The organism is Virgibacillus sp. 6R, from assembly GCF_001895305.1.
In the GTDB taxonomy this organism is placed as follows: domain Bacteria; phylum Bacillota; class Bacilli; order Bacillales; family Amphibacillaceae; genus Virgibacillus; species Virgibacillus pantothenticus.
Genome location: NZ_CP017762.1, coordinates 4,324,631 through 4,439,973, shown reverse-complemented (window position 1 = coordinate 4,439,973; position 115,343 = coordinate 4,324,631). Strand labels below are relative to the sequence as shown.

Below are 115,343 nucleotides of genomic sequence, written 5' to 3'. Positions count from 1 at the left end.
CCGTTCTCCTACGAGATGTTAGCAGCACGCAAGGTTATGACCCTTAGTGTCCCCCTGACGGATCAGACAATTAGGGCTATTTTTCTACTTAGACCCTTTTTTATCAACTCAAGCACCTTGCAGCGGGAGACTTCGGGCACTTTACATGCGGGATAAAGGTAAATTTCCCACTGAGTGGAAATTTACTTCATATACGATTAGATGTCCATTCACGGGATCATTGGGGAGCCAATATATATATAAATAATTCCTGTATAAAAACGATTATAATTTAGTAGTATTCCCCAATATCTAATCAAGATGCAAGTATTTTCATTCATGCGCTTTTAAATTTATCTTATACATGTAGATGCTATAGTCAATGATATGAAATATTTTTAAGCATTTGTCACTGCAATTTGTACGGACATGTTTACAACCTTTATTGACATTATACGTAAAAAGGGGGCGAAAACACAACTATTATTCCACGTTTTGCACCTGTTCTTTTATTTTTTCAATTTCACTTTTGATATTTATTGTATATTCACTTGTAACCGTGTCTACTGATTTTGAACCGATTGTATTTGCTTCGCGAAGCAATTCCTGCGCGATAAATTCTAATTTTCGTCCAATCGTTCCGCTTAACGATAATGTTTGTTTCATCTGCGTCAGATGACTGTTCATGCGAGTTATCTCTTCTGTAATATCGCCTTTGTCAGCTAATAAAACAATTTCCTGATATAATCTTGCCGGATCCTTTAGCGGTTCTTCATTAAAATGCTCTGCAACTCGGCGTTGAATTCGTTCACGATATGTTGTCAACGCTATAGCCTGTCGTGCACTTATTTTTTCTACACATTGCTGCAGTTTATGTATACGAACTTGCAAATCCTTTGATAGGGATGTACCTTCCTGTTCTCTCATCTCTGATGCTTGTTGACAAGCATCACTTACAGCATCCTTCAATATGGTAGTCCATGCATCAGTTAATTCGTTTTCTATCTCAGATACAGAAAACACATCGGGGAAGCCGGTGATAACTGTTATTGGCAATTCCCCAGCAAGCTGATAACGTTCCTTCATCTCTTGTAATTGAGACATATACTGTTCTACTAAGTCCCAGTTTGTTTCAACTGTTTTTTGCATGAGCGCTTCTCCATGAATTTGAATATATAGTTCCACTCTCCCCCTTTGAAAGTAAATTTGCAGCATTTTTTTAAGGTTTTCTTCCAGGAATCCGAATTGGTTTGGTAGTTTCATACTAATGTCAAGATAACGGTGATTTACGGTTTTAACCTCAACCGTCAAAAGCAACTGGTTTGTGGCCACCTTTGCGCTTCCATATCCTGTCATACTTATTGCCATATAATCACTCCATCTATATGTATTATACGCTGTATTCCATTTTATTGAAAAGAGATACGAATTACTATCGTACTTTAAAATGGAACATTGTTCAAAAGTGACGATTCTATCAGGTATTTAAATGAGCTCCTAATGGGGTCCGCATTTCGAACCCACGTCACTTTCCGCTCATCAACAACAAGTCTCATCGGACTTTTGTCCTCTTTTCTTACACGCAAAATGAGCGTGTCCTCTAATCAGAAGGCACGCTCTTTTGAACCAATCATTACTTTTTAGTAAAGCCAAATAAAACAGTAGGTATAGCACTTAATGCCAAAACTAACATCCAGTCTCGCAAACTTAGCGATACAGTATGGAAAATTGGCTGCAATGGCTGCCAATAAATGACAACTAATAACAATAGGAGAGAAGAGAGAACAGCTAAAACAAGATAGATATTTTCAAACGGGTTTCTAGCAAATATAGAATGTTCACTCCGACAATCAAATACGTGAATTAACTGTGCCATTACTAAAGTTGTAAAAGCAATGGTCTGAGCATATACCAAGTGTTCAGGGTCGTTTTGGTACGTGATAATAAACCCGATTAAGGTGACAATTCCTATAACGATTCCTCTGCTAATGATTTTATAGCCAAGTCCACGAGCAAAGACTCCCTCATGTATACTCCTCGGACGCTTTTTCATTACATCTCCTTCTGCCTTATCCATACCTAATGCCATGGCAGGTAAACCGTCCGTTACAAGATTAACCCATAAAATTTGCACTGGCACAAGCGGCAACGGTAATGAAAGCAACATGGCAAACAACATAACTAGAATTTCTCCAACATTTGAAGCTAACAAGTAGCGAATAAATTTTCGGATATTCTCGTAAATGTTTCTCCCTTCTTCAATAGCTGCTTTTATCGTCGCGAAATTATCGTCCATTAATATAAGCGATGATGCTTCTTTGGTTACATCCGTTCCACTTTGTCCCATACTAATACCAATATTACTTGCTTTTATTGCTGGCGCATCATTTACTCCATCTCCAGTCATCGCTACAACATGTCCCTTTTCTTGAAAAGCATGAACGATTCTTAATTTGTGTTCTGGTGTAACGCGCGCGAAGACGTAAACGTCCTCGATGACAGCTTCCAATTCCTGCTGGGACATTTTATTCATTTGGTACCCTTCCAATACATTACCGTCTTCAGGCATTAACTCTAAATTTAGTGCGATCGCCCTTGCTGTCTTAGCATGATCACCAGTGATCATCACTGTTTTTATACCAGCACTTCGGCATTCTTGAACAGCCTTTTTCACTTCCTTCCGAGGAGGATCCATCATGCCATAAACGCCGATAAAGGTGAGATCTTTTTCTAAGGCAGGCGATTCTATATGATCATCTTTATTTATTGGTTTAACCGCAATCGCTAGCGTTCGTAACGCCTTGTCTGCCATCTGATTAATTTCTTGTTCGATAGTTGCTTGATTTTTTGCTTTTAAAAGCTGTTTTCCTTCCTCATCTAACATATATGTCGATCGAGGTAATAATATGTCTGGAGCACCTTTCGTAATTAAAAATCGGCGTTGTTGTTTGTCCTCAACAATGACACTCATCCGTTTGCGATCCGAATCAAATGGAAATTCCTTGATAATTCGATATGCTTCTTTCTCTTCATCACTAAGTCCAAACTTTCTTGCAGCAATTAGCAGCGCTCCGTCCGTCGGGTTACCGTCAATCACATATTTTCCTTTCTTTTTAACGAGCGAGGAGTGATTACAAAGCAAGCCGTATAAAAGCATCGTTCTTAAATGCGGATAGCTGTTTTCTACCTTTTGATCATGGAGAAAAAAATTCCCTTGTAATTCATATCCATCACCAGTGACATAAAGCTGTTTTCCATTGATTAGCAATTCTTTTACTGTCATCTTATTCTCAGTCATCGTACCTGTCTTGTCCGAACAAATGACGGAAGCACAACCTAACGTTTCGACTGCTGACAATTTGCGGACAATTGCTTTCTTTCTTATCATGCGTTGTACACCAAGAGATAAAGCAACCGTCACAATAGCTGGTAATCCTTCAGGAATAGCAGCAACAGCAAGTGATACACCTGCTAAAAACATCGTATAGACAGGCTGACCTTGTACAACACCTAATACAACAACAAGCGCCGTTAAAAGTAAAGCGATGACAATTAAAATTTTCCCTAATTCAGCAAGCTTGCGTTCTAGTGGCGTCATCACTTTTTTTGTATTTGCCATCAAGGAAGCGATTTGTCCCATCACTGTTTGCATACCAGTACCTACAACGATACCCATTCCAGTTCCCCGCGTTACCAATGTTCCCATAAATCCCATATTGACTTGATCCTGAGCGTCGAGTGCAGCACGCTGAATGGCTTGAGTATGTTTTGAAACTGGTAGCGACTCTCCGGTTAATGCCGACTCTTCTGTTTCCAAACTATCCGCACGGACAATTCGAATATCTGCAGGAATACGGTCACCACTTGAAATCCGGACAATATCTCCAACAACCACTTGCCTGGATGGAATTCTTTCCCATTTCTTATTACGTAGTACATAGGCCATTGGAGCAGATAGCTCTTTGAGCTTATCGAGTGATTTCTCTGCTTTTTGCTCTTGAAAAAAGCCAATACACCCATTTACGAGTACAATAACCATAATTGCGATTGCATCTATATACTCTCCTAAAAGACCAGCAACTAAGGTAGCTGCTAAAAGAACGAGCACCATAAAATCTTGAAATTGTTTTAGAAAAATCAACCACTTAGATGCTTTTTTTTGCGCCTGTAAAGCATTTTCTCCATATTGCTTACGTCTTTTTTCAACTTGCTTGTCTGATAATCCGCGATTGGTCGTAACGTGCAACTGCTTCTCTACATCTTCCACCTCAAGTTGATACCATTTCATAGTGCATTCCTCCACATTCTCTCCTTATAACAATTTACCTTTGTTCATTGTTTGATTTTCTTAGCAGCTTGCGTACTTAAGACTACACATCTATCTTGCAATTAAAAATTCTGGCAAGTAAAACCTTTCACTTCTTTCTTTTGTCCCGCATATAAGATGCTGTAAGACTCCACTTCAGGAGTTGGGTAATCTAAGTCTAAGTGGGAGATAACAGCACCTAAATGCCTTGTTTCGTAAGCGGCCTTTAAGTCATGCCATTACGGTACGAACCATCAGTAGAGGATGTGTGAAAATCTCCATTGATTGAACATTCGATTTATTTAGTAAGAAAGAACAATTTTTGCCAGCAATTTTTAAAAATCCATGAGCGAAAAAAGAGTCTACATAATGACTAGGAAAATTGGAAGTATCATTTTCAGTACTCTTTTGCACAACCTCTTTAAAGATATGTATGCAGACTTGTACACAAAAATGCTATAATTGCCAATGAGGTGATTCAGATGCCATTTGACGGTATAGTAACACATGCAGTAACAGAAGAACTGAAAACAGAATTAACATCTGGTAAAATAAATAAGATTTATCAACCAACAGAAACGGAAGTATTGTTTACGATTCGTAATCACGGAAAGAATGTCGTTTTATTATTTTCGATTCATCCTACCTATTCCCGTATACACCTGACAAACGAAACGTTTCAAAATCCGAAAGAACCACCAATGTTTTGTATGGTGTTACGCAAATATTTGTCTGGGGCAGTCATTGAGAAGATAGAGCAGCAAGGCATGGAACGCATTGTACAGTTTACGATTCAATCGAGAAATGAAATTGGGGACGTGACAGAGAAAAAATTAATGATGGAGATTATGGGCAGGCATAGTAATCTGCTACTTGTGGATAGCGAGCAGGGTTATATTATTGATAGTTTAAAGCATGTTTCCAGCTGGCAAAATCGTCATCGGACCATCTTGCCAGGACAGGCTTATCAACTACCACCTGAACAAGATAAATTGGATCCTTTAGCAACTGATCCTGAGCATCTAATTAAAAAACTAGACTTTAATGCAGGGAAATTGGACGCACAAATTGTAAACCATGTTACTGGCTTTTCGCCTGTAGTTGCGAAAGAGATTGTTTATCGCGCCAATCTAGGTACTCCTGAAAAATACATGCATGTATTTGCTGAATTACAAAAGCAATTACTGGAACAAGAATTTACTCCGACGATTTATCAAAATAAAAGAGAAGATTTTCATGTACTCCAACTGACACATTTACACGGAGAGAAATACTCATTTCCTTCTGTGAATGACATGATTGATCAATTTTATGCTGGGAAAGCTGAAAGAGATCGGGTGAAACAGCAAGCAAAGGATTTATATCGTTTTTTAAAAAACGAACGGGATAAAAATAAACGGAAGTTAAAAAAGCATGAGCAAACAATGCAAAAAGCGCAACAAAAAGAGCATTATCAGAAAGCCGGTGAATTGCTAACAGCACATTTACATTTAGTATCAGCTGGAGACAAGCAAGTAACCGTGACGGACTATTATGATCCAGAGCAAAGTGAAATAACGATTGATTTAGATCCGCTGAAAACGCCCAGTGAGAATGCACAAGCTTACTTTAAAACATATCAGAAATTAAAAACATCGGAGCAAAAAGTAACAGAAGAAATTCAAAAAACGGAGCAGGAAATGGAATACTTGGAGCAATTGTTGCAGCAAATCGATACGGCAAGTACACAGGATATTGAAGAGATTCGCGAAGAACTTCGGGAAGAGGGTTATTTGAAAAGACAAAAAGCAACCAAGAAAAAGAAACCGAAATCGTCAAAGCCTATGCCAGAACAATACACTGCTTCTGACGGAACGATATTATTGGTCGGTAAAAACAATAAACAGAATGAATATGTAACGATGAAATTAGCTGCCCGTGATGATGTTTGGCTCCATGCAAAAGATATTCCTGGATCACACGTCGTCATCCGTTCCAAAGAACCATCCGAAGACACTCTATTAGAAGCAGCTCAATTAGCAGCATATTTTAGTAAATCACGCCAGTCTTCTTCTGTACCGGTAGATTACACAAAAATCCGCCACGTAAAAAAACCAAACGGTGCTAAACCTGGTTTTGTAACGTATGACAATCAAAAGACGGTTTTTGTCACCCCGAGTGATCAATTGATTAAAAAATTAAAGTCCAAGTAAGATACTTATTCGTATCTTACTTGGACTGAGCCTTTTCATCATAGGATACCATGCTCGTCTGGTCACAATTTTAATGGGCACTGAAAACGATAAAAACTTAAATGCTACTACATACAAGTGAAGGTTTAAGCAAATTCCTCTCTACGTTGCAGCAGATAAAATCGTATTCTTGTAAAGAACACCTTTTTCAGTGGCCTTAAAATTATACGGCTTCAGGCTTCAATTGCACGTCAATATTTCCTCTAGTCGCCTTTGAATAAGGACATACTTGATGAGCTTTTTTAACCAAATCCTCGGCTTCATTTTGGTCAACGCCCTTTATTTTCACCAAAAGCTCTACGCTAATTTTAAAGCCATTGTCTTCAGGGTCATTAAGGAAGCTTACAGCAGCTGTCGTTAACGAATCAATTTCTTTTTTATATTTCGAAGCCACTAAATTTAATGCTCCATCAAAGCAAGATGCATAGGCTGCTGCAAAAAGCTGTTCGGGATTAGATCCTTTATCCTCCTTATTCGTTGCAGGGTTTACGAGCTTTACATCAATCAAGCCATCTTCTGATTTCACATGCCCATCACGTCCATTTTTTGCTGTAGCCTTTGATGTAAAAATAACGTTTGCCATCATTCATCTCTCCTTCTAAATGCTATTCAAATGCTCAAAAAGTAGTTTGATGGTTTGACTCAAGTTGCCTGTCTTTTCTATCGACAAGTTTCAAATCGGTTTTCCGCTGTTCAAAATACAACAAAACTAAACTTTTTGAACTCGTATTAGTAATATTCCTTCTTGGTTTCGCTTTTAAACCTCACTATTCTTGTGTAGCTAAAAATGCCACCAATTCATTAATGAAATGATCGACCTGTGGCAGCGCGCGAACGCCCTCCTGAAAGCAAACCCATGTTTGTCTTGATACAGCTTTTCCATTTAATCGCAGCGGCAAATTTGGGTATTCTTCCTGCATAGCGTCAGAAACACTTTCAGGTAGAACGGCCATGCCTAAACCTTGTTTCATCAGTTGTTTACACGTCTCAATTTGGTCAACAGTCATTGTTTTGATTGGTTTAATTTTATCCTGATGTACATACAACCAATTATCTACTAGTTCATGCATACTATCATCAGAACTAAAAGCAATAAGCGGTCGTTCTTTGATTGAATTAGCTGGAAATTCCTCTGTATCAAAAATATATAATGGATCATCAAATAAACGAATGCATGTCGTTTCTTTCAGCTTTTCCCCGCGAATAATACATACGTGATAATCTTTATGATTTCGTTTTATATCCTCACTAATTCCTGTTACTAGATCAATAGCAATCTTAGGAAACTTTGTGGTAAAGTTTCCTAATAGGGCTGGTAGGAAGCGTTGGGAAATTAACGAGGAACAAGCGATGGATAACGTTCCTTGTACTTCATCACTTGATATAGCTAATTGGTTTTTTAGCTCTTTTTCTCTTTCTATTACGCTAGCAGCATGCTTTAAGATGATTTCCCCTTCAGGAGTGGGGATGAGTTTTTTCGGTGTCCGAATAAATACAGCATGCCCAAAATACTCTTCCATATATTTTAACCGCTGTGTCACAGCAGGTTGCGATATTAAGACTGCTTTTGCAGTGCCCCTAATTGTTCCGACCTCCTGTAATTTTAGTAGTAACTTGTAATCGTCTATTTTCATTTCATTCCCATCCTCTTACTTATATTTCCACCTGTCTTGATGTACAGAAAATATTAAAACTATAATTGATAAGAATTACTTATCATTTAACATTATAATTTACTATTTTACTTATAACATTACATGGTATAGGATTAAACTGCAAGCTAAATAAAAGCAATGAATGGAACCAAAGCAAGGTTTTGTCTCATCTCTACAGAAATTAAAATAAACCCTTACAGGAGGGAACATTATGTTGGAAAAAGAATTAGTTAAAAAGACGTTTGCTAAAAATCCGCAAAACTACTTGACAAGCAGCACGCATGCTAAGGGCATTGAGCCACATATCATCGAAAATTGGCTACAGCCGTCTAAAACTATGGACACATTGGATATAGCTACGGGGGGAGGACACGTTGCTAGACAGCTTTCTCCTTATGTACGTACCGTATACGCAACAGATTTAACGAAAGAAATGCTTGCAAATACAAAGCATCATTTACAAGCATTTACTAATCTTGTATATATTCTTGCAGACGCTGAACAGTTGCCGTTTTTAAATGATTCCTTCGACCTTGTAACATGTCGGATCGCCGCCCATCATTTCCCACAACCCGAGCAGTTCATCCGTGAAGTGAAACGAGTAATGAAGCCTGATGGGAAATTTCTTTTTATCGACAATGTCGTCCCAAATATAAAAGCGTACGAAGCATTTATGAACCAAGTAGAGAAAATGCGCGATGAAAGTCATGTCAAATATCTATCAATAATCGAGTGGAAACGTCTTTTACAACAATATGGGTTAGTAATACGCCAGCAACAAGTGAATAAAAAAATATTAACTGTAAGCGATTGGTTAGACCGTACCTTAGATACCGAAGCTGAAAAAAAACGCGTAGCTTACTTTCTATTACAGGCAAATGAAAAATTAACCGCCTATTATCAAATTGAAAAAAACGCTGAAAAACCGCAGCAGTTTTCTATCGATGAGTGGATGGCTTTAGTGGAGCATGAATAATAAACAGCATCTACAAAGCTGATTTTGTCTCATCAAAGACAAAATCAACTGTTGAATATTTAATAATAAAGTAAATCTTCATACAGTAGTGGCTTTCATTCATCTCCTACTAATTGTTAGTACCTTAATGGTAAAACCTAAAGGTTGCTTACGAAACAGGGCATTTAGGTGCTGTTATCTCCTACTTAGACTTGTTACAGTATAGTTTTTATCCAACTCCTGAAGTGGAGTCTTACAGCACCTTATATCGGGACGAACCTTTAAAATGAAAATGCCCCCAATCTGCAAAGGTCATTTTGACTAAACCAAACCAACAGACTAGGGGCTACTAACAGGCAGCTTAACCGCCTATGAAGTATATGTAGAAAGGATGGCAAGGCAAGGGGAAAGCTACTGTTATAAAAGCATATACGATACTTGCTTATTCCTTTTTAAAGCTGGTCTCTCCATGCCAGTAGCTGCTTACTATCTATTTGATTTATCTTTCCATCTGTTTCTAACACTTGAATTAAACTATCAAATCCAGTAATGACAGCATATTGGAATCCTGCTTCACGAAAAGCAGTCTCTGCTTTACGAAGTCCGTATGTAAAGATGGCAAGAACTCCTAATACTTCCACCCCAGCTTTTTGCAAGGCTTGAGCTGATTCAATCGCTGAGCCTCCTGTCGAAATGAGGTCCTCAACCACGATGACCTTTTGACCTTGCTTCACTTCTCCCTCGATTTGATTCTCTTTACCATGCGCTTTTGGTTTGGAACGAACATAAACCATTGGCAAGCCAAGTGCATCTGCTAACCAAGCCGCATGCGGTATACCTGCGGTAGCGCAGCCCGCAATACAGTCAACTTCAAGTTGCTGTTCATTTATATGATGTATAAATGCTTGGGTTATTTTTTGACGTACATTTGGGTGTGATATCGTTAAACGATTATCACAGTAGATGGGAGATTGAATTCCCGACGTCCACTTAAAATATCCTTCCGTTTTAATCTGTACTGCTTTAATTTGTAGTAAATCACGAATAATATCTTCAGTCGTTGCCATTTTTCCACTCTCCTTTAATTTGTTCGTACGCTTCTTTTGGAGAAGCAGCTTGGGTGACCGTTCTGCCTACAACAATCACACTGGAACCATGTTGTTTCGCATACTCCGGGGTGGCGATACGTTTTTGATCGTCTCCTTGAGCATTTGCCAATCGAATACCAGGCGTGACCGTTAAGAAAGAGGAGCCACATGCATCTTTCACAGCATTCGCTTCATAAACCGAGCACACTACCCCATCGGCACCATTTTGTTGCGCAGCCTTGGCTAAATGAATGACATTACTAGCTAATGAACCTGGTAATCTTAAATCCTGTACCATATTTGCTTGATCCATAGACGTTAAAATCGTAACCGCCAACAATTTAGTATGATGATGAACATTCCCTTCCATTAAGCCTTGTTTTGCCGCTTGAACCATCTCACCACCACCTAATGCATGCACATTGACCATATCTACTTCTAATTGCGCTAAATTTCTCATCGCATGTTTTACGGTTGTAGGAATATCATGTAGCTTTAAATCTAGAAAGATGGAATGGTCATTTTTTTTCAGCTTTTCTATTAATGCAGGACCTTCTCTGTAAAATAATTCCATCCCTACCTTTACTGGAATACCAGTTAGATTATGCTTCAATAAAAACTGATTCGTTGTGTTCCAGTCTGGAAAATCCAAAGCGAGATAAATTGGTGCCCCCATTAAACAATCCCCTTTCCAATAGCCTCTTCAACGGAGTTAAAACCGTACTGCTCCAATGTATATGGTAATTGCTCAATAATTTCTTTACACACATACGGATTTTGGAAATTAGCTGTACCAACAGCGACAGCACTTGCTCCTGCTAACAAGAACTCGAGTACATCCTCTGCTTGCATAACGCCCCCCATCCCAATAATTGGAATCGAGACATGTTGTTTTACTTCATATATCATTCGGATAGCTATCGGTTTAATAGCTGGACCAGATAGACCTCCTGTTCGATTCGCGATTACCGGCTTTCTTGAAGCAAGATTCATTTGCATACCTGTTAACGTATTAATCATAGACAGACCATCCGCGCCTGCTTTCTCCACTGCTTTTGCCATCTCAACAATATCTGAAACATTTGGCGATAACTTAACATAGACAGGGAGATTCGTAGCTTCTTTTACAGCCTCGGTCACCTTTTGAGCCATTTGCGGATTTGTGCCAAATTGAATGCCGCCTTCTTTTACATTTGGGCATGATATATTTAATTCCAGTGCCGAAACTTGATCTGTTTGCTGAAACGCTTTTGCAACCTGCCTATATTCTTCAATCGTACTTCCAGCAATATTAGCAATAACCGGAACTGAAAATGAAGCTAGAAATGGAACCTCTGTCGTAATAATTTTTTCCACACCTGGATTTTGTAAACCAATGGCATTGAGCATGCCCGCACTTGTTTCCGCCACGCGAGGTGTAGGGTTTCCAAACCGAGCTTGTAGCGTCGCTGCTTTCATAATTACTGCTCCTAGTACATGAAGGTCATAAAATTTACTGTACTCCCTGCCAAATCCAAAGCATCCCGAAGCTGGCATAATTGGATTTTTTAATGATAACCCAGGCAGTTCTACTGCTATATTCATCCTAAATGCACCTCCTCTGCTGTAAAGACAGGACCATCCTGACATATTTTTTTGTATCCACCACGATCATCTGTTGGAATTACACATGCAAAACAAGCACCTATACCGCAGCCCATACGTTCTTCTAAGGATAAATAACCAGGTATAGTGCTCCACCGTTCTTTTACTGCCTTTAACATTGGAAGTGGTCCACAGGAATAATACCGATCAATGATTGGAAGCATCTCATCAGACACATTGGTTACATATCCTTTTTCGCCATATGTGCCATCATTCGTTACGACAATTGTATTCCCAAGTTCACGGAATTTCTCCTCATAAAATACATGTTCTTTTGATTGAAATCCTAGGATAGCTGTTACGACTGTACCTTGCTCGGTTAATTTTTTTGCCAGGTAGTACAGTGGAGGCACTCCAATGCCTCCCCCTACAAGTAAAATCGAAGCCTGTGTAGTATTATCAAGCAGAAACCCATTTCCGTTTGGTCCTAACACGTCAATTTTATCGCCAACGTCATACATGGATAGTTTTCTAGTTCCTTCTCCGAGAATTTTAAATAAAATGGTTATCGTATTTTTAGAAGCATCGACATTCGCGATCGAAATTGGTCGTCTCAGCATATGCCCTTGAACATGTATATGTAAAAATTGTCCAGGAACTGTTACCTGACTAATACTTTCATTTTCGAGTACCATTTCGACTGTATCACGGGCAATTTTTTGTTTTGATATGATCCTTAATTCTTGCTGCATTAGATTACCACCTTTTTTGAAAGATAGGAAAGTATAAAATTTGTTGCTTTGGGATAAGGGAATAACTGAATAGCCACGTCCGGCTTCAGCGCCCAGCAACTAAGCGACTTTAGAAATGCGCCCTACGATAAGGCATCATCGGTTCGCGGCAAAGAGGAAGGCCGACTAAAACCGGGCTTGCCGCTCAGGCGTCGGCATACCCCTGTTTTTAGTGGCATGATTCCTTTATCTTTAGTTGATTCGTTCCATTCGCTACGTTGCTAAACGGGCGCCCTGCGCCTTTGTTCGTTCAATTGGTTTTGCTTGAAATGTCATTGAATCAATAATGTGCAAGATTGCATTTGCTGTATCTAAATTGGTTAAACAAGCAATACCGTGTTCAACAGATTCTCTGCGAATCCGAAAACCATCGGAACGTGGTTGTTTTCCTGATGTTAATGTATTGATGACATATTGCACTTCACCATTTTCAATGACAGAAAGGACATTTGGCTGTTTAGATCCGATCTTCCCAACTTTCGTCACTGGTATCTGTGCCCGGTGGATATAGTCGGCAGTTCCTTCTGTTGCATACAGTTGATAACCTAATTGATGGAAGCGCTGAGCAATATCAAGCATTTCGTCTTTATCTTTATCTGCAACGGTTAATAACACACTACCTTGTTGTGGTAGTTTAATTCCAGAAGCAATCAATCCTTTATATAATGCTTTTTCTAATGTTTTATCATAGCCGATTGCTTCACCGGTTGATTTCATTTCTGGTCCTAAGATAGTATCTACACTACGCAGCTTCTCAAAGGAAAAGACAGGTACTTTCACTGCTACTTGGTCACTTTCTGGCAGGATGCCTGTTTGGTAACCCAAATCGGATAGTCTTTCACCGAGAATACATTTTGTCGCCAAATTTGCCATGATTACGCCGGTAATTTTGCTTAAAAATGGGATCGTACGACTTGCTCTTGGATTTACTTCAAGTACATACACATGATCATCACTTACAATAAATTGAATATTGATTAAGCCTTTCACTTGTAAAGCATGAGATATCTTCGTAGCGGCGTGTAAGCATTGATCTTTGACGGATTGACTGAGTCGCTGCGGCGGATATACGGCGATGGAATCCCCAGAGTGAACGCCAGCTCGTTCAATATGCTCCATGATTCCAGGGATAATGACCGTTTCACCGTCACTAATAGCATCCACTTCTACTTCCAATCCAGTAACATATTTATCAATTAAAATCGGATGTTTGTCATTTATATGTTCCGTTTTAGCCAGATAGGCTGTAAGCTCTGCTTCATTATAGACGATTTCCATTCTAGCTCCACCAATGACGTAGGACGGACGAACAAGCACAGGATAGCCAATCGCCTCTGCCACTTCTTTCGCACGTTCCATTTTCATCACTGTTTTTCCTTTCGGGCGCAATAAATGCAACTGGTCGACAAGCAGTTCAAATTTATCCCTGTCCTCCGCTTGATCAATGGCATGTAAGTTTGTTCCTAGTATGGCTACACCACGTCGCTCTAATCCGGCAGCCAGGTTGATTGCAGTTTGCCCGCCAAATTGTACAATAACCCCTTCCGGCTGCTCTAAATCGATCACATGCATCACATCTTCTAATGTAAGAGGCTCAAAATAGAGCTTGTCTGATATACTAAAATCAGTTGACACTGTTTCTGGGTTATTATTCATGATGATGGCTTCATAACCCATTTCTTTTAGTGCCAATACGGAGTGTACCGTAGCATAATCAAATTCGATTCCTTGCCCAATCCGGATGGGACCTGAGCCAAGAACTAGCACTTTTTTACGTAGACTTGCAATGGATTCATTCTCTTCCTCATACGTACTGTAAAAATACGGTGTTGCCGAGGCGAATTCTGCTGCACAAGTATCAACCATTTTATATACTGGCACAATTTCATGCTGCTTACGCATGGTATATACGTCATCTTCTGTTATTTTCCATAAGCGAGCGATATGTGCATCTGAAAATCCGCGTTCTTTCGCTTGTCTTAGCACGTCTGGCGAATTTGGCTGCTCCGTTAGTGCTTGCTCTAATACCATTAATTGTTGCAACTTCACTAAGAAAAATCGATCTATTTTTGTTATTTGGAAAATCTCTTCTACCGTCATTTTCCTTCTAAGAGCTTCCGCTAAAACGAAAATCCGCTCATCGTCCGCTTTTTTCAGTCGCGTTTTCAGAGTCTCTTCATCTAAATACGTTAAGCTTTCCAACCATAATTGGTCGGTATCAATATCCAAGGAACGAATTCCTTTTAATAACGATTCTTCAAAATTTCTGCCTATCGCCATGATTTCTCCAGTTGCTTTCATCTGCGTTCCGAGATTCCGATCTCCTGTCGTAAATTTATCAAATGGGAATCGCGGGATTTTCGTTACTACATAATCGAGCGCTGGTTCAAAGCATGCATATGTTTTTCCAGTAATAGGGTTTATGATCTCATCAAGCGTTAAACCAACGGCAATTTTCGCTGCCATTTTTGCAATTGGGTAACCCGTTGCTTTTGATGCCAATGCAGATGAACGACTTACCCGCGGGTTAACTTCAATAATGTAATATTGAAAACTGTCTGGGTCTAAAGCGAGTTGAACGTTGCACCCACCTTCTATTTCTAATGCGCGAATAATTTTTAAAGACGCGTTGCGCAGTAACTGATATTCACGGTCACTTAACGTTTGTGAAGGTGCAACGACGAGTGAATCACCAGTATGAATGCCAACAGGGTCTATATTTTCCATATTACACACGACAATTGCTTGATCATTTTTATCCCGCATTACTTCATATTCTATCTCTTTGAAGCCAGCAATATTTTTTTCGATTAAGCATTGATGAACGGGAGAAAGAGTTAGACCATTTTGTGTAACCGTCATTAATTCTTCTTTTGTATTACACATTCCTCCGCCTGTTCCACCAAGCGTATATGCCGGACGAACGATTACCGGGTAACCTATTTCATCTGCAAATGCACAAGCTTCATCTACGGTGTGAACGATTTGGCTCGCTGGAACAGGTTCATTTAATGCATGCATTAAATCTCTGAATTTCTCCCGATCCTCTGCTTTTTGGATGGCTTCCAAGGAAGTGCCTAATAAAGTTACATTATATTCGGCTAATATCCCCGTTTGATCTAAGGCAACTGCTAAATTTAATCCCGTTTGTCCGCCTAGTGTTGGCAGTAATGCATCTGGTTTTTCCATGCGAATGATTTTCGTTAAAAATTCAACCGTTAATGGTTCCATATACACTTTGTCTGCTACCGTATGGTCAGTCATAATGGTTGCGGGGTTAGAGTTAGCTAATATAACAGTATAGCCTTCTTCTCGTAACGCTTGACACGCTTGCGTTCCCGAATAATCAAATTCAGCTGCCTGCCCTATCACAATCGGCCCTGATCCAATTACTAAAATTTTGGAAATCGACTCATTTTTAGGCATATACTTCATCCTCCTTGGCCCCTTGCTCTGTCATGGTTAAAAATGTATCAAACAAGTGATTCGTATCTTCTGGTCCGGGTGAACTTTCCGGATGGTATTGAACTGAAAAAGCAGCATGACGTTTATGTTGTATCCCTTCAACGGTGCCATCATTTAATGCTACTTGCGTTAATTGCAAGTCTGTTTTTGCAAGTGAAGCTTGTTGTACGGCGTAACTATGATTTTGCGATGTTATGTAGGTTTTATTCGTAAGTAAATCTTTCACCGGATGATTTGACCCGCGATGACCAAATGCCATTTTTTCTGTATCCGCTCCACAAGCTAAAGCGAGCAGTTGATGACCGAGACAAATTCCAAAGATAGGCAGCTTCCCAATCACTTGTTGAATCATGGCAATTGTCTCCGGCACATCTTTAGGGTTTCCTGGTCCATTCGTGAGCAATAAACCATCAGCTTTTAGACGAAGTATGTCTTCTGCACTATAATTATAAGGAACTACTGTGATGTGACAGTTGCGTTTTGTTAATTCACGTAGGATTCCATGTTTCATTCCACAATCGACAACGACAATTCGATTTCCTCTTCCTGGTACTACATAAGGCTTTAAGGTCGATGTTTTTCTTACCTGATCTTTCGGTAGCTTTGTTTTCCTTAATTGCCGTACAATTTGTTCATAAGGAATCGCGCTATCAGCTATTGCAGCTTTCATCGTTCCTTGTAAACGAATGATTTTCGTAAGCTTTCTCGTGTCAACTCCCGATATTCCAGGAATTTGGTTCGCCTTTAAATAGTCGTTCAATGTTTCTTCACTTCGGAAATTAGAAGGATATGCTGCAACTTCCTTGACAATAAACCCATGAATAAACGGAGTTACTGTTTCTACGTCGTCACGATTAATTCCGTAATTACCAGCGAGCGGGTAAGTCATCATGACGATTTGCCCACAATAGGAGGGGTCCGTAATAATTTCCTGATACCCGGTCATACCTGTGTTGAATACTACTTCACCAATTGCTTCCTGTTCACTGCCAAACCCTTCACCGATAAATACCGTTCCATCCTCTAATACTAACTGACGTTTCCCCATTATTTTTCCCCCTCATATACGATCTTTCCTGCTACCATCGTTAACGTTGGTGCAGCTTGTGCACTCCATCCATGGAAAGGTGTATTTTTTCCTTTAGAATAGAGAGCGTTTTTATCTATCGTTATCGATTTTTGCAAATCAATCAATGTGATATCAGCTATAGAACCTTCTAGTAACGTCCCATAAGGAAGACCAAATGTTGCTGCTGGTTTTGAAGCCATCCAAGCAATTAATTGCTGCAAGGTCACTTTCTCCGTTAAGACAAGATGCGTATAAAGTAAGGAAAATGCATGCTCTAAACCTACAATCCCAAACGGAGCATGTAACATCCCCTGTTCCTTTTCATGTGCAGCATGTGGTGCATGATCGGTGGCAATAAAATCAATCGTACCGTCTAACAATCCAGCTAACAGCGCCTCCTGATCTTCTTTTGCGCGTAATGGCGGGTTCATCTTAAAATTGGTATCGACCGTCGTAATATCAGATTCATTGAGTAGTAGATGATGTGGCGTTACTTCTGCCGTAACATGAATACCAGCTTTTTTAGCATCTCGAATTACCCGAACAGATTCTTTCGTGCTTACATGGCAAACATGATAATGACATCCTGTAGCTTCAGCTAATAACACATCTCTAGCAATTTGTACGGACTCTGCAAGCGAAGGAATTCCCGGTACATTCAAGCGTTCACTCACTTCACCATCATGGACAACACCCCCATATACAATGGAGTTGTCTTCGCAGTGGGCAACAATTGCTTTATTATACGCTTTTGCAAGCTTCATTGCTTGAAGCATTTGGTTAGCCGTTTGGATACCAACCCCATCATCGGTAAACGCAAAAATATCTGTCTGGGCTAATGCAGGTATATCGGTTAGCTCTTTTCCTTGTAGCTGTTTCGTTATCGCAGCATAAGGGAAAACACGAATTACCGCGTCATTGTCAATTTTTTGGTGTAACGCCTGTACAATCGCTACCGTGTCCGGTACAGGATTTGTATTGGGCATCGCACACACAGTAGTATAGCCGCCTCGAGCTGCTGCTTTTGTACCTGTAAGAATCGTTTCCTTATGTTCACCGCCAGGTTCCCGTAAATGAATATGAACATCAATGAACCCTGGAACTGCTAATTGCTCGTTACCCTCTATTTCTCTATCCGCTTGCTCTTTAATCACTGGTGCTAGTTTAGTAATCTTATCATTTTCGATTAAAATATCGTGCTTAACTAACTCCCCCGTAGGTAAAAGGTGGTTGATATTTTTGATCAACTGTTTCATGGATAGACCCCCATTCTTTTAGTACACTACTCATAATTGCCATTCTTGCATAAACACCGTTATTCATTTGCTTAAAAATTCGCGATCGATTACACTCAACCAAATCCGTATCGATTTCGACATTTCGATTAATTGGTGCTGGATGAAGAATAATTGCTTGTGGCTGCATGCATTTTTCTCGTTGCTTCGTTAAACCGTATTTGTCTAAATAGCTTGTTGTTTGATCGTAAGCTACTTCATGTCTTTCGTGTTGAATACGCAATAACATTAGCGTATCCGCTATTTCTACCGCTTCGTCCATAGATATATAAGGAAACGGAAGCGAGCGATCTTTACATCCTTCAGCTGCTGTTAAATACACATGTGCCCCCATTTTTTGTAATGTGTATGCATTCGACTTCGCTACACGGCTGTGTGAAATATCACCTGCAATGACAACGTTTATACCTTTAAACTTCTGAAACTCCTGATAAATGGTTAGTAAATCTAACAAGCATTGGGTTGGATGTTCTTTTTTTCCTGCCCCTGCATTAATGATTGGAATTGATAAGTTGCCTTCCAGTTTTTCTATCCAGCAATCATCTCGATGTCGGATTACTAACATGTTAGCGCCAATAGCCTCAAAAGTTTTGGCTGTGTCATATAGCGATTCACCCTTTTTGGTACTGGAAAATTCTTCATTAAAATCAAGCACATCAAGTCCTAGTTTGCGTTGGGCAACGATAAAACTCATTTTTGTACGTGTGCTTGGTTCAAAGAATAAATTCGCTGCAAACAGTTGCTCGCTTAGAATAAAGGCCTGCTCACGGTAATGCTCTGCTAATTGTAACAGCTCCATGATCTCTCGTTTCGTCCAGTCGTTTAAAGAAATAAAATGTCGCATCGTTTCTTCTTTCACTCCTTTTAATAATATTTCAAGCAAACTACATGTTTATCAGGCATAACAAAGGCGCGGGGCGCCCGTTTAGCAACGTCAGCGAATGAAACGAATCAACTAAAGATAAAGTGAACCTTCCATCAGCGGGGTTTTCTTCATCCCCGCTGATTGTTAGTACCACCAGGGTATGACCTAAAGGCCCTTGAACGAATCGGGGATTTAGGTACTGTTACCTCCCGCTTCGACTTGTTTAGCACACATCTTCCATTCTTGAAGTGGGAGTCTACAACGCCTTTTTACGGGATAAAGGAATCATGCCACTAAAACAGGGGTATGCCGGCAAGCCCGTTTTTAGTCGGCCTTCCTCTTAGGTGACAAACCGATGAGGCCTTATCGTAGAGCGCATTTCTAAAGTCGCATCGTTGCTGGGCGCTTGCGCGGACGTGACTAGTCGGTTGTTTCGTTATCCACAAGCATCTAAGTTTATAGTTGCCTATTACAATGAAAAAACCTCTTTGCTAAAAGGTCGCAAAGAGGTAGACGTGTGGTATGTATACACGTATATCTGGGCAACCTTTCAGATCTCTCGTACCTGATTAAAGGTTTTGTATGAAGTTTTGTTTATCGTTCATTATTTTTCATAAATAGAAACGGTATCTTCTGTTCCATCAATTTCTTCAAGTTTTACCATAACAATTTCTTTTTCAGAAGTTGGTATATTCTTGCCAACATAATCAGCACGTATCGGAAGCTCTCGATGTCCTCGGTCAACCAGAACACCTAATTGAATTTGGGCGGGTCTTCCGATATCCATAACCGCATCCATCGCCGCACGAACAGTTCTTCCTGTATAAAGAACATCATCAACTAGTACAACTTTTTTACCATTAATATCAGTGGCAATATGTGTTGCTTTTAAATCCGGATCTTCCCCTTCATTCGCTTTATCCAAGTCATCTCGATACAGTGTAATATCCAGGTCACCAATGGGGACAACCATATTTTCAATTTGGTTAATCTTCGCTTGTAAGCGTTTTGAGATTGGTACACCACGAGTTTTTATCCCGACTAGCACCAAATCTTCTCCACCTTTATTTTTTTCTAATATTTCATGGGCAATTCTGGTTAATGCTCGATTAATTGCTGATGCATCAAGTAAGTCTACTTTTTTCTTCATCTTTATCACCGTCCCATTTTTGAATTTCTTTGACTTAAGTAAGCTATTACCATTGCGTTCGCGGTTTGGAGACTTGACTCTACTCCTGAAGGATATTTATTGTTTGCATACGAAAAAGCCCTTTTATCCATGAGGAAAAAGGGCATACTGTTCGATACATAATTCCGTAACCTTTTCAGCCTCACTGGACTATGATTAAAGGAGCTTATTTTGTTCTTCCATGCAATTATGACAAACTCGTTCTCATTTGTCAATACAATTTTTGGATATAGGCAAGCAATTCTTGGAAATACGCTGGTAAATCCGTCGAAAAATGCATCGGTTGCTTTGATATTGGATGGTAAAACCGTAATTCTTTTGCATGTAATACTTGACCATTAGCTTGTAATGTTTTTCTTGGACCATATTTTGGATCTCCGACAATAGGGTAACCGATATATTTCATATGGACACGAATCTGATGGGTTCTTCCTGTCTCTAATTGACATTCTACATGGGAATAATCCGGATAAGCACGAAGTACACGGAAGTGAGTAATAGCTTCCTTGCCATTTTCGACAACACTCATTTTTTGTCTATCTTTTGGATCTCTACCAATCGGAGCTTCAATCATTCCTTTTTCATGTGCTATTTCGCCATGCACAAGTGCCTGATACGTACGCTTCATCGTTTTTTGCACTAGCTGCTCTGCTAATTGTTGATGTGCCTCGTCATGCTTTGCAACAACAAGCAAACCACTTGTATCCTTATCAAGCCGATGAACAATTCCTGGCCTTTCTACACCATTAATACCCGATAAATCTGTACAGTGGTAAAGCAACGCATGTACTAAAGTTCCATGCTGATGACCAGCAGAAGGATGAACTACCATCCCTTTTGGTTTATTAACGACTAAAATATCTTTATCTTCATAAACAATGTCTAAAGCAATAGCCTCTGGAACCAAGGATAAAGGTTCCGCTTTAGGAATAATCCACTCAATAAGATCCCCTTGCTGGCATTTATAATTTGCCTTTACCGGTTTGCCGTTTACAGTTACATAAGCATCTGTAATCCATGATTGTACCCTGGAGCGGGATATCTCTCTATTTTGATCAGCTAAAAGTTTATCAATTCGACTTTTATGATCTTCTTCACGTACGATATATTTATTCTTCGTCATGTTGACATTTTCCCTTTCCTTCGTTCATCAATAAACATGGTAATAATGATGAGAAAAACCCCTACAACTAAACTGGAATCCGCTACATTAAAGATTGGGAAATCATAACCAAAGATAATAAAATCAAAAAAATCGACAACTTCTTTACGAAACACACGGTCAATAAAATTACCGACAGCTCCACCCAATACAAAACTTAATGCAAGGCCTAACAGTTTACTATCTTTCGCATATGCTTGTATGTAATAAACTACGACGGCTACAACAATGACAGTCACAATATAGAAAAAGGTCATTTGCCCTTCTAATATCCCCCAAGCAGCACCTGTATTACGGTGAGAAGTTATATAGAAAAAATTCTCTATTATCGTAAGCCGTTCTCCTAGTTCCAGCTTTGTTACAATCAGCCATTTACTCGCCTGGTCGAGCGCAATTATTAATAGTGCAATGATGTAATACCAATACATTCTTTTTCCTCCGCAATTTTGTTTAAACACTTTATTTTTAATGGTAAACGTTACAAGCAAAAATAGCAATTCATTTTCGTCTGTACAATGATGTCCTCCTCAAACCTTATAAGAAAAAAAGGGCTGGCGTCTCCGTTCACTTCCATAAGCATTGGTTAATATTCAACCATTGTCACTGCTGAAGAAGTGGATCGATCTATAAGAAGCAAAGTTAAGAACAGATGCCTATGAATACGAATTTACAATTTCAAACTTTAGAAAAACTTGGCTTGTCGCCAAGTCTTATGGCGGAAGCCTTTGTTTTTCTTATACTATAAACCAAAAAAATCTTATACTTTCCTATAGTGGAACAAAGGCGCGGGGCGCCCGTTTAGCAACGTAAGCGAATGAAACGAATCAACTAAAGATAAAGTGAACCTTCAATCAGGGGTTTTCTTTATCCCCGCTGATTGTTAGTACCACCAGGGTATGACCTAAAGGCCCTTGAACGAATCGGGGATTTAGGTGCTGTTACCTCCCGCTTCGACTTGTTCAGCTCACATCTTCCATTCTTGAAGTGGGAGTCTACAACGCCTTTTTACGGGATAAAGGAATCACGCCACTAAAATTGGGGTATGCCGACGTCTGGGCGGCAAGCCCGTTTTTAGTCGGCCTTCCTCTTAGAGACGAACCGATGAGGACTTATCGGAGGGCGCATTTCTAAAGTCGCATCGTTGCTGGGCTCATGCGCCGAGCGTGGCTATGCAGTTATTTCGTTATCCCCAAGCACCTCATTTTATGCTTTCTTATGTTAGTAAAAAAGGTTAAACCCCGGTTGGGAATTTAACCTTTATTTCATTACATTGATTTATGTTGCTTAACAACTGCAGCACACCGTGAACAAAGGGTCGGATGTTCGTCATCATCACCAACTGTATTGGAAGCAACCCAGCAGCGTTCGCATTTTTCACCAGGATGTTTTTCCACTTGTACATCCACATACGTATACTGCTTTGTATCATCGCTTTCTTCAACTACATTTACTTCTGAAACAATGAGATACTGATGAAGATGTTTCATTGCCTCTAACATGTTTTGAGTTTGCGTATCTTTTGGAACAATCGTTAATTTAGCTTCCAATGATTTTCCAATGACTTTTTCATTCCGTGCTTCTTCCAATGCTTTTAATACATCATCACGAATAAGCATAAATCGATCCCAATTTTTAGCTACATCATCCCAAGACTTCATCGCTTTAGGGTCTGGCATATCGGTTAATTGAACCCATTCCGCCTCCGCTTCAGGAATATACTCCCACACTTCTTCAGCAGTATGTGGAATAATCGGCGTCAACAATTTAACAATAGCTGTCAACACTTCATAATAGCCTGTTTGAATACTTCTTCTGCGTTTGTTATCGGCCGCTTCAATATAAAGAATATCTTTTGCGAAATCCAAGTAAAATGAACTTAAATCAACAGCACAAAAATTATGGATTTGGTGGAAAATCGGTGAAAACTCATAATTATCATAGGATTCCCTGACATCGGCAACTAATTTCTTCAACCGATGAAGCATATATTGGTCAACCTCTTCTAATTCTTCATAAGGTATACGGTCTGTTGACGGTTTAAAATCGCTAATGTTAGCAAGCATAAATCGAATCGTATTACGAATTTTACGGTATGCTTCGGAAATTTGTTTCAAGATATGATCCGAAATACGAACATCAGCTTGATAGTCTACGGAAGATACCCATAAACGTAAAATATCAGCACCAAGCTGCTTTTGTACTTTAGCAGGCTGGATGACATTACCTAGAGATTTACTCATTTTTCTTCCGTCACCATCAAGTGCAAAACCATGACTGATGACCGCTTTATATGGTGATTTTCCTGTCACTGCAACGGAAGTAGACAAAGAAGAATTAAACCAGCCACGGTACTGGTCACTTCCTTCTAAATAAATGTCTGCAGGGCGGTAATGGTCTTCTCTTCCAACTAATACTGCTTCATGGGAGGAACCAGAATCAAACCACACATCCATAATATCCAATTCCTTTGTAAAAATACCGTTTGGACTATGCTCAGAGGTAAATCCTTCTGGTAACAAATCCTTTGCTTCCCATTCAAACCAAATATTCGATCCATGCTGTTTGAACAATTCAGATACATGATGAATGGTTTCGTCTGTAATAATTGGCGTACGATCCTCACCATAAAAAACTGGGATTGGGACGCCCCATGTGCGTTGTCTGGAAATACACCAATCTTCACGATCTCTTACCATATTATATAATCTTGTTTCTCCCCATTGCGGATACCATTGAACATTTTTAATCTCTTCTAAAATGGTCTGACGAAAATCCTTAATCGAAGCAAACCATTGTGACGTAGCTCGGAAAATAGTTGGTTTTTTCGTGCGCCAATCATGTGGATAAGAATGGGTAATAAATTGTAATTTTAACAATGCGCCCGCTTCTTCTAGTTTTTCCGTAATCACTTTATTCGCTTTATCATAGAAAAGTCCAGTAAAACCTGGTGCTTCATCTGTAAATACACCTTTTTCATCAACAGGACATAATACGTCAATACCATAACGTTTTGATACATAGAAGTCATCTTCCCCATGTCCAGGAGCGGTATGAACGCAGCCCGTACCAGCATCCGTGGTGACATGATCACCAAGCATCACTAGCGAAGAACGATCATAGAATGGGTGCTTCGTTAAAATATGTTCTGCTTGTTCTCCGCGGAACGTTTTTTCCACTTGATAATCTTTCCACTCTAATACTTCAGCTACAGCTTCCAACAGCGCATGTGCGATAACGTATTTTTCTTCGTTCACTGCTACAACAACATATTCTAATTCAGGATGTATGCTGATTCCTAAGTTAGCAGGAATAGTCCAAGGTGTTGTTGTCCAAATAATCAATTTATTACCTTCATCTAACAAGCCTTTACCATCGATTACTTCAAAAGCAACGTAAATAGATGGAGATCGCTTATCCTGATATTCAATTTCAGCTTCAGCCAAAGCTGATTCTGAAGATGGAGACCAGTAAACTGGCTTGAGCCCTTTATAAATATAACCCTTTTTAGCCATTTCTCCGAATACTTTTACTTGTGCTGCTTCATATTCTTTCGTTAAGGTAATATATGGATTGTTCCAATCACCTCGAATGCCTAATGTTTTAAATTGTTCACGTTGATTATCTAATTGCTTTAAAGCATATTCTTCACATAGCTTGCGAAACTCAGCGATGCTCAGCTCTTTACGATTGATCTTTTTCTTCTTTGTCAGTGCTGTTTCGATTGGCAAACCATGCGTATCCCATCCGGGAACATATGGAGCATAGTAACCGCTCATTGATTTGTATCGAATAATAAAATCCTTTAAGATTTTATTTAATGCATGACCAATATGTAAATCTCCATTTGCATATGGTGGTCCATCATGCAGTATGAACTGGGGACGCCCCTTTGTTCGTTCCAAGCTTTTTTCGTATAGATGATTTTCTTCCCATTCTGCTTGTCGTTCTGGCTCTTTATTTGGTAAATTACCACGCATAGGAAATGCGGTTTTTGGCATTAACAAAGTATCCTTGTATTCCATTTTTATTTCCTCCTTCGAGATTTTCACGCTTATCCAAACATACATATCAATCGGTCAGGTAATCAGCATCGCATATATATGCGATTACGTGGTAAACGGTTATCTATTTATATACAAAAAAATCCTCTCTATCCCTCAAGGGACGAGAAGACTCGCGGTACCACCCTTATAAATATGGGAAACTGCCATATTCACTCGATATCCATAACGGGAATAAACCGGTCATTATTATTACTACTATTTCATAATGACAACTCAAGAGTGATTTTCTAAAAGCTAACTGCATCAGGCTCTCACCACGTCCTGACTCGCTAAACCAGCCTCTTGCTTTTATACTCTCTCCTTCAATGCTTTCTCTTTATTCACTTTTAAGACGGAATATCTATCGAATTAACATTGATACAAAATAATTTAGATCTCATACAATCGAATCAAAAACATATCTGTGTATGAATTATATGTAAAAATTACGTGACCGTCAAGATTTACGTTTCACTTTCTTCCAATTCCAGCTCTTCACCTAACTCCGTATCAAACAACTGATCCCAGTCATCTGTTTTAATCATATCAAGTTGTGCCTCAACAAGCATTTTAAGACGCGTGCGGAAAACCTTTGCTTGCTTTTTCATTTCTTCTAAGTCCATGGAAATGCGACGAGACTTAGTTAAGGCCTCATTAATAATACGATCCGCATTTTTCTCTGCTTCCTTAATGATCAGCTTCGACTCTTTAGAAGCATTCCCTTTTAATTCTTCAGCCGTTTCTTGTGCAATCAAAATAGATTTATTAAGGGTCTCCTCAATATTAGTAAAATGTCCCAGCTTTTGATTTAATTGTTCCACTTGCTCTTGAAGATCTTTTTTTTCGCGAATGACCATTTCGTAATCTTTGATTACTTGATCAAGAAATTCGTTTACTTCATCTTCATCATAACCTTTCCATTTTCTAGTAAATTCTTTATTGTGAATATCCAATGGTGTTAATGGCACAATTGCCACCTCCTATTTTACTTACTATTTCCAAATAATACGATGTAATAAGCTTGTCCAACTTTCAACACACATAAACCATTTCTGCTTCCTGAAGCATTGGTCATCGTAATTACCTAATGCCATTTCTTGTACATATCATTCATTATACACTATACATTTCGCCAAAAACTACATAATTCCTGCAAAAAATAATGGAAAGCGCGAATCTTCATATTGGTGCAATTCTAGTGAGGGTAAATAGTATAATCAAAGCCTTTCTATGTTCGACAAGCTTACTTTCAAGAGTACTGTTTATCGTCTCTGACACACCATTTTTCATTGTAACCGTGCTAGTGTAACTTTCAGCTTGTCTTTCTTTGATCGCCCTCGCACTTCGACTAACTTACTTCGCCCCATCCCTCTTACAGAAAGGATATCTCCAGCTTGTAACGTAAATGCAACGTCATCTACAGGCTTATAATTTACTTTCACAAGCAATTTTTTAATATAATCGGTTGCTTCCTTTCGGGGTAAACGATATATTTCCTTCACTATGACATCGAGCCTTAATGAGGAAACAGTTGTTTCCAGTTCCTTCCAGACCGGTTGCTTGATGTCTAAATCGTTTAACGGTCGTTCTCTAAGCCGCATGCTCGTGTTTTTTATGGAGGTTAAATGGGTTATCACATAAGGGGCTATTTCAGAAGCGACGACCAATTGTACACGACCATTGCCTACAACAATATCACCAAGAATTTTCCTTTTTAGTCCTAATGACAGGCATGCCCCCATTACATCACGATGCGATAAATCGACAAACTTAGTTGGGTAATGCCCTTCAAGTAAGGTGAGCCCTGCATCTACTTGTTGCAAATCCTCATAAAATGGACCAAGCACAGCTCGTTTCCGCTCTACAAAATCATGCCCGCCGTTAAAAAGAAGGTTTACGTCACTATCTTTCGTTGCAATTAACATCGTAACTAATTGTTGCTCGCGAGGATCAAGAAAATCAGTCACCTTTGGTTGATATGTTCGCTCCACTTGCTCCCTCCAGGATAGGACCTGATCAATAAACGCTTCTTCCTCTTTACGAAAATGCTGATACAATTCCATAATTAAAACTCCTATACTTGTTCCTGATCGTTGCTGCTAATTGTGGTAATTGGATGAAATCTTAACGAGCTATGAACGATAATTCTAGCTGATTTATATGAATGTTCCTTCTACCGAAACGACTCACATCAACATACTAAATAGCACCAATAAGCCTTTTTGAGCAAACCGCAAAACAATAATTGCAATAATTGGTGAAAAATCAATCATTCCTAATGGGGGAATAAATTTGCGAAACACCTCTAAATACGGCTCACAAATTTTAGTTAATACTTCGCCAAATGCCGACTCGCGAGCGCCTGGAAACCAGGACATAAAAATATAAATAATTAACGCAAAAGTATAGACTGTAAAAGCTAAATCTAGAATTCGAAAAATTTCCTGCATGTATCAATTACCATCCTTTGCCGTATTCATCTTCAAGTGTATCTGTAATCGTGCCAGTAACATTCACGTTATCTGGGGTACATAAGAAAGTCTTCGCTCCCAGTTTTTGAATGTCTCCATTAACGGCATAAACTGTGCCGCTTAAAAAATCGACAATGCGCATTGCCTGTTGATTATCCATCCGTTGCAAGTTAATCACTACAGCTCGACGATTAACAATATTATCGGCAATTTCCTGAGCTTCGCTATACGTTCTAGGTTCACAAAGCACGACTTTGGAAGTTGGATTATTCACACTAGTAAGATTCACAACATTCTTATTTTTATCCCTTGGCAACTTCTGTTCAGCCTCAAATTCACCCGCGTCCACATATTCATATTCGTATTCGTCTTCCATTGTAAAATAATTTTTCAACTTATTTTTAATACTCATTATCTCACCCCACTAAATTAGTACCAACTCGTATATGCGTCGCACCTTCCTCCACAGCAATCGTATAATCATTACTCATCCCCATAGACAAAAACTTACAAGGGGCATATGCCAAGTTCTTTTCTTGTACTTGATCACGCAGCTTCGCTAAGTCACGAAAAACCCTTCTTAATTCTGCTTCATCATCAATATGCGGAGCCATAGTCATTAATCCAATCACCCGAATCTTTGAATATGCTTGCAAATCTTCAACAAACGTAAATAATTGTTCTGGTGTCACTCCATGTTTCGATGCCTCTTTGCTAACATTAACTTGAATAAAGCAGTCTACCTGTTTTTTTGCTCGCTTATTGATTTCTTTAGCTAAAGACAACCGATCTAACGAGTGCAATACATCGATATAATCAATCATTTCTTTCACTTTTCTCGACTGGAGTGTGCCGATAAAATGCCATGTTGCTCGATCATGGAAATAGCGATATTTTTCTAGAAAACCTTCTAAACGATTTTCTCCGATATGCGTAATCCCTGCTTGTAACGTTTCTTCTGTTCGCTCTATTGTAACATATTTCGTTACTGCTATGATGGTAATCTCATCTTTATTTCGATGGTTTGCCTCACAAGCCCGTGTTATATTTTTCTGGATTGTTTGTAAATTGCTTGCTACATCCATTGTTTCCAATTCTCTCCTCTCCTATAATCATGGCAAAAAGCCAATAAATCCTAACATTCGTCCTGTTTTCCCATGATCTCTCCGATGTGAGAAAAAAAGAGTTTCATCACGATATGTACAATAATTCGTTACATCTATATTATTACGTAATACCCCCGCTTGTAAAAGAATATCTACATGTAATTGCTTTAAATCGAGTAAAAAGCGCTGTTTTCCATTTGGAACAACAGCATTTTTCTTATATTTTTCCGGAATTTGGTTCACTACTTTTTCATCGACTTCATAATATTCTTCAGAAATACATGGACCGATCGTAACAAGTAAGTTTGCTGGGTCACTCCCCTGTGCCTGTATAGCCTCCACCATATGCTTGGCCATTTGATTTACAGTTCCTCTCCAGCCCGCGTGAGCGATACCGATAAAGGATGTGGAAGGATCGTAAAAAAATAGGGGAACACAGTCTGCAAAAAAAGCAGTGCACAAAATGCCAGGACGATTAGTAATGAGACCGTCAACCCCTTTTATGGCTGAAGAATTATCTGCTGCACCTTTCCCTTTATCTGCTTCACTTACAAGCTGGATATTGGTTTGATGTACTTGCTCCCCACACACCCAGCTGTCGATAGGGAAATGGATTTTAGATGCAATCCGGTTTCTATTCATCGTCACATCAGCTCGAGAATCATGAACATGGAAGCCAACATTTAAGGAATGGTACCTGCCTTTACTAACTCCGCCTTGTTTTGTTGTAAACCCAGCTATTAGCCGATCGTTTAATCGTTGCCATTTTTCGATATGTAAATACGTCGAATCCTTTCGTTTCCAAATGTCGTTCACTATAGCACCTCCGAAAACATACACTAGTTTTTATTCTACCATAAATTCACTTGTTTTTATCGTTTATTATTCTTGAGTCTGTCAAGTATTTACGGGTGTTCTTCTCATCCTGTGATTTGTTTGATGACAGAGTTCTTTTTAGAATGGACGGCTCCTGCACCCAGTGGATATACACGTCGTTCTCCGTGGTGGGCTCCCAGCTCCCTCGAAAATAATATGCAGCTTCCATGCAGCATTTAATCATATTTTTCATAAATTGTAAAAGCAATCAACTAATAGTCTCTACAATCCTATGAATTTGTGTTGTAATACAAAACAGGTTTTTCTGCTTCCTTTATAAGGATAACATCTGTACCGATCCGGATAATTTGCTGCCAGTCAATCACTAATTCCTCTGCTTTTCCAAATAGTCCATTCTTTTTGTCTCGTGGAATAACAATAATAGCTACTATTTTCCCCAAATTTGTATCAATTTCTAAGTCATGTATATGACCAAGCTTTTTTCCGCTATCCATAACGATAACCTCTTTTACTTGTAATTCTGATAATCTAACCATATTTTCACCTCGCCAATTGTGCGTTTTCAATAGAGTGAACCTTCAATCAGTGGGGGTTTCTATTCATCCCCCACTGTTGTTAGTACCAAATAGTATGATCTAAAGACCGCTTACCAAACAGGGCATTTGGTGCTGTTATCTCCCACTTAGACTTGTTGCAGTACAAATTATCCAACTCCTGAGCCTTACAGTACCTTATATGTAGGATAACCACCGAACTTTTGAACAACCTCTAATACTTATATATATGCCTAAGCTTGACATTCTTTCTTTAATTTTATGGACGCTTTTAATTTTTGCCTACATGTACTTCCAGTTTATTTTTGATTCTGTTCAGGAACCTTGTAATACCAATTAATAGGGGGGAAGAAATCTCTCGCTGTTGGAAGTTTCACCATTTTAACTATAATAGGCTTTTTGTTTAAAGCAATTGTACAATTATAGGCTATATGTAATCCTTTCGCATATAAAGTGAATGGGAGTTTTCATTCATCACCCCACTGATTGTTCGTACCGTAATGGTATGACCTAAAGGGCGCTAACGAAATAGAGCATTTAGGCGGTGCAATCTCCCACTCAGACTTGTTGCAGTACAGATTATCCAACTCCTGAGTCTTACAGCACTTTATATGCAGGATAAAAAAATAGGAGAAACCAAAGTTCCTCCTACATACCAGCTGTGTTAATAACAGCTCTATTCAAACATTTCCTTATTCATTTGTTTAATTGCTGCTTTTTCCAAACGAGATACTTGGGCTTGAGAAATTCCTATTTCATCCGCAACTTCCATTTGTGTTTTCCCTTGAAAAAAGCGCTTATTTAAAATCATTTTTTCCCGTTCATTTAATTGATGCATTCCTTCTTTTAAAGCTAATTTGTCTAACCACGTAGAATCTTTGTCCTTATCATCACTGATCTGATCCATGACATAAATGGGGTCACCACCGTCATTATAGATTGGTTCAAACAAAGAAACAGGGTCTTGAATCGCATCCAGAGCAAAAACAATTTCTGCATGAGGAATGCCCATTTCTTCCGCAATTTCCATTGGGGTCGGTTCTTTAGAAGTTTTGCTAATCAATTTTTCTCTCACTTGCAATGCTTTATAAGCAATATCACGCAAAGATCTGGATACGCGAATGGGGTTGTTATCCCGCAAATATCTTCTGATTTCTCCAATAATCATTGGAACAGCATAAGTGGAAAACCTAACATTATGGGACAAATCAAAATTATCGATTGATTTCATTAATCCGATACAGCCTACTTGAAACAAGTCATCAACATACTCTCCTCGATTGTTAAATCGTTGTATCACACTTAAAACAAGCCGTAGATTTCCATTTACCAACTCTTCTCGAGCAGTTAAATCATTTTCCTCCTGCATTTTTTTAAACAGCTTCCGCATTTCTTCGTTTTTTAATACGGGTAATTTTGATGTATCAACACCACATATTTCAACCTTATGTCTCGTCATCTATGTTCAACCCTCCCAGTTGGTGATGCTGTTCATGGACAGTATCTCCTTAAGGGAGGCTTTTTATGCAGGTCGTCATCTTACATAAATGATGAAAAAACATGAAAGCGTACAAACACAGGGCTAAACCATTTTATTAAATTCTTTTTTTAGTCGGCGAATTATTTTTTTCTCCAATCTTGATATATATGACTGTGAAATACCCAACATATTAGCAACATCTTTCTGTGTTTTTTCTTCTTCTCCAACAAGTCCAAAGCGAAGTTCCATAATTTGTTTCTCACGAGGATTTAGTTGCGATAATGCATTTTTTAACAAATGCTTATCTACATCGGATTCCAAATCTCTTGTTATAATATCTTCATCCGTCCCTAACACATCAGATAATAATAATTCATTCCCATCCCAATCTATATTAAGGGGTTCATCAAAGGAAACCTCTGATTTCAACTTATTATTGCGCCGTAAGTACATTAGTATTTCATTTTCAATACAACGTGAAGCATACGTTGCCAGCTTTATCTTTTTTTCCGGGTTAAATGTATTTACAGCTTTTATAAGACCTATCGTACCAATGCTAATTAAATCTTCAATATTGATCCCCGTGTTTTCAAACTTTCGGGCAATGTAGACCACCAAACGTAAATTACGCTCAATTAAAATCGCTCTGGCTGATTTATCACCTTTAGGCAATAATGCTAATAATTCCTGCTCTTCTTCTTTAGATAACGGTGGAGGAAGCGCTTCACTACCTCCGATATAATAAATCTCTTCTGATTTTAATCGTAGCTTGATTAAAAGTTTATACCACCATAAACGAAAGCGTAATTTAGATATTCTCAACTTTTATCTCTCCTTTTAAGCACTATGAATGGTAGCTGTTTGAATCATTTGTGGATGCAATAAACAATGATAACTCGCATCCTTAGTTAACTGTCCGAATTGAATACCTATTAATACTTTTGTTGTTGTGATTCGTTTTTCTCCATAATATATAATGAGTTGCTCAGGTCGGAGTGTAAATAAAAACATACTACTCCCTTCTACTCCTTGATAAGGTACAACTTGCAAATATTTCTCCCACTCAGATGGTAATGTATCCATTTGAAATGTATGATAGCATTGTTCAAGCTGTTCCCATTCTTGATCAGTAAACCACTGTTTTAATGCTATTTCATCACATAAAATAACTGGCTTTTTGGTAATTGGATCGGTTAATTGATTCCCACTATCAATAAATCCAGTGGTTGAGTAACTTCTTCCTCTCATCTTAATCGTTACAGGAATCAACTGGTCATAGCGAATTTTTTCTTTCACGTGCTTGTCCATACGAGATTTTGTAAACACCCATACAAGCGGAAAGCCAATTGCAACGAATAACCAGCTCACTGGATCACCAAAGCCACTATTGTACGTCAATAAGCCGTTTGTACTCATACTAAACGGACGCTTGAGTAAAAAGTGGATGCCAATTAAACCACCCCCTATTGAAAAACTTACAAAATAAAATAAACCAAATAATTTGAGCCACCGATACTTATTCCGATAGCCGAATGCAGCCATGATAATAATGCCAGAAATCATTATTTTCCCAAGTACACTGGTAGCAAAAGATTCAGGAAAATATATGGAAATCGGCACGAGTAAGGATGCAATAAACGCCCCAACTATTAATCGTCGCTTCTTCGTATCATCTCTGGCTAATGCTTGCGTCAGCATCAATAGCATGAGATCTAATAAAAAGTTCAACGCCCATACCGCATCCAAGTAAATGGTCATGTTTCCCTTCCCTTCAAGCATCAGCTACTAGATCTGTGTTTTTAAAAGCTTGCCATGATTCATAGTGATTCTAGTATAACGAAGGATGTAAGCAAAGTCTGTCATATTCTGTACCGTAAATATGACTATTTTCCCCGAGTTATCAGAAGGTTTGTCACTGTATAGCTGATCGTTAAAAGTGCAAATTCTGCATTGTTTATAAACACATTTGAACCTAAGTAAATTATTAGTCTGACGCAATTTCATCATTCGTAATCTTATACTAGCCGAAATACGCTATAGTAATCTTTATTACTATTTTAAATATTTCTTTCATATGGACTCACTACCATAACTGCAGTCTTAAAAGTTGTTGTACTACATTCATCCATAAATCGAGTAGAGGGAAAAGCTAAATAACTTTTCGCCCCTCTCACACCACCGTACGTACGGTTCCGTATACGGCGGTTCAATAGTTTGAGTGTACGAACTGGTATTGAAGAGCGATATCTTTATATCCTCTCGACGCCAGTTCTTTATCTGTCAATGAACGATGGAGTACATAGCTACTTGATATAGTCCAGTAACCTTTTCTTGTATTCGACCATTCATAAGCTTTACGTTTATCGATGCCTAAATGAATTAGATTCTTTCTTTTCGTACGTGGATTTTTCCACTGTTTCCAAATATATTGTCTAATTCGTCGCTTCAACCATCCATTTAGATTCTTCATGAATCCTTTCATTTCCCCTATGCCATAGTAATTTATCCACCCTGTCATAAGTTGCTGGATTTCTTTTAGAATCACTTCAAGATTCCGCCCACGATTGCGTTTGGTGATTCGCTTGAGTTTCTCTTGAACGGTCACTTTCGCTTTGTTATGAGGACGAATTTTAACCCCATTCTTCGTGGCTAATAGACAGAAGCCAAGAAACTTCCGTTTCAAAGGGCTTCCAACCGCACTCTTTTCTCGGTTAACGGTTAGACTCAAATCTCTCTCAAGAAAGGTAGTAATGTTATCCATTACTCGATATCCTGCTCTTCTACTTTTCACATAGATATTACAATCATCTGCGTAACGAACGAATCGATGACCACGCTTTTCCAATAGTTGGTCTAGTTCATTTAAATAGATATTACTGAGTAACGGAGATAGGTTTCCGCCTTGCGGCGTTCCTTGTTCTGATTTTTCGAAGATACCGTTAATCATAATTCCACTTAATAAGTATCGTCTTATCAAGTGAAGCACTCGCTTATCAGATATCTGTTTTTCCACGAAGTACATGAGTTTGTCATGATTTACCGTATCGAAGTAGGATTTCATATCCAAGTCCACTACATATTTGTACCCTTGTTCGTAGTACGATTTCGCCCGTATGATGGCATGATGCGCACTACGTTTTGGACGAAACCCAAAACTATTATCGGAGAACGTTGGTTCAAATATCGGTTGTAACACTTGGTTGATAGCTTGTTGAAGCATTCGATCGATGACTGTAGGAATCCCCAGTTTCCTCTTTCCACCATCTGGTTTCGGAATTTCAACCCGCAGAACGGGTTGCGGTTTATACTTTCCTTGACGTAACTGGGTTAATAGTTCCTCCTTGTGTTCCTTCAAGTATGGAAGTAGCTGGTCGTACGTCATACCGTCGATCCCTGCTGCTCCCTTATTTCTGACTACTTGAAGGTAAGCTTGATTTAAGTTGTTCCTTGATAGGATTCTTTCAAACAGATTGGATACACCATTTTGATTGTTCTGTTCACCATGAAAAGTACTATGCGCTTCGACATACCCTTCATGTTCCACACTATCTCTCTGCCGATAGCCAGATTCTCCTGTTTTCTGCAGTTGTCGCACCTTCCACACCTCCTAGAGCTTTCAAAATTTCTATTGTTCGGTCCTTCATGTTTCGTCAGTTAACATTACTATGACCTCTGCTGACTTCTTGTGATTCACCAAAACGTCCCCGCTTTGGTTGTGCTGATTCGTTATCATTCAACTCCCACTGCACCCTCACAAGACCTCCCCCGGTAAGAGCGAAAACTTTCCTCCCATGTAACTGTTAGATTTACTGTATAGGTTTCGGGCAGTATTGGACTTTATCTTGTTGCGCAGATTTATCCGACCTAATTCAGCCTTCTATCTAATTTCTGTTCGTCAGTTCAGGAGTTTGCGTCCAGCTTCCTTCAGCCACTACCTCACGATAGCCACCTTGCCTTCCGCTAACAGTTCCTACTGCCAAGCCTGTAGTGGACTTTCACCACCAAGTTTTCGCCCATGCAGGGCGCACACATAAAAAATCTCAAAGAATTTTTAGATTCCTTGAGATTTTTTAAAGGGCGCCTTTGAGACCGTCCTAGTTAACGATTTCTATTTCTGTTTCTGTTACGCAAGAAAGTAGGGATGTCCAATGTATCCTCTTCCTGAACTGGGCGTTGCTGTTGAGGTTCTGGCTCTCTTTCCCGTTCTCTTCTCGGCATATCTTCATTTGTACGAGTTGCTGCATGCTGATGATAGGTTGAGCGTTGCTGTTTTGTAGGCTGCTCTGGTTTTTTTACGGATTCATCAAACCCAGTAGCAATCACAGTAACAATAATTTCGTCTTTTAAATTTTCATTGATGACAGAACCAAAAATAACGTTTACTTCATTATCTGCAGCAGAAGTTACTAAATCTGCAGCTTCTTGTACTTCGTATAAACTTAAATTTGTTCCACCCGTAATATTCATTAAAATACCATGTGCTCCATCGATAGAAGTTTCGAGTAATGGTGAAGAGATGGCTTTTTTAGCTGCCTCCGTTGCTCGCGTTTCACCAGTAGCAACCCCGATTCCCATAAGTGCAGAGCCTTTATCATACATAATCGTTTTTACGTCGGCAAAATCCACATTAATTAAGCCAGGCTTAGCAATTAAATCAGAGATGCCTTGTACACCTTGGCGTAATACATTATCTGCTTCACGAAAAGCCTCCAGCATTGGCGTATTTTTATCTACAATTTCCAATAGTCGATCATTCGGTATCACAATGAGCGTATCAACACTACCCTTTAATGCTTCAATACCAGAAATGGCTTGTGTCGATCGCCTTCTACCTTCAAAAGAAAATGGTCGTGTAACGACACCCACTGTTAGTGCCCCAAGGTCTTTAGCAATTTGCGCAATGACAGGTGCTGCACCAGTTCCAGTACCTCCGCCCATACCAGCTGTTACAAAGATCATATCTGCTCCTTGCAACACTTCTTCTAGCTGCTCCTTACTTTCTTCAGCAGCCTTTTTTCCAACTTCTGGATTAGCACCTGCACCTAATCCTCTAGTTAATTTTTCCCCTATTTGAATTTTCAATTCAGCTTTCGATAGATTTAAAGCTTGGGCATCTGTATTGACAGCGATAAATTCAACACCTTCGACACCATGCTCAATCATACGGTTGACAGCATTGTTACCGCCACCGCCTACTCCAATTACTTTTATTGTAGCTAGTTCTTCCATATTCATATCAAATTCCAACATATCTCGTTCCTCCTAATTTGCAAAATTACAAACGTTCTAGAAGCTAATTGAATAGAGGTTATTTTTTATATATCAATAGAGTACCATTCATACAGGTATGGAAAGACTTATATTAATCAAAAAAATACTTAAACAAATTAGCGATTTTAGCCTCTTTTTTCTTAGGTTCATTTGAATCATTTGCTTTCGTTTGTTTTTTTAGACGTTTTGGTTGGGCATCATGTCCTTGTGAAATAACAGTTGGAAATAATTCTTTTCCCTGTATTTTCGCATTCCAATAAGCAAATTGCAAGATTCCAACGCCTGCAGTAAATTGCGGTTCCCGTACACCTATGTAATCTGGTATAGCGATCCGAACATTGGAACGAAATAAGTCTTCTGCGAGTTCAAGTACACCAGGCATAGCCATTGTTCCACCAGTTAGGACATAGCCTCCTGGTAATTCATGGTAACCCATTTTTCTTATTTCTCTTTCTGCAAATGCATAGATCTCTTCCATCCGCGCCTCAATGATATCTGCTATTTCTAATTGATTTGAAGTTTGCTTAGAGTTACTGCCTATAATGGACACATCAAACACTTCTTCCTCTAATGCGTCATCATAGAAGGCATGACCATGGTTAACTTTTACATTTTCTGCTTCTTCTGTCGATGTACGCAGACCAATTGAGAGATCTTTTGTAATGTTGTCTCCACCCAATTGCACGACACTCGTTGAGACAAGATGATCGTTTTCGAAGATAGAAACTGTGGAACAGCCACCGCCTACGTCTATTAAAGCAACGCCCATATTTTTCTCATCTTTGGACAAAGCAATTGTTCCGGCGGCAAGCGGTTGAAGGCAGATATCCGCTACTTGGAGGTTTGCACGCTCTACACATTTTAAAATATTATGCAAAATGGTTTTCGAACAGGTAATTATGGTTCCTTCCATTTCCAATCGGACACCAATCATCCCTCTTGGATCATTAATTTCATCTAAACCATCTACGATAAATTGCTTCGGTATGACATCAATAATTTCTCTCTCTGGAGGAATGGACATTACTTGAGCTCCATCAATAACTCTAGTAACATCTTCATCACTTATTTCACGATTTTCACTTTGAACTGCCACAACCCCATGACAAGGTTGCAATTGGATGTGATTACCGTTAACTCCAACGACGACACGTTCAATTTGCATCCCAACCATTCTTTCAGCTTGTTCTACCGCATTACGAATGGAGTGTACCGTTTGATCTATATCGATAATTGCTCCTTTTTTCATACCATTAGACTTAGCAGTCCCTACACCAATAATATTTAATGAATCATTTAAAACCTCACCGATAATCACTTTTATTCTTGATGTACCGATATCAAGGCTTACTAAAACATCACTGTTGTTCAAAACGAGGCACCTCCCAAATTCAAAAGCTGCATTAAAAGCACACTTCTCTCCATCATCTATTTTTATCTGATTATGAATCTATTGAAACTTCCCAAAAATATAATATATTAGGATATTCCACATAAAACTAAGGATTTCCTTTATTTTTTGGTATTTTTTTAAAAAATCTTAAAAGCTTTTAAAGTGAAACTTTCAATTAAGCATAGGTTTATGATATAAAAATCTCTAACATTCAGCCCATGGATAAAGCTAGGTAAAAAATTGTACCTTCAATCAGTGCATTCTTTCATCTTCCACTGATTTACGAGAAACATAGGCTAAAATCTTAAGCGTCTTGAAAAAGAAAACACTTTTCCTATGTGTCACGCTTCCTATGATCGACATCTTAAGGCGGATCGAAACGGAATTTAGGTTGCCGTTTTCTTCCTCTTAGAATTCTAGATATCTCCCACATCTCTAAGGAGCCATAAGCCATACAGACCTTACGTGGGGGTACACAAAACTTAGCTTTAACATTGATTCACAGAAATAACGTTAGGCTTAAGCAAAACCATTTGTTTCAAAGTATGCTATACTATAATTGTTCGTAAACTGGATTGAAAATATGACTTTTGAAATTAGATATCATATTACTCTTCCCGATCCTCTTCAGCAACAGACGAAGCCTTTTTTCCTTCCTTAAAAGATTCGAAATAAGCCCCGACCCCAATATGAATAATTCCTTCACTTTCTTCATCTAACTGTGACACAATGGAAGGATATATGTCCATACTTTCAGCAAAGTTAGGAATACGGGCATCTACCACAAATCCATCATTCATATACAGCATGATTTTATCTTTATTTTCCTTTTCTGGCGTCCAATGAACTTCAGAAATTAATTTTCTTATCGTTTCCGGAAGTTTTTCCAACTCATTCGTCATCCTATGTAAATATGCTTCCTTATTAAAACCTTTAATTAATGGGGCATCTCCATTATACGTGTTTTTCCCCATACTTTGAAGCGTTGTTCCATTACCTAAAACTGGAAAATAAGTCGTTTCTTGTTGCTTATATCCGACAAGCTCGTATTCATCAATTGTAATGGAAACGGTCCAAGGTAACTTGCGGCTAACTTTTGCAGAAGCAATAATTGGACTATCTTTTAATTTAGATTCAGTAACTTCTGTATCTATTGTCCATATGTTTTCATTTTTGACTAAATCCGCTTGCTTTACAACTTCGTCATCATTTAAAAAAGAGTTCCCTGCTACTTGAATCGTACGTATGTAACTTAAAGGGGATTGTAAATAAACGACAACTGAAATTAAAATGAAAAAAATAGACAGGTAAAATAGCAGCCTGCGATTTGCCTTTTTCTTCCTTGCCTGTTTCAATTTAGGAATGCGATCTTCGATTGAAACGACTTTCTTTTGAGCCATCTCTATTTCTTCCTTTATACCAAATTAACAACAAGAAATGGCACAGACATGCCATTTCAGCTTGTTACTATGAGTATATCATATTATACATTAAAAAATGTAGTGAGACTTAGAGGAAAAGCAAAGTTTTTCTCACCATTGTCTACTCGTTCCTGTATTCATTTTGAATAAATCGAAACCACTACAACTAATATTAACCAGTTGGAATTATAAACAACCGGAAGGATTATATTTTGGTGTATTTACTAATGTTTAATAGAATACCGACAGAACAAAGAATTAATGTTAAAGAGGAACCACCGTAACTTAAAAACGGCAATGTAATACCGGTTACAGGAATTAAACCGATAACGACACTAATATTAATCATTGCTTGAATAGCTAGCATAGACACAATGCCTAAAGCTAAAAATCGCGAAAAACTATCTGGGGCTTCTAAGGACACTTTTATGCCTCTCCAAAGGAGCAGCAGAAATAAGATGATGACTGCACTACCGCCGATAAACCCTAATTCTTCACCCAAAATAGCAAAAATAAAATCGGTTTGCGGTTCTGGTAAGTAAAAGTATTTCTGTAAACTCTTCCCTAATCCTAATCCCATTAAACCTCCTGGACCGATTGCGTATAACGATTGAATGATCTGAAACCCATCACCAAGCGGATCCTCCCAGGGATTCAAAAAAGCGGTAATTCTGCTGATACGGTACGGAGCAGACAACACCAACCCAATAAAACCTACTATTCCAATTATTCCCAGACCAAGGAAATGAGACATCCTAGCCCCTGCAGTGAAGACCATTACCATACAGGTCAATACAAGAACCATTCCTGTTCCTAAATCAGGCTGCAGCATAATCAATCCAAAAGCAGAAAAAATTAATAGTATAGAAGGTAGAAACCCTTTTTTAAATGAAGTGATATATTTTTGATAGCTCGATAGGTACGCAGCTAAAAATATAATCAACCCTAATTTCATGAACTCAGATGGTTGAATACTAAATGCACCAATTCCAATCCAACTTTGCGCCCCGCCTCTTACGATCCCGATTCCAGGTATTAAGACGAGAAATAATAGACCAAAACAAAGCAGTAAAATTAATTTAGCATATTTTTTCCATGTTGTATAAGGGAGATTCATCGTAAAGATCATGGCTCCAACACCTGCACCAGCAAATAGAAGCTGGCGTTTTACGTAAAACCAAGCGTCATTAAACTTATATTCAGCCCAAACAAAGGAAGAGCTGTACACCATTACAACACCAATAACGAGTAACGATATAATCACACCAATTAAAATATAATCCGGTGAGCCATTGGTGAATGATTTCTTTTTCACTAGCAAAAAATAACACCCCGCTTTTGAATATTACTAGGGGGTGTTTAAAAAGAATGTCATTATGGCAGTGTATTCAAAAACATGCCTCTACACGGCAGGTTTGGATGCAATAGAATTGGGTTCATCCAAACATATCGCTTGTATGAATAATGCCTGTTCGCACGCTTCATTAACTAACTATATGGATCCTATTTATCCATCTATTCTTTATTTAAACAAGCCCCTATACTAATGTATGCACAGCTTGTATAAACATGTCTCCTCTTTCTTCAAAGGTTCGATATTGATCCCAGCTTGCGCAAGCAGGTGACAACAAAATCACGTCATTCTGTTCAGAAATTTCGTATGCTGCCTGTACAGCTGTTTGCACGTTTTCAGTATCGCGAATCGTTGAAATATTCGCTTTGATGCCTAATTGCTTTAATTTCGGTGCGGTCTCCCCAAATAATACCATCGCCTTTACATGGTCCAAATATGGAAGAAGCTCATCGAAGCCATTGCCCCGATCTAGACCTCCTGCAAGTAGAATAATAGGTTGTTCAAATGCTGATAAAGCTTTTTGTGTAGCTAGGCAATTCGTAGCTTTCGAATCATTATAAAACAACCGTCCGTGATAATTACCAACAAACTGCAAGCGATGCTTTACACCTGTAAACATAGCTAACACTTTACGTATTCCTTCATTTGTTGCACCGCTTAACTTAGCTGCTGCTACACTAGCTAAAATATTCTCGTAATTATGCTCGCCTAATAAAACAATATCATGCCGTTCCATTATTTTTTCTTGTTTAAAATAGATCGCTGTTTCATCCATCCAAGCACCATCAATCTGTCTGTTTTTCACAGAGAAGGGAACTTTTTGCGCTCTTGCTTGTTTAGCTGCTTCTACTAAACTTTCATCTTCTGCATTATAAACAAGATAATCATCATCCATTTGGTTTTTAAATATATTATATTTTGCTTGTTTATAATTTTCCCATGTCTTGTGATAATCTAAATGCGCTTCAAATATATTTAGTAGAACGGCTATTTTCGGTTTAAATTGGTCAACGCCCACCAATTGAAATGAAGATAACTCCAAAACCAGATGTTCGTCTTGCTCAAGATCTTTCGCTACTTCGGTTGCAACAATTCCGATATTGCCAGCTACTTTAACTCGCTTCTCACTCTGTTTTAGCATTTCTGTAGTTAAAGTTGTCGTCGTCGTTTTTCCATTTGAACCAGTTATGCCAATAATATGTCTGTTTGCTAATTGTCCGGCTATTTCAATTTCCGTAATCACAGCAATCCCTCGTTTTTCAGCTTCTGCTACGATAGGATTGTCATAAGAAATGCCAGGATTCTTTACGACGATATCTATTCCGTCCAAAACACGAATAGGATGGGAGCCAAGAATTAATTCTGCCCCCATCTCCTTCAGTTTCGCCACATTTGAATCGAATTCGGTTGCTTTCTGATCATTAATGCGTACCCTTTTCCCCTGCTCGAGTAAAACAGCCGCTGCAGCAGTTCCGCTTTTTGCTAACCCTAACACTAGGATGTGCTCATAGGGGAAATTTTTTAGCTTTTTCAACTTATACCCACCTCAATATAAATTCCTAACGCAGCAAAAACAAGCCCTACTAGCCAAAAGGTTGTGACAACGCGCCATTCCGACCAACCTAATAGCTCGTAATGATGATGTAACGGGCTCATTTTAAACACTCTTTTTCCAGTTGTTTTAAATGATATGACTTGGATAATAACTGATAATGTTTCGATGACGAACACGCCGCCAATAATAACTAAAATGATTTCCAGTTTTGTTAAAATAGCAACACCCGCAATGGCGCCACCTAAAGCTAATGATCCTGTATCACCCATAAATACTTTAGCAGGATGGGCATTAAATACGAGAAAACCGAGTAACGCGCCTACAACTGCTAGTGCAAATATCGCTACCTCATTTTGAGGATAACCGTACCAAGCCAAAATTGCAAATGCGCCAAAAGCAATGGCGGCAGTACCTGCTAATAAGCCGTCTAAACCATCTGTCAAATTTACTGCATTGGAAGCACCAACAAGCATAAATATAATTAGTAGAGCATATCCCCAGCCCAGCTCTAATTGAACGGTAGTCCCAGGTATGGAAACATAGGTTGGGAAACCTTGTTCTCTTAAGACAAAATAAATGACCAGCGCGATAATAAGCTGTCCAAGTAGTTTTTGCTTTGACGTTAAGCCAAGATTTCTTTTTTTAATAATTTTTATAAAATCATCTAAAAAGCCAAGCAGGCCATATCCTACCAATACAAATAATAAAATCCACAGTTCATAACTAATACCAACTGGATTAATTTTCCAACTCATAATAAGGGAGGTAATCACGATACTGAAAACGATCATAATTCCTCCCATTGTTGGGGTTCCAGTTTTTTTAAGATGGGATTTTGGTCCTTCTTCCCTAATACTTTGTCCAAACTTTAACCTACGTAAAAATGGAATAAAAATAGGAGATAAAAGGACGGTAATTAAAAATCCTATTGCTATGGTTATCATTAACACAGTAATGTTCATTACATTTCCTCCTTATACGAACCGTCCATCGAAATTGTTACTGCTTTAAATCAGTTATAAATGTCTCAAACTGCAAACCTCTGGAAGCTTTAAATAAAATGATTGCTTCTTCATGTAAATGGGGTTGAAGCGCGTTTAGCAAAGCATTCTTATCTGTATAATGGCTAGCAGGAATTGAACCACTCTGTTCAACGAGTTCCTCAGTAATATATTTAGCAGCATTACCAAACGTGTAGACGTTTGTAATTGGCTTAGTTATGGCTTCCGATACAGAACGATGCATCACCTCTGAATAATCGCCTAATTCTAAAATATCACCTAAAACAAGGACTTTTTCAGAGTATCCATCGAGTTGTTTCACGACCTCGATAGCAGCCTTCATAGATGTAGCAGAAGCATTGTAAGCATCATTAATCAATGTCACACCATTTTTTCCACGTAGTTTTTCGAATCGCATCCCTGTCTTCTGCATATGACGAAACGCCGATTGCATCTTTCCTGCTTCGATTTTTAAACTCATACCGATCGTAATTGCCAATGTCGCATTCTTAGCATGGTGTTTTCCTAAAAAAGGAATCGTATAATTTGCATTTTCGTTTATCGTAAACGATGTTTCATTATCATGTACTTGTAGCGAGGTTATTTGGTTCACGTTATGTTTCGCAAAACCACAAGTAATCACTCGTTCTTGATTATGAAATTGCTGTAATAAAGGCTCGTCGCCATCTATTACTAACAGCCCTGTTTTACTTAATCCTGATAAAATTTCTAGTTTTGCTTTGGCAATATTTTCTCTCGAACCTAGATATTCAATATGGGATTCGCCAATATTGGTAATAATTGCATAATCTAGTTTCGCTATATTAGATAATAATTTTATTTCACCAGCATGATTCATTCCCATTTCCACTACCAAAACTTCTGTATTCGGCTGCATAGATAGGATAGTCAAAGGCAAGCCGATATGGTTATTAAAATTCCCCTTCGTATAATGGGTTCGGTAGGTTGTTTGCAATAAAGCTGCAACCATATCCTTCGTTGTTGTTTTACCATTTGAACCGGTTATCCCGATCACAATTGGATTCATTTTTTCCCGATACGCAGAAGCCAATTGCTGCAAGGCAGTCAACGTGTCTTCCACATAAAATACTACCAATGAAGCAGGAAGAGTGTCCGGCAATTGCTTTTGTTTATTCCACAAAACAGCAATCGCTCCTTTCTCCACTGCTTCAGATACATAATCATGGCCATCAAAATTTTCTCCAACGATCGGAACGAATAAACCATCCGCCATTTCTATACGGCTATCTGTATAGACGCCTTTAATGGATTGTTCAGCGATATGTCCTGTATACGGATGAAACATCTGGGCAAGCCATTTTACTGTAAACATTAGGCACGCTCCTTCGCTAATATTGCTTGACGAGCAACTTCACGATCATCAAAGTCATATTTTGTATGCCCTATTTGCTGGTATGTCTCATGCCCTTTTCCAGCAATAACGATGATATCATCATCCGCTGCTTGATTTAACGCTTCATGAATGGCTGCTTTCCGATCAGCTATCACTTCATATGTCGCGTCGTTGTCTAAGCCATTTGTCATATCCTCAAGAATGGCCATTGGATCCTCTGTTCTTGGATTGTCAGAAGTAAAAATCGGTTTATCGGCGTATTTCACCGCTATTTGCGCCATAACCGGTCGTTTTGTCTTATCTCGATCGCCACCACAGCCAACGACAACAAATACACGCTGTTTAGCAAATTCTTTCACAGTCTGTAACACATTTTCCAATGAATCTGGTGTATGTGCATAATCTACAATGACAGCAAAAGATTGCCCTTCATTTACAGGCTCAAACCGTCCATTTACCCCTTCAATTTGCTCGAATGCCTCTTGAATCGTATCCAATGAAATATTAGAAACGATTGCAGCGGCAGAAGCTGCCAGCATGTTATAAACGTTAAACGTCCCCATTAGCTTGCTTTTAATGTGTATGTTACCTATTGGGGTTTTCAGTTGAAAATAAATTCCCGTAGCTCCAAGCTCAATATCACTAGCCATTACCTGTGCATCACGATCTATTCCATACGTAATCACATGCTGTGCTGTACTTTGCTTTAGCAACTCACTGGCAGGTTCATCCTGATTTAGCACAGCATATTTACGTTTTTCAGTATCATAATGGTTGCCCATTTGTGCAAACAACAGACTTTTTGCTCGCAAATAATCGTCCATATCCTTATGAAAATCTAAATGATCTTGGGAAAGATTTGTAAAAACAGCGATATCATAATCACAACCATGCACTCTCCCCTGAACAAGTGCATGGGAAGAAACTTCCATAATTGCCTGCTCTATATGCTGCTTTGCCATCTTGTCGAATGTCTGCTGTAATGAAAGCGCATCTGGGGTTGTATTAATCACCGGATACGTTTCGTCATCAATTTTCATATGTAAAGTACCGATGACACCTGTTTTTTGTTTAGCTAATTTAAAAATAGCTTCCAATAAATAAGTTACTGTCGTTTTGCCATTTGTTCCAGTTACTCCTATTAGTGAAAATTTACCAGTTGGGTTATCATAATACTTCACCGCAAGTATTGATAAAGCTCGTTTAGAATCAGGCACTAATATAACCGGCAATTTGGAATCCACTGGTTTTTCAGCAATAATCGCTACAGCTCCGTTAGCTTCGGCCTGGTTTACAAAATCATGCCCATCTACTGTATATCCTGAAATGCATATAAATAAGTCTCCCGGCTTTACTTTCCGCGAATCCATGACAATTTTGTCAATATTTAGATCTGATACATTTTCGGTTGTTTTATAAAATGGTATACAGCTTAATAATTCCTCTAATTTCATGTGTAACATCCCATTCTCATTGTAATTATCTCGATAAAGATATTCTTGCTTCGAATCACTTTTAAGAGGGTGAAAGACACCCTCTTTCTTTTTCGCCTATCTATTATAGCAAATTTGCGCATAATTAACGATCATTTTCTGCTAAATAAATTCTAATTTTTGCACCTTGTTCTACTTTAGTACCTGGTTTAGGTGCTTGATCCACAATATAATCCCCTTTTCCGCTCGTTTCAATGGATAAATTTGTCATATATTCCTGGAGTTCTTTTCGCTTTAATCCTACAACATCCGGCACCTCTACTTTAGGCTGTTCCGGCCATTGGTAATCTTTTTCCAGTCCTTCCGTACGAGGTTTTACTTCCATTGCTCTCAGGCTGTCACCAATAATCCTGCCAACTACTGGAGCTGCAACCACTCCACCAAATTGTACCGCGTTTTTCGGGTTATCCACAGCAACATACACAACAATTTCGGGATCATCAGCTGGAGCAAAGCCGATAAAAGAAACTACATAATTATTTTTCATATATCTGCCATCAGGTCCTACTTTTTGAGCTGTTCCTGTTTTTCCGCCTACTCGGTATCCATCCACATAAGCGGGGCGCCCTGTCCCTTGAGCCACTACACTTTCTAATGCTTGGCGTATTTCTTTGGAAGTTGCCTCCGAGATAACTCGTTTTTTCATTACAGGCTTAACTTGCTTTTGGACACTGGATGTTTTCGGATCAATCCACTCCTCTGCAATGTATGGTTCGTATAAATATCCGCCATTTACTGCAGCAGAAACAGCCATTACTTGTTGAATTGGTGTTACGGAAACTCCTTGTCCAAAAGCGGTTGTTGCTAGTTCAACAGGTCCTACTTTTTCAGGTTTAAACAAAATTCCAGTACCTTCTCCCTGTAAGTCGATTCCAGTTTTTTTTCCGAAACCAAATTGATCAATATAGGAAAACAGCTTTTCTTTTCCAAGCATTTGACCAAGGCTTACAAACCCAGGGTTACATGAATTTTGCACCACTTCTAAATAGCTTTGATGCCCATGCCCACCACTTTTCCAACAATGCAATTCCGAACCACCAACTGAAATATCGCCATCATCGTGGTAATGATCATTGTGTAAATCAACTACCCCTTCTTCCAGAGCAGCAGCAAGCGTAATAATCTTAAATGTTGATCCTGGTTCATACGTACTCCATATAGGCAAATTACGATCAAAAATATCTGCGTCCACTTCCTGATAGTTTTCCGGATGAAAATTTGGCCGTGATGTCATCCCAAGAACACCGCCCGTTTTTGGATTTACAGCAATGGCAACAGCTCCATCAGGATTATACTTAGAGGCAACTAAATCCAGTTCTCTTTCCATAATCGTTTGTACTCTTGTGTCAATTGTCGTCTTTAAATCCAGTCCATCTTTTGGTTCAGAATAAACATCTGCTAAACGTTCTAGTCTTCTCCCTTTGGCATCGGAATAAAAGGATAAACTTCCTTTTTCCCCACTTAGCTGTTCATCATAGTATAGCTCCAAGCCCATTAAACCTTGATTATCAATACCTGCAAACCCAAGTACATGAGAGAGGTCGTCCCCATATGGATAATGCCGTTTAGAATCCTTAGATAAATATACTCCGTTCATATCTAATGTTCGAATTGCCATCTCTTGCTTTTCATTTATCTTTCTTCCCTCAGGGTGAATATTGACGCTGGAGGCATTTTTCGTTACATATGCAAACGCCTCATCTTCTGGCATTTCTAGTATTGAGGCCAATTTTTGGGCCGTTTGTTTAGGTTCATCAACTTGTCTTGGGACAACGACTACAGAAGGAGCCGTTACATTTTCAGCTAGTACTTCCCCATGATTATCTAAGATTTTTCCTCTTTCCGGTTCAAATTCAATATCTCTGGTCCATAATTCTGTAGCCTGTCCCGTCAGATCATCTCCGATAACAAATTGTACATAACCCAGGCGGATATCGATAATTACATAGACTAGTAAACCAATAAGAAAAACAGCGACAATCCTCTTTTTTGTCGTCACAGCAGATACACGTTTCATACGACATCTCCTTTTTAAAGACATGCTTGTATCCACTATATGAACGATAAAAAGGGAATAGAACACTGTTTCTCATGTTAATCTATGGTCCAGTTAAGCTTATTTCAATACCTCTTAACGAGCATCACTTCACCCGATCTATGGATCTATTCTTGCTTTTTTTGCTTGTTCGGAGGTTCTAGCTCAATACCTAGATAATCACCAGGCTTAATAGCTACACCTGCTTTTATATTTTGTGTCGCAACATAACCATCGCCAAATGTTTCTGTCTTCAATTCTAGTAGGTTAGCAAGCTGCAATGCATCCCGAAGCGACCAGCCAATAATTTTGGGCATTTTAGGTTTTTCAGTGATGAGCATAATGTGATCATTTGGCAATACTTGATCTCCTTCTTGGACATTGCTTTTTAGTATTTTTCCCTTTCCAGTTGTCGTAACACGTAAGCCTTTTTCCGTTAACTCTTTTGCTACGGCTTCCCCACTTTTACCAACTACAGAGGGGATTTCAATATGCTTTACGTTGTCCATTTTTTGCTTATCCGGATCTATGTTTAAGTAATGCAGTCCATTTTCCATAACATGTTTAAAAATAAATGCAACTGGATCGGATCCCATTTCCAAGGACCCGTCTTTTTTCTCTCCTAATTTTGGTTGCTTCACAGACACATACATCATTAGTTGAGGATTATCAATTGGCGCCATCCCTAAAAAGGAAAAGATGTAATTTTCTCTTCCGATTAAATAGCCACCGTCAGGGTTGGGGATTTGAGCCGTTCCTGTTTTCCCCCCTACCTTATAACCATCTAATTGAAAGTTTTTTCCCGTTGCATGCTCTCCATTAACTGCCAAATCTAATAATTGTAATACTTGTTTGGACGTAGCTTTAGAGATGGGTTCACCTACCACTTTTGGCTGTTTTTCTTTGATTGGCTTTTGCTTATCGGCTTCTGTTAACTTATCAATAATATATGGTTGCAGCATTTTACCGTTATTTGCAATGGCAGTTGCTGCCTTCATTTGCTGGATTGGCGTCATAGTTGTACCTTGGCCGAATGCAGTCGTTAATTTTTCTGCTGGCCAATTGTATAAAATTTTCCCAGCAACCTCATTTGGTAAGTCGATATTTGTTTTTTGATCAAACTGAAAGGCTTTTAAGTACTCAAGGTATTTATCCGAGCCAATTTTTTCCCATACGAGCTTAGAAGCGGCAACATTAGAAGACCGCTCGAATCCTTCATTGTATGAAATAGGTCCCCAACCAGCCCCGCCATTGTGATCACGAACCGGCTTAATTTTTTCATTGGGCTGATATTGCCCCGATTTATAAGCTTCTGTTCCGTTATAGACACCTTCTTCTATTGCAGCAGCCCAAGTAAACATTTTCATTGTGGAGCCAGGCTCAAATGGTGTGGACACAACGTCATTGTACCAATTTTCTACATCAGTAGGATTATTTGGATTATAGCTTGGTCGATTTCCCATCGCTATAACTTCCCCCGTTTTTGGGTTCATAACAACAGCAGAAATACGTTCAGGTTCATATTTCTTTTCAACTTGCGTCAATGTATCCTCCAGTAGGGTTTGAATTTTTTGGTCAATGGTCAAATAAATGTTTCCGCCATCCTCATTTTTTTTGACTACTTCTTTCGGATCGAGCAATTTTTTATTATATTTATCCCGTTGAAAAGCAATGTAGCCATCTTTTCCACGCAAGTGTTTATCCATTTCCTTTTCAATACCAGTGACACCTTTTAATTGTTGCGTCGTAGCATTCTCCTCTTTCCCCTCTCTTTCCATCTCTTTCGCAAATCCGATGATTTGTGAAGCGAAGGTACCATTTGGATATGCCCGAACAGTCTCTTCCTTAAAATGAATTCCCGGTAATTCCAGTTCCTCGATTTCCTCTTTCTTTTGCAAGGAAAGCTGTCTACCTTTATTTCCAAACTCTACTTGGAAGCGATCATTATCAATCCCTTCCTGTAAGCGTTTCTCTATATCGCTTTCCTTCATATCCAATAAAGGAGCTAATTGCTCAGCTGTTTTTCGTGGTTCTTTCACATGCCTTGGTTCTTCCGCACCGTCCGAATAAGCTTCTTGAACAATGGCGAAGATTCTGTAGCTCGGCTGATCATAAGCGAGTGTCATTCCATTATTGTCATAGATTTTCCCGCGTTCTGCAGGCAGTTTATAAGTAGACGTACGCTGTTTATCTGCCCACTTCTTTAAAGAAACACCGTCAATTTCTGCGGTTGCTTGAATATAGAGAAACCTTCCCGATAAAGTTAAAAAAATGCCGACGAAAAGGATGATAAAAATCCCTGCCATAAAATGCGTTGTTTTATTTTTCCTCATAACCTATCCGTTCTCCTTGAATGAAATTAATCGATAGATTGTGCCTGCCTAACCTTTGCATCCTGAACTTGTAAGCCGTTTTTCTTCGCAATCTCAATAATTCGTTCTGGACGACTTAGTTTTTTGATTTCATCTGATAATAGATCATTCTCGGATTGTTGTGCCTTTACTTTACTCTCCAATTCTTGCATGTCACGATTAATCGAGTCTGTGGAAGAAGCAAATGAAACCATGTAAATACAAGCCACTACAATGAATAGCCCAATAATCGAATAAAGGATTTTTTCCCCTTTTGTTATCCAGCCTTGCTTGGCTACTTTTACAGGGTTCGTTTGTTCACGTTTAGGGGTTCTTTGCGGTTTTATCTGTTCCCAACTTCTTGCATGATTTGCACTCATTATTTCCTCCACCCTTCCTTATAAGTAAATTCATCTCTCCATTCGCCTACTTTTTCTACGATGCGAAGCTTGGCAGATCGAGACCTTCTATTCTCATCCAACTCATCTGAAGTGGCAACAATTGGCTTTCTGGTTATTAAGCGAAATGGTGCTTCGTTTTCTTTTGGCAATATCGGTAAATGACGTGGGGTTTCTTTATCTGTACTCCATTTTTTAAAAGCTTGTTTACAAAGGCGATCCTCTAACGAATGAAAGGTAATTACTGCTATTCGCCCATTTATACCGATTACCTTTGCCGCTTGATGTAAGGCGTCATTAAACACATCGAGCTCATCGTTTACCGCAATTCTTAATGCCTGAAATACACGTTTAGCAGGATGACCGCCTTTACGTCGAGCAGGGGCAGGGATTGCCTCTTTGATAATATCAACTAAATCATACGTGGTTTCAATGGGGGCTGTCTTTCTACGTTCTTCTATTTTTCGAGCAATTTGTTTGGAGAATTTTTCCTCACCATATTGATAGAAAATCTTCACCAAATCCTGAAAAGACCAATCGTTAACGATACGAAAGGCATCCAATTCTTGTTGTTGATTCATACGCATATCTAATCTCGCATCATGTTGATAACTAAAGCCGCGCTCCCCTCTATCAAGTTGTGGAGAGGAAACCCCTAAATCAAATAGAACACCATCAACCTGACTAATATTTTCTTTAGCTAACACCGCTTCAAGTTGACTAAAATTAGCATGAATGAACTTCATACGATTCTTATATGCCTGCAAACGATCCTTTGCAGCCTCTAATGCAAGAATATCCTGATCAAAACCAAGTAATAGCCCATTCTCTCCAAGTATCGAGGCAATTGCTTCTGAGTGACCGCCACCACCAAGCGTACAATCGACATACACGCCATCGGCTTTAATAGCAAGTCCTTGAATCGTCTCTTCTTTTAAAACACTTTTATGTTCAAACATATAAACACCCATTTCTTTTTCAAGCAAGCTACTGTAATAGCTTTAAATATCAAAATCCATTAAGTTCTCCGCAATTTCTGCAAAAGATTCTTCAGAGTCGGTAACATACGAATCCCAATGTTCACTCGACCATATTTCAATTCGATTCGAAACACCAATAACAACACATTCTTTCTCAATTGCTGCATAATTTCGTAATGTTTGCGGAATATTTATTCTACCCTGTTTATCAATTTCACATTCAACTGCGCCAGAAAAGAAAAATCGTGTAAACGCTCTGGCATCTTTTTTCGTTAGTGGGAGCTTTTTTAGTTTTTCTTCTAATATTTTCCATTCAGTCATGGGGTAAACAAATAAACATTGATCCAATCCTCGAGTCACGACAAAGCTTTCTCCAAGCTGTTCGCGAAACTTGGAAGGGACAATTATTCTGCCTTTCGTATCAATGTTATGTTGGAATTCACCCATAAACATATAGTCCGCCCCACCTTCGTATTCCCTATATTACCACATCCCCCCACTATTCACCACCAATTTTTTAAAAATTGCTTGCACTGGTTAAAAATTAGGAAATAAGAACTATTTTATTGCTAACAAAAAAAGACTGCCTTCATTGCTATGACAGTCTTTTCGCTCATTTTTTATTTAAAGTGGGGGGGATGGGAAGCTTCCATTTAGACGGCTATCCATACATGATTTTGTACTGCAAAAATTAGACCTAAAGGCTTCTGAACAGGATCAGGCAGTTGATTTTACAGTTGGATTTCCCATTTACCCTTTTGGAATGCACTTCATAAGCTTGAAGGGCAGACCATACAACTAGTTACATGGTTTTCTTCTATCTTACTAATTAGAAGTAGAAGAATGGTCAAAATCATAAGTTCCCTTGAAAAAGAGAATACACTTTTTCTGTGTGGAGTGTGTCGCTAACGTAGCTATTCTATTACAATAGCTCCTCACATCACAGCCAACCTAAGCGAATCGGAAATTTAGATGCCGTTACCCACACGTGATTTCTTTGTCACCTCCGACACTTGAAGTGGAAGTTTTACGATAAAAACCTTCGTATTATATCCCTATAGGTATACCGCATAGTGGGAGTTGCGAAAGGTATATGAATGCCGGAGTAAGCTGCTTGCAAATGATATCCCGTAGATATTTAACCAAGGTAACGGGTTCCAGATGCGTTCCTGCAATCCATTTTCGGGGTGTAAGACGCATTGGAGTATATCAAACTTCGCTAAATCATTTTGATGTTTACATTGCCAAGCTTTCACTAAGCGTTTTTCCAAGTATTGGATGTGGTCTTGTATATAATTAAGGTTTTTCTCAGCTATCGCGCCTAAATCGTCTCTCATGGATGCGGCCAATTCTCTTAGCGGCGCATGCACGTCGATTATCTGCTCTTGTACCTCTTGGGCAATCTGTTTTATAGAAGGATAGGATGTATTTGCTAGCCAAGCCTCTTTTTCATCCGCTACCCTTCCATTAATCACTTGCTCAGCGCTCATTTGGCAATCATGCAATGCCTTTTCAATCGTGCGGTCAATGACCGATATAGAAAGCCTCGGTACAACGGGTGGCATTTTCATTTGCAATTGATGAAAAGCTGACTTTAGCGCAGACCAATAACCGATTTCTCCAGGGCCAGCTATAAATGCAAGATTTGGAAATAGCATTTCTTGCATTAACGGACGGGTAACTACATTATTACTCAATTGCGCAGGAGTTAGTTTAGCAATTTGTTTCAACTGTTCTGTTGTAAAATGAACCTCGTTTTGTTTGCCTATCCATTCGCCTGTGTCTGTGCGTTGCAGTAATATTCGTTCGTCATCCTGATAATAAAATAAATGACCATCTGACGGTGCAACTGATAAATCTATAGTGTAACCTAAAGATTGTAATTGCTCTAATGAATCACATACCGATTCACTGATTTTAGGTTGATTTTCAATCATTTCCACAAAGAAATCACTTTCCAATTGACGGATGGATTTATTGCCAGAATCCATTAATACTAAGCCTTCTTCTGGGAAAAAATGATAAATAAGCTTGGCAAAGAAGTCAACGTATGTAAGAGAGGAAGCTAAGCATTTATTCATTTCATCATATAATGTTTTTGTATGGTTTGTTTCTGTTAATTTTTCAAACAGCTCGTCTAGCCATTGTTTCGCTTTATCATGATCAATTCGAATGTCTGATAGAGCTGTTTTAGAACGCACTTGCTGTTTTAATACATATTTTTGCATCTGTTGTTCCTCTTGCAAATAAACATGATTTACCTCAGCAAAATCATGATCCTCACCCGCTATCCAGAAAATAGGGATTACTGGAACTCTCAACTCTTCTTCTTGTTGTTTCGCTAAATGTATAATGGAAATAATTTTATTAATCGTATACAAAGGACCAGACAACAGACTGGCCTGCTGCCCCCCAATAACCGTTACAGCTTCGGGATGACGCAATCTATCAATATTTTTTCGCGTTGCTTCCGGCGCCTTCCATTGGCTATTTATCATTTGTAAACAATCGCATAATTCCTGACGTTTAAACGTTCTTTTTTGCAGATCATGATACCTATGCTCCCATTCACCAAATGCGGGATAATCAAAAAATGGCTGAATGCTCGGCTCATTATTCCGATAGTCTTCGATTAATTTATTTTGTTGCTTTAATTTGATAGGTTCGATCCGCATAGATTCATGCTCCTTTATATGTAATGTCCTTCATGTATTGTACCTAAAAAATTTTAAAATTTCATGCGATCTGTTTGAAAATCAGATATTAAAAAAGATCCGCTGTAAAATTCCAGTTATGATGAGCATCCCATATAACAAACCAAACGCTAAAAATGAAATCCGCCACGTTAATTTTATTGCCTTGAACAAGAGCACTTCCGTTTGTTGTTTCCATTGCAAAAAAAGAATTCCGATTAACAAAATAAGTAGTAAAATCATGATTACTCCAGCTATCGATACTCCAATAATCATTTCTACCATTAAAGTCACAGCTATCAAGTACAACGGGGTTGTCCAATATACTGCCAGATGAAAAGATTTTATTTGTTTTTGTGTCAGTTTATAACTAAAAAGATAGGTAAGCCATGTCGCCATAAAAGGTATTGAAATAAAAAATGCAGTCAAATATATAATTCCATTTTTCACGATTGTCTCATACCTCCGATATAATGAATCTTCACTCAAGGTGTTCATTCATCCCCCACTGAGTGTTAGTAGCCTAAGGGTATGTCCTAAAGACCTCTTACGAAATAGGGCATTTAGGTGCCACTTAGATTTGTGGTAGTACAGATTATCTAACTCCTGAAGTGGGAGTCTTACAGCACCTTATATGCGAGAGAATTTGCATCTTTAAATACGGATGGGTAAACTACTAATTTACACTTCTTATATATAACTAAATGAACATTTTCACAAATTAAAACCTACGTAAATGCGCTTCACTTTATTTTGATCTTCGTCTTATTTATATTATAATAAATACATAGAAAAGCCAAAATAATTCTACAAAAACAGATGATTTATATTGGCAAGGGGGTAGGATGATGGATAAGGTGAAAGTTGAAAAACTTATGATCAATTATAAAACATTGGAGAAATTTAAGCGCTTTAAAGAATACGGAAACCAAGAGTTATCTATGTTGGAAGATTTAGAAAATAATCTGGTGGAAAATCAAAGTGACTCTCCGTTCTACGGGATTTATATTGGGGACAGCTTAATTGCTCGAATGAGCCTTTATAAAGTAAAACAAAAGTATGATTTTTATTTTGACCCACCTCAGGATTATTTAACTTTATGGAAATTAGAGGTTCTGCCCGAGTATCAAGGCAAAGGCTATGGAAAAGCATTAGTTGATTTTGCTAAAAGCTATCAGCTACCAATTAAAACAAACCCGCGCATTAATTCTCATGGCTTTTGGGAAAAAATGGGTTTCCAAAAGGCCCAATACAAAATGGAGCGTGATTTAGGGGAGAATCCACTTATTTGGATGCCCGAAGGAGTTAAAGAAATTCAAACAACGGACTAAGAGCAATCCGGATCAAGAATTAAAGACATGAATTTTTGTTTATTCATGTCTTTCGTTCTCTTTTCATGTACATGATTTAATATAAATTGCACTGAAAAAATGAAAAAATTACTCACACGTCTCTTTCTTTATTTCTCTTTCCGACACAACCGAATTCCATAAGTCCCCTATCTCTTTCCAAGCTTTCTCGTAGCGAAGCAAAGCGTTTTTTAATTCCTCATTTTCTTTCTCTAAATGCTTCATATGTTCCGTGTGATCGTCCAAATGCTCCGATGTAATTTGTTCATTGCCAGCCTTTATCTTTTCTAGTAAGGAAATGACTGTTTCAAGCGGATCATGGTGACCTGGCTCTGAAACATACCAGCTATAGTTGATATTATCATTCTTGCGCGCCTCTTTCGCTTTTAGCACCTCTTTTTGATATTGCTTACGAATGGTGGCATTCCATCTAAACCCACAGGCTGCAGCAGTTCTAGACAGTCTATGAGCTACTTCCTTGAACGCCTCTAATTGTGTTTTCCCTTCTTTTATATAACGTAGAACGGTTTCTGCTAGTAGGATATCTTCATCTTTCGTCCAAGCATCTTGCCTTGTTACACTCATAACACCCCTCCTTATACATTTGCTATCAATGTATGCAAAAACTAGGAGTGATAGACTAAAAGGTTTATGTTTTTTATTAGATTTTTGATTATTTCCTTATCGACAGCTATTCATTTCTACCCGCTGAAGTGACAAAAGTTTAAATCATTATTTACCGACATACAATTTGGAGAAGTTTTAACTACAAAACAAAGGAGGAGATAATCAGGAGGTAAAGGTTAACATGTGAGCAGCTAAACGATCCGAAACGCTTTACAAGAGTCTCTCAAAAGTAAAATAAGAATACTATACAAAAAACAAAAACGAACGCAATCGGTTAGTGACGTACAAACAGGAACTTTAACGCACGCGATAAAGTGAATCTTCATTCTGTAGGTGTTTTCATTCACCCCCCCACGGCTTGTTCGTACCGTAATGGTATGACCTAAATGCCGGTTACGAAAAAGGAATTTAAGATGCTGTTATCTCCCACTTAGACTTGTGGTAGTACAGATTATCCAACTCCTGAAGTGAGTGTCTTACAGCACCTTATACGTGGAAAGGTGACTTCTCTTTATCCCCGCTAAAAGTAGAACAAAGACTAAAATCTTAAGTTCCCTTGAAAAAGCAAGCTACTTTTTAAAAAGGCACGCGTCGTATCATTTCTTATGCAAAAAAGCAGCCCACTTTTGGTGACCTACTTTTTAATAGCATTTAATTCTAGAATGAATAAGATCCGAGAATCAAAGGAGATTGTTTCTCAGCTCGCTGCTTCATCAATTTAACAAATGATTGTTTTATTTACTGACTTACTACTTCTTTCCCATCATAGTGCCCACATGCTTTACATACATGGTGTGGTTTTGTTAATTCTCCACAATTTGAACATTCCACCATGCCAGGTACGTGTAATTTTTTATGTGTACGACGTTGATTTTTTACTTTTTTTGAAGTTCTTCTTTTAGGTACTGCCATGACTTACACCTCCTTTATAGAAAGATAAGAACCAAACTTATTTGTTCTTATCATTGTCTTTAAACAATGTTTCCAATTTTTTAAAACGCTCATCTATTGTGTTTGCGTTCTTTTCTTCTGAAATAAATTGCCAGCCTTTGCCTTCTGTTATACAATCCGCTTGGCTGTTCATTTCATCTGAAAATACGCGATACGGAACCTCTAGTAGGATATTTTCCTTGATTAGAGGGGTTAAGTCAAGCACCGCTCCCTCAATTGGGTGAATTTCAGCATCAATTTCATCTTCCGTTCTATACAAAGACGTTGTAAATATCTCTTCTGTTTGAATATCAAACGGATATCGAACATCTACTAGCGTTCGCGCGCACGGAAGCACCATTTCACCAAAAATACGCAAGGAAAAAATAACATTATCTTCTTGGAAAAAGCACGTTCCTTGAACTTCGACTTCACCTATATGACGAATATCGTTGTTCATTACTTCCAGTTCGGAAACATCTTCCGTGTCTGTAAAAGTAAAAGGTTCCTTATAAGCATTTTTCTTTAACTGAGCTAATGCAAATTTCATCATTATCACCTCAAGGCAACAAGAGTAATTTTAAAAGAAAAAAAGAGTTTTGTCAACATATTCTCTTTACACAATTCCCTCCTTCACCACTTCCATTCCACTATATCATATAGGAAACCTGAAAACACTAGTATGTCTTTATACCACACTTTAACATGCAGTAATATCATGCTATAGTTTTATTTTTCAACCAGTATGGAACAGAGGGTAAACACCCCCTATGAAATTTGCACGAATGAAGTCACAAATCACAGTTAGAGGCTAAAAGGTGCATTCCATTATTTTATCCTTAATGCGAATATAGCCCTGTTCTGATAAAATAAAGGGAAGCTATGATTCATTTCGTTCCGAAGTGTTGCACCCTATTAGTGGCTTCTACTCATATTACCTGTCTAGAAAAAATTCTTAACTTGTCCAACAAATAGTGGTGGACACTGTTTAACTAAGTCAAAATCCTTTTTCATGGAGTTGGTATTAATGAAAGCATGTGGATTAATTGTTGAATATAATCCTTTTCATAATGGACATGTTTATCACGTTCAAAGCGCAAAAAAAATTACTAAAGCTGATTGCATAATTGCCGTTATGAGCGGCCCTTTCCTGCAACGTGGCGAACCTGCAATCATTGATAAATTTCATCGAACATACGCCGCTCTTCAAGGTGGCGTGGATATTGTAGTGGAACTCCCTTACGCATTTGCAGTACAAAGTAGTGAATGGTTTGCAAAAGGAGCAGTGCTTACCCTCCATGCTTTGCAAGTTTCCAGCATATGCTTCGGCAGTGAATCAGGAGAGATAACCTCTTTTACGAATAGTTATAAACAATTGACTGCCAATTTAGAAGCATACAACCACGCTCTTAAACTAAATTTGAATGCTGGTTTAGCATTTCCTGAAGCAAGTAAAAATGCTTATGAACAAATTGGACTAGCTTACAGGAATTTAACACAACCAAATAATATATTAGGTTTTAGCTATGTAAAAACGATCTATGATTATCATTTGCCAATTAAACCCCTTACTATTCAACGAAGTCAAAGCGACTATCATGATACAACGATTACAGGTTCCATAGCAAGCGCGACAAGTATTAGAGAAACAATGCTGAAAGAAGGAGCGATTTCTCCCTCGATCCGCAATGCAATTCCAGAGCCAACGTATGAACAATTGACCGCTTACAAACAAACTACTTCAACTTGGCATACGTGGGAAGCATATTTCCCATTGCTTCATTATCGGGTTTCTACAATGACTGCACAAGAGCTTGCTTCGATTCAAGGTGTTGATGAAGGATTAGAACAGCGGATTAAAAAAACAGCGAAACAGGCAGATTCTTTTTACGATTGGATGGAAAAACTTAAAACAAAAAGGTATACATGGACAAGATTACAACGTATGTTTGTACATATTTTAACTAACACAAAAAAACAAGACATGGAGATGTTACATAATTTAGCAGCAATACCCTATATACGGATTCTTGGATTTACAAAACAAGGACAGAAATACTTACGCGAGTGTAAGAAAGAATTGCCAACGCCACTCATTCATAGTATGACTCGGCACATGCACCCGATGCTAGAGATGGAAGAACGAGCAAGTCATGCTTATTACAGTATCCTTCCTGCAGCAAAAAAACAAAATATGCTCAAACAAGAGCTTCAGCCTCCTATTTTCAGCAACCATAAATAGTTAAACCGTTTTACCAATACAGGAAATACTTCCAGTTTCATCATAAAGTGAATCTTCAATCAGTGGGGGTTTTCATTCATTCCCCACTGATTGTTAGATAAACGAATCGGGTATTTAGGTGCTGTTACCTCCCACTTAGACTTGTTGCAGTACAGATTATCCAACTCCTGAAGTGGGAGGTTTACAGCACCTTATATACGGGATAAAAAAACCTGCCTCCAACAATTATCTAAAAGGGCAGGTCTTTTACATTTATTTTAATTCTTCTAAATAAGTAATAGCATCCTCGAATGTATCAACTGGAACAATTTTCATATCTGTTTCAATTTCTTTTGCTGTTTCAAGAGCAACTTGATAATTGGATCCTTTTTTGCCTTGTTCATTTGGAGCAAAGAAAATGTCTACACCTTCCTTATCGGCTGCTACAACTTTCTTATCAATGCCACCTATACGGTATACATTGCCATCATAATCTATTTCTCCTGTTCCAGCTATTTCATATCCTTTTGTTATATCTTCCTTCGTCAGCTGATCATAAATTTCTAAGGAGAACATTAAACCAGCACTAGGTCCCCCAATTTGGCCACTGGAGAATTTTACTTCTGGATCGACAGAAACAGCACGATCGGTTACTAACTGGATTCCAATCCCCGGCTTATTATCTAAGTCTTTTAATTCTTTCAATGTAATGGATTCTGTCATTGTTTCGTCATCTCTGACAAATTCCACAGATATAGTGTCACCAGCTCGCTTCGTTTGGATATAATCAAGTAGATCATCTGCTTGCGTTATTTTTTTGTCATCAACCCGGATGATACGATCACCCATTTTCAATTTACCTTCCGCCGGCATATTTTCTACAACCATGGCAACATATACGCCATTATAATCAATAGAAATCTGTTTATCCGCTGCTTGATAAGCTACTACTGTAGAAGCTTCTTGAGAGTTTTCCATCATTTGTAACTGTACATGCATGTATTCGTCGTCTGTGATCCCTTCAGGAAACACTTCATCAATCGGTAATACATCATGATGTGGCAATATTTTTGCCAGTAGAAACTGCATAGGAGTTGCTTGAGCGCCACTAACCGTTACTAAATGCATATCTCCCTTACTAGAGTAACCATCTTCCACCTCTACAATCGGATTAAGTGCATCTGCACTGCCAGGTTTATAAATATAATATGGCAATTGAAATATTGCTAAAAAATATACTGCTAATATAACAAGCAATATATGAACAATATGTTTTTTCTTCATTTCCTACCCCCCGCATACGAACAATTGACTATTTATCCGTAAAATAGCTATCTAACATTCCACTCCAAATATGTATGCGTTTGTACCATATTATTTCACAATTATTTTCCGTAAAGAACCAAGTTATTAAGATAGTAAACGCATGATAAACGGTGTTGACTCACGAATGCAAATTAGAATCTTTAGAACCAGCTCCCAAGATAAATCGCTGTGTCATATTCAGCTATTGGGCAATTTTGCATGCTTATGAAATTGTGTGGCATAAAATCACTATGCACAAGCGTATATTTAAGTATACTTGTACAAACAAAAACAGAAGACGAGCTAAACATCTATTTGCATGAAACGATATTCCAATTTTACTACTAACATTTAAATAAGTACAGAGTAAGGTAAAATCTTAGGGGGCATCACTATTGGCGCAAATACTAAAAACACTCCTTCTTTCTATGATAACTATATCGATCGCCATTTCTTTGGTAAAATTTCCTGATCAATCATTAGAAGCAAGTATACGTGGTTTAAATCTTTGGTGGGAAGTAGTTTTCCCTTCTTTACTTCCATTTTTTATTATTGCAGAATTACTTATTAGTTTTGGTGTCGTCCAATTTATTGGCATTCTATTCGAACCGATTATGCGCCCTCTGTTTAATATACCAGGAGTAGGCAGCTTTGGCTGGTTTATGGGAATGGCGAGTGGCTACCCTACAGGGGCTAAAATTAGTGCACGACTAAGAGAAGAAAAGCAGTTAACGAGAATTGAAGCAGAGCGATTAGTATCATTTACAAATGCATCAAGCCCACTATTTATTTTCGCCGCCATTTCAGTAGGCTTTTTTCAAAATAGCTCTTTAGGAGTATTGCTGGCAGTATGTCATTATTTAAGTAACACATTTGTTGGGATTTGCATGCGGTTTTATGGAAAAAAGAAGGACAAAAAAAACCAAAACAAAAGAAATGAATCATCCAAATATTCGGTACGTAAAGCTTTTACAGCGATGCACCGGACGAGGATGAATGATGATCGACCACTTGGGGAAGTTTTAGGAGATGCTGTCATTCATTCTGTCAAAACCTTAGTAATGGTCGGGGGATTTATCGTTCTATTTTCCGTATTAACGAAATTGCTTTTCTTAAGCGGAATATCCACATTTATAGCTCATTTTTTAGGAAAATTATTAAATTTCGCATCGATATCTAAAGATTTTGGGCTTCCATTACTATCTGGCCTATTTGAAATAACAATTGGTGTTCAAAGCATCTCTGTTGTTCAAGATACGTTGCTAGTACAAGCAGTGTTAGTCAGTTTCATTCTCGGTTTTAATGGTTTTTCTGTGCAAGCACAAGTTGCAAGTATTTTGGCAAAAACCGATATCCGGTTTGCTCCGTATTTTTTTGCACGTATTCTTCATGGCGTATTTGCTAGTATATTAACGATTTTGTTCTACAAGCCTTTGTATATTGATAGGAAAGTCTTTGATATGGAAGTAGTTCCGGTAAACCATGATGTGCCTGAAAACCTGTGGCTTTTAATTCTGGAAAATTTGGCAGCCATCGGACCATTGCTCACCATATCCTTTGTTGGAATTTCTATTATTCTTTTATACTATCGAAGAAAAAAATAGGATAATCATAACTCCCACCAATAGGTTCATAAGAAGTAATAAAGGATGCACGAGCAAGGGGGCTATGCTTTTTTTAAGAGATAAAAAAGTATAAATTTAGGCGCTTGGGGATAACGAAATAACCGAAGCCACGTCCGGCTCCATTGCCCAGCAACTAGGCGACTTTAGAAATGCGCCCTACGATAAGTCATCATCGGTTCGTCGCTAAGGGGAAGGCCGACTAAAAACGGGCTTGCCGCTCAGGCGTCGGCATACCCCTGTTTTTAGTGGCATGATTCCTAAATCTTTGGTTGTTCGTTCCATTCGCTACGTTGCTAAACGGGCGCTTGCGCCTTTGTTCGTATATAGAGGGAGTATAAGATTTTTTGGTTTATAGTATAAGAAAAATAAAGGCTTCCGCCATAAGACTTGGCGACAAGCCACGTCCGGCTTCAGCGCCCAGCAACTAGGCGACTTTAGAAATGCGCCCTACGGATAAGTCATCATCGGTTCGTTACCTCACCGTGATTCCTTTATCTCCGTTGATTCGTTCCATTCGCTACGTTGCTGAACGGGCGCTTGCGCCTTTGTTCGATTAAACAGAGAGGATCGATACAAACCTCCCACCTCATCTTCCCGATATAATAATTACGGATAATAAATTTGTTCTTTTTGAGGGGGGAGGTCTTCTTAAATTTCATTCGAATGGAGAAGAATTAACAATCTCTTTTTGTATGTAACTACGAGAGAGAATGATTATTTGAATTTAAGTGCCAACGCTTCTTCAACCGCTTTGGGAACCATGTCACTAACATTAGCACGATATTTTGCAACTTCTTTAACAATACTCGAGCTCAAAAATGAATATTGATTATTCGTCATCATAAAAAAAGTTTCAATATCTTCATAAAGCTGCCTATTCATCGATGTGATTTGCATTTCATATTCAAAATCACTAACTGCTCGCAAGCCACGTATAACAGCTTGAGCATTTTTTGATTTCGCATAATCCATTAGCAAACTGCTTGATGAATCAACAGTAACATTTGGTAAGTGGCTTGTACACTCTTCTAATAATTTCATCCTCTCTTTTACTGTAAATAAAGGATCTTTTGATTGATTATTAAAAACAGCAACAATTACATGATCAAAAATTTTAGCTCCTCGTTGAATGATATCCAAGTGTCCATACGTTACTGGATCGAAACTACCCGGACATATCGCCAATCTAGTCAAGATAAGCGCTCCCTTCTAATTAACTTTATAGATCGTTATACAAATTGTCCCCCCATAGTTCGCTTGTTTGACAATGGATAGACGAGGATGTGCAGCAGGTAATTGTTCAGATGTATCATGTTCACAATAAACCCATGTATTCGTAGCTACCAGTTCCAAGTCCAATAATTTTTGCAGAATTTTTTCAAGCTTCACCTTTCCGTAAGGGGGATCTAATAACACTAACTTGAAAGAAAAGCTGCGCTTAGCAGCTGCTTGTAAGGCTCGAAAAGCATCTGCACGAAATACTTCAGACCGTTCCTCAAGCTTTAACTTTTGTAAATTTTCATTTATGATATGTATCGCTTGTGGTGACTTATCCACGAAAATCGTCCGATCTATTCCTCGGCTTAATGCTTCTATTCCTAACCCACCACTGCCAGCAAATAAATCTAAGGCATCCCCACCATCAAAAAAAGGTCCCATTATTTGAAATACTGCTTCTTTTACTTTATCTGTCGTCGGACGAGTCAGATGGCCAGGAACTGATTTTAATTGTCTTCCCTTATATTCTCCAGCAATTATCCGCATTGCTTCACCTCCACGTTTACCATTATTCGACATTTATCCTATCACAAAAGCGTGGAAACGAACAATAATAACAAGAGTATTAAAAAATAATGGGGAGACATGTATATTATTCATCGGAACGTCCATACTAGTGTAATGAATCAGCTATAGATTACTTTGGCTGTTTCATTAAACGGAGAAGACTTACACTTCCCCATAAGTTCTTCTTCCGGTTTCTCCTCTCCCTTTGCCTTTTTGTTTTCTTTATAAGGAAACAAAAGGACCTGTAGAACTTTTTCTGCAGGTTTTTTCTTTTTGTGAAATAAAGCAACAAACTTTATCCAATGTTTTTTCTGCTGATAAAGTGAATCTTCAATCCGTGGGGGTTTTTATTCATCTCCCACCGATTGTTAGTACCGTAATAGTATGTCCTAAAGTCCTCTGAACGAACCGGGCATTTAGGTGCTGTTATCTCCTACTTAGACTTGTTGCAGTACAGATTATTTAACTCCTGAAGTGGGAGTCTACATCACCTTATATGCGGAATAACAAGCCCTCTTTCCTATATTCCCATTTTATAATCATACTGTTTTGCTTTATCTGGTTTCGCATTTTCAAAGTTTGTTTCAACAAATGGTTTATACGATCTATCAACTTTAGAAACAAATGTAAACTTCAAAAGTTTTTTTTCGATTTTTTCTAATTCTTCTTGATCCACGTATATGACAGCATACTTTAATTTTTTGGAACTATACAATAGATGACCGTATCGTTTGATTTGTTTTAAATTTTTCATGTGCTGGAACCAAACGATTAAGCCTTGACGTTTTGTGCGCATTATTTTTAACCTCACTTACTATTTATCATGTAAATTATTGGTGATGATTATGTATATATTCATAATGTGACCAAAAAGGAGAAGAGATGGTTGTTTGAATGCGAGCGAATTGTAATCCCATTCATTAACAGATATCTTGTCATCTCCTTTTTAGATCACATATCAGCCGTTATTAGCACATGGAAAGCATTTTTTCCAATCCAATTCGCTATTTGCTATATATAAAGGATTGATATACTAATAAAGCAATTATACAGCACAGCCACAGCCGCCGCCACTTCCACAACCGCAACCACTTTCACTTAAAGCCGCGCCATCTTTAGGAACTTTGATTTGTTCGCTAACGCTATATGCTAGATATTGACTAATTTCGTCCAATAATTGCTGCAAATTGCGCTCAGCGATTTTAAAGGAAGCTACTTTGTCATTCATATCCATTTCTCGCTTTACTTTCCGCACTTCCTTCATAATTGTATTGTAATCTGGATGATATCTGCCAAATCGCTGTACATCCTCGTAATGCTCCTTGATGGATGAAAAAGCTTGAACAAGCTTCTGAGCCTCTTTATCTTCATGTAATTCTTTTTGAGAATGACGATAGGCTTCCATGACATCAGAATCCAAGATCATTTTTCCTAATTCCTCTGAACGATCGAGGATTGCTACATAGTCCATTGTCGCTATCACCCTATACACCTCCCACTTCATAGTACCATTTTTTATAGCATGTGAAAATATTTAATCCTTCATTGCTCCAGCAAACTGCATTAACATTCTAACCATTTGCAAGTGATTGTTTACCCTCTCTACTCGCTGAGGAAATGTTTTCCCATAAAAATGTTTGGCTTCCTTTCTCATTTCTGGTAATAAAGAGGGGTCCCGAGATAAATAGCGATACCAGACCGGATTCATCCGAACAAATTGCAATAACTCCGGGTGCTGCTCTAAATAGTTATAACATAACGGATCCATGTTTATGCTCCTTAATCACGAAACCACCCCATACGTTCATTTGTTGGCTGTTTCGTATCCTTTGTTTGTTTAAATTGGGAAATAATTTCCTGAATCGTAGTAACAGATGAGCTAAATTGCTCCACTTGACGTTGTATTTTATCTAAATCCATGGATTCTGCCATTTTTAATAGCTGGCTAAATAATTCCTTATTATTCTCATTCGTCTGATTGTGTTCTTTTTTGCTTTTATTTTTGTTTGTATCCGTTTGTTTAAATTTGTCCCAATAAGGATCATCTTCACCTAGTAATGCCCATTTTTCGTACACGTCTTGCCACGGTCTTCCACTTTTTCGAACATCCTCAATTAATTTCGGATGTTTATTTATGAATTGCTTGAAAGCAGTTACTGAAGGGTGTAAATGTCGATCACTCATTCGAATTCACCTCTTTTACACATAGTCATATGTACTAATTAGTTTATGTCTATTATGAACGCTTGTGATTAAACAAATTTTTGACAGGATAATGAATCTCAAATTAAGGTTCTAAGGCAAAGTTGGGTGAGACAGAAATAGCTCGCTCTCATTTATTATCTTGTCTTGCTGCCATTCCACGGAAATCGCTCCCTTTTTTTAAGATATGAAAGGGAGTAAAAATGAGGTGCTTGGGGATAACGAAATAACCGGATAGCCACGTCCGGCTCCATCGCCTAGCAACTAGGCAACTTTAGAAATGCGCCCTACGATAAGTCATCATCGGTTTGTCCCTAAGAGGGAGACCGACTAAAAACGGGCTTGCCGCCCAAACGTCGGCATACCCCAGTTTTAGTTGCATGATTCCTTTAATCTTCGTTGATTCGTTCCATTCACTACGTTGCTAAACGGGCGCCCTGCGCCTTTGTTCAAAGATAAGAAAGTATAAAGTTTGTTGCTTTGGGATAAGGGAATAACTGAATAGCCACGTCCGGCGCATGAGCCTAGCAACTAGGCGACTTTAGAAATGCGCCCTACGATAAGTCATCATCGGTTCGTCGCTAAGGGGAAGGCCGACTAAAAACGGGCTTGCCGCCCGACGTCGGCATACCCCTGGTTGCAGGGCATGATTCCTTTATCTTTAGTTGATTCGTTCCATTCGCTACGTTGCTAAACGGGCGCCCTGCGCCTTTGTTCGTGGGCGGTTAATCAGCCTCTTCATTTTTTTCGTAAAAAACGCTTATCGCAATGAGCGCAGACATATCGACCATTTTCGTAAAGTGAATCTTCCATCAGCGCGGGTTTTCATTCATCCCCCACGGCTTGTTAGTAGCCTAAGGGTATGACCTAGGCCTTTTACGAAATAGGGCATTTAGGTGCTGTTATCTCCGCTTAGACTTATTTTCAGCACCAGATTATCCAACTCCTGAAGTGGGGGTTTACAGCATCTTATATGCGGGATAAATAACTGAGCCTTCCAAATCAGGTAAAGAAATGTTAGAATTCCATTACTAACAACCCCTTTACTTGTTTTGTGGTAATTCAAGTTTAACAAAAATGGAGTTGACGTGTTTTTTATTTCTGAATTATTTCTTAACCCCAACAAATATTTGTAGAGCCCAAATTAAAAACCGGCTAGAAGCAGTCATCAAATACTACTTCTAGCCGGTTTTATCTCGCTAGGCGCTCATGGTAACTTCTGTTTTAAATAGCAGAATGGGCACCTTCCACATCGTGATGTGGTAGAATTACGTAACTCTGAAATCCATAGACCAATTTACTTCTTAAAAAGGCTTGGCCAAGAAGTTTTGTGTATAGTATAGACGATAAACGCCGACACCTAAGTGTGTGTATTTTTCACTTAATAATGCTTCTCGGTGACCTTCACTATTTAACCAGCCTTCCATTGCAGCAGCAGCGTCTGGATATTGTGCCGCAATATTTTCACCAGCTGCTACAAAAGCAACCTTTCCTTCGTCAAGACGTTCCTTCAGCCCTCTCCCATCTTGACTTGAATGAGAAAAATATTTATTTACTGCCATATCTTTACTGTGTAAAAAAGCAACTTCACCAACTGATTTTTCCCACTGCAATTTTTCTTTATCTCGTTGTTGTCGCATGATATTCGTGATATCAAATATTTGCCGTTCCATTCCAGCTTCAATTTTTGCCCACTGATGATCATCTAAGCTTGGCTTTTTAGGAAGCTCTCCTCTATACTGTATTTCATAAGGTTGATGCTTTAATAACGTATTGATATCCAATATTCGCACAGAGGATAACTGCTGTTGAAATGTATCGAAATAAAGCTGCATAAATATAGAATCGGAAATTTTCACTAATGGGCGTGTTTTTCTATCGTTTGCATTAAGTTTAAAGGTAAAAGAGGCAAGCCCATTTCGATAATTTACTTCTTCAGAAAATGTGAAGTGTTTTTGCACCTTTTCATAGCTTTCTCCAATAGCTACAGGTTTTATATTCGTTCCTTTTCCAGTAGCATAAATGGTGTGAATGGTACCATCCATAATTCCAAATTGAATATATTGGTCTTTTTCATTTGTATAAACCCACCAAGTATAACCGTAAGCGCTTGGATCCTTTCTAACTGGTTCTCCAAGTTCTTCTTGTAATTGGCCACTTGACTTCCCATACCATTGAAATATATCGCCCTCTAAAGCAATGTCTGGTCTTTCTTCCGGCACTTTTTTCGTTTTAAGCAATTGCTCCTTTTCCTTCACAGTCTCGCTAATCGTTTGCATGGTTTCTTGTGGTGATATTTCATTACTTTCTAATAAATAAAAACCGACTACGGCGACTACAGCTAATAGTAAAAGATTTCGTATAAATCGCATTATTCGTTTCTCCTTTTTATACGATATATATGTTTCATTTAAAGTATCATGCTAGTTACTCTAATATTTTACTGTATCATAATAAAAAATAGAACATAGAGCAAATATTTGCATAAACTATGCCTTTTTCATTGAAAGTTGCTATATTTCATACTAATATAGTATAGTGAGGATAACAAGGTGAGGTGGGGAAAATGAAATTAGAAAATACTGGCTTAGAAGACGTAAAGATTGACTTAAAACCGCTTGATCATGTAACGGCAAAACACGCTTTTATTCGGGCAGGGCAATGGGATTATGAGCGAGTTACCTATGATTATCGAATGGATTCTGACGAGAAAAATATTACATACTATATTCGAGTTCAAGGCTACGCTATAGAAGGTGACGTTGATCGTGGAAACGCCGTCATTCAACTAATGACGCCTTTATTAGGCAAACATTACTATCCACATGGCGTTGAATATGGAGAAGAAGAAAATTTCCCAAACGATTTAGTGGAGCGTGCTAAGAATCTTATCAGTAAATTAAAAACAGAAATTGACCAGCTAAAGCAATGAAACCATTCATCTGCTTGTATGCTGAAGCTTTAATTCAAACCGACTACTCCCTATTACCAAGATAGTCGGTTTTTCTTTGTTTTAACACGATCGTTTGATCATTGTGTTGCTGCGGTCCAAATCTTATTTCAGATCAGCAAAGCCCTCCTTCCCTTTTCAAACAGTGAGAGTTTACTAGAACTTATTTTCGGTATAAGCCAATATGTAAAAGAAGAGACATAACCAGCTAGCTACAGAAATGAAAACTACTCCCCCAATAAAGTGAATCTTCCATCAGTGGGGGTTTTCATTCACCCCCCAAGGCTTGTTAGTACCGTAATGGTATGTATGTCCTAAAGGCCTCTTATGAAATAGGGCATTTAGGTGCTGTTATCCCCCACTTAGACTTATTGCAGTACAGATTTATCCAACTCCTGAAATGGGAGTCTTACAAGCACCTTATATGCAGGATAAAAACCCGATAACCACCTCTTTATTTGCTTTAAATGATGCGTCCAGAATATATTCTTCCATTTTAATAAATATTTCTGTTCAAATGAGTTATTTAATGCTATATTTTTTATAAGTATACCGTAACTGTTTGATGATGAAAGGAGCCATCGTATTACTTTGTTTCGCAATATAACTAAACGTCACTGGACATTAATTTTTTTAACTATTTTATTAATCCTGTTATTCATTTTTGTAGTACCAATTTCAATTCCTTTAATCGTTGCTTTTGTAACAGCCCTTATGTTGAACCCAGTTATAAGGCTAGTGCAAAAAAAGCTAAAGATTAATCGAAAGATATCTGTAACGATTGTTTTTTTATTATTTTTAATCGTTCTTGGCGTTGTTGGAACTTTTACAATTACTAGGGCAGTTACACAGGTTGTTAATTTTGTAGAAGATGTTCCGCAACACTTTAATGAATTAAATAGAATTTACCAAGATTGGGAAAGGCAACTTCAACATTACACAGATGACTTGCCTGACGAATTTGTACGACAAGTATCGTCCAGTATTGAAACGAATCTCAATGCGTTGAGTACAACCGCAAAAGAAACGATTACATTAGAACGAATTGCTCAACTCTTTGCCTCTATCCCACAATATTTAATTAGTTTTATTGTTTACTTAATTGCGTTATTTCTGTTCATGCTGGAATTGCCACTTCTAAAGGCAAAAATGTACCATGTTATGACAAAGGAAACAGCAGAAAAAGTATCGTTTATGAATAATCGAATTACAAATGTATTTTTAGGGTTCTTTAAAGCTCAGTTTTTAGTCAGCCTGATTATTTTGGCTGTCACACTAGTTGGTCTTTTCTTTATTACGCCAGAAGTAGCGATTATTATGTCATTAATTATTTGGATTATTGATTTAATCCCTATCATCGGCTCAATTGTCATATTAGGTCCTTGGGCATTATTTATGTTTATGGCAGGAGATACATCACTAGGCATCCAGCTATCTATATTAGCTGTCATCTTGCTCGCCATTCGCAGGATTGTCGAACCTAAAGTAATGGGACAGCAAATAGGTCTTTCTCCATTAGCTACACTAATTTCTATGTTTATCGGTCTAAAGCTACTGGGAATATTAGGATTTATACTTGGTCCGTTAATTCTAATTGCTTTTAATTCAGCAAAAGAAGCAGGAATTATTAAATGGAATGTAAAGATTTAAGTAACTAACTGAACGGTTAACGTTTCATCTATCGGTTCTGTTATCTAAGGACTACTTTATTCCACCAGATTAAGAAACTACGAAAATCAGTACGAAAAAACGGGAAGGTCATCTGACTCCCCGTTTTTTTATGTTCCTAAGATGGCTTTGATTAAACTTGTTGTTTCTCCGCCTTCATATAAAATATACAATAGCAAGTATACTGCAACTCCGGTAATCGCAGTGAAGAACCATATCACACTAGTTATCGGTCCAACCTTTCTATGTACACGAATGTTACGTTTAAATGCCAAAGCCAATGTTACTATACCAAAAATGGCTCCAGTGGTAGCTAATATAATATGGAATACCAAAAAGACCGTATAATATATTTTTAAGTCCTCTGGACCTCCGAAGCTAGTATTTCCTACAAATATTGTTCGAGATACATAAATAATAAAAAACAGTGTTGCACTAACTGCAGCTGTTATCATGGCTTTTTTATGTTTTACAGCTTCTCCTTTAGCTATAAAGCGCCACCCAATTGCTACAAAAACGGCACTTAAAACAATAAAAAAAGTACTTATTGTTGGTAAAATTGGCATTAAAAAATCTCCTTCCCCACGCATATTGGTTGCAAATTATAGCTGTTTTTTACATATCCAATTTGTGCTTTTTACATTATAGAAGTCTAGTAAAATAAAACAGTCTTTCCACAAGAGATAATTTACTCTATGACTTATGAACCACTGCTTATTATAGTATAATCAGCTTCCTTTCGTGAAGCTTTATAACTTGACGGAATGAAGTAGAACAAATTTGATTTATTACAACCACAATTTGTTCTACTCCATTCCCTTCGCCTTCAACTATTCCACAATTTTAATAGTAAAAGCTAGAAATCTTCTTCCGTTTTGCATATCCGTGTTGGCATACGTAACACATTATATCTTTTGTCCAAAAAACTTCATTGTGAACGCTGCACTTCTGTAGCAATAGGGTCCACCTTTAAACTTTCATCTGTAAACCATTTAAAGAAGACTCTTGCCAGAATAATGCCGTATGTGATTTCTTGCATAATCTTCATAATGATTCCCCCGAGCTGCTGATCTTCTAACGTGCTCATCGGCGAGAACATTTCTGGACCACTAATTTGTACAGCCATCCCTTCCAAAATATCTCCTGGAACACATAACGCAAGCGCTTGTAACCATGCTCCATTTTGGCTATATGCAGCAAACAACGGCTCATCAGCAAATATGATTAGTACACAAGCTGGTGTAATTAATACACCATTAGCAAAAATATAAAATATTTTTAACAGCGGCCGCATTTTATCCATTTCTCTAATCGGCGACAGAAGAGGCCACCAAACAATGAACGCTGCAATTAAAATAATTAGTGATACAGACGTATGTGCAATTTGCGAAGATTTAGCAAAATCGAATATTGCTGGAATATGGTAAAGAGAAAATAAACCGTTAAATAATAGTAACGAAATAAGTGGTTTGGTCAATAGTTGAAACACCGGTTTTATCATCGGTGCATAAATAAATTTTTTCCAAATCCACACTGGAATACTCTTAATTACTAAAATCGGGAAAATTAAATAATAAACAGCCATTTGCATCATATGTGCTGTAAGCATCATATGAGACAATAAATCTATTGGCGCACCCTTCACTGCATAGAGTAACACTAATGCAAGCAAAAACATGAATTGTTGCATGTGTGTGGGTTTCTCCTCCCCACCGAATTTATGTCGATAAGGACCAGTTACGAGAAAATAGGCGACCCCTAACCCAAATAAGAACAGAAGAAAATAGGGGCTCCATAAAGCTCGAAAACCAAAAATTTGTAGTTCTAGCCACATGTAAAATCACCTCAAAAGGATTGTCCTTTCTATTATAACATTTATAAATTTACGGACATCCATAAGATTTGACAATTTCAAAACATTCGCAGAAATGGAAAAGGTCGGGAATCCCCGACCTTATTTACCACCATACAATAGCTACTAACGCAGCTATTGTTAACATTGCAGCAAATACTCCACCATAAATCATCACGGACGGAAATTCATGGCCTCTATCCTTCATATGCATAAAATAGTAGAATTGGAAGCCAACCTGAACGACCGCCAAGATGAGTAATAATGGGACAGCAAACATCTTATCCATCGCTTTAGTCGCTACAATCGCAAAGGCAAAAATGGTAAAACCAATCATTAACACAAATGTAATCAGTTGCTTTTTCATTTCTTCTTTATTCTTTTGCTTTTGAAATGAATTGGTATTGGTGTTATCCATCATGTATTAACCCACCTTCCCCATCAGATATACAACTGTAAAGATAAATACCCATACAACATCAATAAAGTGCCAGTATAAGCTGAATGTATTAAATTTCGGTGCATTATACAAATTCAATCCACGCTTTGCATTTCGTACCATTAATGCAATTAGCCAGCTTAGTCCGAAAACTACGTGTCCACCATGGAATCCCACAAGCGTGTAAAACGCTGAACCGAATGCCGATGACCTAAACGTAAATCCGAATTCAGTAATATAATGGTAGAACTCATAAATTTCACAAGCAAGGAAGCCAATACCTAAAAAGGCGGTAATTCCTAGCCATAACTGCATTTTCTTAAAGTCATTATTTTTCATATGATACATGGCATAAACACTTGTTAATGAACTCGTTAATAGCAACATGGTCATAAGAAAAACAAGCTCTAAACCAAATATATCCTCGCCGCTCGGACCGCCAGCTGTCGAGTTACGAAGTGCCAGAAATGTCCCGAACAAGCTAGCAAATAATACCGTTTCTCCACCTAGAAAGAACCATAAGCCAAAAAATTTATTTTTTCCTTCTAATGTAGCCTTAGCTGGATCTTCTGGCATTGTTTCTGGATTTAAGGAATGATCGTGACTCATATTAGTCCGCCTCCCTTTCAAGTTCTGCTTTGCTGATATGATATCCATGATCATCTTTTAATGATCGCATCAGCATGGATCCTAATGCAATTCCCATTCCGATAAATATTGCCAAATTCCAAGCCTGATGGTCGGTTTGATAAATGAAACCAAACCCTGCAACAAAGAAGCCGAAAGACATGGTAAAAGGCAATATTGAACTATTTGGCATATGGATGTCACCAAGCGGCTCTGCAGGTGCCAAATTATCTTTACCATCCATTTTTTCCACCCACAAAGGATCCAGACCACGTACAAGTGGCAATTGCTTAAAGTTGTAATATGGAGGCGGAGATGAAATTGCCCATTCCAACGAACGCCCATCAAACGGATCTGCAGATGCTTTTTCTCCTTTAACCGAGGTATAAATAATATTAATTAAAAATATGGTTGCACTAATTGCCATTAGGAACGTACCAATTGTACTGACAAAGTTCCCTGTATCTAAGCCTTGATCTTCCAAGAATACCCAGTAGCGTCGCGGCATTCCCATAAGACCTAAGAAATGCTGAATAAAGAAGGTTAAATGAAATCCGATAAAAAATAACCAAAAGCCTATTTTTCCTAGTTTCTCATTTAATATTCTGCCAAACATTTTTGGCCACCAATAATGCAATCCCGCAAAAATACCAAATACAACCCCACCAACAATAACATAGTGGAAGTGAGCTACAACAAAGTACGAATCGTGGTATTGGTAATCAGCCACAGCAGATGCAAGCATAATACCTGTCATACCACCAATTGTAAACGATGGTATAAAACCTAAAGACCATAGCATAGCTGAATTGATCGTTATACTTCCGCCCCACATCGTTGCTAGCCAGTTAAAGATTTTAATTCCAGTTGGTACAGCAATCGCCATCGTTGCTATCGCAAAGATCGCATTCGCTACTGGACCTAAACCAACCGTAAACATGTGGTGTGCCCAAACCATAAAACCTAAGAAAGCAATTAACATCGTTGCAAAAACCATTGACGTATAACCGAACAAACGCTTCTTGGAAAATGTTGGTATAACCTCACTAAACACTCCAAATACTGGCAAAATCAAAATATAAACTTCCGGGTGAGCGAAAATCCAGAATAAATGTTGCCAAATGATAGAGTTTCCCCCTAAAGCAACATCAAAAAATGCCGATCCAAACATACGATCAAACATCAATAAAAACAAGCCTACCGTTAATGCAGGAAATGCAAATAAAATAAGTGTACTTGTAACAAATGTCGTCCATGTAAACATCGGCATACGCATATACGTCATTCCTGGTGCCCGCATTGTAACGATCGTTACTAAGAAGTTAATTCCACCCATTAACGTACCTGCACCAGAAATCTGTAGGCCTAACACATAAAAATCAACGCCATGAGTCGGTGATACTGCAGATAATGGTGTATAAGCAGTCCATCCTGCATCTGGTGCTCCACCTAAAAACCAACTACAATTTAAAAGAATGCCTCCAAACATAAATAGCCAGAACCCTAATGAGTTTAAAAACGGAAACGCCACATCGCGTGCACCAATTTGCAGTGGCATCACCGCGTTCATTAATCCTAATAACAAAGGCATTGCGGCAAGGAAAATCATTGTCGTTCCATGCATGGTAAACATTTCGTTATATAAGCCTGCACTAATAAAGTCGTTTTCAGGCGCAATTAATTGAATACGAATAAACAGAGCCTCGAGCCCACCGAGGATAAAGAAGAATCCTCCGCCAACTAAATATAGATGGGCTATTTTCTTATGGTCAACTGTCGTTAAGTAATCCCATAGGAAAGCACCGAAGCCTCTTTTTTGAGCAGCTGCAATACTCAAATTATAAACCTCCCTTTAAAATCTTCCACCCTTTATTAATTAGTTACCCGCACTCTCTGGAGTTATTTCAGATGGCTTTAATTGCAGCAAATATTCTGCAATGCTGTCCGCTTCTTCTTCAGATAGTTTAGGGTATTTACCTGTCATCAAGTTGCCCGGTTTTATAGACTCTGGGTCTAATAACCATTGGACCAGATTTTCTTTATTTGTTTCAAGGTAGCCAGCAATTTTTGTACGATCCCCAAAGTTAGTTAAATTAGGACCAACAGCATTTGGTGATGAACCTATCGCATGGCAGCTCAAACAATTGTTCGCATCCATTGCTTCTCTTCCATCTTGAGCTACAGCATCTTGCGGCTCTTCCTCAGGGTCAACAGCTTGCATATCAGATACCCATTGCTCATACTCTTCCGGACTAACCGCTATGACTTTAAAGTCCATAAGTGAGTGTGATGGACCACATAATTCCGCACATTTGCCCCAATAAACCCCTTCTTCATTTGCTTCGATGTACATCGTGTTTTCGTTTTCAGGATTCACATCCATTTTACCCGAGATACTCGGTACCCATAAAGAGTGAATAACATCTGAGGATTTCATATTCAAATATACCTTTTTGCCAGTTGGGATGTATAAATCCTGACTTGTTTGAATTTCTTCATTTGCATAGCTAAAATGCCACCAATATTGATTTCCAGTCACATCAATATTGATATGATCACTTTTGCCGGACTCATCGGCTAAATCAAAGGTTGCAGCAACAGTTGGTACTGCAAGGATCAAAACTAAAATAATCGGTATTACTGTCCAAATGGTTTCCAGTTTTTTACTACCTTCCACCTGTTTTGGAATGTACCCCTCCTGTCCCTTCTTTTTACGAAAGCGTATAATCGCTATCGAATAAACAGAAAGAACAACAATAAATACAAATGTCATAATTACTGTTGAAAGAATAATTAAATTCATGGAAGACTCTGCACCATACCCCTTTGGTACAAGAGCTGTTAAGTTTTCCTTCCCACATCCCGCAAGGAAAATGGTAAGAAAGCTTAAAAGGAATACAAATTTAAATTTTCCCATCCAACCTTTCATGTATCCATACCTCTCTTTCTTTTCTTGATGCTCCTTATATATAAATTCATTAAGGACAAGATCACTAGAATGGTGAGTTCCACGTTACAACAACCATCATTAAAAAGAAGATGGTCAAATAGTTCAAGGAATAAACGAAAATAATAGTTGCCCATTTAATATCGTTTTTCATATAAAAACCACTGATCCCAAGCACTAACCACCCAACGTTAAGTAAAGTTGCCAACATAACAAATGTTGTTCCTAAGGATGCTAAATAAAATGGCAGTGGTAATAAACATGCGATATAAATGACAATTTGCCGTTTTGTAAATTCAAAACCATGTACTGCAGGAAGCATGGGTATTTTTGCGGCTTTATATTCTTCGTTCTTTCGCATTGCCAATGCTAAGAAATGCGGCGTTTGCCATATAAACATGATTAAAAATAATACAAGTGGAACAATGTGGAAATTTGGATCTATCGCAGCCCAACCGATCAGCGGAGGAGCAGCTCCAGAAAAGCTACCAATCGTAGTATTTAAGGTATATCTTCTTTTTGACCACATCGTATACAAAACCACATAAACAAACCAGCCGATAAATGCAAACAGCATTGCTTGTATTGTTGTAAATAGCAGGAGAATAAAGCCGATAAAAGATGTTATTATACCAAGCACAAGTACAGTTTGAAGTGAAATTGTGCCAGTTACCGTTGGTCGCGTTTTCGTTCGTTTCATAATCGGATCAATATCAACGTCATACCAATTATTTAACATGCATCCTCCCGCAATTACCGAAGCGCTTCCTAACATAGTAATAATAAACGTGCCAATATAATCAGAAAATGAGTACCCACTAAAGTAAGTTGCCAGCCAAAAACCAGCGAATACAGTAATTAAATTGGAGTTGATAATCCCTATTTTAATCAATGATTTAATATCGGCTAGTAAAGAATTCGATTTCTTTTCCTCAGCCAATGAAGTATTAGTAACAACTTGCGAAGTAGCTGTTTCTACTTTTTCCATCCCTTCCCCCCCTTTATGCCTATGCAGAAATAATGATACTTGCTCACAAAAGAGAGTTACGGCAGTGTTACTCAAAAACACAATTGTATCATGGCATATTTCTACAATCTAACAGCTATTTGCAAAAACCCCCTCATGCCTATTCTACTTCAATTCAAGTAATTTTTTGTGACATTTTTGTGAATCATTTGTTACAGTTGCGAATTATTTTAAATTAACAAATAAAATACCTATGTACGCATTTTCTTTTACCACTATCTAACAGCTGCAACAAAATCCCCTACACTATTTCTAGCAAACAAATGAGAACAATGCAAGCGTTTTTTATTATTATAGTGAAAATCGCTCATATTCATGTTACGATTGATTCGGTTGGCATACATGTAATCTATTGTATGTACGATAATATAATTCAATCGAAACTGTAACAATTCTGTGGCATATTGAACTATTTATAATCAATTCTTTGCTTTTTAGGCAACATTAATATTATGATAAATCTATCAGCGATTTAAAAAATTAGAAGGATATATACATAGTAAGCTAATAACTTAAAAAGGGCACTTTGTTTCTATCTATCCCTTAAAACGTCATTGTCTAGCCTCAAGACGGGATCGCTTTTTATAATTTGGTAAAGTAAAAGTTTAATTGCCACCATGTTTCGTAATCTAAAAAAAGATTATTTTTGTCTGTAATAAGCTCTATTAAGCTTCCCCTTACCTGGAAATGGAATAATACGAGTAGATATGTAATAGAAATTTTCAGCACCGATATGGTGAAAATATGAAGAAAGCAAAGATTACAGGCCATTTTTTATGAATTATTTATTCCTAATATTCATAGTGATGTGGTTCCTTCATGATCGGATAATCGAAAAGTGAGTCTACCATGTTCTTAGTTGATGCAATCTAGTTAAGACAACTTTAGAGAGAATAAAACGCATAAAGTGAGGCATTTATATGATAAAAAGCTTAAAATGGTTATCTATCGTAGCAACACTTGGTATGACATTTGTGTTACTCGGTGGAGCCCTTGTAACAAAAACCGGATCAGAAGATGGCTGTGGCAATAGTTGGCCCTTATGTGAAGGTGAATGGATTCCTTCAGAGATATCACCAGAACTAATTATTGAATTAAGTCACCGTTTAGTTACTGGAGTAGTTGGTTTCGCAGTTGTAGGCTTAGCAGTATTAGCGTGGATAAAGATTGGCCATATTCGGGAGGTTAAATTTCTATCGGTTCTTTCGGTACTATTCTTAGTATTACAAGCGCTTATTGGCGCTGCCGCTGTTGTATGGGGGCAATCTGATTTTGCCCTTGCTGCTCATTTTGGAATTTCCTTGATATCGTTTGCGGCAGTATTTCTGTTAATGCTACTTATTTTTGAGGTAGATAAAAAATTCGATGCAAAATCATTATTCATTAAAAAATCTCATCGGCTTGAGATTTATGGGCTTACGATTTACACCATGCTCGTTGTTTATACAGGGGCTTTGGTTCGGCATACAGAAGCAAATTTAGTTTGCAGAAGCTGGCCATTTTGCAATAACGAAGCTCCGTTAGCATTTTCTAATTATGTTGGGCCACAATGGATTCAAATGGGGCATAGGCTAGCCGCCGGTATTTTATTTATCTGGACGATTACACTTTCTCTTCGAATGCTTCGTCACTATAAGAATAATAAATTAATGTACTGGGGCTGGTGGACAGTCATGATTTTAATTACTTTACAAGTATTTTTTGGTGCTTTGGTCATATTTACTCATTTGCATCTAGCTACAGCATTAATGCATGCGCTTGTCATTTCGCTATTTTTTGGAATGTTAACCTACTTTATTCTCCAGGCGACCCGAAGTGGAAAATACGCAAAGCAGTTGGAAGATAACAAGTCAAATATCCAAACTTCTTAAAAGCTTGGATTACATCAAAAAGAAAAATGCAAAAAAGAGCAGGAAACCTGCTCTTTTTTAAAGAATAAGAAAGTATAAACTTAGGTGCTTGGAGATAACGAAATAACTGAATAGCCACGTCTGGCTCATGAGCCCAGCAACGATGCGACTTCACGAATCGCCCTACGATAAGTCATCATCGGTTCGTCACAAAGAGGAAGGCCGACTAAAAACGGGCTTGCCGCTCAGACATCGGCATACCCCTGTTTTTAGTGGCATGATTCCTTTATCTTTAGTTGATTCGTTTCATTCGCTACGTTGCTAAACGGGCGCCCCGCGCCTTTGTTCGCTATAGAGACGCGATTTATTCAAATTCAATAAGTAAGTCATCAACCGCGATACTATCGCCATCCTTTACATTCACTCGTTTAATGACTCCCGTAAACGGAGCTTGCACTGTTGTCTCCATTTTCATTGCCTCATTGATTAATAAGTGGTCACCTTTATTGACACGTTCCCCTGCCTGACGAAGTACTTTAATAACTGTCCCTGGCATCGTAGCACCAATATGTTTTTCATTATTTTTATCAGCTTTTGGTCTCATCTCGACTTCAGATTGAATGCTTTGATCCTTTACAACAATCTCTCTTGTCTGTCCATTTAGCTCAAAGTATACGACTCGCGTCCCATCTTCTCTTGGTTCTGAAATAGAAACGAGCTTTACAATTAATGTCTTTCCTTGTTCAATTTCTACTTCAACTACTTCTCCTAGCTTCATGCCATAGAAGAACGTAGGGGTGTCCAATACTGACACATCACCATATTTATCATGGAATTTATGGTAATCCATGAATACCTTTGGATAAAGTGCGTGAGAGATTAAATCAAAGCTGGTTACCTGTCGGTCCAAGGTTTTAAATAATGTTTCTTTTAATTGTGTAAAGTCAACTGGTTCCAACAACTCTCCAGGCCGCACTTTTATTGGGTCTTTCCCTTTTAGGATAATTCGTTGCAACTCTGGCGGAAATCCTTGATACGGTTGTCCAATATAACCTTGAGCAAATTCAATCACAGAATCTGGAAAGTCAATTGTTTCTCCACGCTCATAAATATCGTCTTCTGTTAAATTGTTTTGTACCATAAATAATGTCATATCACCAATCACTTTTGACGATGGCGTAACTTTAACAATATCGCCAAACATATCATTCACTTGACGGAACATCGATTTAACTTCATTCCAACGATCTTCCAAACCTACAGCTTTCGCCTGTTGTTTAAGGTTACTATACTGCCCGCCAGGCATTTCATGCATATAAATCTCTGTATGTGGTGCTTTCATACCACTCTCAAAATCACGGTAGTATTCTCTGATCCCTTCCCAATAATAGGAAAGTTGTTCATAAGCTTCCACATTTATCTTCGGCTGACGCTCGTGCCCTTCCAGTGCATGGTAAAGAGTTTGTGCGCTTGGCTGTGAAGTTAACCCTGCCATCGGACCAGCAGCTACATCTACAGCGTCTACTCCGGCATCAATCGCTCTTGCATATAAGTAAATACCATTTCCGCTCGTATCATGTGTATGCAAATGAATTGGCAGGTCAATCGATTCTTTTAACGTAGAAATTAATTGATATGCTGCTTCAGGCTTTAATAAGCCAGCCATATCTTTAATTCCAAGAATATGGGCTCCAGAATTCTCTAATTCTTTCGCCAGGTTTTTATAATAGCTGATATCATACTTCGTCCGGCCTGCGTCTAATATATCGCCAGTGTAACACACCGTTGCTTCTGCAATTTTATTATTGTTACGTACAGCTTCAATTGCCAACTGCATCCCTTCTACCCAATTCAAGCTATCAAATATTCGAAATACATCAATACCTGCTGTCGCACTTTTTTCTACAAACTCCTTAATGACATTGTCTGGGTAATTTTTATACCCGACGGCATTACTCGCCCGAAGCAACATTTGCAATAATACATTAGGCATGCTATCACGTAATTTCAGCAAACGATCCCATGGGTCTTCCTTTAAAAATCGGTAAGCAACGTCAAAGGTTGCTCCACCCCACATTTCAACCGAGAACAAGTTAGGAAGCATTCTTGCAGTTGGTTCGGCGATGCGATGCAAATCTTTTGTCCGTACTCTTGTAGCTAATAACGATTGATGCGCATCACGAAAAGTGGTATCTGTCAATAACACCTCTTTTTGTTCCTTTAACCAGGTTGCTAAACCTTCTGGACCGCGCTCATTCAAAATTTGTTTCGTACCTGAAGGGATTGGCTTAGAAAAATCCACCTTTGGAATTTGTAGTTCAGAAAAAGTTGGCTTCTCTTTATTGCCGTCTTTATCCACACCATTGACGGTCGTATTTCCAATATACGTAAGCATCTTCGTTCCGCGATCTTTGCGCTTTGGAAACACAAAAAGTTCAGGTGTATTGTCAACAAATGTAGTATCGTAAACTCCAGATAAAAAGTTTTTATGCAAAATAACATTTTGTAAAAACGGGATATTTGTTTTAATTCCGCGTATACGAAATTCTTTTAAGTTTCTGACCATTTTTTGTGCAGCCTGTTCAAAATTCAATGCCCAAGTAGAGACTTTAACTAATAAAGAATCATAATGCGGCGAAATAACTGATCCTTGAAATCCGTTTCCTGCATCTAAACGAACGCCAAATCCCCCTCCTGAGCGATATGCCATAATTCTACCAGTGTCTGGCATAAAGTTGTTCAATGGGTCCTCCGTTGTTACACGTGATTGGATGGCGTAACCTATGGTAACAATCTTATCTTGCTCTGGAATTCCAATCGATGCATCGTGCAAGTTCCTTCCCTCGGCAACTTTTATTTGCGTTTGAACAATGTCAACGCCTGTAATCATTTCGGTAATCGTATGTTCAACCTGTACACGCGGATTTACTTCTATAAAATAGTATTTATCCTCGGTGACTAAAAATTCAACTGTACCAGCATTTAAGTAGTCTACATTTTTCATGAGTTTGACCGCAGCTTCACATATTTGCATACGTAAATCTTCAGAAAGCGATGTACTCGGCGCCACTTCTACTAGCTTTTGATGCCTACGCTGTACAGAACAGTCTCTCTCGTACAAATGAACAATATTCCCGTGTTGGTCACCAATTATTTGAACTTCGATATGTTTTGGATTTTCAATCAGTTTTTCTAAGTAGATTTCATCATTACCAAAAGCGGCTCTAGCCTCTGATTTCGCCCGATCATACGCCTCTCTAAGCCCTTGCTTACTGCGCACAATTCGCATACCTCGTCCACCACCGCCTAAAGAAGCTTTAATAATGATCGGGAACCCATGTTTATTTGCAAATACCTCCACTTCTTCTAGTGAATAAACAGGACCATCGCTTCCTGGTATAATCGGCAGTCCAGCCTGTGTAGCTTGATAGCGGGCTTTTACCTTATCACCAAACATATCTAAATGTTTACTTGTAGGACCGATAAAGATAATCCCTTCTTCTTCACATCGCTTTGCAAAGTTAATGTTTTCAGATAAAAACCCGTACCCAGGGTGGATCGCATCGACACCCACACGTTTCGCTAACGCGATAATTCCTTCGATATCTAAGTAAGCGTCAATCGGCTTTTTCCCTTCTCCAATTAAATACGCTTCATCCGCCTTGTAGCGATGATAGGAACTTAAATCCTCTTTAGAATAAATAGCGACTGTACGAATATTTAATTCGGTACAAGCCCGAAACACTCGAATCGCAATTTCCCCACGGTTGGCAACTAATATTTTGTTGATCTGTTTGAGTTGTGCCATGATCTTCCTCCTCGATATGTTTGTGATATGTGACGATTGTTTTGTTTTTCTTCTGCTGGTTCCATTTCTCTTTTTTTAATATGCATAGCTATATTATTTAAAATCCCCATTGATATTAACAACACCAAAAGAGATGAACCGCCATAACTTACAAAGGGTAATGGCACACCTGTAATTGGCAGCAAACCACTTATAGCACCTAAATTAATAAACGCCTGTATTCCTACCATGGACGAAATACCAATTGCCAATAAAGCGCCAAAGCTGTCCTTTGCTTTTCTAGAGATAAATATCCCTCTTAAAACAATGATAGCTAACAAACCAATAACAATAACTACACCGATAAAACCCAATTCTTCTGCAACAATTGCCATAATGAAATCTGTGTGTGCCTCTGTTAAGTATCCGAGCTTTTGTACACTTTGCCCCAATCCCTCACCAGTCAGTCCGCCATTACCGATAGCAACATAGGATTGGATTAACTGATACCCATGAGAATCAGGGGTTTCAAAAGGCTGATAAGCTCCTGTAAAACGCGTAAGTCGTTCATCGGTAGCCATATAAGGTAATGCCAACAACAAAAATACAACACCAATGAATATAAGTAATGATAAATGCTTGAAACGAATACCTGAACTAAAAATAACCGAACAAGCGATGAGGAAGACTATCGAAGCTGTACCAATGTCCGGCTGTAGCACAATAAGTGCTAAGATAACCCCTGTTATGACGAGGGGAGGTAAAACCGCTCGACTAAACTCACGAATATATTCCTGTTTTTTAGAGTATACAGATGCTAAATACATAATGATCCCGAGTTTAGCAAATTCTGCTGGCTGGATTCCCAAAAACCAGGATTGCGCATTATTGACTGTTGAACCAAACAGTAATACTCCTATTAATAATAGGATTACACCAAGTATAATCGGTTTGATTAATTTTTGATAGTACCGATATGGAAAAACACAACAAATAATGAATCCAATCAAACCCATTGCAAATCGAACAGCTTGCTGGATTAAATAGTGATTTGCAGGTTGCCCTTGAACAACTGCAAAAACCATGCTTGCGCTATAAATCATTACTAAACCAAAAGCAGCCAATAATATTGGCGTTATTATTAGTGTGTAATCATAATCTTTTAATTTATGTAACATATTTCTTCTCCCTACTAAATACGTAATACAAGAGCTTGTCCAAGAGGCGGCTAGAAGGAACCATAATAGATCATTTAAATCTATACGCTGATTCGTTGTTTGTTTTAACAGTTCCACTCTTGCAAGCCGTTTTTTTTAAACTACAAGCCCCTATTACAGATATTTGAAACAAAAAAACCTTGCCGGAATGATTATGCAGGCAAAGTTTTTGCTTGTTTAAATTCTCGCAAAAACCGAAGATAAGTAGGATTATACGGAATTTTGCGCTGCTTCGTGCAGAATATTTAACTTCCTCTCCAGATCTTCTAAAATTGCTTTACCTTCACTTTCGCTAATTAAGTTTAAACGAACAGCAAAATCAATCTCCCTGGAAAGCCCAAACATTTGTGTATCCAATACCTCTTCATATAATGGGCATTGTGGCATTGTTAAATTATCTATTTGAACTTCTATTAGTCGCAAAATTTTATCAGCATCAGCCTTGAGAAGGGCATGGGCTTTTTCGCGATGATTTACAGTCACCTCTGGCATCAAATCTATCCCCTCCGTTATCAAAGACTTCTTTCTATATTATATTATCGTTAGTACAACTAAAATGCAAATAAAAAAATATTTTTTCATGATTGATCTAAATCCAATGAAAGCGAGTGTTTTATCCCTCCGTTACCGTTTACAAGATACTACCTACTTTTTGCAAGAAATTCATTATAGCTTCTCTTTTGTAGTTCGTTAAAAAGCAAAGCTTTAAAACCTCTTTAGATAACGAATTTTTCTCCTTTATGTTTACCATAACAGGATTTTCCGCTACTTTCCACTTTTTTACTATTATAAAATGTCTTAAAGTGTCTAGAATATTTTTAAAAAAGAAGTAAAGCACTTCCGTTTTTATGGTTGATTTTTAATTGGACATAGCTCGAAATGCATGAAATTATCTTTAAGGTTTGCTATCCTAAATAGGAAATCAAATATGAGGTGATTATTATGATCGTACCAATTAAAGGTAAAGTTACATATCCCATTACATTAGATCCTTCCGTTTGGATATTTGATGATCGTAAAATTGAATGGGAACATGCATTTACAGACGGAAGTAACGTTTTAGAGGATGATGAAAATGATTTAAAACGAGCTTCAGAAAGATGGGAAAAAGAAGTATCTGAACAAGTGAAGCCACCAGTAAACCGTAGTATAAAACGCTATGAGCGTGATAAAATTTTAAAGAGCTCTTATGTTATTCCATTGGAAGATTTCTTAAATCATGCAGAAATTAATGCCGATGCTACAGAAGCTGTTTTGATTCGTGAGATTGGAAACGTCACCATCCCACTAGTTGAATTATTTAATAGTTATTTTTTATTTTCAAAAGATGGAAAGCCATTAAGAACGGACGGTCCCGTACATCTATACTATAAAGACGGAACAAACAAAAATAACCCGATAACACATATTACAGGTATCTCTATTCAATAAAGTGAATCTATCAATCCGTGAGGATGTCATTTATCCCCCACGGCTTGTTAGATGAACGAATTGAGCATTTAGGTGCTTGTTATCTCTCATTTAGACTTGTTGCAATACAAGATTAGTCAACGCTTGAAGCGGGAGTCTTACAGCACACCTTATATGCTATATGCTAGATAAAACTTCTCTCTACCCGGTTTCCTGAGCAGCATATAGTCATTTATTTTGTGGCGTATTTTCAATTGCTTCAATCTTAGACCGTATGAATATAGATTCAAATAATACCTTTTACCAGGCAGTGAGAAATTTTTGCTGCCTGGTATACTTCAAAGCAAAGCTCCATACAATAAGCAGTTTACATATAACCCTTTTCCCCCTCTTCTGCTGTAAAAAACTGAAACTATTTCCAACTAACGTGGCTTCCCATCCAATTTGTATATTTTCTTAAATTCTATACAAAATAATTGTAATTGGATTTATGGATGGAGGAATGATGATGAGATTGTCTCTCATAACGATCACACTTTTTAGCCTGTTTGTTTTTACAGCTTGTAATCAAGACAATCGTGAAGAAGCAATTACAAATGAAGAAACGGATAGACAGTTCGAACAAGTAAAAAACTCAGATCCAAATCAACCACAACAATTATCCAATACAGAAATCGCTAATCATTTGGCAAATATTGCCAGTGATGTTCCTAACGTAAATGATGCTGTTTCTGTCGTTGCTGGTCCTTATGCAGTAGTTGGGATAGATGTTGATAAGGACTTGGACCGTTCTAGAGTTGGAACTATTAAATACAGTGTGTTAGAGGCGTTGTATGATGATCCTTATGGCAAAACTGCTGTCGTCATCGCCGATGCAGATGCCAATGAAAGAATTCGCGGGATGGCCGATAAAATCGAACAAGGGCAGCCTATCTACGGCATTGTAGACGAATTAGCCGCAGTTGTTGGACGTTATATGCCTGAGTTTCCGATCAATAAAAACCGACCAAAGGAAAGTGATCCAAATAAAGAGGTTATCCCTGAAAATGAAAAAGAGCAACTGGAAGATACCGAGGAAGAACAGTCCAATCATTATAAGCAGAATGAATCTTAATATAATGTAAGTATGCTCTCTGAGTAAACACTTTTGTCCATTGCCTGACAAATGAAAGAATCATGGAAAACCCTCGCAAATTAATGAGCGACTTTTCTTTTAGTCTGGTGAGCAAAATTTTCACTCTTGTAAGCGAGTTTTCCGCCTGAACGAGCGACTTCTTAACCTTGACGAGCCACTTTTTCGTCTCGACGAGCGACTATAGAATAGTGCTTGCAAGTGTTCAGGCACATATAAAGTGAATCTTCAATTCATGGGGTTTTCATTGATCCCCCATGAATTGAAGGTATGACTTAAAAGACACTGAACAGAATCTCACCATATCATTTGCAGTTGGATCTCACGTTTATTCTGGATTTCAACTCGTAAATTGGATAAGCAGGTTTTACTACTAGCACTTACGATATAAAGATTAATCTTACCTCAACAGATAAAAAATTTCCGCTAATGATAGCGGAAATTTTTTATTGCTGGTATTCACTTGTATTGGCTTCTTTGTTTTGTGTGTAATATTGAACCCCAAACTGTGAGCCTTCCGAAACCATTTTAGCGTTTTCTAATTGTGCTAAATCCTGGTTCTCAGACTGATCTGGTACCCCCGCATCCTCAAAAGTCGTACGGATACTATTTTGGTAATTTTTAACTTTCTGCTTTACCCTGTCCCTATTTTCTTTATCCTTTAGAAAATACCCAGCTACTGTAGCTCCAATAACACCTGCAGCTCCAGCAGCGGAATATAAATATTTCTTTTTCATCGAATCGCCCTTTCTTAATCTTAGTTAATTACCAATACCCTTTCCGCTATTTCATCAAACATAAGATTGTGATATACTAAAAAAATAATAGCATATGTTTTATTTCTTGACATATAATGCTACAGCCAAACGACTCATGTTATGGTTAGCTTATATGGATCTTTATGCTTATTCTTCGATTTTGAGGTGAAATTATGCAAGTGAAATGTACAATTTGCGATACAGTGGAAAGTATTCATGATCACTGCTTTGAAGCTAAACGCTTAAGAAACAGAAGAATCCATATGCATTTATGCCAAGCATGTTATGATAGAATTGGAAAAAAAACGAAAGAACGCCACGCAACTGGAAATTTCCGCTTATATACAGAAAAAAAACCAGCCGATGATTTTATATAGCTATATCGCTTAGTAACATTAAAAACCAGAAGAATAAAGCCTCTTCTGGTTTTTTAGATCGTAAAGCGGTTCTGCTGAGACCATTCCCCTAGACTCAAGAACCAATTTTATTAGCTTCCTATGTAAAAAAAAACCCTGCTAACGATTTTTTCTTTCGCGATGCAAACGAAATCGATAAATTGCTAAAACTGCAGATATCACTATTAAGCTTTCTGTTATTGGGAGTTGAAATATACTAAAAATAGTTAGTAAGTAAACTCCAATTGCGAGCATGATATATACGAAAACCGTTTTTAAAGGCGAAAGTTTTCTTGCAAATCCAAGCTTAAACGAAATAACACTGAAAATTAAATTCAAAATGTATAAAGTCAAAAACATATTTTCGGTTCCAAATTGTTCTAAAAGAAAATTGAAAACAAAGCTGAAACTTCCTTCCATAGCTATCCCCCATAATTATATATCTCATCACCCATGTACCATCATACTAAATAATGTTTCATTTCGCCAGTTATATTCCCTTTAAGCAACGCATTACGTTTTGAACTCCAGCCTAAATTCCTTTATACTAGATGGTGAAAAAGAGGTGGGATGGAAAGATGAAAAAACTAAATATACCAATGCTGCTTTTAGCTATGCTCGTCATCTCAATGTTTATAGGTGTAGGTGCCGCCATTGCTTATCGTAATATTTGGCTCGTTATGTTATTTTTATTGTTAGGCTTTGGATTTATGGGAACGGGCATCCGTTTAAAAAAAGCAAGGGAGTGATAAAACTCACTTCCTTGCCTGCTTTATATAATCGGTTATAATTTTCTCTTGTATCACAGGATTCCCGGCTGCAACAGAGGTTTTAGAGAGCATATCAATGTTGTCTCCATCAATCGTAGTCGTTACACCACCAACTTCGTTTACTATCACCATTCCTGCAGCATAATCCCACGGCGAAAGACTTAACGTTAAATAATTATCTATTATACCTTCTGCAACGTAAGCAAATTCCAACGCCGCAGAACCATAAGTACGTGTCCCTCTTACGTCTTTTACAAGTTGCTGCATCCGTTTTTCTTCAACTAATCGATTTTCACATAACCAAAAATGATTCATACTAATCATCGCATGATGGAAAGGGACACCTCGATTAAGCTGTGGTAACCTCTCATTGTTTTTAAAAGCACCTTCACCTTTTTTCGCACTGTACAGGACGTCTTCCATAACATCATAAATAAATCCAATTTCACCAACACCATCATTAAATATGCCAATTGATATTGCAAAATTTCTTTTTTGGTGAACAAAATTCATCGTACCATCAATCGGATCAATAATCCAAACAATTCCGTCCATAGAGTCTAACTGATCTCCATATCCCTCTTCACTCAAAATCAAATGATCGGTGTACGTGTGCTTAATATTTTTAGCAAAAAAAGCTTCTGTCGAACGATCCATCGCAGTTACCAAATCATTGGGGTTTGATTTGGTATCAATGGTTAACGGGGTATGGATTTGTTCTCTTATTTTCGCACCTGCTTCATATATCCATTGTTTAGCCTGGGAAAAAATCGTATCACGCTGCGCTTTATTCATCTGTATACTCCTCCATTCAATACTATCTATAATAGTACCAAATTTTAGATGTTCCGTCATGAAGTTTACATGTCTCTACTATCCCGAACTATGAGCTATAAATGAAGCTTTTCATAGAGAAGCCTAATGCAATGTAGTTTTTTCTTTATTCTTACTTAATTAAGAATACGATCATTTCTGAGCTCTTGAATTATCACTATGAATTTTTAAAGGTACCATTTTAATAATAACATTGCTGGCGGTGAATGCATTTCTGTTATAGTTGCCTGATAAAAAACCTTCAAGACAGTCGTAAGATTCAGCAATTGAAGGTTTTCACTTCTGCTCACTTTTGATCCTCCATTTCCAGCCATTGCTTCCTTAAATTTATTAACCGTTCTTTACTTTTTATGATAGCAACCGTATCTTCCTTCTTCATTGCGTCATAAAGTGTTACTAATTCGTAATCAATTTCCATGCGGATTACTGGCAATTTTTCCCGAGCTTCTTTTTTACGTAAAGTTTCCATTACGTACTTCAAATCTTTCACATCCTTTCCAAAGCTTCAAATTTTAGGGGGCTTTACATATATTTATGACCGTTTTTAAAATTTGGTTCGACTAACGACCCAGTTATACGTTTAAATCAAAGTCACCGTTACAAATATGACAACTACAGACGCTGAAAAACAGCATGTTCTAGACAATACAATTCTGCTGTCTTCACCTATTCCCTTTTTTGTCATATTTAAACTCCAGGGCAAATTAACGTTTGATTCATTACCTTTTAAGAAGGTAGCGTGTATAGCTTGACTTGTATTCTTTCATAATAAATAATAATGATAACGTGAATGGATTACCATTTCCAGTCAAATTTTGTAATAGCATGTGGATACAATCTACGGGAAAGGACGATATAAATGACATTTAATGGCTTTGAAAAAACAGATTTTGATACGTTTTATATTGACGGGCTTGAAAATAGGATGAAAGCCATTCAGACTAGAATTCAGCCCAAATTTCAGGAGGTCGGCAACGAATTAGTAGACCACCTAGCAGCACAACTCGGAAATGAAATGTTCCTACATATTGCTAAACATGCTAGAAGAACAGTAAATCCACCAAAAGATACATGGTTAGCAGTAGCAAATAATAAGCGAGGGTATAAAAAACACCCACACTTTCAAGTAGGTGTATTCGATGACCATGTGTTTGTCTGGTTAGCACTGATTTATGAATTAGATCATAAATCAGCGATCGCTCAAACATTTTTGGATCATTTCGAGCAATTGAAACAACTCCCGGAAAGCTTTGTTTTTTCGTTGGATCATACTAAAAAAGATGCTAAACCATTACAAGAACTAGACAGACAAGATTTAGAACGGTTTCGAGATGTAAAAAAAGCAGAGTTTTTAATAGGGCAACATTTTGCTAAAGAAGACGAGCGCATTTATAACGGACAATACTTCTTAAAGGAAATGAAAGCTACGGTTGAGCCATTAATTCCTTTTTATAAACTTGCTTTAAAAAGCTAACCATACAACTAACTCGTTATAGACAGTTCTTTCTCACGATGTAGAAAAAAAGCAATTCATGGATACAACAAAGGGAAGAAGCATTTTTATTTAAGCTTCTTCCCCTTTGTTTTATCCATCATTATAAAACGTTCTTCCGTTTCCTTTGCTTGTTTGATGACATGAAAGCTTGAATATCCTGAACCTTGTTTAAAAGTTGCAAACAACTTCTTCTCTTCACTTTTACTTGGAACTACTTGTTTAAATCCCCGATAAGCAGCCAACAAAATGTCCTTTTCGACTTTCTTTTCATACGCCTGCTCAATCAAACTAAAAAACTGGACGACTTGAATAACTTCTTCTTTGGTCCAAGTATCATCAATTGGATAATGATAACTCATCTCATTTCCTCCATTTGCACGTTCATATGTATCAATACTTTTCAGTGTAAGCGAAAACCGTGGGAGATGCAAACAATTTTCACCATTATCGTTGGCATGATTTTTGTTAAAGCTACTATGCGATTTTCTTTCATGAAATGGTTAAATATTTGCCAGGAACAAAGGCGCAAGCGCTCGTTTAGCAACAACGTAGTGCATGGAACAAATCAACTAAAGATTTAGGAATCATGCCACTAAAACAGGGGTGCGCCGACGTCTGGGCGGCAAGCCCGTTTTTAGTCGGCCTTCTCTTAGCGACGAACCGATGAGGCCTTATCGTAGGGCACATTTCTAAAGTCGCGTAGTTGCTGGGCTCATGCGCCGACGTGACTAGTTGACTAGTCGGTTATTTCGTTATCCACAAGCACTTCATTTTATAGTTTTCTGTACAGCAAAAAAGCTGCCTCCAGCAGCTTTTTTGTATAGCTTATTTATTTTCACGACAAGTCGGACAAGTACCATAAAGAGTTGTTACTTTCTCTTCTTCATACTGTTCAATGATTGTTTGGCATTCTTGGCATACTACTGTGCCCATAAGACCCAACCCCTTTTCGTTGTGATAACGTATTCATATTATAATATGTCACAATGGAAAAATCAACCCTATTTAGTATGACACATTTAATTAGAATGCTATTTTTCAATTCTGCAAGTCTTCTTCGTTCCAACCTTAAAAAAAGTTACCAAAACATACAAAGCTTTATATATAAATCACATTGCAGAAATCTCTCTATTTTGTTGTTTGCCATTACACAACATTAGAAAAACTTGGCTTGTCGCCAAGTCTTATGGCGGAAGCCTTTGTTTTTCTTATACTATAAACCAAAAAAATCTTATATTTTCCTATAGTACAAAAAAGACTCCATATAGTTGGAACTCCCATAACAGAATAAATCTATAATGGAATACAGTTCAATATATGAAGTCTCTATATTTAGTTATTTAAAAGCTCAAGTAAATGTTCGTTAGACTTCTCCTACTTACCCATCTAATGTTTGGATAAGCTTTGGATCTACCATCTCATATCCTTTATCACGTAAGCCTTTAACAATATCTGCTAACGCTTTGTTTGTCCATTCACGATCATGCATTAACAAATTCGCTCCTGGCTTTAATAAAGAATAAGTAACATCTACTTCAGGACCTTCTCCGCTCACCATGGCTTCTGTTAGCTTATTAGCGTCTTGATAAGGTGCAAAATAATCGTAACCATACGTCCAGTTCATAACGACCATCCCTTGTTCCTTAGCTACTTGTTTGGAATGATCACTATTCATACCATGCGGTGCACGGAAGAATTTTGGACGTTCTCCAATAATTTCTTCAATCTGATCACTTACACGAACGATTTCTTCTGTTTGTTCCTGTTCCGACAAATCTGGAAGCTTAGGGTGGCTATATGTATGGTTACCAATTACAAAGCCCATCTCATGAATTTCTTTCAGCATATCCTTTTGTTCTTGTGTTTCCAGAAAGTGACCATTCACGAAGAAAATTGCATTTGCATTTAAATCCTTTAAGGTTTTCGCCATTTCCAATGCATGCTTATCTGGAACATCATCGATCGTTAAAAGCACAACTTTCTCATTCGTACCTTCGCTTATTGGCACAATCGTTGCATTTTCAGAAACTTGATATTTAGGTGTTTGTTTTTCAGGATTTTCTTCTTGCTTACCGTCGCTTTTATCCTCCTGATTAGCTTCTTCTTTGTCCGCTTCGTTCTGTTTTTCTTGCTGCTGGTCATCTTTCTTTTCTTCTTTCGCTTTATCTGCATTTGTGGGTTGAGCATTCTCTTTATCCGCTCCACATGCGACGATAAATAATGCAGTTAAGATGAAAGTGACCATTAAAATAGCTTTTTTCATATAGGTCCTCCTGTCCCGATCAACTGTATAAAGCCTCCATTCTATTATAGACTGCTGGAAATTAATTGACAACAATAATCTACAGGCTTCGACTTGAAATACATAAGAATCCATTTTTGTACGAGACGTGTTAGGGCGCCTCACTGGTTGAAGATGAACGAGCATGGACTTTCAACTAGGAGCTAACCCTTTTTTTACTTGAACGATAAGATAGAATAAAAACGAGGCTTCGTTCAAAAGAGTTTCAGCGCTTTGGTAGCTACACTGAATGTCTTTTACCTATCGTACGATAAGTTTGGCTTTAAAAAGGCAAGACTTCAATCCTGAAACTGCTCTATTTTAGTAGCTCGAACGGTCGGATATAAAAGTATCGCACCAGGATAATTGATTGATAATATTAGAACGAAGAATTATCAGTGTGCACAATAAAAGAAATTGACTGAAATTCTTCTTAAATAATGGCACTTTTACTCAAAGTATATACATAATTATTCGAAAATGGATTCATTTTTCAACGCTTTTCGTTTCTTTTTCTGCTTGAAAATAGCCTGAATACAAGCTTAGCACTATTTTAGTATGTTTACACTCGGAAAGGAAATAGTAAAAGAATAAGGTTTGTTATTTGAACAAATCCAGCGCTTATGTTTTAATACAATAAGTACGTCTACATAGCTATTTAAAAAAATAAAATTAGAAAGGATTATTTTTGTGAAGAAAGTAACGCGAGTATTCTATATTTCAGCAATTGTCGCAGTACTATTCATTATTTGGGGAATAATTCCGAAAGACGTATTGCCAAATGCCAACTTAGATAACATCACGAATATAATTCAATCATTTCTTGTTGATGAGTTCGGTTGGTTTTACTTATTGAGTGCAACCTCGTTTGTTATTTTTGCGATCTATCTCATTTTTTCAAAATATGGCAATATCAAATTAGGTCGCCCCGGAGACAAACCAGAATACAGCTATTTAACATGGTTTGCTATGTTATTTAGTGCTGGTATGGGTATTGGTCTTGTATTTTGGGGAGCAGCTGAACCTTTATCTCATTTTCATGATCCACCTTTTGGAGCGGAAGAAACAAATGATGCTGCTAAAACAGCGATGCAATACAGCTTTTTCCATTGGGGAGTTCACCCTTGGGCTATATACGCTACAATTGCCTTAGCATTAGCATACTTTAAGTTTCGTAAGCAAGCACCAGGAGTTGTAAGCGCCGTTCTTGAACCGTTGTTTGGTGATCGAATTAAAGGCGCTTTAGGAACAACGATTGATTTTATTGTTGTTTTTGCCACAGTATTTGGTGTATCTACTTCTCTCGGTTTGGGAGCCATTCAAATTAGCGGTGGACTTTCATACGTTACCGGGATCGAATCAACTATTACACTTCAATTAATCATCATTGGAATTGTTACCGTCTTATATATGACTTCAGCTATGTCCGGACTAAACAGAGGAATTAAATATTTAAGTAATGCCAACCTTGTTCTAGCCGTATTACTTATGCTATTTGTATTGTTCTTGGGTCCAACCAATTTTATAATGAACTACTTTACCACAACTTTAGGAAGTTATATTCAGAACCTTCCTAGTATGAGTCTGCGCATGACTCCATTTAACGAAGAAAATTCTTCATGGCTTAATAACTGGACATTCTTTTATTGGGCTTGGTGGATTGCTTGGGCACCATTTGTAGGAACGTTTATAGCAAGGGTTTCCCGAGGAAGGACAATAAGAGAATTTGTATTAGGCGTACTACTTGTACCTACTATATTTGGAGCGTTATGGTTCTCTGTATTTGGGGGATCATCTATCTATTTGGAAACATTCAAAGGTGCAAACGTTATGCAGACAATCAATGAGCTTGGAGAGGAAACAGCCTTGTTTGCTGTGTTGGAACACTTTCCAATTGGTACTGTAATATCAATTATTGCTATTTTACTGATTTGTACCTTTTTCATTACATCTGCGGACTCAGCAACCTTTGTCCTTGGAATGCAAACAACCGGAGGAAGCTTAGACCCTGCCAACTCAGTTAAATTTATATGGGGGATTATTCAATCAAGTGCTGCAGCAGTACTGCTATGGCAAGGTGGATTGAATGCATTACAAACCGCCTCAATTATAGCAGCTTTTCCTTTTGCCATTATCATGATTTTAGTCATTTTTTCGCTCGTAAAATCATTTAGGCAAGAGGCAAAGGAGCTTGATTTAACAGGCAAAAGAAAAAGCTAGAGCCTAAATTGCTCTAGCTTTTTTTGTATATAAAGTGAAGCTTCAATTAGCGAGGGGGGTCTTTTACCCCACTGATGATTAATATCAGGTTAGCTATGACCTAAGAGCCCCTGAACAGGAACCAGATGTTTACTTCCTCACCTATCCTCCTTAGGGTTTCACAATATAGCTTCGAAGGCGAGTCCTGACTTAGTGCTAGTTACCCTTGCGCTACTTATTATAAAACGGATTATACGTTGTTCAACAGCATTTTTTCCGTCTTTAGAAGGGTTTTTGTCTCACCTGCGGTTCATTCAGCAAAACTAAATTTTTACATGAGAGAGCCTTCTTTTCCTATTTAATTTTCACTTTATAGACGATACAAACGTATATAGATGATGTTCTTCAGGTTTAGTAACTGCAGTCTAGGAATAGTCCATGTAACAATCTTTACTTTTTGTTATCCTATATTACTAGCTCTAACATAGCGTTATCAACTTTATAACAGTTGCATTACAAAGAGCATACTTACGTTCACATTTGTTAAACTAAAACTACCGACAATAAATGACAAGTAGGTGAGGATTATCAAAAAGTTAATTATTTGTCTAATGATTGCATTTGTTCTAGTCACTGGCTGTGATACTTTCAGTGCTTCAACCATTAATATTATTTCCTTTCAACCAAAAGACTATGATGTCATTTTTTATACGCACCAGAACAATAACCCATTAGAAAATCTATATTTTGATGCTATTATTGAAATAAAAGCGGATTATCCCTCCGAGTTTAGTGAAGTAAAAACTAGAGAAGTCGCAATTGATGAAGTCGAAGATGAAGTTGATCCTAAATATCCCACTTTAATTATTAGGAAAGATGATAAAATGATAGAGCGTATTACTGGACAAGCGTCAAAACAAGAAATAATAAACAAACTTAAAAATTTGTTGTAAAATATCCACAAAAACGATGTTGCATGCCAAACTTTTATTCCCACTTGAATTACAGCTGAAATATAGAAAAAACAAGCCATAAAACATTTTAAATACCACAATCTCTATTATACGTTATCCCCTATATGGCACTTACTAAATTGCTACCGTTTACTGTTACTAACTGAAACAGAGCCAATTTACTTGGTATAATATACAGATACACTTCGAAATTTAATAGTTAATTTTAATTGCTATCAACGTATTTCTTCATTTTGAACTTACAAATTATACACATTTTTTACTTCTTTTCTTCAAGTTAACAAAGCATTCGCTACGTCTTAACAACCGCCTTATTTTTCCTATTCCCCCTTGAGACTGAGACATAACTATATTATCAAAGTAAAATCCGAAGCATCTAGAACAGACGGGCGTTGCAAATAACCCACTCCGGAAAGTTTTTTCGCTTTCTGTAACCGACTGGTTGCTTTCTCGTTCTAACGGCTGCGAGATCTCGCCGATGCTTTTTCCTGTTTTAGACTTACGTATATTTCCGAAGTTAAAATAGTGCAGCATCGCTTTTAAAAGTTAATATTGTTTCATATTGAACATATATGCTATCTAGTTGTGCGTTATATTCATAAAAAAAGAGCTGCTCTGAAAATAGAACAGCTCTCTACTTTAATATTATAGCATATGAATAGGTGTACCTAGCGCTACTTCAGCAGCTTCCATCGTAATTTCACCTAGGGTTGGATGAGCGTGAATAGTTAATGCAATATCTTCTGCTGTCATACCAGCTTCAATTGCAAGTCCCAGTTCTGAAATCATATCACTCGCGTTTGGTCCAGCGATTTGTGCACCAATAACTAAGCCATCGTCTTTACGAGTAATAAGCTTCATGAATCCATCACTATCATTTAACGATAATGCACGACCGTTAGCAGCAAATGGGAACTTAGCAGCTTTGACATCATATCCTGCATCTTTTGCTTCTTGTTCCGTATAACCAACTGTAGCCAATTCTGGGTCTGAGAAGACAACAGCAGGCAAGCTTAAGTAGTCGATTTCTGCTTTCTCCCCACTAATTGCTTCTGCAGCTATTTTTCCTTCATAAGAAGCTTTATGAGCTAATGGAGGTCCAGCAACGATATCGCCGATTGCGTAGATGTTGTCAATGTTTGTACGGCATTGCTTATCAATTTTAATTAAGCCACGGTCGTCTTTTTCAATTCCAACTTGCTCTAGACCAAGATCTTCCGTATTCGGACGACGACCAACAGTAACTAATACATAATCAGCTTCCACGGTCTCTTCTTTCCCTTTAACTTCATAGGTTACTTTGACACCGTCTTTCGTCTCTTCTACGCCTTTAGCCATTGCTTCTGTAATAATGGTAACATCTTTTTTCTTCAAGCGTTTCTTCACTACTTGGCTCATTTGCTTTTCAAAACCGCCTAAAATTTCTTTAGCACCTTCAAGAACAACGATTTCTGTTCCGAAATTTGCATAAGCAGTTCCAAGCTCTGTACCAATATATCCGCCACCAATGACAACCATTTTCTTTGGAATCTCTTTAAGGTTTAATGCACCAGTGGAGTCTAGTACACGATCTGAAAATTTAAAGTTAGGAATTTCAATTGGTGTTGAACCTGTAGCAATAATACAGTTATTGAACGTATATGTTTGAGAATTCTTCTCATCCATAATCTTCGCCGTATTTTTATCTACAAAGTATACTTCACCTTTCACAATATCCACTTTATTTCCCTTTAACAGACCTTCTACTCCAGAGGTTAACTTTTTAACGACACTGCCCTTCCACTCTTGTACTTTGGAAAAGTCAACAGACACATTTTCTGTTTTAATTCCCAATTCTTCATTCCCATGAGCTTGTTGTGCTAAATGTCCAGCTTGAATTAACGCTTTGGATGGAATACATCCAACGTTTAAACAAACCCCACCTAAAGCGCCTTTGTCAGCAATCGTTACTTTTTGTCCTAACTGAGCAGCACGAATAGCAGCAACATAACCGCCAGGACCTGCTCCAACGACAAGTGTGTCTACTTCAATTGGAAAATCTCCTACTACCATAAACTCACGCCTCCATCATAATTAGTTGTGGATCGCTTAATAATCGCTTGATTTGATTTAGAGCATGCTGAGCAGTTGCTCCATCAATAATGCGATGATCAAAGCTTAATGACAATGCAAGTACAGGTGCAACTACAACTTCTCCATCGCGAGCTACTGGTTTTTCTGCAATGCGTCCAATACCTAGAATTACCGCTTCTGGGTAATTCAACACTGGTGTAAACCATTGTCCACCTGCTGAACCAATATTCGTAATTGTATTTGATGCACCACTCATCTCTTCAGGTGATAGTTTACCACTTCTAGCCTTTTCTGCCAATTCATTAATCTCTTTAGAGATTTCAAAAATGGACTTACGATCTGCATTTTTAACAACCGGAACAAGCAGACCTTTATCAGTATCTGCAGCAATACCAACGTTGTAGTAATGTTTATGAACAATTTCATTTGTTTCATCATCAACAGAAGCATTAATCATTGGGAATTTCTTCGAAGCAGAAACAAGAGCTTTAACAACATACGGTAAGTACGTTAACTTAATTTCCTGTTCTGCAGCGACTGCTTTAAATTTCTTACGATGAGCAACTAATTCTGTCACATCAACTTCATCCAATAAAGTTACATGAGGAGCCTTCGTTTTAGAATTAACCATTGCATTCGCAATTGCTTTACGGATTCCACTCATAGCTTCACGAGACTCAGGGAAGTCACCTGCTGTTGCTGCCGTAGCAGTTTCTTTCTTCGGTGCTGCTTCATCTTTTGCCTCAGTTACTTTAGCAGCTGGCTGATCTCCACTTAGATAAGCATCGATATCTTCTTTTAAAATACGCCCATTTTTACCTGTACCTGTAACTTTAGTAATCGAAACCCCGTTATCACGTGCATATTTTCTTACTGATGGCATTGCGATTACACGCGTATCATCTTCTTCTTCGACTTCAGCTGATGCAGCATCAGCGGTTTCAGCTTGCGTTTCCTTAGCTGGAGTTTCTTCAGCTTTAGCGTCCGCACTTGCTTCTTCCTCATCATCTGATTCGTAGCCTTCTGCATCAAAAGTGATTATTGTATCACCTACAACTGCTACTGTTCCTTCTTCTACATGCAATTTTGTCACAGTTCCATCAACTGGTGATGGGATTTCCACAACTGCTTTATCGTTTTGCACTTCACACAAAACATCATCTTCTTTTACTTCGTCGCCTTCATTGACGAACCACTTAACGATTTCACCTTCGTGAATCCCTTCACCAATGTCAGGTAATTTAAAATTGAAAGCCATAAAAATTTTACCTCCTGTCTCTTAATTAAAAGTTCATCACACTGTTTACTTTTTCTACGATGTCTTTATGATTCGGTAACCATACTTCTTCTGCCTCTGAGAATGCATAAACGGTGTCTGGAGCAGTAACACGCAATACAGGAGCTTCTAAGTGTAAAATTGCACGTTCTTGTATTTCTGCTACCACATTCGCAGCAACACCTGCTTGACGTTGAGCTTCTTGAACCACGACAACGCGATTTGTTTTCTTAACCGATTCAATAATTGTTTCAATATCAAGTGGTGATACAGTACGTAAGTCAATAACCTCAGCATTAATACCATTTTCAGCTAGTTCATCTGCTGCTTTAAGACAAGCATGAACCATTGCGCCATAAGCAATCAATGTAACATCTGTACCTTCACGCTTAACGTCCGCTTTTCCTAATTCAATTGTATATTCCTCTTCAGGAACTTCACCACGGAAAGAACGGTATAGTTTCATATGTTCTAGAAAGATAACCGGATCATTATCACGAATAGAAGCAATGAGCAACCCTTTTGCATCATAAGGAGTGGAAGGAATTACAACCTTCAATCCAGGCTGCTGTGCAACTAAACCTTCTAAAGAATCCGCATGAAGTTCAGGAGTATGAACCCCACCACCAAATGGTGCACGTACGGTAATAGGTGAATGATGGACACCACCGGAACGATATCGCATACGTGCCATTTGTCCACTAATTGAATCCATCACTTCATATATGAAGCCGAAGAATTGAATTTCAGGAACAGGTCGGAAGCCTTGCAAGCCAAGACCAATAGCCAAACCGCCGATACCTGATTCAGCTAAAGGTGTATCAAATACACGCTCTTCACCAAACTCAGCTTGAAGTCCTTCAGTAGCACGGAACACGCCACCATTCTTACCGACATCTTCCCCGAAAACAAGCACATTTTCATCATTCTTTAGCTCTGTGCGTAGTGCGTCTGTAATGGCTTGGATCATTGTCATTTGTGCCATGATTTACTTCGACTCCTTTTCTTTATATTCTTCCATTTGCTCCTGCAAGTTATATGGAAGTTCTTCATACATATTTGCCATTAAATCGGTAACTTTTTGTTTTGGATATTGATCAGCTTGCTTAATCGCTTGTTTAATTTCTTCTTTTGCTTGATCAATCACTTTGTTCTCTTCTTCTTCAGACCATAGATTTTTCGATTCTAAATATTTACGGTAACGAACAAGTGGATCTTTCTTTTCCCACTCATTATCTAAATCTTCCGTACGGTAACGAGTTGGGTCATCGCCAGCCATTGTATGTGGTCCATAACGGTATGTCAATGTTTCAATGAGCATTGGTCCTTCCCCATTAATTGCTCGCTCTCTTGCATGCTTTGTAGCTGCATAAACAGCAAGTACATCCATACCGTCTACTTGGATACCTTCAATCCCAGCTGCAACAGCTTTTTGTGCCAATGTTTTCGCGTTTGTTTGCTTTTCTACTGGAACGGAAATAGCAAAACGGTTATTTTGCACAAAGAAAATTGCTGGTGCTTTATACGCGCCTGCAAAGTTAATTCCTTCATAAAAATCACCTTGTGACGTACCACCGTCACCAGTATACGTAACAGCCACATTTTTCTTGCCGCGTTTTTTCATGCCTAAAGCGACTCCAGCAGCCTGTACATATTGTGCACCAATAATAATTTGTGGACTCACTGCATGAACGCCTTCAGGCATCTGGTTGCCGTGAAAGTGTCCTCTAGAGAATAAGAACGCTTGGTATAATGGTAACCCCTGCCAAATTAATTGAGGTACATCACGATATCCTGGCAATAGAAAATCTTCTTGTTCAAGTGCGAATTGACTTCCTAATTGGGAAGCTTCCTGTCCTGCTGTTGGTGCATAGAATCCTAAACGACCTTGACGGTTTAAAGCAATCGAACGCTGGTCCAGCACTCGTGTGTAAACCATTCTACGCATAAGCTCTTTTAACTGCTCGTCCGAAAGATCAGGTACATCTTCTTCATTGACAATCTTTCCATCTTCGTTAAGAATTTGGAACATTTCGAACTGACTTTCAACACTCTCTAGTACGTGTTTCAAAATAGTTCACCTCTTCCTTTCTGTATCCATCTTCATATTATCATTTCTAGCCTACCCAAAATCAGAAAAAAACTGTACTTTTAAAGGTATTCCCTTTTTTGCTTAAGATAAATCTATAAGTGAATGCCCAAAGGAAGAGCACACAAATTTACAATTCCTTGCTCTGTTTCAGATAGTAAGGGGCTATATTTGTGTTCTCTTTCTGTACGTACATACACCCGATAAACAGTTACAAAACTGTTACATAAAAAAGCAAATTATCATTAGTACAATTTCTTTTCATATAAATTCTAGCTCAATTCTTCTTAGTGGTCAAACACTTTGTTTTCTTTAATTAATTTTTACATAAATCGAAAAACACCCCCCTCTATAAAAACGCTTTCTCTATGTTTCTGTTATAGTTCATTTTAACATCTGTATTACTAATTGACCTAAAAGAATTTTTTGCTTTAAACATGAATTTAGAGCTCCTTCCCGATTAACCTTTAAAGCTTCTCCCCTTTTGTTTCGTACTTTTTCACCCATAGATAAAGTGATTCTTCTATCAGTGAGGGTTTTCATTCATCCCCCACGGCTTATTAGTACCGTAATGGTATGACCTAAAGGTCTCTAACGAAATAGGGCATTTAGGTGCTGTTATCTCCCGTTTAGACTCGTTGCAGTACAGATTTTATCCAACTCTTGAAGTGGGAACAGCACCTTATATACGGGATAAACCCGTTGGTATGAAAGTCTATATTTATCAGCAGTTCCTTGATATCTTTTCCGTGCTCCAAGCAGTAACCAGTTATCTCCATTTTTTCCTCCCAAATGGTTTTCTTCCTTTCGTCATAGAACGTGCTCTCCCTTTTCTCGTGTCTTTTAATTATCTATGATCATTATACTTATTTATCCACTCATTGAGCACGAAATTACTTGAAATCAGATACTTTCAAGACAACTTCTTTATAGGAATAATCTTCCGACAAATAATCAAGCACAGCTTTCCTATAGTGTAAAAAAACTCCCCTTAAAGGAAAACAGATTTTTATTTTTTAATCTGTCTACTTTAAGGGGAGCATATTAAATTTGATTGTTCGGCTTTTTTTATATACTATTTGCTTATGTCCAAGGCTTCTTTTCAATCCACTTACTTATCTTCTGGTTTCTTGTCTGACTCACCTTCATATGTAACATTCATGCCTGTCTGTTCATAAAACTCCTTTTTCATTTCATTATAGGCTTTTGTATGTTTATTAAAGGCTTCGTTTGACTCAATCACTTTTTCGTAAGCTTTATTAATAGCATTTATTTTTTCAGTTAACGTTTCTTGTTTTAAGTCTTCTTTCGATAATAATTCATACATTTCTTTTTCCAACTTTAAAGCATTATTATAAGCTTTATTTAACTTACCATACGAATCATAACGCTGATCCATTGTTTTAATCATTTTTTCAGCTGTTTCTTTTACTTCTTTTCCTTCTAGATCTGCAATAATTTCTTTTGTATTGGAAAATTCTTCTTTTGCTTTCTCGATACTTTCCTGCTCTTTCTTTATTGCTTCAGAACGCTTATCAACTGTTTCAATTCCTTGGTCAGCAAGCTTTTTAATTTCATCCATTTCATCTTTGCCAAGACCCATAATTTCCTTATATAGTTCCTGCTCTTTCTTCTCCAAATCTGTTATTTTACTTTGCTGTTTTTCAAACCCTTCTTCTAAAGTGACTGCTTCTTCCAAATGGTTTTGTATTTTCTCCTCGGGTGTTTCATTACTGCACGCAGTTATTATAAATAAAAGCATGAATCCTAATGCAATGATTACAGACTTTTTTATTGACATTATTAACCTCCTACACCTTTAAATCAAATATACGATTAATAGTATAACATAAATCAGCTTGTACAAAAGAAAAAATAATGAAACGATGATCTCAATAACGTCGTAAAAAAAATAGAACACTAGAAATAATGATCTTTCATGAAAAAAGATTATAGAAATAGCTATATTCTATAGCAAATTATGATGAAACAGGCATAAATATGATAAAATATTCATTGGAAAGATGGATATAGAATTGGGAGTGGTACAATGCTTACTATGAAAGATATCGTACGGGAAGGTCACCCTTCATTAACAACAGTCGCTGATGAAGTAACAATACCCTTAACTGAAACTGATAAACAATTACTTGGAGACATGTTGCAATTTTTAAAGAACAGTCAAGATGAAGAGATAGCAGAAAAATATCAGCTCCGTGCTGGTGTTGGTTTAGCAGCTCCTCAACTAGGTATAAATAAACGATTGATAGCTGTTCATTTTGAAGATGGGAATGGAAAAAAATATAGTTATGGTCTTGCTAACCCAAAAATCGTCAGTCATTCTGTAGAAAAAGCTTATCTTCCATCTGGAGAAGGTTGTTTATCTGTTGACAGAAATGTGGAAGGATATGTTCCAAGGCATGCCAGAGTTTCCATAAAGGCTATATCTATGGATGGGGAAGCTATTAAATTACGTTTAAAAGGATATGCCGCTATCGTATTTCAACATGAAATAGACCATTTAAATGGAATCATGTTTTACGATCATATTAATAAACAAAACCCCTACTTTATACCAGAGAATGCAAAACCTGTAGAATAAAAAACAGCAGCTGAAACGGCTGCTGTTTTTTATTCGAAGATAAGAAACCAGCATGGCTCGCCTAGAGCGCGAGCCACCATCTATCATGAAAAAACTTTTGCTTTATAATGTTTAGATTCTTAAAATACTGTCTAAAATAAATGAGTTAGATAAGTTAATAGAGTTGTTTTTTCATACAAAGTATAAATATAGGCGCTTGGAGATAACGAAATAACTGAATAGCCACGTCCGGCGCATGAGCCCAGCAACGATGCGACTTTAGAAATGCGCCCTACGATAAGTCATCATCGGTTCGTCGCCTCACCGTGATTCCTAAATCTTTAGTTGATTCGTTACATTCGCTACGTTGCTAAACGGGCGCCCCGCGCCTTTGTTCCTAACCATTTAGATTAAAGCAAAATGTTTAAGCCCTTTTGCAAGACCATCTTTGTCCACATCATCGGTTATATAATCTGCTACCTGCTTCAAATCAGCAATGGCATTCCCCATTGCTACACCAGTACCAATTTCCTTGAGCATTTCCATGTCGTTTAAGCCATCTCCGAAAGCATAGGTATCTTCAACTGCTAGCCCGCTAGCCTCCATTAATTTTTGAACACCTATGGCTTTCGATCCGCCCATTGGAATAATATCGCATGAATACTCATGCCAACGTATAAAGTCTAACGTATGATGCTGGTCTGCTAATTGCATTTCTTCCTCTTGCTTACAAAAAAGTAGTGCTTGATAAATTGGTCCGGATTGATAAAAATTCGGATCAACTTCCGGATAACCGAAATCCATACTTTTTAAACTTTCTTCTATAAATGGGTGTCTTGACACAGAAGCTTTCATCTGCTGATGGCTTGAAAATACAATGGGGTATTTCCTTTCTGTTATTGCTTGATTTAACCGAAAAAGATCATCTTCTTTAATTGGGTTTTTATAAACCTCTTCGCCTTCAAACACAACATATTGCCCATTAAAACTGACAAAGGATTGAATGTTCAATGCTTCCCGAATATGATCAAACATAAACGGGGCTCTTCCAGTAGCAATTGCCACATAAACCCCATTATCTTGCATTTTTTTAATTGCTTCCTTAGTAGAGCCCGGAATTTCATTTGTTGCGGTCAGAATTGTGCCGTCAATATCCAAAAAAACCATTTTCTCATGCATGCGTATTTCCCCTTTTCTAGTGTATAAAATAAACCTTAATGTAAAAACTAAGCATAGTAATAATCGGAAATCGTATTGTTGTAAAACGTTCGTCGCTGCTTATAAAATTATTAAAAAAGGAGAATTAAATCTTTTCTTTACCTATTTTTATCACAGCGATGAGAAATTATTTTTAAGAAAAAGCGTATTTTTATTTCAAATTTCCTCAAGTCATACTATACTATAGATAAGAGGGATTGGATCGGTAGATGTTTTTATTGCTTTTCTTAATATAAAGAAAGGAGATGACACGTCATGCTAAAGCGTCTAAGAGAAAAGCTCAAGAAACGCTGGAAAGACTTTTTAGGCCGAGGACGTGTACCAACTACTTGTAAAAAGACTACCAATGATTAATTTACCCAATCACATACTAAAGGTACCATAAAGTTCATGAAAAAGACAAAGCTACGCTATTCGGAAAAAGAGGATACCTTTATCATATATTCTTGTGTCGGGTAACTCATTAAATACGTGTTCAAAAGGATAAAAATAATAAACAACGAAACTATTCAAGGAGAGATGAGATGATTTACAAAGTTTTATATCAGGAACTGGCTGATGAAATTCCAGTTCGAGAACGTACGAAAAGTGCCTATGTAGAAGGTGATTCTGTAAGAGCAGTTAGAGCAAAAATAAATGAACGCAAGTATAACATTGAATATATTCATGAACTGGATGAAGCACATTTAGCATATGAAAAACAATCCGAAGATTTTTACGTGGAGAAAATCTAAACAATGAAATTCGTAAAAAATGATCAGGCTGCCGTCTTTGCTCTAGGTGGCTTAGGAGAAATCGGAAAAAATACGTATGGCGTTCAATTTCAGGATGAGATCGTATTAATCGATGCAGGAATTAAATTCCCTGAGGATGAATTGCTAGGCATCGATTACGTGATCCCTGATTATACGTATCTTGTACAGAACCAAGACAAAATTAAAGGATTATTTATTACTCACGGACACGAAGATCATATTGGGGGAATCCCATATCTTCTCCGTGAAATTAATGTGCCGATATATGCTGGTAAGCTTGCGTTAGGATTAATCAGAAATAAGTTAGAAGAACACGGTTTATTAAGAAATGCAAAATTATTAACGATACAAGAAGACGATATTATTAAATTCCGAAAAACATCCGTTAGCTTTTTCCGAACGACTCATAGCATTCCCGATTCCTATGGTATTGTAGTGAAAACTCCACCAGGAAATATTGTTCATACTGGAGATTTTAAGTTTGATTTCACTCCTGTTGGAGAGCCCGCTAATTTATCAAGGATGGCAGAAATTGGAAATGAGGGTGTGCTTTGTCTTTTATCAGATAGTACGAACAGTGAAGTTCCCGGGTTTACGATGTCCGAAAAAGTGGTTGGAGGAAACATAAAAGATATTTTCAGCAGAGTTGACGGTAGGGTAATATTTGCAACTTTTGCTTCAAATATTTATCGATTACAGCAAGTAGTAGAAGCATCTGTGAAAAACAATCGAAAAATAGCTGTATTCGGTAGGAGTATGGAATCCGCCATTAACCTTGGGCAAGAATTAGGTTATATTCAAGCACCAAAGGATACGTTTATTGACGCCAATCAAATAAACCGTCTCCCAGCGCAAGAAGTAACCATTTTATGTACTGGATCCCAAGGCGAACCAATGGCTGCTCTTTCAAGAATTGCCAATGGTACCCATCGTCAAATTCAAATTATCCCTGGCGATACAGTTGTGTTCTCTTCATCCCCAATCCCTGGAAACACAATTAGTGTCAGCCGGACAATCAATAAATTATATCGAGCAGGCGCAGATGTCATTCATGGCAAGCTAACGAATATTCATACGTCTGGTCACGGCAGTCAAGAAGAACAAAAGCTCATGTTGCGTTTAATCAAACCAAAATTCTTTATGCCAATTCATGGTGAATATCGAATGCTGAAAGAACATGTTAAATTGGCAGATGCTTGTGATGTAGACTTGGACAATTGCTTTGTCATGGACAATGGAGATGTTTTAGCACTTGGAAAGGATACAGCTACAATTGCCGGAAAAATCCCTTCAGGTTCGGTCTATGTAGATGGAAACGGAATTGGTGATATAGGAAATATTGTCCTCCGGGATCGTCGAATACTTTCAGAAGAAGGATTAGTTATTGTAGTTGTAAGTATTAACATGAAAGAGTTTAAAATATCTGCAGGTCCCGACATCATTTCACGTGGATTTGTGTATATGAGAGAATCAGAGGACTTAATTAACGAAGCACAAAAATTAGTCGCCGCTCATCTAGCTAAAGTGATGGAACGTAAAACAACGCAATGGTCAGAGATTAAAAATGAAATCACCGATACAATCGCTCCTTTTCTTTATGAAAAGACAAAACGTCGGCCCATGGTTTTACCTATTATCATGGAAGTTTAAAAAGAAAAAACAGCCAGCTGGCTGTTTTTTTGTTATGAATTCGAAAACTGTTATTATTGACTAATAATTGACAGATAACGGGTTTTTATATTCATGCATTTAATAACATATCTCTCCCATTCTCAGCGATAAGTTAGCATCATATAATCCCGCCAATGCTATGTTCAGTGGATACCTCTTTAGCACAGCTTTCTTTTTATTCCTCGATTACTAAATGCTTTTCAAATCGTGATATATCTTTATCTGCACCAATAACGATTAAAATATCGCCCTCTGCAAAACGGTGATCAGCACTAGGAGATACATTGATATCTTTACCATGCTTGATAGCCACGACGTTACAACCATAATTAGCCCGAATATCCAATTCTACTAATGTTTTCCCTAGCATTTTTTCCCCAACTTTTACTTCGACTATACTATGGTCATCCGATAACTCTAAGTAATCTAATATATTATTGGAAATAATGCTGTGGGCAATCCGCTTTCCCATATCCCTTTCCGGATGCACAACTTGATCTGCGCCTATTTTATTAAGGATTTTAGCATGATAATCATTTTGAGCTTTCACCGTAATCTTCTTGATTCCTAAATCGGTTAAAATAACCGTTGTTAGTATACTTGCTTGAATATCGTCTCCAATCGCGACTATAACATGGTCGATATTCTTTATCCCTAATTCTTTTAAAGAGGCTTCGTCTGTTGAATCAACGATTACTGCATGAGAAGCAATATTTTTAAATTCATTAATTCGATCCTCATTATTATCTATAGCAAGCACTTCCATCCCTTCCATGCTTAGCTCTCTGCAAATACTTCCTCCAAACCTACCTAAACCTATTACTGCAAAATCTCGTTTCATCCTAGTTCCTCCATGTTTCGTCTTTGTTCATAGCTTATCACAGTTATGGAAGTTCTACCATATTTCATAACTAAAAAAACCTAGGAACAAACGCGCGGGGTGCCTGTTTAGCAACGTAGTGAATGGAACGAATCAACGAAAGATAAAGTGAACCTTCAATGTTTTCTTCATCCCCGCTGATGGTTAGTACCACCAGGGTATGACCTAAAGGCCCTTGAACGAATCGGGGATTTAGGTGCTGTTACCTCCCGCTTCGACTTGTTTAGCTCACATCTTCCATTCTTGAAGTGGGAGTCTACAATGCCTTTTTACGGGATAAAGGAATCATGCATGCCACTAAAAACAGGGGTATGCCGGCGCCTGAGCGGCAAGCCCGTTTTTAGTCGGCCTTCCTCTTAGGGACGAACCAATGATGCCTTATCGGAGGGCGCATTTCTAAAGTCGCATCGTTGCTGGGTGATGAAGCCCGACGTGACTAGTCGGTTATTTCGCAGTCCACAAGCACCTCATTTTATAGGTTCCTATACAACAAAAAAGGAGACTTTACGCCTCCTAATGCTAGATCGCATCCAACATTTGAAATTGTGATTTCACCAATCGATAGTATTCTCCACCTTGTTTCATTAATTTATCGTGATTTCCGCTTTCCAAAATACATCCATTTTCTAGAACGAATATCGTATCTGCTTCACGGATTGTAGATAAACGATGGGCGATAATAATGGCAGTTCTGCCTTTTAACAGTTTAGCTAAAGCTGCTTGAATTTTAACTTCTGTCTCTGTATCAATACTCGCTGTAGCCTCATCGAGAATTAAGATTCTAGGATTTGCTAACAAAGCTCTTGCAAAGGACAATAATTGTCTCTCTCCAGCTGATAAAATATTTCCTCTCTCTTCTACCTCCGTTTCATAGCCGTTGACCATACGTTGTATAAACTCATCAGCGCCAACCACTTTTGCTGCTTGGATTACTTCTTCGTCTGAAGCTTCCGGGCGTCCAAAGCGAATGTTTTCCATAATGGTACCTGAAAAAATAAATGTATCCTGTAAAACAACACTAATGCTTTGCCGTAAACTATCTAATTGCACTTCTTGTAAATCATATCCATCAATTTTGACTTTTCCTTTTGTTGGATCGTAAAATCGGCTAATTAAATTGGCAATCGTTGACTTTCCACTTCCTGTATGCCCAACTAGGGCAACAGTTTCTCCTGCCTGAATGGTTAAAGAAATATCATATAAAGCGATACGGTCTTCATCATAAGAGAAGCCTACCCTATCAAAAACGATTTCTCCTTTCATATCAGTAAACACATAAGCATCCTTCTTTTCCTGTACGTTTGGCTGCTCATCTAAAAACTCAAATATACGCTCAGAAGCCGCCATTGCCATCAGCATTTGATTGTACATTTGCCCTAAGCGCGATATTGGCTCCCAAAACATCCCCACAAAAAAAGCAAATGAAACGAACGTTCCAATCGCAATACCTCCATTGTTTTCACCAAGCAAAATTAAGTATGCGCCGTAGGAGATTAAAATAACCGTACCGATTGCATTACTTAATTCTACAAATGGCCGAAACATGGCACTCTTTTTTGTTGCTTCCTTCCAGCTCAAAAAATTATCTCTATTCACTCCGTGGAAGTACTCACTGTTTTCCTCCTCTTGAGAAAACGATTGCGTGATACGCATTCCTTGCAATCCCTCATTTAAATGAGAATTCATACGTGACTGCTGAATACGCACTTGTTGCCACGAACGGCGAATCATCCGGCGCAACTTTGTTGTCAAATAAAACATAAGCGGCAAAATAACCATGATTGCCAACGCTAGCTTAGGACTAAGCACAAACAAAATAACAATAATTCCTACCAGTGTGACTACATCCATAAGCAAATTAATAATTCCGTTGGTAAATAGCTCCTGTAGTGAGTTAATATCATTCATGATTCGAACTAAAATTGATCCAGCTGAACGGGAATCAAAAAAACGATGAGACAGCCGTTGGACATGTGAAAATAAATGCTGTCTAATGTCATAAATAACATTTTGCCCTAAAATATTTACCCACTTAATTCGAAACACATTGCCCGCATAACTTAAAAAGTATAAAATTCCAATAATTACAACTAAATACGTTAGCATCGTTACATTTTGTTCATTGATAGCTACGTCAATAGCTACTTTTCCAATTAAAATTGGCACGATTAGCCGAACGGCTGTCGATATGAGCATCGCTATAATTGCGGCCGGTAAATATGTTTTCGCATAAGGCTTTAAATACGCAAGAAGACGTAACATTTGCTTCCAGTTAAATGGTTTTTCAATCGCTTGATCTTGTGTATAATGAAATCGTTGTAAATGTTTACTTTTCGATTGGGACGATTTATCTTTTGTCATTTTATCCACCTCCTTTTTACGCATGTTGGCGCTTCATAATCTCGTCTCTATCCTGGTACTGAATATCATAAATACGTTGATACGGCCCTTCATTTTTAATGAGAAAGTCATGTGTACCTCGCTCCACAACTTTTCCATCTTCCAACACAAGAATTTCATCTGCATGTTTTAACGAAGCAATTCGGTGCGCAATAATAAATGATGTCCTGCCTTTCATTACTTCTCGTAAAGCTTTTTGAATCCTAAATTCTGTCTCCATATCCACCGCAGATGTTGCATCATCAAGGATTAGAATTTTAGGATTGATGCAAATTGCTCTCGCGATAGCGATGCGTTGCTTCTGACCGCCTGACAGCCCCATTCCGCGTTCACCTAACAATGTCTGATAACCATCTGGCATTTTCATAATAAACTCATGTGCTTGCGCTCGTTTGGCAGCATCGATAACTTGTTCATCAGATACATCTGGATTTCCATAAGCAATGTTTTCACGAATCGTCGTAGAAAATAGGAATGGTTCCTGTAGGACAAAGCCAATTTCTTTACGCAATGCTTTCAGTTGATAGTCTGATACTGGTTTTTGATCAATGAATACATCTCCTGACTGCGGCTCATAAAATCTTGTAATCAGCTGGGTAATGCTCGTTTTACCAGAACCTGTTGAGCCAATTAGTCCGATAACCTTTCCAGGAGGCGCATCAAAGCTAATATACTTTAGTGCAGCGTCATCCTCTTCTACATATGTTAACGTTACATTTTGAAATGTGACATGACCTTGAATTGGTTCTGTAATAGCTTGTTTTGCTTCAACAATATCCTCTTTTGCTTCCAATATTTCTAAGAGACGTTCAGCAGAAGCCTTTGCTTGAGAAAACTGATTAATTACAAACCCTAAATTCATTAGTGGACCCATAATATACCAAACTAAACTAAAAAACGCGACCAATGCCCCAAGAGATAATTGACCATCTATAACTAAGTAGCCACCGAATGCCAATAAGGCAACCGCACAAAAGTTACCGATAAATTCCATTAACGGAAAATATTTTGACCATATAAAAGAGGTGTGTAAATAGTGTTGCCTGTACGCATCATTACGGTGAGCAAAACGACCAATTTCAAAGTCCTCTCGCGACAGTGACTTTACTGTATGCATTCCGCTTATATTTTCCTGTACACGTGTATTCAGCTTTCCATAAGACTGTCGTATAAGCCGAAATGCAGGATGAACACGTTTATCAAATTGAAATACGATAATGGCGAGAAAAGGCATAGCAGCCATAGTTACAAGAGCAAGGGGAACAGAAAAATAAAACATAACTCCTAAACTAATCGTTATCAGTAATACTATCCGTAACAGTTCGGCAAATCCAAAAGAAAGGAAAAAACGAAACCCTTCCACATCAGCTGTTAATCGTGACATAATATCTCCTGTCTTCGCATTATCATAATACGTAAATGATAGCCGCTGCAGTTTGTGATATAAACCGTCCCGTAGTTTATATACAGCTGTAATACCAAACAAGTCGCCTAAATATTGATGATAAAAAGTAGCGAAACCTTTGCCAATCATCAAAAATAAAAACAAGGCGCAAATGTACGGAATTAACTCATAGCGATCCATTAACACTACCCGGTCAATCGTTTGCTGTAATATGATCGGGTAAATTACTGTAATCACCGTTACAAAAAACAAAAAGCATAAGGATAGTAAAAAATATTTCTTGTAAGGCCAATAGTACTGCTTTAGTTTTTTAAACGAATCCACGCATGTTCCTCCCTTAAGTTTTAATTCATAACATATAATATAACGGGTTTCGAAATAAATTTCTACTGTTTTGCTAAAATTTTTAAAATTTTTTCCCTCTTGATATTTTTACATAAAATTAATAATAATGTATTCGGTTCACCATAAGAAATATACCGCAAATAAAAAACACTTCCTTTTCATGTGCAGAAAAAAGAAGTGTTTTTTTCTATCTAATTAGATCAGCCGCTGTATGTTTTTTTCAAGCAGATTCACATTTGTTTTGCCACGCTGTAGGTGACGCAGTTTTCCTAAATCATCAAATAAATAATATGCTGGTACAAACTTCACATGGAATGCCTCTGAAATCTCTTCATGGTGATCCACTGCAATAGGTTGTTTCAAATGGTATTCTTCTACTACATTACCAATTTCATCCATATTCTTATCTTTTTCAGATAAAGGTGTATGCACAGAAATAAACTGCACATTATGTTTATGTTTATCATATATGTCCTTAAAACGGGGCATCGCTTGTTTGCATAATCCACAGCTGATCGCCCAAAAATGAAAACAACATGGCTTGGAAAC

General features: G+C 37.9%; 99 protein-coding genes and 1 other annotated feature (1 of these 100 cut by a window edge). Of the genes, 18 read left to right on the top strand and 81 right to left on the bottom strand.

Annotated features, from left to right (window positions below; genetic code table 11):
* Positions 1-462: 462 nt before the first annotated feature.
* Both BKP57_RS20025 and BKP57_RS20020 read right to left on the bottom strand, forming a co-directional pair.
* Positions 463-1,347, bottom strand: coding sequence for a YicC/YloC family endoribonuclease (locus BKP57_RS20025; protein WP_050352681.1), 885 nt, complete (start codon positions 1,345-1,347; stop codon positions 463-465).
* Positions 1,348-1,612: 265 nt separating this feature from the next.
* Complete coding sequence (locus tag BKP57_RS20020; RefSeq protein WP_050352680.1) at positions 1,613-4,267, bottom strand: calcium-translocating P-type ATPase, SERCA-type; 2,655 nt, start codon at positions 4,265-4,267, stop codon at positions 1,613-1,615.
* Positions 4,268-4,767: 500 nt separating this feature from the next.
* On the opposite strand from BKP57_RS20020, the gene BKP57_RS20015 reads away from it, so the two are divergent.
* Positions 4,768-6,477 carry an Rqc2 family fibronectin-binding protein gene (locus BKP57_RS20015; RefSeq protein ID WP_050352679.1) on the top strand — a complete coding sequence of 570 codons (1,710 nt, stop codon included), beginning with the start codon at positions 4,768-4,770 and terminating at the stop codon, positions 6,475-6,477.
* Between the two features lie 202 nt (positions 6,478-6,679).
* Here BKP57_RS20015 and BKP57_RS20010 read toward each other — a convergent pair whose 3' ends face one another.
* Together BKP57_RS20010 and BKP57_RS20005 are read right to left on the bottom strand one after the other, a co-directional pair.
* Positions 6,680-7,099, bottom strand: a complete 420-nt coding sequence (locus tag BKP57_RS20010; protein ID WP_050352678.1) for an organic hydroperoxide resistance protein — start codon at positions 7,097-7,099, stop codon at positions 6,680-6,682.
* A 184-nt stretch (positions 7,100-7,283) separates the two neighbouring features.
* Complete coding sequence (locus BKP57_RS20005; protein ID WP_050352677.1) at positions 7,284-8,150, bottom strand: LysR family transcriptional regulator; 867 nt, start codon at positions 8,148-8,150, stop codon at positions 7,284-7,286.
* A gap of 232 nt (positions 8,151-8,382) precedes the next feature.
* Between BKP57_RS20005 and BKP57_RS20000 the strand changes: the two genes are divergently transcribed.
* Entirely contained in the window at positions 8,383-9,147 is a 765-nt protein-coding gene (locus tag BKP57_RS20000) for a class I SAM-dependent methyltransferase (protein WP_232231255.1), read from the top strand.
* 431 nt (positions 9,148-9,578) lie between these two features.
* Here the strand turns inward: BKP57_RS20000 and pyrE are convergent, their stop codons facing one another.
* The 38 genes from pyrE to BKP57_RS19810 all read right to left on the bottom strand — a co-directional run bounded on the left by pyrE (position 9,579) and on the right by BKP57_RS19810 (position 55,934).
* Positions 9,579-10,193 carry an orotate phosphoribosyltransferase gene (pyrE, locus tag BKP57_RS19995; protein ID WP_050352676.1) on the bottom strand — a complete coding sequence of 205 codons (615 nt, stop codon included), beginning with the start codon at positions 10,191-10,193 and terminating at the stop codon, positions 9,579-9,581.
* Positions 10,180-10,890, bottom strand: a complete 711-nt coding sequence (gene pyrF / locus BKP57_RS19990; protein WP_050352675.1) for an orotidine-5'-phosphate decarboxylase — start codon at positions 10,888-10,890, stop codon at positions 10,180-10,182. The genes pyrE and pyrF overlap by 14 nt, the downstream gene beginning before the upstream one ends.
* Complete coding sequence (locus BKP57_RS19985) at positions 10,890-11,798, bottom strand: dihydroorotate dehydrogenase (protein ID WP_050352674.1); 909 nt, start codon at positions 11,796-11,798, stop codon at positions 10,890-10,892. Before BKP57_RS19985 ends, pyrF begins: the two co-directional genes overlap by 1 nt.
* Positions 11,795-12,550 carry a dihydroorotate dehydrogenase electron transfer subunit gene (locus tag BKP57_RS19980; RefSeq protein ID WP_050352673.1) on the bottom strand — a complete coding sequence of 252 codons (756 nt, stop codon included), beginning with the start codon at positions 12,548-12,550 and terminating at the stop codon, positions 11,795-11,797. Before BKP57_RS19980 ends, BKP57_RS19985 begins: the two co-directional genes overlap by 4 nt.
* 252 nt (positions 12,551-12,802) lie before the next feature.
* Positions 12,803-16,015 carry a carbamoyl-phosphate synthase large subunit gene (carB, locus tag BKP57_RS19975; protein WP_050352672.1) on the bottom strand — a complete coding sequence of 1,071 codons (3,213 nt, stop codon included), beginning with the start codon at positions 16,013-16,015 and terminating at the stop codon, positions 12,803-12,805.
* Positions 16,008-17,102: a carbamoyl phosphate synthase small subunit gene (locus BKP57_RS19970; RefSeq protein ID WP_050352671.1), complete on the bottom strand. Its 1,095-nt coding sequence runs from the start codon at positions 17,100-17,102 to the stop codon at positions 16,008-16,010. Before BKP57_RS19970 ends, carB begins: the two co-directional genes overlap by 8 nt.
* On the bottom strand, positions 17,102-18,379 hold the full coding sequence (locus BKP57_RS19965) for a dihydroorotase (protein ID WP_072742233.1): 1,278 nt from the start codon (positions 18,377-18,379) through the stop codon (positions 17,102-17,104). Before BKP57_RS19965 ends, BKP57_RS19970 begins: the two co-directional genes overlap by 1 nt.
* A complete protein-coding gene (locus BKP57_RS19960) occupies positions 18,324-19,262 on the bottom strand; it encodes an aspartate carbamoyltransferase catalytic subunit (RefSeq protein WP_050352669.1) in 939 nt (312 codons plus the stop codon). Before BKP57_RS19960 ends, BKP57_RS19965 begins: the two co-directional genes overlap by 56 nt.
* 625 nt (positions 19,263-19,887) lie before the next feature.
* Complete coding sequence (gene pyrR / locus BKP57_RS19955; RefSeq protein ID WP_050352668.1) at positions 19,888-20,433, bottom strand: bifunctional pyr operon transcriptional regulator/uracil phosphoribosyltransferase PyrR; 546 nt, start codon at positions 20,431-20,433, stop codon at positions 19,888-19,890.
* 250 nt (positions 20,434-20,683) lie between these two features.
* A complete protein-coding gene (locus tag BKP57_RS19950; RefSeq protein WP_050352667.1) occupies positions 20,684-21,595 on the bottom strand; it encodes an RluA family pseudouridine synthase in 912 nt (303 codons plus the stop codon).
* Positions 21,592-22,062 carry a signal peptidase II gene (lspA, locus tag BKP57_RS19945; RefSeq protein WP_050353533.1) on the bottom strand — a complete coding sequence of 157 codons (471 nt, stop codon included), beginning with the start codon at positions 22,060-22,062 and terminating at the stop codon, positions 21,592-21,594. Before lspA ends, BKP57_RS19950 begins: the two co-directional genes overlap by 4 nt.
* An 837-nt stretch (positions 22,063-22,899) precedes the next feature.
* Entirely contained in the window at positions 22,900-25,656 is a 2,757-nt protein-coding gene (ileS, locus tag BKP57_RS19940) for an isoleucine--tRNA ligase (RefSeq protein ID WP_072742232.1), read from the bottom strand.
* A 135-nt stretch (positions 25,657-25,791) separates the two neighbouring features.
* Positions 25,792-26,013, bottom strand: a binding site (T-box leader).
* A gap of 128 nt (positions 26,014-26,141) precedes the next feature.
* Entirely contained in the window at positions 26,142-26,645 is a 504-nt protein-coding gene (locus tag BKP57_RS19935; RefSeq protein WP_050352665.1) for a DivIVA domain-containing protein, read from the bottom strand.
* 318 nt (positions 26,646-26,963) lie between these two features.
* On the bottom strand, positions 26,964-27,740 hold the full coding sequence (locus BKP57_RS19930) for a YlmH family RNA-binding protein (protein ID WP_050352664.1): 777 nt from the start codon (positions 27,738-27,740) through the stop codon (positions 26,964-26,966).
* A gap of 123 nt (positions 27,741-27,863) precedes the next feature.
* Positions 27,864-28,127 carry a YggT family protein gene (locus BKP57_RS19925; protein ID WP_050352663.1) on the bottom strand — a complete coding sequence of 88 codons (264 nt, stop codon included), beginning with the start codon at positions 28,125-28,127 and terminating at the stop codon, positions 27,864-27,866.
* Positions 28,128-28,134: 7 nt separating this feature from the next.
* Entirely contained in the window at positions 28,135-28,560 is a 426-nt protein-coding gene (locus BKP57_RS19920) for a cell division protein SepF (protein WP_050352662.1), read from the bottom strand.
* 4 nt (positions 28,561-28,564) lie between these two features.
* Complete coding sequence (locus tag BKP57_RS19915; RefSeq protein WP_050353532.1) at positions 28,565-29,233, bottom strand: YggS family pyridoxal phosphate-dependent enzyme; 669 nt, start codon at positions 29,231-29,233, stop codon at positions 28,565-28,567.
* A gap of 27 nt (positions 29,234-29,260) precedes the next feature.
* Complete coding sequence (gene pgeF / locus BKP57_RS19910) at positions 29,261-30,070, bottom strand: peptidoglycan editing factor PgeF (RefSeq protein ID WP_072742231.1); 810 nt, start codon at positions 30,068-30,070, stop codon at positions 29,261-29,263.
* Positions 30,071-30,360: 290 nt separating this feature from the next.
* Positions 30,361-30,627 carry a YlmC/YmxH family sporulation protein gene (locus BKP57_RS19905; RefSeq protein ID WP_050352660.1) on the bottom strand — a complete coding sequence of 89 codons (267 nt, stop codon included), beginning with the start codon at positions 30,625-30,627 and terminating at the stop codon, positions 30,361-30,363.
* A gap of 694 nt (positions 30,628-31,321) precedes the next feature.
* Entirely contained in the window at positions 31,322-32,104 is a 783-nt protein-coding gene (gene sigG, locus BKP57_RS19900; protein WP_050352659.1) for an RNA polymerase sporulation sigma factor SigG, read from the bottom strand.
* A 123-nt stretch (positions 32,105-32,227) separates the two neighbouring features.
* A complete protein-coding gene (gene sigE / locus BKP57_RS19895; protein ID WP_050352658.1) occupies positions 32,228-32,947 on the bottom strand; it encodes an RNA polymerase sporulation sigma factor SigE in 720 nt (239 codons plus the stop codon).
* A gap of 15 nt (positions 32,948-32,962) precedes the next feature.
* Positions 32,963-33,883 (bottom strand): sigma-E processing peptidase SpoIIGA, encoded by a 921-nt coding sequence (gene spoIIGA, locus BKP57_RS19890; protein WP_050352657.1) that lies wholly within the window; start codon positions 33,881-33,883, stop codon positions 32,963-32,965.
* A 448-nt stretch (positions 33,884-34,331) separates the two neighbouring features.
* On the bottom strand, positions 34,332-35,720 hold the full coding sequence (gene ltrA / locus BKP57_RS19885; RefSeq protein ID WP_072740903.1) for a group II intron reverse transcriptase/maturase: 1,389 nt from the start codon (positions 35,718-35,720) through the stop codon (positions 34,332-34,334).
* Positions 35,721-36,223: 503 nt separating this feature from the next.
* A complete protein-coding gene (gene ftsZ / locus BKP57_RS19880; protein WP_050352656.1) occupies positions 36,224-37,375 on the bottom strand; it encodes a cell division protein FtsZ in 1,152 nt (383 codons plus the stop codon).
* Between the two features lie 112 nt (positions 37,376-37,487).
* Positions 37,488-38,768 carry a cell division protein FtsA gene (gene ftsA / locus BKP57_RS19875; RefSeq protein WP_050352655.1) on the bottom strand — a complete coding sequence of 427 codons (1,281 nt, stop codon included), beginning with the start codon at positions 38,766-38,768 and terminating at the stop codon, positions 37,488-37,490.
* 629 nt (positions 38,769-39,397) lie between these two features.
* Complete coding sequence (locus BKP57_RS19870; RefSeq protein ID WP_072742230.1) at positions 39,398-40,189, bottom strand: cell division protein FtsQ/DivIB; 792 nt, start codon at positions 40,187-40,189, stop codon at positions 39,398-39,400.
* Positions 40,190-40,415: 226 nt separating this feature from the next.
* Positions 40,416-41,525, bottom strand: coding sequence for a stage V sporulation protein E (gene spoVE, locus BKP57_RS19865; RefSeq protein WP_373314114.1), 1,110 nt, complete (start codon positions 41,523-41,525; stop codon positions 40,416-40,418).
* A gap of 223 nt (positions 41,526-41,748) precedes the next feature.
* Positions 41,749-43,098 (bottom strand): UDP-N-acetylmuramoyl-L-alanine--D-glutamate ligase, encoded by a 1,350-nt coding sequence (murD, locus tag BKP57_RS19860; protein ID WP_050352652.1) that lies wholly within the window; start codon positions 43,096-43,098, stop codon positions 41,749-41,751.
* Positions 43,095-44,081, bottom strand: coding sequence for a phospho-N-acetylmuramoyl-pentapeptide-transferase (gene mraY, locus BKP57_RS19855; RefSeq protein ID WP_050352651.1), 987 nt, complete (start codon positions 44,079-44,081; stop codon positions 43,095-43,097). Before mraY ends, murD begins: the two co-directional genes overlap by 4 nt.
* Before the next feature lie 37 nt (positions 44,082-44,118).
* On the bottom strand, positions 44,119-45,474 hold the full coding sequence (locus BKP57_RS19850; protein ID WP_072742229.1) for a UDP-N-acetylmuramoyl-tripeptide--D-alanyl-D-alanine ligase: 1,356 nt from the start codon (positions 45,472-45,474) through the stop codon (positions 44,119-44,121).
* Complete coding sequence (locus BKP57_RS19845; RefSeq protein WP_072742228.1) at positions 45,474-46,949, bottom strand: UDP-N-acetylmuramoyl-L-alanyl-D-glutamate--2,6-diaminopimelate ligase; 1,476 nt, start codon at positions 46,947-46,949, stop codon at positions 45,474-45,476. Before BKP57_RS19845 ends, BKP57_RS19850 begins: the two co-directional genes overlap by 1 nt.
* A gap of 124 nt (positions 46,950-47,073) precedes the next feature.
* Positions 47,074-49,005, bottom strand: a complete 1,932-nt coding sequence (locus tag BKP57_RS19840) for a stage V sporulation protein D (RefSeq protein ID WP_050352648.1) — start codon at positions 49,003-49,005, stop codon at positions 47,074-47,076.
* A 146-nt stretch (positions 49,006-49,151) separates the two neighbouring features.
* Complete coding sequence (locus tag BKP57_RS19835) at positions 49,152-51,356, bottom strand: penicillin-binding protein (RefSeq protein ID WP_072742227.1); 2,205 nt, start codon at positions 51,354-51,356, stop codon at positions 49,152-49,154.
* Between the two features lie 26 nt (positions 51,357-51,382).
* The gene (gene ftsL / locus BKP57_RS19830) at positions 51,383-51,754 is read right to left on the bottom strand and encodes a cell division protein FtsL (RefSeq protein ID WP_072742226.1); all 372 of its coding nucleotides are present in this window, start codon (positions 51,752-51,754) and stop codon (positions 51,383-51,385) included.
* Positions 51,754-52,731, bottom strand: coding sequence for a 16S rRNA (cytosine(1402)-N(4))-methyltransferase RsmH (rsmH, locus tag BKP57_RS19825; RefSeq protein ID WP_198035012.1), 978 nt, complete (start codon positions 52,729-52,731; stop codon positions 51,754-51,756). Before rsmH ends, ftsL begins: the two co-directional genes overlap by 1 nt.
* A 42-nt stretch (positions 52,732-52,773) precedes the next feature.
* The gene (mraZ, locus tag BKP57_RS19820) at positions 52,774-53,205 is read right to left on the bottom strand and encodes a division/cell wall cluster transcriptional repressor MraZ (RefSeq protein WP_050352645.1); all 432 of its coding nucleotides are present in this window, start codon (positions 53,203-53,205) and stop codon (positions 52,774-52,776) included.
* A 602-nt stretch (positions 53,206-53,807) separates the two neighbouring features.
* Positions 53,808-55,427: a bacillithiol biosynthesis cysteine-adding enzyme BshC gene (bshC, locus tag BKP57_RS19815; protein ID WP_050352644.1), complete on the bottom strand. Its 1,620-nt coding sequence runs from the start codon at positions 55,425-55,427 to the stop codon at positions 53,808-53,810.
* Between the two features lie 81 nt (positions 55,428-55,508).
* Positions 55,509-55,934: a DUF3397 family protein gene (locus tag BKP57_RS19810; RefSeq protein WP_169770804.1), complete on the bottom strand. Its 426-nt coding sequence runs from the start codon at positions 55,932-55,934 to the stop codon at positions 55,509-55,511.
* A 359-nt stretch (positions 55,935-56,293) separates the two neighbouring features.
* On the opposite strand from BKP57_RS19810, the gene BKP57_RS19805 reads away from it, so the two are divergent.
* Positions 56,294-56,776: an N-acetyltransferase gene (locus tag BKP57_RS19805; protein ID WP_050352642.1), complete on the top strand. Its 483-nt coding sequence runs from the start codon at positions 56,294-56,296 to the stop codon at positions 56,774-56,776.
* 108 nt (positions 56,777-56,884) lie between these two features.
* Here BKP57_RS19805 and BKP57_RS19800 read toward each other — a convergent pair whose 3' ends face one another.
* The 3 genes from BKP57_RS19800 to BKP57_RS19790 form a co-directional block, all read right to left on the bottom strand.
* A complete protein-coding gene (locus tag BKP57_RS19800; RefSeq protein ID WP_050352641.1) occupies positions 56,885-57,379 on the bottom strand; it encodes an RsfA family transcriptional regulator in 495 nt (164 codons plus the stop codon).
* 780 nt (positions 57,380-58,159) lie between these two features.
* Entirely contained in the window at positions 58,160-58,333 is a 174-nt protein-coding gene (gene rpmF / locus BKP57_RS19795) for a 50S ribosomal protein L32 (RefSeq protein ID WP_050352640.1), read from the bottom strand.
* Between the two features lie 37 nt (positions 58,334-58,370).
* Positions 58,371-58,904, bottom strand: a complete 534-nt coding sequence (locus BKP57_RS19790) for a YceD family protein (protein WP_311998320.1) — start codon at positions 58,902-58,904, stop codon at positions 58,371-58,373.
* Between the two features lie 474 nt (positions 58,905-59,378).
* Here BKP57_RS19790 and BKP57_RS19785 point away from each other — a divergent pair, with 474 nt between their 5' ends.
* Complete coding sequence (locus BKP57_RS19785) at positions 59,379-60,593, top strand: nucleotidyltransferase (RefSeq protein ID WP_072742223.1); 1,215 nt, start codon at positions 59,379-59,381, stop codon at positions 60,591-60,593.
* A 252-nt stretch (positions 60,594-60,845) separates the two neighbouring features.
* Here BKP57_RS19785 and BKP57_RS19780 read toward each other — a convergent pair whose 3' ends face one another.
* Positions 60,846-61,856, bottom strand: a complete 1,011-nt coding sequence (locus BKP57_RS19780; protein WP_050352637.1) for a SepM family pheromone-processing serine protease — start codon at positions 61,854-61,856, stop codon at positions 60,846-60,848.
* Positions 61,857-62,272: 416 nt separating this feature from the next.
* On the opposite strand from BKP57_RS19780, the gene ylbJ reads away from it, so the two are divergent.
* Positions 62,273-63,481: a sporulation integral membrane protein YlbJ gene (ylbJ, locus tag BKP57_RS19775; protein ID WP_175609401.1), complete on the top strand. Its 1,209-nt coding sequence runs from the start codon at positions 62,273-62,275 to the stop codon at positions 63,479-63,481.
* Between the two features lie 735 nt (positions 63,482-64,216).
* Here the strand turns inward: ylbJ and coaD are convergent.
* The 7 genes from coaD to BKP57_RS19740 all read right to left on the bottom strand — a co-directional run bounded on the left by coaD (position 64,217) and on the right by BKP57_RS19740 (position 69,861).
* Complete coding sequence (coaD, locus tag BKP57_RS19770; RefSeq protein WP_050352636.1) at positions 64,217-64,696, bottom strand: pantetheine-phosphate adenylyltransferase; 480 nt, start codon at positions 64,694-64,696, stop codon at positions 64,217-64,219.
* A 15-nt stretch (positions 64,697-64,711) separates the two neighbouring features.
* A complete protein-coding gene (rsmD, locus tag BKP57_RS19765) occupies positions 64,712-65,266 on the bottom strand; it encodes a 16S rRNA (guanine(966)-N(2))-methyltransferase RsmD (protein ID WP_050352635.1) in 555 nt (184 codons plus the stop codon).
* Between the two features lie 541 nt (positions 65,267-65,807).
* Entirely contained in the window at positions 65,808-66,083 is a 276-nt protein-coding gene (locus BKP57_RS19760; RefSeq protein WP_050352634.1) for a YlbG family protein, read from the bottom strand.
* A gap of 249 nt (positions 66,084-66,332) precedes the next feature.
* Positions 66,333-66,770, bottom strand: a complete 438-nt coding sequence (locus BKP57_RS19755) for a YlbF/YmcA family competence regulator (RefSeq protein ID WP_050352633.1) — start codon at positions 66,768-66,770, stop codon at positions 66,333-66,335.
* A 51-nt stretch (positions 66,771-66,821) separates the two neighbouring features.
* Positions 66,822-67,055: a YlbE-like family protein gene (locus BKP57_RS19750; RefSeq protein ID WP_050352632.1), complete on the bottom strand. Its 234-nt coding sequence runs from the start codon at positions 67,053-67,055 to the stop codon at positions 66,822-66,824.
* Positions 67,056-67,066: 11 nt separating this feature from the next.
* A complete protein-coding gene (locus BKP57_RS19745) occupies positions 67,067-67,471 on the bottom strand; it encodes a YlbD family protein (protein ID WP_050352631.1) in 405 nt (134 codons plus the stop codon).
* Positions 67,472-68,793: 1,322 nt separating this feature from the next.
* Positions 68,794-69,861, bottom strand: a complete 1,068-nt coding sequence (locus BKP57_RS19740; RefSeq protein WP_050352630.1) for a CAP domain-containing protein — start codon at positions 69,859-69,861, stop codon at positions 68,794-68,796.
* A gap of 194 nt (positions 69,862-70,055) precedes the next feature.
* On the opposite strand from BKP57_RS19740, the gene BKP57_RS19735 reads away from it, so the two are divergent.
* Both BKP57_RS19735 and ytvI read left to right on the top strand, forming a co-directional pair.
* A complete protein-coding gene (locus tag BKP57_RS19735; RefSeq protein WP_050352629.1) occupies positions 70,056-70,421 on the top strand; it encodes a YugN family protein in 366 nt (121 codons plus the stop codon).
* Between the two features lie 609 nt (positions 70,422-71,030).
* Complete coding sequence (gene ytvI, locus BKP57_RS19730; RefSeq protein WP_050352628.1) at positions 71,031-72,089, top strand: sporulation integral membrane protein YtvI; 1,059 nt, start codon at positions 71,031-71,033, stop codon at positions 72,087-72,089.
* A gap of 128 nt (positions 72,090-72,217) precedes the next feature.
* Here ytvI and BKP57_RS19725 read toward each other — a convergent pair whose 3' ends face one another.
* From BKP57_RS19725 to cyoE, 7 genes are all read right to left on the bottom strand, one after another.
* Positions 72,218-72,673, bottom strand: a complete 456-nt coding sequence (locus BKP57_RS19725; protein WP_050352627.1) for a DUF420 domain-containing protein — start codon at positions 72,671-72,673, stop codon at positions 72,218-72,220.
* A gap of 362 nt (positions 72,674-73,035) precedes the next feature.
* Entirely contained in the window at positions 73,036-73,941 is a 906-nt protein-coding gene (gene ctaG, locus BKP57_RS19720) for a cytochrome c oxidase assembly factor CtaG (RefSeq protein WP_072742222.1), read from the bottom strand.
* Between the two features lie 124 nt (positions 73,942-74,065).
* Complete coding sequence (ctaF, locus tag BKP57_RS19715) at positions 74,066-74,380, bottom strand: cytochrome c oxidase subunit IVB (RefSeq protein WP_050352625.1); 315 nt, start codon at positions 74,378-74,380, stop codon at positions 74,066-74,068.
* 3 nt (positions 74,381-74,383) lie between these two features.
* Entirely contained in the window at positions 74,384-75,007 is a 624-nt protein-coding gene (locus BKP57_RS19710; RefSeq protein WP_050352624.1) for a cytochrome (ubi)quinol oxidase subunit III, read from the bottom strand.
* 1 nt (position 75,008) lies between these two features.
* Positions 75,009-76,862 (bottom strand): cytochrome c oxidase subunit I, encoded by a 1,854-nt coding sequence (gene ctaD, locus BKP57_RS19705; RefSeq protein ID WP_050352623.1) that lies wholly within the window; start codon positions 76,860-76,862, stop codon positions 75,009-75,011.
* 39 nt (positions 76,863-76,901) lie between these two features.
* Entirely contained in the window at positions 76,902-77,954 is a 1,053-nt protein-coding gene (gene coxB / locus BKP57_RS19700; RefSeq protein WP_050352622.1) for a cytochrome c oxidase subunit II, read from the bottom strand.
* A 64-nt stretch (positions 77,955-78,018) separates the two neighbouring features.
* A complete protein-coding gene (gene cyoE / locus BKP57_RS19695) occupies positions 78,019-78,960 on the bottom strand; it encodes a heme o synthase (RefSeq protein ID WP_072742221.1) in 942 nt (313 codons plus the stop codon).
* Between the two features lie 959 nt (positions 78,961-79,919).
* Here cyoE and BKP57_RS19690 point away from each other — a divergent pair.
* Positions 79,920-80,870: a COX15/CtaA family protein gene (locus BKP57_RS19690; protein ID WP_072742220.1), complete on the top strand. Its 951-nt coding sequence runs from the start codon at positions 79,920-79,922 to the stop codon at positions 80,868-80,870.
* A 343-nt stretch (positions 80,871-81,213) separates the two neighbouring features.
* On the opposite strand, the gene pyc is transcribed toward BKP57_RS19690, so the two are convergent.
* The 3 genes from pyc to BKP57_RS19675 form a co-directional block, all read right to left on the bottom strand.
* The gene (pyc, locus tag BKP57_RS19685) at positions 81,214-84,657 is read right to left on the bottom strand and encodes a pyruvate carboxylase (protein WP_072742219.1); all 3,444 of its coding nucleotides are present in this window, start codon (positions 84,655-84,657) and stop codon (positions 81,214-81,216) included.
* A complete protein-coding gene (locus tag BKP57_RS19680) occupies positions 84,624-85,814 on the bottom strand; it encodes an FtsW/RodA/SpoVE family cell cycle protein (protein ID WP_072742218.1) in 1,191 nt (396 codons plus the stop codon). Before BKP57_RS19680 ends, pyc begins: the two co-directional genes overlap by 34 nt.
* A 249-nt stretch (positions 85,815-86,063) precedes the next feature.
* Entirely contained in the window at positions 86,064-86,345 is a 282-nt protein-coding gene (locus BKP57_RS19675) for an Fpa/YlaN family protein (RefSeq protein WP_050352617.1), read from the bottom strand.
* Positions 86,346-86,795: 450 nt separating this feature from the next.
* Between BKP57_RS19675 and BKP57_RS19670 the strand changes: the two genes are divergently transcribed.
* Both BKP57_RS19670 and BKP57_RS19665 read left to right on the top strand, forming a co-directional pair.
* Positions 86,796-87,284: a hypothetical protein gene (locus tag BKP57_RS19670; RefSeq protein ID WP_072742217.1), complete on the top strand. Its 489-nt coding sequence runs from the start codon at positions 86,796-86,798 to the stop codon at positions 87,282-87,284.
* Between the two features lie 481 nt (positions 87,285-87,765).
* On the top strand, positions 87,766-88,377 hold the full coding sequence (locus tag BKP57_RS19665) for a YhcN/YlaJ family sporulation lipoprotein (RefSeq protein WP_050352615.1): 612 nt from the start codon (positions 87,766-87,768) through the stop codon (positions 88,375-88,377).
* A 464-nt stretch (positions 88,378-88,841) separates the two neighbouring features.
* On the opposite strand, the gene BKP57_RS19660 is transcribed toward BKP57_RS19665, so the two are convergent.
* A complete protein-coding gene (locus BKP57_RS19660) occupies positions 88,842-89,132 on the bottom strand; it encodes a hypothetical protein (protein ID WP_050352614.1) in 291 nt (96 codons plus the stop codon).
* Between the two features lie 194 nt (positions 89,133-89,326).
* On the opposite strand from BKP57_RS19660, the gene BKP57_RS19655 reads away from it, so the two are divergent.
* Positions 89,327-89,530 (top strand): YlaI family protein, encoded by a 204-nt coding sequence (locus BKP57_RS19655; RefSeq protein ID WP_050352613.1) that lies wholly within the window; start codon positions 89,327-89,329, stop codon positions 89,528-89,530.
* 138 nt (positions 89,531-89,668) lie between these two features.
* On the opposite strand, the gene BKP57_RS19650 is transcribed toward BKP57_RS19655, so the two are convergent.
* Complete coding sequence (locus BKP57_RS19650; RefSeq protein ID WP_232231441.1) at positions 89,669-89,908, bottom strand: YlaH-like family protein; 240 nt, start codon at positions 89,906-89,908, stop codon at positions 89,669-89,671.
* A 218-nt stretch (positions 89,909-90,126) separates the two neighbouring features.
* Here BKP57_RS19650 and BKP57_RS22585 point away from each other — a divergent pair, with 218 nt between their 5' ends.
* Complete coding sequence (locus tag BKP57_RS22585; RefSeq protein ID WP_157858485.1) at positions 90,127-90,297, top strand: DUF5325 family protein; 171 nt, start codon at positions 90,127-90,129, stop codon at positions 90,295-90,297.
* Positions 90,298-90,303: 6 nt separating this feature from the next.
* Here BKP57_RS22585 and BKP57_RS19645 read toward each other — a convergent pair whose 3' ends face one another.
* On the bottom strand, positions 90,304-91,113 hold the full coding sequence (locus tag BKP57_RS19645) for an inositol monophosphatase family protein (RefSeq protein WP_072742215.1): 810 nt from the start codon (positions 91,111-91,113) through the stop codon (positions 90,304-90,306).
* A 325-nt stretch (positions 91,114-91,438) separates the two neighbouring features.
* Positions 91,439-91,633: a hypothetical protein gene (locus tag BKP57_RS19640; protein WP_050352610.1), complete on the bottom strand. Its 195-nt coding sequence runs from the start codon at positions 91,631-91,633 to the stop codon at positions 91,439-91,441.
* Positions 91,634-92,011: 378 nt separating this feature from the next.
* On the opposite strand from BKP57_RS19640, the gene BKP57_RS19635 reads away from it, so the two are divergent.
* Positions 92,012-92,626, top strand: a complete 615-nt coding sequence (locus BKP57_RS19635; protein ID WP_050352609.1) for a YktB family protein — start codon at positions 92,012-92,014, stop codon at positions 92,624-92,626.
* A gap of 86 nt (positions 92,627-92,712) precedes the next feature.
* On the opposite strand, the gene BKP57_RS19630 is transcribed toward BKP57_RS19635, so the two are convergent.
* From BKP57_RS19630 to BKP57_RS19620, 3 genes are all read right to left on the bottom strand, one after another.
* On the bottom strand, positions 92,713-93,006 hold the full coding sequence (locus tag BKP57_RS19630; RefSeq protein ID WP_050353529.1) for a UPF0223 family protein: 294 nt from the start codon (positions 93,004-93,006) through the stop codon (positions 92,713-92,715).
* Positions 93,007-93,472: 466 nt separating this feature from the next.
* A complete protein-coding gene (locus BKP57_RS19625) occupies positions 93,473-93,580 on the bottom strand; it encodes a GapA-binding peptide SR1P (protein ID WP_072742214.1) in 108 nt (35 codons plus the stop codon).
* Between the two features lie 445 nt (positions 93,581-94,025).
* Positions 94,026-94,910 carry a polysaccharide deacetylase family protein gene (locus tag BKP57_RS19620; RefSeq protein WP_072742213.1) on the bottom strand — a complete coding sequence of 295 codons (885 nt, stop codon included), beginning with the start codon at positions 94,908-94,910 and terminating at the stop codon, positions 94,026-94,028.
* A 708-nt stretch (positions 94,911-95,618) separates the two neighbouring features.
* Here BKP57_RS19620 and BKP57_RS19615 point away from each other — a divergent pair.
* Together BKP57_RS19615 and BKP57_RS19610 are read left to right on the top strand one after the other, a co-directional pair.
* Positions 95,619-97,148: a glycine betaine uptake BCCT transporter gene (locus BKP57_RS19615; protein WP_050352607.1), complete on the top strand. Its 1,530-nt coding sequence runs from the start codon at positions 95,619-95,621 to the stop codon at positions 97,146-97,148.
* A gap of 590 nt (positions 97,149-97,738) precedes the next feature.
* On the top strand, positions 97,739-98,080 hold the full coding sequence (locus BKP57_RS19610) for a hypothetical protein (protein ID WP_050352606.1): 342 nt from the start codon (positions 97,739-97,741) through the stop codon (positions 98,078-98,080).
* 666 nt (positions 98,081-98,746) lie between these two features.
* Here BKP57_RS19610 and lpdA read toward each other — a convergent pair.
* From lpdA to BKP57_RS19585, 6 genes are all read right to left on the bottom strand, one after another.
* Positions 98,747-100,153, bottom strand: coding sequence for a dihydrolipoyl dehydrogenase (gene lpdA, locus BKP57_RS19605; RefSeq protein WP_050352605.1), 1,407 nt, complete (start codon positions 100,151-100,153; stop codon positions 98,747-98,749).
* Positions 100,154-100,157: 4 nt separating this feature from the next.
* Positions 100,158-101,432, bottom strand: a complete 1,275-nt coding sequence (locus BKP57_RS19600) for a dihydrolipoamide acetyltransferase family protein (protein ID WP_072742212.1) — start codon at positions 101,430-101,432, stop codon at positions 100,158-100,160.
* 25 nt (positions 101,433-101,457) lie between these two features.
* Positions 101,458-102,435, bottom strand: a complete 978-nt coding sequence (locus BKP57_RS19595) for an alpha-ketoacid dehydrogenase subunit beta (RefSeq protein ID WP_050352603.1) — start codon at positions 102,433-102,435, stop codon at positions 101,458-101,460.
* Between the two features lie 3 nt (positions 102,436-102,438).
* Positions 102,439-103,482, bottom strand: coding sequence for a pyruvate dehydrogenase (acetyl-transferring) E1 component subunit alpha (gene pdhA, locus BKP57_RS19590; RefSeq protein ID WP_199690222.1), 1,044 nt, complete (start codon positions 103,480-103,482; stop codon positions 102,439-102,441).
* A 675-nt stretch (positions 103,483-104,157) separates the two neighbouring features.
* Complete coding sequence (locus BKP57_RS22580; RefSeq protein WP_198035011.1) at positions 104,158-104,331, bottom strand: hypothetical protein; 174 nt, start codon at positions 104,329-104,331, stop codon at positions 104,158-104,160.
* A 319-nt stretch (positions 104,332-104,650) separates the two neighbouring features.
* Positions 104,651-105,340 (bottom strand): YkyA family protein, encoded by a 690-nt coding sequence (locus BKP57_RS19585; RefSeq protein ID WP_050352601.1) that lies wholly within the window; start codon positions 105,338-105,340, stop codon positions 104,651-104,653.
* A 249-nt stretch (positions 105,341-105,589) separates the two neighbouring features.
* On the opposite strand from BKP57_RS19585, the gene def reads away from it, so the two are divergent.
* Positions 105,590-106,141: a peptide deformylase gene (def, locus tag BKP57_RS19580; protein ID WP_050352600.1), complete on the top strand. Its 552-nt coding sequence runs from the start codon at positions 105,590-105,592 to the stop codon at positions 106,139-106,141.
* Between the two features lie 384 nt (positions 106,142-106,525).
* Here the strand turns inward: def and BKP57_RS19575 are convergent, their stop codons facing one another.
* Entirely contained in the window at positions 106,526-107,299 is a 774-nt protein-coding gene (locus tag BKP57_RS19575; RefSeq protein ID WP_050352599.1) for a Cof-type HAD-IIB family hydrolase, read from the bottom strand.
* Between the two features lie 563 nt (positions 107,300-107,862).
* On the opposite strand from BKP57_RS19575, the gene BKP57_RS19570 reads away from it, so the two are divergent.
* Together BKP57_RS19570 and rnjA are read left to right on the top strand one after the other, a co-directional pair.
* Complete coding sequence (locus tag BKP57_RS19570) at positions 107,863-108,072, top strand: DNA-dependent RNA polymerase subunit epsilon (protein ID WP_050352598.1); 210 nt, start codon at positions 107,863-107,865, stop codon at positions 108,070-108,072.
* Positions 108,073-108,075: 3 nt separating this feature from the next.
* Positions 108,076-109,743: a ribonuclease J1 gene (gene rnjA / locus BKP57_RS19565; protein WP_050352597.1), complete on the top strand. Its 1,668-nt coding sequence runs from the start codon at positions 108,076-108,078 to the stop codon at positions 109,741-109,743.
* A 196-nt stretch (positions 109,744-109,939) separates the two neighbouring features.
* Here the strand turns inward: rnjA and BKP57_RS19560 are convergent, their stop codons facing one another.
* From BKP57_RS19560 to BKP57_RS19545, 4 genes are all read right to left on the bottom strand, one after another.
* Positions 109,940-110,605, bottom strand: coding sequence for a potassium channel family protein (locus BKP57_RS19560; RefSeq protein ID WP_072742211.1), 666 nt, complete (start codon positions 110,603-110,605; stop codon positions 109,940-109,942).
* A gap of 558 nt (positions 110,606-111,163) precedes the next feature.
* Complete coding sequence (locus tag BKP57_RS19555) at positions 111,164-113,005, bottom strand: ABC transporter ATP-binding protein (protein ID WP_050352595.1); 1,842 nt, start codon at positions 113,003-113,005, stop codon at positions 111,164-111,166.
* Positions 113,006-113,021: 16 nt separating this feature from the next.
* Positions 113,022-114,773 (bottom strand): ABC transporter ATP-binding protein, encoded by a 1,752-nt coding sequence (locus tag BKP57_RS19550; RefSeq protein ID WP_072742210.1) that lies wholly within the window; start codon positions 114,771-114,773, stop codon positions 113,022-113,024.
* 216 nt (positions 114,774-114,989) lie between these two features.
* Positions 114,990-115,343, bottom strand: partial view of a TlpA family protein disulfide reductase gene (locus BKP57_RS19545; protein WP_072742209.1) — the 3' portion only. It continues 87 nt past the right edge of the window; only the last 354 of its 441 coding nucleotides appear in the window; the start codon falls outside the window, past its right edge; it ends in the stop codon at positions 114,990-114,992.

Excerpts from the sequence above, each read along its gene's own strand:
- BKP57_RS19555 (WP_050352595.1), bottom strand. The coding sequence starts at position 113,005 with ATGACAAAAGATAAATCGTCCCAATCGAAAAGTAAACATTTACAACGA.
- BKP57_RS19980 (WP_050352673.1), bottom strand. The coding sequence starts at position 12,550 with ATGCAGCAAGAATTAAGGATCATATCAAAACAAAAAATTGCCCGTGAT.
- BKP57_RS19625 (WP_072742214.1), bottom strand. The coding sequence starts at position 93,580 with ATGGGCACAGTAGTATGCCAAGAATGCCAAACAATCATTGAACAGTAT.
- cyoE (WP_072742221.1), bottom strand. The coding sequence starts at position 78,960 with ATGGAAAAAGTAGAAACAGCTACTTCGCAAGTTGTTACTAATACTTCA.
- pyrR (WP_050352668.1), bottom strand. The coding sequence starts at position 20,433 with ATGAAGAAAAAAGTAGACTTACTTGATGCATCAGCAATTAATCGAGCA.
- pyc (WP_072742219.1), bottom strand. The coding sequence starts at position 84,657 with ATGGCACAACTCAAACAGATCAACAAAATATTAGTTGCCAACCGTGGG.
- BKP57_RS19760 (WP_050352634.1), bottom strand. The coding sequence starts at position 66,083 with ATGCGCACAAAACGTCAAGGCTTAATCGTTTGGTTCCAGCACATGAAA.
- BKP57_RS19840 (WP_050352648.1), bottom strand. The coding sequence starts at position 49,005 with ATGAAACGTGTATCTGCTGTGACGACAAAAAAGAGGATTGTCGCTGTT.
- BKP57_RS20010 (WP_050352678.1), bottom strand. The coding sequence starts at position 7,099 with ATGGCAAACGTTATTTTTACATCAAAGGCTACAGCAAAAAATGGACGT.
- mraZ (WP_050352645.1), bottom strand. The coding sequence starts at position 53,205 with ATGTTTATGGGTGAATTCCAACATAACATTGATACGAAAGGCAGAATA.
- ftsL (WP_072742226.1), bottom strand. The coding sequence starts at position 51,754 with ATGAGTGCAAATCATGCAAGAAGTTGGGAACAGATAAAACCGCAAAGA.
- carB (WP_050352672.1), bottom strand. The coding sequence starts at position 16,015 with ATGCCTAAAAATGAGTCGATTTCCAAAATTTTAGTAATTGGATCAGGG.
- BKP57_RS20020 (WP_050352680.1), bottom strand. The coding sequence starts at position 4,267 with ATGAAATGGTATCAACTTGAGGTGGAAGATGTAGAGAAGCAGTTGCAC.
- BKP57_RS19735 (WP_050352629.1), top strand. The coding sequence starts at position 70,056 with ATGAAATTAGAAAATACTGGCTTAGAAGACGTAAAGATTGACTTAAAA.
- ctaG (WP_072742222.1), bottom strand. The coding sequence starts at position 73,941 with ATGTGGCTAGAACTACAAATTTTTGGTTTTCGAGCTTTATGGAGCCCC.
- BKP57_RS19660 (WP_050352614.1), bottom strand. The coding sequence starts at position 89,132 with ATGAAAAAGAAATATTTATATTCCGCTGCTGGAGCTGCAGGTGTTATT.
- coxB (WP_050352622.1), bottom strand. The coding sequence starts at position 77,954 with ATGAAAGGTTGGATGGGAAAATTTAAATTTGTATTCCTTTTAAGCTTT.
- BKP57_RS19665 (WP_050352615.1), top strand. The coding sequence starts at position 87,766 with ATGATGATGAGATTGTCTCTCATAACGATCACACTTTTTAGCCTGTTT.
- BKP57_RS19805 (WP_050352642.1), top strand. The coding sequence starts at position 56,294 with ATGGATAAGGTGAAAGTTGAAAAACTTATGATCAATTATAAAACATTG.
- BKP57_RS19780 (WP_050352637.1), bottom strand. The coding sequence starts at position 61,856 with ATGAAGAAAAAACATATTGTTCATATATTGCTTGTTATATTAGCAGTA.
- BKP57_RS19845 (WP_072742228.1), bottom strand. The coding sequence starts at position 46,949 with ATGAAATTAGAGGAATTATTAAGCTGTATACCATTTTATAAAACAACC.
- ctaF (WP_050352625.1), bottom strand. The coding sequence starts at position 74,380 with ATGATGGATAACACCAATACCAATTCATTTCAAAAGCAAAAGAATAAA.
- BKP57_RS19970 (WP_050352671.1), bottom strand. The coding sequence starts at position 17,102 with ATGGGGAAACGTCAGTTAGTATTAGAGGATGGAACGGTATTTATCGGT.
- BKP57_RS19850 (WP_072742229.1), bottom strand. The coding sequence starts at position 45,474 with ATGTTTACAGTAAAATGGCTTGCCCAGATGTTTCATCCGTATACAGGA.
- BKP57_RS19985 (WP_050352674.1), bottom strand. The coding sequence starts at position 11,798 with ATGAATATAGCAGTAGAACTGCCTGGGTTATCATTAAAAAATCCAATT.
- BKP57_RS19725 (WP_050352627.1), bottom strand. The coding sequence starts at position 72,673 with ATGCCAATTTTACCAACAATAAGTACTTTTTTTATTGTTTTAAGTGCC.
- BKP57_RS19745 (WP_050352631.1), bottom strand. The coding sequence starts at position 67,471 with ATGAGTGATCGACATTTACACCCTTCAGTAACTGCTTTCAAGCAATTC.
- BKP57_RS19585 (WP_050352601.1), bottom strand. The coding sequence starts at position 105,340 with ATGTCAATAAAAAAGTCTGTAATCATTGCATTAGGATTCATGCTTTTA.
- BKP57_RS19690 (WP_072742220.1), top strand. The coding sequence starts at position 79,920 with ATGATAAAAAGCTTAAAATGGTTATCTATCGTAGCAACACTTGGTATG.
- BKP57_RS20015 (WP_050352679.1), top strand. The coding sequence starts at position 4,768 with ATGCCATTTGACGGTATAGTAACACATGCAGTAACAGAAGAACTGAAA.
- BKP57_RS19675 (WP_050352617.1), bottom strand. The coding sequence starts at position 86,345 with ATGCCAGAGGTGACTGTAAATCATCGCGAAAAAGCCCATGCCCTTCTC.
- BKP57_RS19655 (WP_050352613.1), top strand. The coding sequence starts at position 89,327 with ATGCAAGTGAAATGTACAATTTGCGATACAGTGGAAAGTATTCATGAT.
- BKP57_RS19790 (WP_311998320.1), bottom strand. The coding sequence starts at position 58,904 with ATGATGAAATTTGCATTAGCTCAGTTAAAGAAAAATGCTTATAAGGAA.
- BKP57_RS19915 (WP_050353532.1), bottom strand. The coding sequence starts at position 29,233 with ATGGATGTAGCAAGCAATTTACAAACAATCCAGAAAAATATAACACGG.
- pdhA (WP_199690222.1), bottom strand. The coding sequence starts at position 103,482 with ATGTTCCAAATTCTTAACGAAGATGGAAAGATTGTCAATGAAGAAGAT.
- BKP57_RS19575 (WP_050352599.1), bottom strand. The coding sequence starts at position 107,299 with ATGCATGAGAAAATGGTTTTTTTGGATATTGACGGCACAATTCTGACC.
- BKP57_RS19740 (WP_050352630.1), bottom strand. The coding sequence starts at position 69,861 with ATGCGATTTATACGAAATCTTTTACTATTAGCTGTAGTCGCCGTAGTC.
- BKP57_RS20005 (WP_050352677.1), bottom strand. The coding sequence starts at position 8,150 with ATGAAAATAGACGATTACAAGTTACTACTAAAATTACAGGAGGTCGGA.
- BKP57_RS19670 (WP_072742217.1), top strand. The coding sequence starts at position 86,796 with ATGATCGTACCAATTAAAGGTAAAGTTACATATCCCATTACATTAGAT.
- BKP57_RS19925 (WP_050352663.1), bottom strand. The coding sequence starts at position 28,127 with ATGCAGGAAATTTTTCGAATTCTAGATTTAGCTTTTACAGTCTATACT.
- BKP57_RS22585 (WP_157858485.1), top strand. The coding sequence starts at position 90,127 with ATGAAAAAACTAAATATACCAATGCTGCTTTTAGCTATGCTCGTCATC.
- BKP57_RS19610 (WP_050352606.1), top strand. The coding sequence starts at position 97,739 with ATGATTGCATTTGTTCTAGTCACTGGCTGTGATACTTTCAGTGCTTCA.
- BKP57_RS19650 (WP_232231441.1), bottom strand. The coding sequence starts at position 89,908 with ATGTTTTTGACTTTATACATTTTGAATTTAATTTTCAGTGTTATTTCG.
- BKP57_RS19800 (WP_050352641.1), bottom strand. The coding sequence starts at position 57,379 with ATGAGTGTAACAAGGCAAGATGCTTGGACGAAAGATGAAGATATCCTA.
- BKP57_RS19680 (WP_072742218.1), bottom strand. The coding sequence starts at position 85,814 with ATGTTACATAAATTAAAAGATTATGATTACACACTAATAATAACGCCA.
- bshC (WP_050352644.1), bottom strand. The coding sequence starts at position 55,427 with ATGCGGATCGAACCTATCAAATTAAAGCAACAAAATAAATTAATCGAA.
- sigG (WP_050352659.1), bottom strand. The coding sequence starts at position 32,104 with ATGACGAGACATAAGGTTGAAATATGTGGTGTTGATACATCAAAATTA.
- rpmF (WP_050352640.1), bottom strand. The coding sequence starts at position 58,333 with ATGGCAGTACCTAAAAGAAGAACTTCAAAAAAAGTAAAAAATCAACGT.
- ileS (WP_072742232.1), bottom strand. The coding sequence starts at position 25,656 with ATGGAATACAAGGATACTTTGTTAATGCCAAAAACCGCATTTCCTATG.
- ftsZ (WP_050352656.1), bottom strand. The coding sequence starts at position 37,375 with ATGTTGGAATTTGATATGAATATGGAAGAACTAGCTACAATAAAAGTA.
- rsmH (WP_198035012.1), bottom strand. The coding sequence starts at position 52,731 with ATGTTTGAACATAAAAGTGTTTTAAAAGAAGAGACGATTCAAGGACTT.
- rsmD (WP_050352635.1), bottom strand. The coding sequence starts at position 65,266 with ATGCGGATAATTGCTGGAGAATATAAGGGAAGACAATTAAAATCAGTT.
- BKP57_RS19835 (WP_072742227.1), bottom strand. The coding sequence starts at position 51,356 with ATGAGGAAAAATAAAACAACGCATTTTATGGCAGGGATTTTTATCATC.
- BKP57_RS19750 (WP_050352632.1), bottom strand. The coding sequence starts at position 67,055 with ATGGATCCGTTATGTTATAACTATTTAGAGCAGCACCCGGAGTTATTG.
- BKP57_RS19930 (WP_050352664.1), bottom strand. The coding sequence starts at position 27,740 with ATGGAATTGTATCAGCATTTTCGTAAAGAGGAAGAAGCGTTTATTGAT.
- BKP57_RS19635 (WP_050352609.1), top strand. The coding sequence starts at position 92,012 with ATGACATTTAATGGCTTTGAAAAAACAGATTTTGATACGTTTTATATT.
- BKP57_RS19595 (WP_050352603.1), bottom strand. The coding sequence starts at position 102,435 with ATGGCACAAATGACAATGATCCAAGCCATTACAGACGCACTACGCACA.
- BKP57_RS19600 (WP_072742212.1), bottom strand. The coding sequence starts at position 101,432 with ATGGCTTTCAATTTTAAATTACCTGACATTGGTGAAGGGATTCACGAA.
- BKP57_RS19905 (WP_050352660.1), bottom strand. The coding sequence starts at position 30,627 with ATGGTTAGATTATCAGAATTACAAGTAAAAGAGGTTATCGTTATGGAT.
- pyrE (WP_050352676.1), bottom strand. The coding sequence starts at position 10,193 with ATGGCAACGACTGAAGATATTATTCGTGATTTACTACAAATTAAAGCA.
- pyrF (WP_050352675.1), bottom strand. The coding sequence starts at position 10,890 with ATGGGGGCACCAATTTATCTCGCTTTGGATTTTCCAGACTGGAACACA.
- BKP57_RS19570 (WP_050352598.1), top strand. The coding sequence starts at position 107,863 with ATGATTTACAAAGTTTTATATCAGGAACTGGCTGATGAAATTCCAGTT.
- lspA (WP_050353533.1), bottom strand. The coding sequence starts at position 22,062 with ATGTATTGGTATTACATCATTGCACTATTAATAATTGCGCTCGACCAG.
- BKP57_RS19710 (WP_050352624.1), bottom strand. The coding sequence starts at position 75,007 with ATGAGTCACGATCATTCCTTAAATCCAGAAACAATGCCAGAAGATCCA.
- BKP57_RS19870 (WP_072742230.1), bottom strand. The coding sequence starts at position 40,189 with ATGGCTCAAAAGAAAGTCGTTTCAATCGAAGATCGCATTCCTAAATTG.
- BKP57_RS19560 (WP_072742211.1), bottom strand. The coding sequence starts at position 110,605 with ATGAAACGAGATTTTGCAGTAATAGGTTTAGGTAGGTTTGGAGGAAGT.
- BKP57_RS19645 (WP_072742215.1), bottom strand. The coding sequence starts at position 91,113 with ATGAATAAAGCGCAGCGTGATACGATTTTTTCCCAGGCTAAACAATGG.
- BKP57_RS19785 (WP_072742223.1), top strand. The coding sequence starts at position 59,379 with ATGAAAGCATGTGGATTAATTGTTGAATATAATCCTTTTCATAATGGA.
- BKP57_RS19965 (WP_072742233.1), bottom strand. The coding sequence starts at position 18,379 with ATGAAACAGTTGATCAAAAATATCAACCACCTTTTACCTACGGGGGAG.
- BKP57_RS20000 (WP_232231255.1), top strand. The coding sequence starts at position 8,383 with ATGTTGGAAAAAGAATTAGTTAAAAAGACGTTTGCTAAAAATCCGCAA.
- BKP57_RS19960 (WP_050352669.1), bottom strand. The coding sequence starts at position 19,262 with ATGCGACATTTTATTTCTTTAAACGACTGGACGAAACGAGAGATCATG.
- def (WP_050352600.1), top strand. The coding sequence starts at position 105,590 with ATGCTTACTATGAAAGATATCGTACGGGAAGGTCACCCTTCATTAACA.
- lpdA (WP_050352605.1), bottom strand. The coding sequence starts at position 100,153 with ATGGTAGTAGGAGATTTTCCAATTGAAGTAGACACACTTGTCGTTGGA.
- BKP57_RS19950 (WP_050352667.1), bottom strand. The coding sequence starts at position 21,595 with ATGACGAAGAATAAATATATCGTACGTGAAGAAGATCATAAAAGTCGA.
- rnjA (WP_050352597.1), top strand. The coding sequence starts at position 108,076 with ATGAAATTCGTAAAAAATGATCAGGCTGCCGTCTTTGCTCTAGGTGGC.
- BKP57_RS19920 (WP_050352662.1), bottom strand. The coding sequence starts at position 28,560 with ATGAGTATTAAAAATAAGTTGAAAAATTATTTTACAATGGAAGACGAA.
- mraY (WP_050352651.1), bottom strand. The coding sequence starts at position 44,081 with ATGAACATTACTGTGTTAATGATAACCATAGCAATAGGATTTTTAATT.
- BKP57_RS19620 (WP_072742213.1), bottom strand. The coding sequence starts at position 94,910 with ATGAAAAAAGCTATTTTAATGGTCACTTTCATCTTAACTGCATTATTT.
- BKP57_RS20025 (WP_050352681.1), bottom strand. The coding sequence starts at position 1,347 with ATGGCAATAAGTATGACAGGATATGGAAGCGCAAAGGTGGCCACAAAC.
- BKP57_RS19630 (WP_050353529.1), bottom strand. The coding sequence starts at position 93,006 with ATGAGTTATCATTATCCAATTGATGATACTTGGACCAAAGAAGAAGTT.
- spoIIGA (WP_050352657.1), bottom strand. The coding sequence starts at position 33,883 with ATGACCATTTACTTGGATGCGGTATGGGCGTTGAACTTTTTATTAGAT.